The following is a 112,194-nucleotide window of genomic DNA, read 5'->3' as shown; positions in this document are numbered from 1 at the left end:
CCCTCGCCAAGGCACTGTTCCGCGACAGCCAGCGTGACAAACACGCCGAGGCACCACAGGCCGCAGAATAAACCCACCAAAACACAAACAAGCCAAGCGCCGCCCAAAAGGGCGGCGCTTTTGCGTGTCGCATCCTGCAAGCACATATCGCTATCAGAGAGGTCGGCGCGCCGCGAATCCGTCATTTTGGTTTCCAAGATGGAGGATTGTCCTTTGAATATTCGAACCCAATCACGTTCCGGAGGCCGCGCAGCGCGGCGTGCAAAACGCACAGCTCCGAACTTTGAAATGCTGCCCGGCCTGACCCGCGCCATCCCCGAATGCGAGGTGATGGACGGCAGCCAGGTCGAGATGATCGACAATGCCGCCATGGACATTCTGGAAAATGTCGGCGTTCAGTTCCGCGACCCGATCGCGCTGGAAGACTGGAAAAAGGCTGGCGCCAAGGTAGACGGAGAGCTGGTCTATCTTGACCGCAACATGGTGCGCGAGCTGATCTCGACCATTCCGGCACAGTTCACCTATCACGCGCGTAACCCGGCCAATAACGTCAAGCTGGGCGGCAAGCATTCGGTCTTTGTGCCGATGACCGGCGCGCCTTTCCTGCGCGATCTGGACGATGTGCGCCGTAACCCGCTGCTGGAAGATCTGGCGATGTTCCACAAGCTCAGCCATATGATGCCCGCGCTGCACAGTTCGGCCCACCATATCGTCGAGCCTTATGATCACCCAATCAGCCAACGCCACCTGCGCATCACCTACTCGTCGATGAAATACTCGGACAAGATGTTCATGGGCATGACCACCTCGCCCAAGAATGCCGAGGACGTGATGGATATGTGCGCGATCCTGTTTGGGAATGAGTTCATCGATAGCCACCCCGTGACCACCGGCAACTGCAACGGCAACAGCCCTCTGGTCTGGGATGAGACGATGCTGGGTGCGATGCGTGCCTTCTGCCGCCGCAATCAGCCAGTCCTCTGCTCACCCTTCGTTCTGGGTGGCGCGAACACGCCTGCCTCTGTGCCTGCCACTGTGGCCCAATTGACAGCCGAGGCGCTGTCTGCGCTGGCCTATACGCAGGTGGTTCGCAAAGGGGCGCCCGCGATCTGGGGTCACTACCTGTCGACCGTGTCGATGAAATCTGGCGCGCCGATGGCGGGTACGCCCGAGATCAGCTTGATGAACTTCATGATCGGTCAGATGGCTCGCTTCTATGATGTTCCCTGGCGGACCTCGAACACGCTGGGCGGTGCCAAGACGTTTGACGCACAGGCTGGCTACGAATCTGCCACGACTCTCAGCGCGGTTCTGCATGCAGGGGCGAACTATATCTGGCACTCGGCGGGCTGGAACGAAGCCGGTATGCATTGCTCGGTCGCCAAGTTCATCGTGGATTCAGAACAATGCGCCATGGCCTATCGCATGGCAGAAGGTCCCAAGTGGGGCGACTTCGATCAGGCACTGGCCGCCGTTCCGGATGTCGGCCCGGGCGGTCACTATCTGGGCCATCCACACACGCAGGACAACTTCCAGACAGCGTTCTTCATGCCCGAGCTCTTCGACAACAACTCGATCGAGCAATGGCAGGCTGAAGGCAGCGTTGAGATCACGGAACGCGCCCTCAAACACGCCAAGAAACTGCTGGCCGAGTATCAGGAACCAAAGCTGGACGAGGCCAAGAACGAAGAGCTTCTGGACTATATCGCGCGCCGGGAACGGGAAATTCCGGCAGCAGATGAGTTGAACCAGACCTACTGATACCAACTCCCCTACTGGCCCGCCCACCATTCAGGGCGGGCCTTTTTTGCAAAACCGCTAAAGCCGCAACAGGCGAGAGAACTAGCTTGTATCAGGCCGCTCGGCGTCGTCAGGCTCGGTTGAGCCCGCCATACTCATTCATCCCGCGCGCGCCATTCTTTCCAACGCAACACGGCATTCGCCCCGATTTCCCGGAATGGCTGGGGCGGCAGGCGTTTGGGGGTGTCTTCGGCTTCGAAAAAACTTGTGATGTCGGAACTGTGGCCACAGGCCCTCTCCGCCGCTGCGATCCCGGTCAGGGTCCCGCGCGCAGTGCCCAGCCCGTTCTGAACGCAACCGGAATAAACACCCTGCTCGATCTCTCGGGCGACCGAGACGCTATTGAGGCTGAGGCACAGGTGACCGGCCCACTGATGCTCCATCCTCAGCCCCGCCAGTTGCGGGAACCGCTGATCGAACTTGCGCTGCATCACTTTGGCGGCGCGTGCCAGATCGCTCGAGGTTGCTGCCATGCCTGGCCGCAACGCCGCGCAGGTCCGGGTGACAATGCGATTGCCGCCCTGGCCGGTGTCGATCCTGCGCATGGTCGTTCCCATGGGGTCCGAGGGCGTCACGCCCCAGCGCGGCTGCCCTCCCAAAAGGGCCAGCGCATGGGCGTCCAACTCGGGCGTCATGGAGGCAAAGAGGAACAGCTGCATCAACCGGTCACGTTCGATCCCGAAGCTTTCCAGATGACCATTGACCGTCAGGATGACGTTGCCTGTGCTGACGGTGCCTTTCCCAGTCCGCACCACCCAATCGCTACCGCTTTTTTCAAATCCCAGTACGGGCGAGTTTTCGAAAATGGCAACGTCATCCCCGGCCAGCCCAGCAGCCAAACCACGAACATAGCCCGCCGGTTGCAGCATGACCGTTCCGGGCGTGAACAGGCCTGATTGATAGTGCCGTGATCCGGTGAGCTCGCGCATCTGCGCGGGGTCCAGCATCTCGCTGTTTTCGCCCAAGGTTTCCAGATGCCGCGCATAACTGACATTGTGGGCATGGCCCGTATCGCCAAACGCTCCGTTGACCTTGCCCACTTCGTCGAAAAAGTTGCGGTCGATCTGGTATTGCTCAACTGCGGACCGAGCGAATGCGATGGCCTGCCGATTGAGCGCGATCATGGTCTTGTCATCCCCCGCACCGGCATAGTCATCCGATGCCAGGTCGTGCGGCAGATCGATCATGAAGCCCGAGTTCCGCCCCGCGGCCCCTTCGGCCACGCGACCGGCCTCAAGCACGACCACACGTGCCTTGGGGTCCAACTGGGTCAGACGCCGCGCCGCCGACAAACCGGCAAAGCCGGCGCCGACGACCACGACATCAGCCGTCAGGTCTTTGTCCAACTCCACCGCGGGCGGCTGGGCGCCGAGGATGGCGCTCCAGGCCGCAGGGCCGCGATGGGTTGGCAGTTTGCGTGCTGAGTATGCGCTCAATCGACGGCCTCATCCGCATCGTCGGCCAGATCAATCCAGATGGTTTTCAACTGGGTGTACTGATCATGCGCATGGACGGAGTTATCCCGCCCGCCGAAGCCGGACTGCTTGTAGCCGCCAAAGGGCGTGGTGATATCCCCTTCGCCAAAGCTGTTCACCGTGACAGTGCCAGCCCGGATCGCCCGAGCGCCCCGGATCGCGCGTTTCGCGTTGGCCGTGAAAATCGAGGCGCAGAGGCCATACTCGGTATCATTGGCGATCTTGATGGCCTCATCAAAGCCCGAGACTTCAATCACCGACAGCACGGGGCCAAAGATCTCCTCGCGCGCCAGAGTGGCGTCATTGCCCGAGACTTCGACGACGGTGGCCTCGACAAACCCTTTTTCGGCTTTGCCGCCAATCACTACGTTCTCGGCCTGATCCAGATAGCCACATACTTTGTTATAGTGCCCTTCGCTGACCAGCGCGCCCATGCGGGTTTCCGGGTCCAGCGGGTCGCCAATGTTCCACTGTTTGGCATGATGGGCGATGCGCTCCAGCAACTCGGCCTTTACATCCTTGTGCACGATCAACCGCGACGAGGCCGAGCAGTTTTCGCCCATGTTCCAGAACGCACCATTGACGATATGCGCGGCCACGCGATCCAGGTTTTCGGCATCATCCATAACGATGGCCGGGTTCTTGCCGCCCATCTCCAGCACGACTTCTTTGGCGTTGCTTTCAGCGGAGTAGGTCAAGAACCGCTTGCCGGTCACGGTCGAGCCGGTGAACGAGACCATGTCGATATCCATATGCCGCCCGATCGGCTCACCCACAGCGGCACCGCCGCCGGGGACGATGTTCAGAACGCCACGCGGCAGGCCTGCCTCCATTGCCAGTTCGGCCAGACGCAGCGCGGTCAACGTGGTCTCGGCCGCGGGCTTCACGACGACCGAACACCCAGCTGCCAGAGCCGGTCCGATTTTCCAGGCCAGCATGAGCAGCGGGAAGTTCCACGGCAGCACCAGACCCACCACGCCAATCGGCTCACGCACGACCATGGCGATATGGTCATCGCTGGCGGGTGAGACCTGATCGTAGATCTTGTCGATCGCTTCCGCGTGCCATTTCAGACAGTGGATCGTTTCAGGCACGTCCACGGTTTCGCAGTCATAGATGGTTTTGCCGCTGTCGATGCTCTCCATCACGGCCAGTTCGCGGGCGTTGCGGGTCATCAGTTTGCAGAGCCGGATTAAAACATCCTTGCGGTCCGAGGGGTGCAGTTTCGACCACCGCCCATCATCAAAGGCTTCGCGCGCTTTTTCGACCGCGAAATCAACATCCGCAGCGCCGCAAGCGGCTATATCAGCCAGCTTCTCTCCGGTCGCGGGGTTCACCGTCTCGAATGTCTCACCCGAGATCGCCGGGCGGTACGCGCCGTCAATGAATGCTCCGGTCGGCAGAGTCAGGTCTGCGGCAATGGATTTGTATTCGTCCTGTGTCAGCAATTCCATGCCTTAGCCCCCAATCTTGTTTTCAGCTACGATATCAGCGATTGTTTTCTTCAACACGCGCGTCACCTGTTCCAGCGCGCGCTTGTCATCCTTGTTCAGCCCCTTCAGCGGAGCCCGCATTGCGCCCGCCTCAATGCCGTTCATGGTGACGCCATGTTTAATGGTCTGGATGAACTTGCCGCCCTGCTCCAGCACCCGCATCAGAGGCATCATCGCGCTCATGATCCTGCGGCCTTTGGCGAAATCACCTTCGATCACACAGGCGTTGTACAGCGCCACATGCTCTTCCGGCAGGAAGTTCGACCCACCGCACACCCAGAAGGGCGCGCCCCAGGCAAAGAACTCCAGCGCCTGATCGTCCATGCCGCATCCCAGTTGGATATGCGGGTAGTCGCGCGCCAGCAGATGTACCCGGTTGATATCGCCCGAGCTTTCCTTGATGCCACAGAAATTCCGGCTACGGCCCACACGGTCGAGGAATTCCTCGCCCATCATCGTTCCGGTACGGTGCGGATAGTTGTACAGCATCACCGGCAGGTCAGCGGCCTTGTCGATGGCCAGCGCGTTCAGCGCATTCTCACGATCGGTGGGCACCGAATAAGGCGGGCTTGCCAGCAGGATCGAGTCTGCTCCGATCTCACGCGCGCCAGAGGCCAGCGCAATCGAGTCCGGTGTCAGCATCGCTCCGGTCCCGACGACCATAGGCAGACGACCTTTCAACTGCGCATGCGTGAACTTGGCCAGTTCCAGCCGCTCTTCCACGGTCTGGGCATAGTTTTCGCCGGTCGAGCCGCCTGAGATCACCCCGTGAACACCGCTGGCGATCAGGTATTCGATCACGTCGGACAAAGCGTCCCAATTCACGCTGCCATCCTCGTGATAGGGCGTGACCACAGGGGTATAGATCCCCTCAAACTTGAAAATCGGATTCATTCCGTCCTCATGCAGGTTTCGAAAGAGGCGGGATGCCCATCGGGACATCCAGCGCATCAGGCATCACGAACAGCTCAATCTGATCGCGAGATAGGTTCCAGTGGTCCTCGGCCAGCTGCGCAGCAGCCGCCTCATCGCCCGCCTCGATGGCGGCGATGATGGCGTCGTGCTGACGGCTGGCCTCAGACAGGTTTTCGGTCAGACCCGTGTTGCGCGGTCTGTAAAAGGTCATGCCGATCCGCGCATGGTCGATCAAAAGACGGTTGAACGACGGCAAAAGATATACGTTGCCGGACATCTGCCCCGTGACATCGTGAAACCGGTTATTGGCCAGCGCGCGATCCTCGGCCGAGCCCGACTGCAGAGCCGAACAAAAGGACCGTTGGGCATCCTTCAAAGCGTCAATCTGATCTGGCAGAGCGTTGCGCGCGGCCAGCCGCAGGATGGCGCCATACACCATCGGTGCCGCCAGAAAGAAATCCCGCAGCGTGGTATGCGACATCTCAGATACGCGCGTGCTGCGGTTGGCGCGTTGATCCAGATATCCCTCACCGGCCAGTTGCCGGAACACTTCGCGCAGCGGGGTTCGCGACAGGCCGAATGCCTCGGAAAGATGCGCCTCATCGAGATCTGCGCCGGGTTGTAGCCGCAAGGTCAGAATCGAGACCTTGAGGTGTTCTGCAAGCTCAGATTTGCGCGAGCGCGCCTCGTCCTTCATCCGCCCATTCCTTTGTCGCAGCCGCTAAGCGAATCGAGATCGCCCGGCCAAGGGTGTTGTATGCGATTAAAATACAACTTGTATACAATTTATTTTCGTGCAGCATAGGCAACCTGCGAATAATGTCGAAACCACCCAGCAGCCCGGAAGCGCAAAGACCGCCATGCCCGATCCCAGCCACATCACCTTCATTCTGATCGAGGAGTTCTCGCACCTCGCGTTTTCCTGCGCGGTCGAGCCTTTGCGGATCGCGAACCTCGTCAGCGGCCAGGATCTCTACAGCTGGTCTTTTGTGTCTGAGCATGGTGAACACGCTGTCTGCTCCAACGGCTCAGTGACTTTGGTGCATGGGGGCTTCGACAACCTCCCCAAATCCGATCAGATATTTGTACTGTCCGGAATCCACATGCGGAACCACGCCTCCAAACCTCTGCTGGCTTTGTTGCGGCGTGAACGGGCAAGAGGGACTGCGATCGGAGCGCTCTGTTCGGGCGCCTGGCTTTTGGCCGAGGCCGGTTTTCTGAACGAAATGCAGGCCGCCATTCACTGGGAATACCATGACGCTTTCACCGAGGCCTTTCCCGATGTGAACCTAGTGCGCAGCGTGTTCGTCGCCGACGAAAAGCACATCACCGCCTCGGGCGGCACGGCGACAGCCGACCTTATGTTGCACTTGATCGAACGAGACCACGGGGTCGAGCTGGCCATGGATGTGGCCGATCAGATGGTTTACAACGCCGTGCGCAACGCAACGGCCAAACAGCGCGTTTCGCTGCAATCGCGAAACGGCATGCGCAACATCCATCTGGCCAAAGCGATTGAAGTCATGCGCAACAACATCGAAACGCCGGTCTCGCCCTCTGCAATTGCCGATGAACTTGGCATTTCGACACGGCAGCTCGAACGGCTTTTCGGGAAATACCTGAATACCTCGCCCAAAAAGTTTTTTATGGAGATGCGTCTGGAACGCGCGCAAAAACTGCTGTTGCAAACCGAGGCTTCTGTGACCGAGGTCGCCATGGCATGCGGATTTGAGAATCCCGGCCATTTCTCACGCGTGTTTCGCCTGAGTTTTGGCGTCACGCCTCACGCACAGCGCAACAAGATTGACTGAAATCAAGCAAACCCACCACTGGGGGAGAGCATCCTGATCTGCCCGAAACTGGGCACATCCACGCTCATCCCCCGATCCCTTCGAGAACCCCCTCATTAAAATCGGACTAGTCAACACCTCGGTAGGATAGTGTGGTGGTACCGACGAATGTTGGCACAACTATTGCCAATTCGTGTCAGATCTTGGTTTCTTTCCGACACAAACATTAATTTTGCGGAATTTGATCAGAATCCAGGTCAGAGTTGAGTGTTTTGTGCACGCATAAGCACCCATGTACCCGCTCAGGCCCCAGGTGATTCCGATCCGACTTTCGAGCTTGTCTACTTTGCTGGTCGACCCATCCTGCCGAAACCTTTTTCGATAAGCGTGGAGGCAGTGTTAGTCCGCGCCTTGCAAAGCCGAGACATCGAGAACCGGCGACTGCGAGGTCACATGGACGCGCCGCGTAACACCCTGCGACGATGCGGTGATATCGAGCGTCGAAACTTGATCAAAACGCTCAAAATACGCGAACTCAATCGTGTCCAGAGCGGCCATGTCCGAACACTGAATAACATACGCGGCCAGAAACTCTGGCGCGCCCTCCGTGTCTGCATCCGACCCCAGCCCTTCGCCCGTCAACGACACATTGGCCGACGCCGTGGCGCACCCAGCCTGTTCAGGGACGACGAAAAGGGTCAACGGCTTTGACAAGGACGAAATTGCATCCGCGACCGCGGACCGATCCGCGTCATCTGCTGCGCGATGGTCAAACCCTAGAATATCCTGGCTCGGGACCGCTAAAGACACGCTGAACTGTGTTTCCTCAAAGGCAATATCCAATGATCCCGCAGCAGCACTCTGCGCGGGCACCTGATCCCCTGCCCATGCCTGGACGGTTGCTGCACACAAACCGATCGAAGCACTCAACCACTTCATGAACTCACACCACTCGCAATAGAATCACATGGATTAGTCTAACTTTATACGAACATGGCGCAATCGCGACTGCGTGTAGCAGACCCACCAGATATGGGGATGTCGCGCTGCCGCAATAAATCCGACAATAAAACTCAGGTTGACATTGTCGACTATTTCACTCAGCTATACGCATGCAAGTGCAGCCCCTTTTGGACGCACCTGAACGAGATTTCTGACATGAAAGACCTGAACCCAATGACGAAATTCTTTGCTGCCGCCAGCACTCTGACCCTATGCGTGGCCACCGCCGCATCGGCCGGTGACGCCCCTGCAAAAGCGGACGTGCTGGACACTTACGCCGATATTGCAGAAGCCAAATATGATGACAGCCTGATCGCCGCCAAAGCGCTGCAAAACGCCGTCAACGCGCTGATCGCTGACCCTTCGGACGCCACGCTGAATGCCGCCCGCGCGGCCTGGATTGCCGCCCGCGTCCCCTATCAGCAGACCGAGGTCTACCGCTTTGGAAACGCCATCGTCGATGATTGGGAAGGCAAAGTAAATGCGTGGCCGCTGGACGAAGGCCTGATCGACTATGTCGACGCCTCCTACGGCGGCGCCACTGACGAGAACGAATTCGCCGTTCTCAATGTCATCGCAAATCCGAACTTCGAGCTTTCGGGAACCGCGATTGACGCGAACGAGATCACCCCCGAATTGCTGGCAGATACCCTGCACGAAGCCGACGGGATCGAGGCCAACGTCGCCACCGGCTACCACGCCATTGAATTCCTGCTGTGGGGTCAGGACCTGAACGGTCACGGCGCAGGCGCAGGCAACCGCCCGGCCACCGACTATGCCACAGGCGACGACTGCACCAACGGCAACTGCGACCGTCGTGCGCAATACCTGAGCGCCGTAACCGACCTTCTGGTCAGCGATCTGGAATGGATGACCACACAATGGGCCGAAGGTGGCGATGCACGCGCCGCCCTGACCGAGAACGAATCCGCAGGCATCAGTGCCATTCTGACCGGCATGGGTTCGCTGTCCTACGGGGAACAGGCTGGTGAGCGTATGCGCCTGGGCCTGATGCTGAACGACCCTGAGGAAGAGCATGATTGCTTTGCCGACAACACTCACAACAGCCACTACTATGATGGCCTTGGCATTCAGAACGTCTATCTGGGCAGCTACACCCGCATCGACGGCACCCCGATCTCCGGCGCGTCTCTGTCGGATCTGGTGATCGCCGCTGACCCGTCGCTGGATACTGAGATGAAAGTCAAGCTGTCGACCACGATGCAAGCTCTGGGCCGGATCAAATCGACAGCCGAGGCCGGTTTCGCCTATGACCAGATGCTGGAGCGCGGCAATGCCGGTGGCGAGGCCCTGATCATGGGCGGCGTCAACGGTCTGGTCGATCAGACCAAGACCATCGAGCGTATCGTATCGACCCTCGACCTCGACGGGATCGAGTTCGAAGGATCGGACAGCCTGGACAACCCTGACGCGGTTTTCCACTAAACACATAAAAGGGCCGGATGCGTCGGCAAAACGGCGCCTCCGGCAACCCGGCCACCGCAAGGTGACTGGACTTGCAGGAATTACCTTACTAAATGAGTAAGAAACAAAACGAGCCTCGATTCGCCATGATCGTCTGCCACTGCACAAACATCTCCGACCACGAAATCCGGGCCGCTATCGACTGGATGCGGACCTCTGACCCGCAAGCGATCATAACCCCAGGCAAGATCTACCACGCGCTCGGGAAATCTGCCGACTGTGGCGGGTGCATGCCGCTTTTTCTAGACACGATGCGAACCGACGATAATCTGGAAGTCCCCATGCAGCTGCGTGCGTTACGCACCGGCCTATCACAGGAGAAGGCAGATGAAGGGCGATCCCAAGGTCATAGAGTATCTAAACAAATCCCTGCGGCATGAGCTGACAGCCGTCAGCCAGTATTGGCTGCACTACCGGCTTCAGGAAGACTGGGGCCTGGCCCATATGGCCAAGAAAAGCCGCGAAGAAAGCATCGAAGAGATGGGCCACGCGGACAAGCTGATCGAACGGATCATCTTTCTAGAAGGCCACCCGAACCTGCAAAAGCTCGACCCTCTGCGGATCGGGCAGAACCCCAAGGAAACGCTGGAATGCGATCTGGCCGCCGAACACGACGCCCGCACACTGTATGTCGAAGCGCGGGAATATTGCCGCGAGGCGGGCGACTACGTCTCTATGTCGCTGTTTGAGGAACTGATCAGCGATGAAGAAGGTCATATCGACTTCCTCGAGACGCAACTCGATCTGTACGAACGGATTGGCGACGCCAATTATGCGCAACTCAACGCCGCGAAAATGGACGCCGAAGAATAGTATTCTCGCCCTCTTGGTGGTCGCAACTGCGGCCACCCCTTCCCTGTCAGCCGAGCTGCAGGACCTTCACCTCAACTTCACCCCACGTACCGAAGACGAACGCGCCCGCATTGCCGGTGTCACTGCACCGCCGCAGGATTTTAGCGCGCCGCAAAGGTTCGAAGAGTTGCCTGCCGGGGCCGCAACCGTGCGTGTGCGCAACAACGCGGATGCGTTTTCGCAACCGTCCAAGAACCTGAGCTTTGAACAAGAGCTGGACTTCAAGGTCGGCAACGGATTGTTCAAGAAAATCTGGGTCTCGTCGCCCTCTTCGACTCTCGCGTCTGATGGCCTTGGGCCGCTGTACAACGCGCGTTCATGCCAGCGCTGTCACATCAAGGATGGGCGCGGGCATACGCCGAACGGGCCGGATGACAACGCCATCTCGATGTTCCTGCGCGTGTCCATTCCCGGCAGCCCTCAGGACGCGCCGGAAGGGATCGAAGACTATCTCGCTACCCTGCCCGAGCCTAATTATGGCGGCCAGATGCAGGATTTCGCGCTGGCCGGGCATCCTGCAGAATACCGTTTAGAGGTTACCTACGAAGAGATCCCGGTTGCGCTGTCAGAGGGCGAAACCGCCTCGCTCCGCCGTCCCACCTACACGGCTGCCGATCTGGGATACGGCCCGTTGCACCCCGACGCCATGCTTAGCCCGCGCGTTGCGCCGCAGATGATCGGCCTCGGTCTGCTTGAGGCGATCCCGGTCGAAGACCTGCTGGCCAATGCCGACCCCGATGATGCGGACGGCGATGGCATCTCGGGCCGCGCGAACATTGTCTGGTCGACCGAGTTTGACGCCCCGATGATGGGCCGCTTTGGCCACAAAGCCGGTATGCCCACGGTCATGGAGCAATCGGCTGCGGCGTTTGCAGGGGATATCGGTATCTCGACCCCGCTGTTTCCGGCCCCTTACGGAGATTGCACCGATGCGCAGCGCAATTGCGTGAAGGCCCCCCACGGCGACGGCGATGTGCGCGTCTTTGAGGTTGATCAGGTCGGTATGGACCTCGTGGCCTTTTACAGCCGCAATCTGGGCGTCCCGGGTCGCCGGGATGTGGATAACCCGCAAGTGCTGCGCGGGAAAGAGGTGTTCCACACCACAGGCTGCGCCGCCTGTCACACGCCAGCCCATGTCACCCACCGCTTGGAGGACCGGCCCGAGCACAGTTTTCAGCTGATCTGGCCCTATACCGACCTGCTGCTGCATGACATGGGCGAAGGCTTGGCTGACAACCGCCCCGAAGCCCGCGCCTCAGGCCGCGAATGGCGCACGCCACCCCTTTGGGGGATTGGCCTGACCCACCGTGTGTCCGGCCATACCAAATTCCTGCATGACGGGCGCGCCCGCACCCTGCTGGAGGCTGTGCTCTGGCACGGGGGCGAGGCGCAATCCGCCCTTGACACTGTCGTGACCATGCCCAAAGCCGACCGCGACGCCCTTATCCGTTTTCTTGAAAGTCTTTGACTCATGCGCCTGTTTGCTTTTGCCATTGCCCTAGTCGCCCCTCTGGCCGTCTCAGCCCAAGATCGTGCCGCGATCCTGACGGATGTGCCTGCCGCGCATATATTGCCGCGCTTTGCTGAATTGGCAGACGCGACCAAGGCTTTGGCCGCATCGTCCCAATCCGATTGCGCTCCGCAGTCAGAGGCTCTGCGTACTGCCTATGGCACCGCCTTTGACGCGTGGATATCCGCCAGCCATCTACGCTTTGGCCCCACCGAGGCCAACGACCGCGCCTTCGCCATGGCTTTTTGGCCAGATACGAAAGGGTTCACGCCCAAGGCCCTGTTAAAGCATATCGCTGCCGAAGACCCTGCGGTAAATGACACGGCCGCATATGCCGAAACCTCGGTCGCTGGGCGCGGTTTTTTTGCGCTTGAACAGATGCTGTACGATCCCAAATTTGCCGATCAGGGCAGTGCCGAATACCGATGTGCGCTGATCCGGGCCATCACGGCGGATATCGACGCCAATGCCGATGCGATGGCGGAAGAATGGCTAAGCTATGCGGTGAAGCTGGAACAGCCGGGGGGCGACAGCCCGTACCGCACGCAGGATGAGGCGATGCAGGAGCTGTTCAAAGCGCTCTCGACCGGGCTGCAATTCACCGCCGAGACTCGATTGGGCCGCCCTCTTGGTACATTCGACCGCCCCCGCCCCAACAGGGCCGAAGCCCGCCGCTCGGAACGCGCCTTGCGTCATGTCGAGCTGTCCTTGATTGCGCTGCAGGACCTTGCAGCGCGGCTGTCCGCCGACCATCCCGAGATCGCGCAGAATCTGGACGTGGCCTTCAACCGCGCAATCAAAAGCGCCCGGTCCATCGACGACCCAGCCTTCGCCGGTGTGGCCGATCCCGCAGGGCGTTTCAGGGTCGAAGCGCTACAACAGGCGGTGAATGACATCCGCACCATCGCCACGACCGAGCTTGGCCCAACCCTCGGCATCAGCGCCGGGTTCAACTCTCTCGACGGGGATTGAACCATGACCAACCGCCGCCACTTCCTGGCCGGTCTTGCGGCTGCAAGCCTTGCGCCCGCAACGGGGTGGGCCTCGGTCGGAGCACCCGCCTTTCTGGCCGCCGGGCTGTTCCCGGATGGCGCGTTCCGTCTGGCCGGTTTGGATGAGGGCGGAGACATCCTGTTCTCGCTGCCCCTGCCCGCAAGGGGCCACGCTGCCGCCGCACACCCCCACAAGGCGCAGGCCGTGGCCTTTGCCCGCCGTCCCGGCAGGTTTGCTCTGGTCATCGACTGCGCGACCGGGCGAGAGCTTACCCGGCTACAGGCCCCCGAAGGGCGGCATTTCTACGGTCACGGCACGTTCACAGCAGACGGCACCCGGTTCTTTGCCACCGAAAACGACTACGAGGCTGGCGAAGGCCGTATCAGCCTATGGGACGCCACCAGCTTTGAACGTCTGGGAGAGTTTTCCTCGGGCGGCATCGGTCCGCATGACATGCGCCTGATGCCGGATGGTCAAAGCCTTGTGATCGCCAATGGAGGAATCGAAACCCACCCTGAGACCGGGCGGACGAAACTGAACCTACCCGTCATGCAGCCAAACCTGACCTATCTGGACCTGTCCGGTCGACTGCTTGAACGGGTCGAGCTGCCAAACGCCCTGCACAAGAACTCCATCCGCCACCTCAGCGTGCGCAACGACGGGCTGGTGGGGTTCGCGATGCAGTGGCAGGGCAGCCAGACCAAGCACCCGCCATTGTTGGGCCTGCACCGTCGGGGCGCGCCGCCGCAACTTCTGTCCGCACCAGAAGACCTCCAAAACACCTTGCAAGGATACGCTGGCAGCATCGCCTTCTCGGCCAGTGGCGCCGAGGTCGCCATAACCTGCCCACGGGGAAACGCACTGCATCTTTTCGACGTAGCAGGTCGCAGCTTCACGAATGCCTTCGCGCTAGAGGATGTCTGCGGTCTGGGCGCAGGTCCGGACGGGTTGGTCTTTACCACCGGCACAGGCACGTTTGGCGCTGTAGACGGGCTCCGCACGCGGGTTCTGGCCCGCCCCGATTGCCAATGGGACAACCACCTGATCCCGATCCGCTCGCACGCGTAACGTTCGGCAATCCCTGTCACATAGTTTACACTTGGACGAATCAAAATGCTGCCGTATTGGCGGGCGCGAAACAGGCACCTCTGAGTTAAGGACTGACTTGATTGAAACACACGCCCGACGCACCGCATACCATCTACGGGGTTGAGAAATGGGGCAAAGGCCTCATCGAGGTGACGGAGCAGGGCGAGATCGGTCTGCGCAATCCGATGTCTCCGGATACAGCGGCAATCAGCCTGCCCGGTATACTCAGCGATCTGGATGACCGTGGGATCAAGGCACCGATGTTGCTGCGCGTCAGTTCGTATCTGGAACATGAGATCGCGCATCTGAACGAAAGCTTTGCCGACGCCATCGCGCGGGTGGGCTACAAAGGCCCCTATCGTGGCGTGTTTCCGATCAAGGTGAACCAGCAGGCGCAGGTGGTGGACCGCATCGTCGAGTTCGGTAAGAAATACAACTATGGCCTCGAGGCCGGATCAAAGCCCGAACTGGTCGTGGCTCTTGCGCATCGTCTGGCGCCTGAGGCGCTGATCGTCTGCAATGGCGTCAAGGATGCCGAGTTCATCCAATTGGCGATCCTGTCCCGCAAGATCGGGTTCAATACCGTCATCGTTCTGGAAAGCCCGAAAGAGGCGGACACGGTGATCGAGGTCTACAAGGAACTCGGCATCGAACCTCTGATCGGCGTGCGCGTGAAACTGACCAACCAGATCAGCGGCAAGTGGGAAGAAAGCTCGGGCGACCGCTCGGCCTTTGGCATGAACACCGATCAGCTTGTCGCCACTGTGGACAAACTGCGCGAGGCGGGTCTGTTGCACTGCCTCAAGCTGCAGCACTCGCATCTGGGCAGCCAGGTGCAGGACGTGAACGACGTCCGCCGCGCCGTGGGTGAGGCCTGTCGCTACTACACTGAACTCACGCGCGAAGGCGTTCCGCTGACCCACCTGGACCTCGGCGGCGGCATGGGTGTGGACTATACGGGCGAGAAGAAGGCCGCTGAGAACTCGATCAACTACACAGTCGAGGAATATTGCAGCAACGTGGTTGAAACCGTGGCCTATGCCATGGACGAGGCCGAGATTGCGCACCCGACATTGGTCACCGAAAGTGGCCGCGCTGTAGTGGCGACCTCATCCATGTTGGTGTTCAACGTGCTGGAAACCACGCTCTACGATGCGCCCACCGCACCGGATGTGGAGCCTGATGACAACCATCTGGTCTCGGACCTTGCCGCGATCAATGGCTATCTCAGCAAAGACCGTCTGCAGGAATGCTGGAACGACGCGACTTTCTACCGCAATGAGCTGCGCGCCCTGTTCCGCCGTGGTTACGTAGACCTGCGCCAGATGGCCCGGGCTGAGCGTATCTATCTGTCGCTGATGGCCCGCCTCAAGGCGTTGGCGGCCAGCGACGATCTGGAAACGGATGTGGACGACCAGCTTGAGAAAGTGGCCGATATCTACCACTGCAACTTCTCGCTGTTCCAATCCCTGCCCGATGTCTGGGCCATTGACCAACTGCACCCGATCGTGCCTCTGCAGGGATTGAATACAACGCCTGACCGACGCGCCGTGCTGTCTGACATAACCTGCGACAGCGACGGCAAGATCGATCAGTTCATTTTGGCCGACGGTGTCTCACCCAGCCTGCCGGTACATTCTTTGCCGGATGAAGGCGAGTACTTCATGGGCGTCTTCTTCGTCGGCGCCTATCAGGAAACACTCGGCGACTTGCACAACCTATTCGGAGACACAAATGTCGTCACCATCGACCTGCGGGCAGATGGCGGGTTCGACTTGCTGCACGAACAAGAGGGCGACACGATCAGCCAGGTCCTGTCTTACGTCGAATTCGACCCACAAGACTGCGTCGCCGCCTTCCGCAAAATGGTGGACGAGGCGATCTCGACCGGTACTCTGCAAGCCAAGGACCGCAAAACCCTGATGAGCGCCTATCGCGACTCCATAAACGGCTACACCTACTACGAATAAGAAGGAGACACACCATGGGCAAAACACTGGTTGTCGGCGCAGGCGGCGTATCCCACGCAGCCGTGCATAAGATGGCGATGAACTCGGACATTTTTACCGAGATCACACTGGCCAGCCGCACGAAGTCAAAATGCGATGCCATCGCAGCAGCCGTTAAAGACCGCGTTGGAGTCGAGGTCAAGACCGCCGAACTGGACGCCTACAAGGTCGAAGACACGGTCAAGCTGATAAAGGAAACCGGGGCCGAGATTCTGGTAAACCTCGCCCTGCCCTATCAGGATCTGGTTTTGATGGACGCGTGCCTTGAGGCCGGCATCCACTACCTCGACACCGCGAACTATGAACCCGAAGACGAGGCCAAGTTCGAATACCACTGGCAATGGGCCTATCAAGAGCGCTTCAAAGCGGCCGGCCTGACCGCCATCCTCGGCTCGGGCTTCGATCCGGGTGTAACCAGCGTGTTTGCCAAATGGCTCAAAAAACATAAGCTGGACACAATCCGCCAGATCGACGTACTGGACGCTAATGGCGGCAGCAACGATCAGGAATTCGCAACCAACTTCAACCCAGAGATTAACCTGCGCGAAGTGCTGGCCGAGGTCCGCCACTGGGAAAGTGGGGAGTGGAAACACTCCCCTGCCATGACCCACAAGGTCGAGTTCGACTTCCCCGCCATTGGCCCCAAGAACATGTACCTGATGTATCACGAGGAACTGGAGTCGCTCAGCACCCACTTCCCCGAGATCGAGCGCGCCCGCTTCTGGATGACCTTCGGTGACGCGTACATCATGCACGCCAAGGTGCTGGAAAACGTGGGCATGACCCGCATCGATCCGGTGATGCATGACGGTAAGGAAATCATCCCGATCCAGTTCCTGAAAACCCTGCTGCCTGACCCCGGCGATCTGGGCGCGGAAACCAAGGGCAAAGCCTGCATCGGCGACATCGCCACGGGTCAGGCCAAGGACGGCTCGGGCGAAAAGACCTACTACATCTACAACATCTGCGACCACGAGGAATGCTACGCCGAGGTCGGTTCTCAGGCCGTCAGCTACACCACCGGCGTCCCAGCAATGATCGGTGCGGCTCAGGTTCTGAAAGGCAACTGGCGCGAGCCGGGCGTGTGGAACATGGAACAGCTCGACCCGGACGACTTCATGGACATGCTGAACACCCAAGGCCTCCCATGGCAGGTGCACGAACTCGACGGCCCCATCGAGTTCTAGATCCGGAACTTCATCTGGCCAAAAATATCCCGGGGGGTCCGGGGGGCTGGCCCCCCGGCCTCTCCACAATCGGAGACGCCTGACATGTCCGACATGATGACAACCCAAGCCGGTGACGCCGGTGCCTTCCGCAACTTCGACCTCAGCCGCGTCCCCACACCCTGCTTCGTGGTCGACGAAAAAGCGGTTGAGCGGAACCTGACCGTCCTCTCCGAAATCGGCACCCGCTCTGGCGCACATGTCCTTAGCGCGCTCAAGGCGTTTTCTATGTTCTCGCTGGCCCCGCTGGTGCGCGAACACCTCGGCGGCACCTGCGCCTCCGGCATTTTTGAGGCCCGGCTGGGCCGCGAGGAATACGGTGGCGAAGTCGCAACCTTCTGCGCCGGGTACAAGGATGCGGATATCGATGAGATCCTGTCGCTGTCCGACCACATCATCTTCAACTCGCCCGCTCAAAAAGACCGTTTCCTCGCCAAAGCCCAAGCGGCCAATGTGCAGATCGGCCTGCGCATCAATCCGGAACACTCCGAAGGAGAGATTCCCAAGTACGATCCCTGCGCCCCCTGTTCGCGCCTCGGGACACCCGTAAGCCAACTGTCCGAAGACACTCTGATCGGAGTAGACGGCCTGCACATGCACACGCTCTGCGAACAGGGATTCGAACCCCTGCAACGCACATGGGCTGCTGTTGAGCCGAAACTCAAACTTTTCCTCGGTCAGCTCAAATGGCTGAACTTCGGAGGCGGCCACCACATCACGCGCGATGACTATGACCGTGACGGGCTGGTGGAATTCATCAAGTCCATCCGCGCGAAATACAATGTCGACCTCTACCTCGAACCCGGGGAGGCCGTCGCGCTGGACGCGGGTATTCTGGTCGGAGAAATCCTCGACCTGCCCACCAATGGTATGACCCTTGCGATCACCGATATCTCGGCCACCTGCCACATGCCCGACGTGATCGAGGCCCCCTATCGCCCCGCCCTGATGGACGAGGCCGAGGCGGGCCACACCTATCGCCTCGGCGGACCCTCCTGCCTGGCAGGCGACGTGATTGGCGACTACACGTGGGATCAGCCGCTGGAGGTCGGGCAACGCTTTGCCTTCCTCGATCAGGCACATTACTCGATGGTCAAGACAAATACCTTCAACGGTGTTCCCCTGCCGACCATCGCCCTGTGGAACAGCGAAACGGACGAGCTGAAGATCATCAAACAGTTCGGTTATCACGACTTTAAGGACCGCCTCTCATGAGCATTTTCCTCGACAGTGAACTGACCGCCGCTGAGCGATCTGAAGACGCGCGCTTTCGCGTGATCCCGGTTCCGCTGGAATGCACGGTTTCTTACGGCTCTGGCACCGCCAAAGGCCCCGAAGCCATAATCGAGGCCAGCAATGAGCTGGAGCGCATCACCGGCCATGCAGAACCCTGCGTCGAGGGAATCTATACCGAAGCCCCGCTGGATTGTGACGGCCCCTTGCCCGAGGTGATGGAACGCCTCGCCCAACGGACCGAAGCCGCCATTCGTGCGGGCAAGGTGCCCGTGACCCTAGGTGGAGAGCATTCCCTCAGCTACGGCGCGGTGATGGGCGTGGCGCGGGCGCTGAACCAGCCTGTTGGGATCGTGCAGATCGACGCCCATGCCGATTTGCGCAACGCGTATCAGGGCGAGAAACACTCCCACGCCTCGGTCATGCACCTGCTGACCGAAGAGGGCGTCCGTCTGGCGCAATTCGGCGTGCGTGCATTCTCAACCGAAGAGGCCCAAAGCCGTCTGAAAAACCATGTCTTCCACTTCGACGCCGAGGAACTGGTCACCGACAACATCCACGCCGTCGACCTGCCCGAAGACTTCCCGGAGCTGGTCTATGTCAGCTTTGACGTGGACGGTCTGGACCCGTCCCAAATGCCCGCTACTGGAACACCCGTACCAGGCGGTTTAGGATACTATCAGGCGCTGCGGCTGGTCGAACACGCCCTCAAAGGCCGGAAATGCGTGGGCTTCGACGTTGTCGAACTGGCCCCCAACGGCAATGCCGCCTGGGATTTCACTGCAGCTCAGATCGTCTATCGCCTGATGGCGGCCTGTTAACTCTCTGAGGTTTCGTTCAGCTCCATGTGCCCTTCGCCCTTGTTCAACACGCGGCGCAGCATGGGCTCGAAAAACTCCAGCGGTTTGGTCGGGTAGTTCGGGTCGAACGCCTTCTGATCGTATTCATGGCAGAAATAGCGGCAATCCTCCCAATAGGGGCTGTCCCGATACTTGTCGCGCGCGTTGCGGTCTCCGCCAAGATGGTGGTTGTAGTAATAGCCCTGAAACACGCAGTGATGCTTGAGAATCCAATGGGTTTTCTCGCTGACATAGGGCTTCATCATCGCCGCTGACAGCTCACCATGGTTGTAGGGGGACAGGATATCGCCGGTGTCATGGATCAGCGCGGCGACCACAAGTTCCTCATCCGCGCCATCCTCATAGGCTCGCGTAGCGGCCTGCAGAGAGTGTTGGTAGCGATTCACCGGATACGGCGTCCATTCCTCATCCAAGGAACGGATCGCATCCAGAATCCGGTCTGGCAGCGCGGCATTATAGGCCTCTTCATAGTCCATAACGGCGTCCCAGTCGGCCTTTGTGGCCTCTTCAAAACTGGTCCAGGTCGGCTTGTGGCTTTTGTCCAGCATAGCATTTCCTTTTTCCTAATCGGGAACAGGATATCTCGACTTCCGTGCTGAAAAAAATGAATTGATTTTATCATAGTGATCAAAAAATACTGCCGCTATGCAGATCAAAGCTTTTGAAACGTTTCTATGCGTGGCCGAGACCGGAGGGTTTCACGCAGCAGCGCGCAAGCTGAATGTGACCCAAACAGCTGTCAGCGCGCGCATACGGCAGATCGAGGACGCCACCGGAAAACCCCTTTTCACTCGCGGGGCCGGCGGCACGTCACTAACGGACTTCGGCCGCCAATTTCGCCCTTACGCCGAGCAGATGCTCTCACTCTGGTCTTATGCTTCGACTGATTTGCCTACGCAAAACCAGAATCGCCCGGCATTGAGGCTGGGGGCGCAGCTCAGCGTTTGGGATCCCTTGCTGGTCGATCTTGCCATACGTTTCGAACAGCACTTTGGCCAATTGCTGCTGACGCTGAACTACGATCATGATCTGGATATGGTGGACGCGGTCGCAACACATGTGCTGGACGCCGCGCTGACCCACGAAAAGCCCTCAGACAGGCGGGTGATGTTTGAAACCCTGCCACCAGAGCGATTGGTTCTGGTCGAAACCGCGGAGGCTTTGGTCGACAACTCGGTATTCGTCAATCTCGAACTTGGAACCGCCTACCAGGACCATGTGCGGACAACGGCCCGCCGGGCAGCAGGGCAGACTGTCTTTTTGGGTAATTGCATGATGGCCCTGCGCTATGTCCTCAAACGAGGGGGGCGCGGGTTTTTTCCCGCCTATTCGGCCGCAGAGCATATTCGCTCTGGCGCGCTGGTGCAGGTTGAGTCGAGTCCAGACCTAATGTTGCCGCTCTATCTCGTAACCCGCCCCGACAGCTCTGCGTTCGAGGATATCCTAGACTGCCTGCAGGGTTTGCGAGACCCTGCCTAGACAGCGACCTCGGCCCTGGAACGGCGCCAGATTGGGCGTCCCGCAACCGCCAAGAACAGGCACGAGATCAGGATACCAATGACCGCCGGTGCATAGAGAACGATCCAAAGACCCGGCTCATCTATCACGACCGGAGAAACAAACCCCCGAACGCCTTCCAGCAGAACCAGAATGGTAAACGCCCCCAGAATCTGCGGCCATAACCCGAACCGCGAGAAACTGCCCAGCATCAGGGTGGCATATCCAACCAACCCGACCGCCACGCAAATCGCGATCCATGAGAATCGCTGGTGCAACTCATCCGTCAGTTCACCCGGGCTGAACCCTTCGGCGCTGGCGATCGCCTCGCGGTCCCGGATCAATTCCATCGTGGGGATCGCTTCAAGACTGCGGGTATTCACGCCGCCGGTACTGGTCAGCGCCGAGATATCGTAAGAGGCGTCCTGAAACAGGGTCGATGACAGGGTGCGCCCGTCCTTGTCCAGACGCAGCGCCACCCCATCCAGCATAACAAGGTTGATGCCCGCCGCATTGTTCACCAGATATGCCGTCGAGCTCGAATAGCTGACGGAATTCGCAGGATCTCGCCGGTCTGAGACAAAGACCTCGTGCAGGGTCCCGTCCAGATCAATCCGACCGATATAGACCGTAACACCGTCGGCGGGGTGCAGAAACTCACCTTCGTTCAGCAATTGGGCGGTCACGTCACCTGCAACTTCGGCCTGCCGGATCTCGAGCTGCTCGACCGAGGCAGGGCGCAGGAAAACGCTGATCGCCGCCATCATCATCCCTGTAACGAGACCGAACAGGACCACAGCCCGCGCGAGGCGCCATGGGCTGGAGCCGGTCGCCAGCATGACCGTCATCTCACTTTCCCGGCTGAGGCGGTTCGTGGCGTAAACGGCCGCAGCGAACACAGCCATCGGCATCACTGTCCGGATCAGGGTCGGAAGCGTCAGAGCGGTGAATTCGAGGAAAACAACCGCCGACTGGCCGCCGCTGATCACCCTGTCAAACAGGCTGACAGATCGCGTGATCCAGAAAACACCGACCAGGACCAGAGTGAAAAAGCCGAACAGCACCAGCAACTGCCGCAGGAAGTAACCATCGAAACGCGACATGTACCCTCATTCCCGGTGTCTGCGATTTGCGGGGACTTTAGGCTATCCCGCAAGCAGAGGAAAGACGGTCACCGCCCTGCTTTGAGATCGGGTGGTGTTTCAGATGACCAGAAGATCAACCTGATGTTTGATCTGCGCGAACGCTTCACGCGACACGGGATGAAAGCCCCCAGCATGACGATAAACGCTCTGGTAGTTGTCAAATAGCAGGTCACACAGCTCTTGCTGGGTGCTGTGCTTTCCGTCCGGGGTGAATTCCAAAAATATCGGCGGCCGGAAATCGGCGATCAACTGCTTCATCCCCTTCAGGGCGGATAGCTCATGGCCTTCAACATCCATCCAAACCAGCCCAATTTGATCAGCCTCAAGGGTGCCTGACCGCACCAGATCGTCGATCCGAACGATCTCGACTGAAAAGCTCTCTCGGGTCTTGCCGCTTGTGCGTTTGGCCCCTAGACGCGAGCCGCCCCGGTTGAACAGATTTCGGGTAAATTCAGCCGTTCCATTCGTGTCCGAAGCTGCGACACCCAAGATCGTCACTTTGTCTGTCAGCCCGTTCAACGCAAGATTGTGACGCAGCAGGTTCATGTTGTCCGGGGCCGGCTCGATCGACACGACGGCGTCACACTTCAGGTCTAGGAAGAAATAGACGGTTTGGGTGCCGATATTGGCCCCTACCTCCAAAACAGACATTCCGGGTTTAAAGGCATTGTTTTGTTCAAGAAACGCCCGCAGATTCGTGACCGAGCCGCGGGCGAATTCACCGTTCTGGCAAAGGGAACGTCCGATTGCATCCGTTGGAAAGAAGGCAAAAGCATGATCGGGGAAGTCCCTAAACAACAAAATATCCTGATCAAGCAGCTGATTCATGACGGCGCGCCGGGTTTTACCGTTGCCCAGAACGCATGAGGCAATCTTTTCGGCAATCAGGCTTCGCAATCCCATTCGACGCCTTTGAACACAAATCAAATGTCGCTTTTGGCGCATCTCCTCGAATTCGCCGTTCAGCAACACAGGCATCGATTTTATGCGAAACATGGTGCATTTGCGCCCTATCGGGCTAGGCAGGTTTTCGGCAGGCTTAAATTCGCCAAGTGTCAGAGCCCTCATCGCCTGCTTGCGGCTGTTTCATTTCCAACAATGTCGTTTGAAACAGGCTCCGGAACTCGGCTTCTTTCACGGTGGGTTCGCTTGTTTCTTCATCCGCGGCGCGAAGCTCTTCGGGCCGAGGCCGCGTCTGCCGTGCTGCTTGCCAACGGTGGTCGCGAAAGATCGACAAAAAGCTCTGTATCAAATTCCTTCCCTCCCAACGAACTTTGCAAACCTTGTCACTGCGGGGCCGATCCGAACCTCAGTGGTTGGCCGAGGCTCAAGGATCACAGTCCGTGAGTGGCACCCCGCAGCGACGAGGTGCATTTAGGGATTTCATTTTGAGACGTAAGGGGAAGAAAACGCCGGTTTTCGTCACTTTTGTGCATGCAAAACAAAAAATCGAGCAACAGCTTACGTTTACGTCAACTACGCCAACGCGGAAGAAATTTCGGGACGCTACGTCAAATCCTGACCCACTGCACCATATAGTCGCCGCTATAACGGCGCCTGAGGAACTTCGAATGGAAATTCGCGCGGCAAGTCTGGGATTGGACGTAGCCGCGAAAGCAAACGTTCAAGTTTTAGGAAGTCTTTTAATGGCAGGGGCAGCAGGGTTCGAACCCGCGACCTACGGTTTTGGAGACCGTCGCTCTACCAACTGAGCTATACCCCTAGGCTGAGCCTCAGATATGCCAGCCGCGCGGCGGACTCAAGAGGCTTTTTCAGTTTCTCGACCACTTCTCGACAAGACAAACAAGTTGCACGCGGCGTTGAGTTCTATAAGACACGTTTTGGTCAGTATGGGGGACCCATCCGTGAGTATCCGCAAAAAGATCGCCGACAGCGAAGCCGTGTTAAACTGGGCGGCGCGCCGTATTGCGAGCTATATTCGGATGGTCAACCGCAACACCAAATGGCAGCGCATCGGCTATGAAGAACTGGACCAGCTTGCCGAACAAGGTGAACCGGTCATCGTTGTTCTGTGGCATCAGCGGCTGGCACAGTCACCCTATTTCTTCCCGCTGGACAAGGCACAGATCTGCTCGATCACGTCCTCGGCGCGGGCAGGCAGCATGGTGGGTCGCGTGCAAAAGCTGTTCGGCATGGACACGATCGCCATGGCCAGCAAACACAAAAGCAACGTCGCCGTGTCGCGTGAAGTTCTGGGCAAAATGAAGCAGGGGATATCCATTGGTATTGCCGCCGACGGACCCCGCGGACCGGAACGGGTGCTGTCGACTGTGCCTCTGGTCTGGGCGCGCACATCCGGCAAACGGGTGTTCGGAATTACCTTTTCGACCCGTCATGGCAGAGAGGCCGGTACATGGGACCGCTTGTTGATGCCCCGCCCCTGGCGCAACGAAGGTGTACTTTTATGCCGCGAATGGACCGAGACTGTCCCACGCAAAGCCAGTGAAGAGCAGATCGAAACCCTGCGCCAAAACCTTGAGCAGCACATGAACGACATCACGGCCGAGGCCGACCGGATGGTCGGGCGCGAACCGTGGTCGCCTAAACCTTAACCGCCGCGCAGCCTCTGCATTAGATAGATTTCGCTACCTTCCGGGATTGGTTCCGTCAGGCCCGTTGCAATCACGCGCCCGTCGATCGCGATTGAGACGCCCGCATCAATAGGGGCCTGCAATTGCGGATGCGCGCGCACCAGGGCACGCAGCAACTCTCCGGTTGTTTTGGCCTCGACCTCGACGACGGCCAAGCCCCCGGTCAAAGACCGGAGGCCGGACCAGAGGTGAACCTCAACCATTGCCTTTGAGCGCGGCCAGAATGCGCGGAGGCGACATCGGCAGTTGCTTCATCCGCACACCCGCCGCGTTGGAAACCGCGTTGGCGATGGCGGCAAGAGGCGGCACGATGCCGGTCTCGCCCACACCGCGCACCCCAAACGGGTGGCCGGGGTTGGGTACTTCGACAATCACCGTGTCGATCATTGGCAGGTCACTGGCAACGGGAATCCGGTAGTCGAGGAAGATCGAGTTCTGCAACCGCCCGTCCTCGCCGTAGATATATTCCTCGTTCAGCGCCCAGCCGATGCCTTGCGCAGCACCGCCCTGGAACTGGCCTTCCACGTAGGTCGGGTGGATCGCCTTGCCGGCGTCCTGAATGACCGTGTAGCGAGTCACGCTGGTCTTGCCGGTTTCCGGGTCGACCTCGGCATCGACGATATGGGTGCCAAAGGATACGCCTGCGCCTTCCGGAGTTGCCTCGAAATGGCCCGAGATCGGGCCACCGGTGCGCCCCATATCTGCCGTGATGTCGGACAGCGCCAGCGGGTCGAAGTCGCCTGCGTTGGGGCCTGAGGGCACCGCGCAGCCGTCCTCCCACTTCACCGCCTCAACCGGGATACCCCACTTGGCTGCTGCGCGTTCGCACAGTTTCTCAACCGCGTGTTTGGCGGCTTTGATGGTCGCCAGACCCGACGCATAGGTCACGCGCGAGCCGTGGCTGACGTCGTTGTAGCCCAGCGTTGCGGTATCCGCGATGGTAACGCGGATGTTCTCGTATGGGATGCCCAGAACCTCGGCCGCCATCAGCGCCATCGACGCGCGAGAGCCGCCGATGTCCGGCGTTCCCACCATCAGCTGGGCCGAGCCGTCCTCCGACAGGGCCAGGGATACTGAAGTCTCACCGCCGTGGTTAAACCAGAAGCCACAGGAAATCCCGCGACCCTGCCCTGGCTTCAGCGGTGCCGAATAGTGCGGGTGTGCCTTGGCAGCCTCCAGCGTTTCGACCAGACCAATGCGTTCGTAGGTCGGGCCATAGCTGGCCTTGGTCCCTGCATGAGCGGCGTTCTTCAGGCGCACATCAACGGGGTCGAGGCCCAGCTTGTTACACAGCTCATCAATCACGGACTCAACCGCAAAGGCACCCATGGGTGCGCCCGGCGCGCGGTAAGCGGCCTGTTTCGGACGGTTCGACATCACGTCATAGCCGATCTGCTTGACGTTTGTCAGGTTGTACGGCGCGAAGGCGCACATGGCGGTCATGTCGCCCGGCGCGCCGGGGAACGCCCCGCCCTGCAGGCGGAATACGCCTTGTGCTGCCGAGATGGTCCCGTCCTTCTTCATGCCGATCTTGACGTCCATCGACGCCGACGCCGTTGGGCCGGTCGCCCGGAAAACTTCAGATCGGGTCATTACGACCTTGACCGGACGGTTGGCTTTCCGGCTCAGCGCAAGCGCAACGGGTTCGATGAAAACAGTAGTCTTGCCGCCGAATCCGCCGCCAATCTCGGACGCGGTGACGCGCAGTTGCGAGGTCTCAATGCCAAGCAGCGCGGCGCATGTCTTCTGCGCGATCCAGTGGCCTTGCGTGGTGCACCACAGCTCGCCCTTGCCGTCATTGCCCAGCATGCCCAGACAGGCGTGCGGTTCGATATAGCCCTGATGGGTCGCTTCGGTGACAAAGCTGTCTTCGATGACCAGATCCGCTTCGGCAAACCCCGCCTCGACATCTCCGTGACCGCTTTCGTGGTAACGTACGACGTTCGGGTGCAGACCTTTGGGCACCGAATAGTCCGCAGCGCCTTCCCGAATAACCGGCGCATCCGACGCCATCGCTTTGTCCACGTCGGTCACATGGGGCAGAACTTCGTATTCGACCTCGATCAGTTTGAGCGCATCCCGCGCTGCCAGCGCCGATGTGGCTGCAACCGCAGCGACAGCGTGACCATCATAGAGCGCCTTTTCGCCCGCCATGACGTTTTCCAAAACGTTCCAGAACTCGCCCTCGAGACCGGGTTTGAACGGGACGTCGGCGAAATCCGCACGGGTGACGACAGCTTTGACGTCCTTATGCGCCTCGGCTTTCGAGGTGTCGATCTTCACGATCCGCGCGTGGGCATGGGGAGAGCGCAGAACCGCTCCGTGCAACATGCCGGGCGCATAGGCATCAGCCCCGAATTTGGCGCGGCCCGTGACCTTGTCTAACCCGTCAGGGCGATCCGGGCGCGTGCCAACGAAAGTGAAAACAGATTTGCGATCGTCGAGTGCCATTACGAAGCCTCCCGCAGCTCTTCCGCCGTTTCCATCACGGCGCGTATGATCTTGTCATAGCCGGTGCAGCGGCAGAGATTGCCTGCCAGCCAATACCGGGTTTCCTCTTCGGTCGGGTTTGGGTTCTTCTCAAGCAGCGACTTGGCCGCCACCAGAATGCCCGGGGTGCAAATCCCGCACTGAAGCGCCGCATGTTCGATGAACTTCTTCTGCAGCGGGTGCAGAACGTCGCCATCCGCGATGCCTTCGACGGTTTCGATGGTCTTACCCTCGGCCTCAACACCCAGCATCAGGCAGGAACAGACCAGACGGCCATCGACGGTGACGGAACACGCGCCGCAATCGCCGGTGCCGCAGCCCTCTTTCGCACCGGTCAGGTTCAGCTTGTCGCGCAGACAGTCCAGCAGCGTTTCGCGCGGGTCACACAGGTATTCGACCGTGTCCCCGTTCACGGTGGTGGATACGTGGAGCTTGCTCATGCGTCTTCTCCCTTCGCGCGTGCATAGGCGATTTTCGCGGCGCGCTTGGCCAGAACACCAGCGACCTCGGTGCGGAACTCGATCGTGCCGCGTTTGTCGTCAATCGGGTTGCAGGCCGCCGAGGCCGCAGCCGCCAACGCGTCCAGCGCGGCGTCATCCAGCGTGCTGCCGATGATGGCTTTGGCGCAGTCTTCAACCAGCAAAACGGTCGGGGCGACCGCGCCCAATGACACGCGCGCCTCGGTGATCATGTCGCCGTCCAGACGCAGGCTGACGCCCACGCCGACCACGGCGATGTCCATTTCGGTGCGCGGGATAAAGCGCAGATAGGCGTCACCGCCTTTTTCGCCCCGCGCGGGGAGGTTGACGGCTGAAACCACTTCACCCTTCGCCAGCGCGGTCTTGCCCGGTCCGGTGGGGATGTCCTCAACAGCAACCTCGCGCGCGCCATCAAGGCCGGTCACAGTAACCGTCACGCCCGCAGCAACCATCGCGGGCACCGAATCCGCCGCCGGCGAGCCGTTGCACAGGTTGCCCGTCAACGTCGCGCGGCCCTGCACCTGAGTCGATCCGATCAGATCCATCGCCTCGACCACACCGGGCCAGTCGCGGCCCAGCTGGGGGTGCTCGCTCATTTCAGCGCCGGTGACAGCGACGCCAAGTGTCCAGCTGCCATCGGTGTTTTGCGTGATCTGATCCACACCGTTGATTTTCTTGATGTCGATCAACGTATCGGGCGTCACCAATTCCGAACGCAGCTGCACCAACACATCGGTGCCGCCTGCCAGAAACCGTGTCGTACCCGTCGCTTTTGCAGCCAGAGCCGACGCCTCGGCAAAACTGGCGGGGCTGTGATAATCCATGAAAATACCTCGCACCTGTCAATCAGGATTCACTGGGTTCTGGGGGAAGGTAATGCAGTGCCTCAGCGGCGTCCATGGCCGCAGCGACCAATTTTTCTACAACTTCATGTCGTTTTTCGACCTCGGGTCAGAGATCGATCTCAATCACGCCATCCGGTTGCGCGGCGCGGCTTTGACACAAAATGATAGCGCTCTCGCGTTGTTTGTTGGACAGGACAAAATCGCGATGTTCGATTTCACCCGAAACAACACCGCATTTGCAGACGCCGCAGATGCCATCGGCGCATTTAACATCCACGTGAATACCTGCCTCATTCAACACCTGCGCAGCGTCCTTGTCTTCCGGCACGGTCAGTTCCTGGCCTGATTTCGCCAGCTTCAAGGTGAATGGGAAGTTTTCGTACTCCGGTTGCTCGGGGACCGAGAAATACTCCAGATGCCGCGCTTCGTCCGGGAAACCCTGCCGTTCGGCCGCTTGCACGACGCCATCCATGAAGCGATCGGGTCCGCAGGTATAGACGTGCCAGCCGTCCTGATAGCCTGTTAGTACCGCATCCAGATCAGCCCGCGTGCCTTCATCCGAGAAATGGTAATGCACGTGATCTGCCCACGGCATCGCGGCCAGATCTTCCAAATACCCGGCTCCGGCGCGAGTGCTGGCGGAGTAGTGCAGCTCGAAAGGTTTGCCCAGCGTATACAGACGATGAGCAAAGGCGATCATCGGGGTGATGCCTATACCTCCTCCCATAAGGTAGGTTTTGGTCGCAGTCTCATCCAGCTCGAAATGATTGATCGGCTTCGAGATGAAAACCTTGCGGCCTTCGTAGAAGATGCGATGCAGCAGAGCCGAACCACCGCGCCCCTCATCCTCACGCAAGACACCGATCTGATAGGTCGCCCGGTCCGAGGGGTCGCCGGACATCGAATACTGGCGTAAAAACTCGGGCGCGACCAACACGTCCAGATGCGCACCTGCGGTCCATTCGGGTAAAGGGGAACCATCCAGTGTCGAGAATTCGTACTTGGTCACATAAGCCGTCATCCTGTCGACCTTGGTCAATTCGACCCGCATGACCGGCGCATCGCCTGCGATCTCATAGCGATGGACGACCGACATATCGCCCGCCGCCTTGCGCGCCTTGTATTCCTCGGCGCTGACCATCGCCTCATAGGCGGCAATCCCCGCCTCGCGGTCCATGGCAAAGGGATAGGGCCACGGATGTGGGGCCAGATAGGCGGGATAAACGGCCAACGTCTGATCTTCGTATTTCAGATCAAGATCGGGCTGCAGATCGCGCCGGTTCAGCGGATGCACCGAGGGGCGATAGGCTCCATCCGACTGCAGCTCGATATCCCACCACCATTTTTTAACGTCATTCAGACCACCATTGCCCACCGCGTCATCCAGTTTCGCCAATGCCGGGGCGGCCTGAGGGATATTCATCGCGGCCCAACGGAAGGGGCGTTCTTTGAATATCCCCTCAAGGTTCCACGGGCAGGTCTTCATGCAGCGCCCGCACATCGACCCTCCGGGCGTTGTCACGCGATAGGTGGCGCATTTCTGGCTGTCGGATTTCCAGATTTCATAGCCGTTGAACATCAGCTTTGGCCCGGCGGTGATCGCCCCTGAAGGGCATTCGCGGGCACATTTGTTGCAGCTTTCGCAGAAACTCTGCAGGCCGAAGTCGATCGGCTTATCATGGGTTATCGGCATATCAGTCGTCACCGCCCCGGATTTCAGACGTGGGCCGAGATAGGGGTTCAGGATGACCTCACCGATCCGGCTGACCTCGCCCAGCCCCGACAACAGCAAAAGCGGTGGCTGCAGCACCTCACCATCCATCACCGTATGGGCCTTGGCTTTGTAGCCGAGGTTGCGGATCTGCTGCGCGATTACGCCACCCAACAGTGAAAACCGCAGATAGGCGCGCATGGATTGTGCAACGCTGATCCAGTCATCACCGCTTGCGCCCTCCATCGTCTCATAGCCCTGGTCGATGATCATGCTAATGGCCTGATCATGCGGCGGCGTGATTTCTTCCCCTGTCGCGTCGTGCGAATACCACGCCCAGTCCGGGCAACGGCTCAGGCCAACCGCATCGACCCCAAGGAAGTAGCTGGTGGCCTTGATATTGGCGGCATTGCGTTCGGCATCGGTTGGGGGCGAAACCTTTGCGCTTTCGCCATCCTGCAACAGAACAAACGCGCCCAGCGCCCGGCGTTGCGCGAAACTGGGGGCTGATTTGCGAACGTAATATCCGCCCTTGGCCGCGTCCTGCAGGTGTTTGCCCATATCGCCAAACTGCGCCCGCGCGAACATGTCGGCGCGCTTGGGAACGCGCGCGACGTTGGCTTCGTCAATATAAGTAGTGGGCGTCTCGACCCGCTTGAGCCGCTCAAACGGGTGCGCCCCTTCCACATAGCGGCGTTTGGCATAGGCATCGCGGTTCAGAGCGTTCTTGGCGAACCCGGTTCCCAGCCACCACGCAGGGCCTTGGGTCCGGAACCACGGTTGTTGTGCTATCGGTTGCAGCGGCTGATCGTGGGCAATCTCCATCTCGGTCGTGACAGCGGCCAGACCAAAACGGCGGCCCAACCATGGGGCAACAAGCGTGCCGTCTTCGACCGAGGCCAAACCCGCCGCGACCGCCAGCCTGCCCAGATCCACCTCGGTCGACATCGCCGTATGCGCCCGCGCATCGAACCCCAACAACCTGATGTAGTTGGCGATCACAACGGCATTCTCGGTCGCCAGCAGGCAGGCCCGGTGGTCCTGCGCATCCATGATCCACTCAGACCCCGGCTCGTCCGGGTTCGGATCGCGGTTGTGTTCATAGAGGAACACCAGAGCATGACGATGCGAGACCATCGGACGCGGCGCGGCCTCCATGCTTTCCTTGAGATCGGCCATGATAACGTCGATCCCCGAGGCCAGCGTTTTGGTCTGGCGGGTTTTCAAAGCATGCGCCAGACGGTCGATATCGGGGTTGCGGCGCGGCTGGTCCAACAGCGCCTCGGGCGGCAGCGGCCCGCAGCCCATCATCGAGGCATCGTTGAAATAGCCAAACGCCTTGAGGTGATCTGCACGCGCCTGCGGGTCCTGCGGGATGTCCGAGGCGACAGGGTTCACCAGCCCATCCCGGATCGTGTCCAGCATAGCCTGAAACTCGCCCATTGCGTTCACGATACTCTCGGGCCAGTCAGGCCGGTGAAAACTAAGCTCGGGCATCGGGGCCAGCTGGGACAGGTCGGGCATCGCCTGCTGACGCGCCAGACGCTCCAGCGGGTACGACCCCATGTGAACGGGTCGGTTCTTGTCCGAGAAAAAGCGAAGTCCCATATGCGTGCCCCTTGTTTGCGACTGACCTAGCGCCCTCTCGACAGCAAAACCATTCATACTTAATCATAGATTGTATGAGCAAAATCGATTTCACTGATCTGGACGGCAAGGTCCTGCGCATCTTTCTGACGATACTCGAGGAAAGCTCGGTCTCGAAAGCGGCGGATCGGCTGGGGGTCACACAATCCGCCATCAGCCACACATTGGCCAAGCTACGGCAGGTGCTGGGCGATCCGCTATTCGTACGATCCGGCCAGGGACTAACACCGACCGAACGCGCGCTGGCCTTGCAAGAGCCGGTCCGCAACGTGCTGGATGGTATGCGCGCGCTGACGGATGAACGCCCCTTTGATCCCCTGTCAGAGCAGATGGAAATCCGCATCGCCACCAACGACATGCCGCGAGAGCTGCTCTTTCCCGACCTTCTACGCGCGACCCGTGCCGAGGGTATTATGCTGCAGTTGGAATTCATCTCATCCGGCGTACCGGGGCCGGACCTGCTGCGCAGCGACCGGTGCCAGCTGATGCTGACGCCGCTGCCGCCGGACGGGCCAGACATCTTTCAGAAACGGCTGATCTCAAGCCCTTTGATGGTGTTTTACGACAGCAGCCAACGCACCGCGCCCGAGACGTGGGAGGCCTACTGCCAGAGCGAACATGTCGAGGTTCGCTTTCCTGACGGCCGGAATGCGCGCGCCGTAATGCGCGGCGTAGATCAAAGCCAGATCCGCTCGCCAACCGTCGTTCTGCCGCATTTCAATGCCATCCCGTCTTTCATCGCGGGCAGCCCGCTGATTTCCACCGACACGGCGCTGATGAAAAACGGACCACTGGCCGCGCTGGATTGCGCGGCCTTGCCGTTCGACTGCGAGCCGGTCTCGATCTACATGGTCTGGCACCAGCGCTCGGCCAATGACCCGGCCCATCGCTGGCTGCGCAATCGGATCGAAACCATCGCCAACGTTATTCAGGCCAAGACCTGAAGCAGTGCCTAGCCCGTCGCCAGAGACCTTTGATCCTCGCGCCCCATGGCTACAAGAATGGGCGAGCCCTCTTGCCGCGCCGCGAATGAGGTCTTGTCGATCATGCCGCTCCACCCTGCCATGGTCAGAGACTGCGCCACCGCACCACCAAGCGTCGCCCCCGGCCCCGTCACGATGAACAGGTCCGGTGCGAACTCTCGCGCGGCGGTTTGAATGGCGTGGGTGAAATCGTAGGGCTCTGTCACCTGATGGCCCAGCGTATAGTTCCACAGCGCCTCGGTATCGGTGGCGCCCGGCCACCAGATCTTGCCACGCCCGTCGATCATCGGGTGTCGGGGTTGGCCGAACAGATCGGGTTTCAGCCGCGCCCGGCCTTCGGCGGCAATCGGGGCCTGCAGAGAGGTATGAAACGCCGCATGGTTCGGCAGCCGCATGGGAAAGCGGTCCTGAACGATGGGATGAGCAGCCTCAAACGCGGCCAGACCAGCCTCATTCCCGGCCAGCACCAACATACCGCCCAGATCAATCGACAGCGCCAGCTCCTGTCCCTCGACCGCATTGATGTCAGAGACGCCCTGCAACAAAGCCTGTTTCTGGTTCGTGCTGTCGACCCAGCTGTCATCGGTGAAGGGATAGACCGACTGCCCCCCGATCAGATGTTCCTGCATCAGAGTGCCCATGGTGTTCACAACGCGGAACCCGTTCTCAGCGCTCAGCGCACCAGCGGCGGCCAGCGCGATATACCAACCCATCGAGTTGCCCGTCACGGCCACCACCTCGATATCATCCGCCAGCGACTGCGCATCCGCCAGCGCGGCCGCATAAATCAGAGGCGAGGCTACATCGCCGCGCGAATAGGTACTGACCGCAAAGCGCGCGGCCCCGTCCAGAGCGGTTACCCCCTCCTGTCCGTCCTCGGCTCGCAGGGTGTCAAAGCGCTGGAACATCGGCATCTTGTCCGCGTGGTGACGGTGCAGATAGCCCAGCTCGGGCTTGTTATAGGTGCCCCGACCGGGGCAGATCACGACAGCTGTTCGGGTCATTTCTGCGCTCCGGTCAGATTCAGGGCCGCGGCGAGGATACCGTCCTTCGACGGCAGCGGCGCGGCATAGGCCGGGCCGGTCGCGATGAAACAATCCTCAGCCACAACGCGGGCGACCCGCGTCTGGGCGCTTTCTTCGCGGAAGAGGGTCATCAGCCCCTCGGACTGGCTACCGGTGCGGCGACATTCATCCACGATCAGAACACGCTTGCAGTCTTTGGTCGCCTCTAGCAGAGCCTCGGCCGGTAGTGGGGCCAACCAGCGCAGATCGATGATACGAGCGTTCACACCGGCCGCCTGCAGCTCAGGCAGCGCCTGACGCGACAGGTAGTGGCCGTTGCCGTAGGTCACGATGGCCAGATCGGTGCCGTCGCCATGGATGCCAACCTCGCCCAGCGCAATCCGCCGGTCGGGCGAGGGGTAGGTCGTCATCCAACCCCCGTCCTGCGCCGCACTCAGATCCCGCATGGGATAGAGCGCAATCGGCTCGAGGAACACGACGACCCGCTGCTCTTCTCGCGCCAGCCGCACGCATTCGCGCAACATCTGTGCCGCGTCTTGCCCTGTCGAGGGGCAGGCAATGATCACACCCGGAATGTCGCGCAAAACGGCCAGAGAGTTGTCGTTGTGGAAATGCCCTCCAAAGCCTTTCTGATACCCCAGCCCGGCAATCCGCAGCACCATCGGGTTGGTGAATTGCCCGTTCGAGAAGAAGGGCAAGGTGGCAGCCTCGCCGCGGATCTGGTCTTCGGCGTTGTGCAGATAGGCGAGGAACTGGATTTCGGGGATCGGCACAAACCCGTTGTGGCCCATGCCAATGGCGAGGCCGAGGATCGACTGCTCGTCTAGCAAAGTGTCGATCACACGGTCCTGTCCGAACCGCTGCTGCAGCTTCTGCGTCACGCCGTAGACACCGCCTTTGCGGCCCACATCCTCGCCCATACAGACGATCTCGCCATGTTCCAGCATCAGATCGGTCAGCGCCCAGTTGATCAGGCGGCTCATGGGTTGTGGGTCAGCCATCGCGCGCATGTCGCCCCCGAAGGCCTTTGCGCGCGCATCCACGCTGGGGCCGTTCGTTGGCTTGCAGGTGCGTTTGGGCGGGATCAGGCTTGCCATGACATCCTGCGCGGTCGACAAATGCGGGCGCGTGGCAGCCTCGGCAGCCACACGGTCCGTTCGGGCGCAACTGTCCTGGTAGATTTTCAGCGCCTCATCCGGAGCCAACGCCCCCGTCTGATCCAACAGCCGAACGGAGTGGAGGAGCGGATCATTTGCCTCATCCGCCTCAACCTCGGACTTGCTGAGATATGTGGTCGGCACATCCGCCCCAGCATGACCATAGAGGCGCACGGTCCGCAGGTGCAGGAAGGCGGGCTTACGACGCGTGCGGACATAGTGCGCGGCTTCTTGAGCCACGGCGTAAGTCTCATAGATGTCCAGCCCGTTGGCCTGAAAATACTTGATGCCTGGGCGATGCGCCATCGACGCCTCGATCCAACCTTTGGGTGTTTTCACCGAGATCCCGATACCGTTGTCCTCGCATACGAACAGCAAGGGCAGCGGCGTGGATTGCACGCTGGTCCAACCCGCCGTGTTGATCGCCCCCTGCGCGGTCGAATGGTTGGCCGAGGCGTCTCCGAAGGAACACATGGCGATGCCATCTTCGGGCAGCACCCGATGCTCGGGGTCATGCCGCCGGGCGGCCCCCAATGCATAAGCCGCACCAACAGCTTTGGGCAGGTGGCTGGCAATGGTCGAGGTCTGAGGCGGGATCATCAGAGCCTTGGAGCCAAGCACCTTATGACGCCCGCCCGAGGTCGGGTCCTCTTTCGAACAGGCAAAGCTCAGCAGCATATCCCAGGCGATCTGTTGGCCCGGAACCTGCTCGGCCCGGGCAATCTGGAACGCCGCATCGCGGTAGTGCAAAAAGGCGATATCCGTCGGGCGCAAGGCGTGGGCGACTGCGGCCATACCCTCATGACCCGATGAGCCAATGGTATAGAACCCCTGCCCTGCCTTCTGCATCGCCCGGCTGGTGCGATCCAGCGCCCGGCTGAGGACTTGCGAACGATACAGTGACACCGCATCTTCATGGCTCAGCCCGACGACCGGAGGCACACCTTCGGGAAAATCCCGGTTTGCCACGCGGGACAGGAAATTCTCATGGACGATCTGCGCGCGATCCATAGTTCGGCCTTCTGAAATAGTGCGGGGCTGTCCGCGAGTCTTGTTTTCGAACGGCGCGGGCGCGCACGTCACAGGCCAGTATATCCGGCTGGTGTCGGGAAAAAGCCAGTGATAATCAAACTCAAAGGTATGAGGAAATGTAATATGATCGCGCCCCGCCGCTTTCTTCCGTCGATTTCATCCCTGCTCGCGCTCGAGGCTGTGGATAGGTTGGGCAGCGCCTCGGCTGCGGCCGAGGAGCTATCGCTGACCCAAAGCGCCATCAGCCGCCAACTGAAAACGATGGAGGAACAGCTGGGCATCGAACTGATCCAGCGCACTCAAATGCGGCTGAACCTGACCCCGGCCGCGCAAGAGTATGTCCAAACGGCCCGCACGGCCCTGCATCAACTGGCGCAGGCGTCGCTGAAACTAAAGGCCAACCCAACCGGAGGTTCCCTCAACCTGTCCATTCTGCCGGCATTCGGGATGCATTGGCTGGCCCCGCGCCTTCAGGACTTCGCCCGAAATCACCCTGAGGTGACAGTCAACCTGAACACAAGGCTGCGACCCTTCGATTTCGAGACCGAGGCCTTCGACGCGGGTTTTCACTTTGGTCGCCAGAATTGGAGCGGCGTGAACTACCTAAAGATCATGACGGAATACGTCGTGCCCGTCTGCGCGCCTGACCTTCTGCCCGACCAGAGTGATCAAATCGACTGGCTGGAACAGGCGCCCCTATTGCACATGGAAACGCGCCCCGACGGGTGGGAGCGCTGGTTTGCCGCTCAGGACCATCCTGTCAGCGGATCGCGTGGGATGCTGTTCGATCAGTTTTCAACGATGATACAGGCCACGATCCATGGCTTAGGCGTTGGCTTGTTCCCCAGCTATTTGGTCGAAGAGCACCTCAAAACCGGCCGCCTCGCCTTGGCTTGGGACGGGCCAGAGGTCAGCTTGGGCGCGTACTATCTGGTATGGCCCAAGAACAGGATCGAATCCGAACCGTTGAAGTCATTTCGAGCATGGCTCGAACGGCAGCTGGACCCGGAAATCACATAGATATCCGAACAAGCCGCCAAGTAAAAAACTGCGCGGCCTTTGGCCTTGCGTCTTGCGGACGGCAGGGGGTCCGGGCAGGCGCGGGCGCAGCCCGCGCCTGCCCGGACCAACGGGAGGAGATGTTCCGACAGGAACTTCGACGACGGGCGGGAGAGCCTCAGACGTCTATCGAACGCGCGATGAGTTCCTTCATGACCTCATTGGTGCCGCCATAGATCATCTGCACGCGCGCATCGGCGTAAAGGCGGGCGATCGGGTATTCCATCATGAAGCCATAGCCGCCAAAAAGTTGCAGACACTCGTGCATGATCTCGTTCTGGACCTCAGACCCCCAGTATTTGACCATGGACGCGGTGGCGGCATCCAACTCGCCCGCATCCAACTTGCCAATGCAATCATTCACGAAACTACGCAGCACTTCCGCCTTGGTTTTGCACTCGGCCAGTTTGAACCGCGTGTTTTGGAAATCCATGACGCGCTGACCAAAGGCCTTGCGCTCCTGCACGTATTTCACTGTCTCAGAGATGGCGAAATCAATCGCGCCCAGTGCCATGATGCCGATGGTCAAACGCTCCCACGGAAGCTGTTTCATCAACTGGTAGAACCCCTGCCCCTCATCCGGGCCGAGCAGATTGGTCATCGGCACTTTGACATCTTCAAAAAACAACTCGGCGGTGTCATTGCCCTTCATACCCAGCTTCTTGAGGTTGCGCCCGCGCCGGAAACCCTCGGCCCCGTCCGTCTCAACCACAATCAGAGATACCCCCTTGGCACCCAAGGTCTTGTCCGTCTTGGCGGCAACGATGATCAGATCCGCGCTCTGACCGTTGGTAATGAAGATCTTAGACCCGTTCAGGCGGTAGGAATTGCCGTCCTTTTCAGCCGAGGTCCGCACCGCCTGCACATCCGAGCCTGTGCCCGGCTCGGTCATGGCCAAAGCCCCTACCATCTCGCCCGAGGCCAGCTTGGGCAACCAACGCTGTTTTTGGTCTTCGCTGCCATAGGCCGTGATGTAGTGCGTCACGATTGACTGGATCCCATATCCCCATCCGGCGTCCCCACGCGCCGTCTGTTCGTACAGAGTGACCGAGTCAAAACCCATGTCCCCGCCGACGCCGCCATATTCTTCCGGGATCGCACCCGCCATCAGACCGGTTTCCCCGGCTTTGTGCCAGAATGCACGGTCTACGATGCCATTCGCGGCCCAGGTTTCCGCGTTGGGGACCAGTTCATCATCCAGAAACCGCCCTGCCATTTCGGCAAACATCCGGTGTTCGTCAGTGACCCAGGCTGCGGTCGAGGTAAAAAGCGACATGTGGTATTCTCCGATCAGGTGTTACCTGAAAGGCTATCGCGGCACCGTAGATAGGCCAATCCACGTAACGCCGCGTTCCGTCAATGCAACGCAGCGTTCTTTCGGCTCAGCGCAGCATCCAGCAGCATTTGCGCTGCGGCCTTTGCGTCTTCAGCCGGATTGCCGTTTTTCAACAAAACGGCCGAGACGATCGCGCCCTCTTGCAGCAAGACGATCTGACGGGCCAGAAGCTCTGGCGCATGTGCGCCGGATCGGCGCGCCAATGAGGTCAAGTGTTCCAAAATAACCCGTTTATGTTCTGCTGCCTGCACGTGGATCGGATGGCTGGCATCCTGATACTCGGCCGCGGCTTTCAGAAACATGCATCCGCGGAAATCGTCCTCTTCGAACCATTCTTTAAAAGCATCAAAAGTGGCAATCAATTGCCCGGCTGGCGTGTCCGCCAGCTGCTCAACCCGTCGCAGGATCCGATTGCGGAAACTCTCATCCCTTAGGCGTAGAACGGCCAGGATCAGATCTTCCTTGGTGCGGAAGTGTTTGTACATCGAGGTCTTGGACACTCCGGTTTCCACCACCAGTTTATCCATGCCGGTCGCGTGAAACCCGTCTCGGTAGAAGACCTCCATCGCTTTGCGCACCAGTTCATCGCGTTTGTTAGGACGCATCAGAAAGCACCTGAGTGTACCGGGCTGTACATTTCTATCCCACTTCCATTGCGGTTTCTTCACGTCACTGAATGTCGTGAACCCAAAGCATCACAACGACTTCACTTTTTTGCAACGTGAGCTCTTGCAAATCATAGCCAGTGAGAACACTTTTTAAAGAGTAACCGATCTGTACACCCAAGGATCTGACGATGAAACGCCGCTCCAGCTTTGTAGCCCCGCGATATGTGCCGATCATTTTGGTGCTCGCTTTGCTGACTGCGGCGGTGACAACATGAAAGGGCAGTAGTATGATACGCTCAGCTTTGCAGATCGCCTCGGCGTTGATCATCGGATCTGCCTTTTTGTTCCTTGTTGTGCTGTTTGGCTTCTTTGCCTCACCCAATGCGGTGCGGTCGGCCCCCGAGAGCCCCAATGCCCAAACCTTGCTTGAAAGCCTATTTCGGCGCGAGGGCCGCTAAAAACCACGCAACACCTCTTGACCTTCCCGTCACTGGAACCCCCATGTGGTCGGTAAGATATCTGTCGGGATGAGTCGCATGACCCAGAGCACTCAATTGAAAATCACGGGCATGAACTGTGCCTCTTGCGTTGGGCGCGCCGAGGCTGCCTTGCAGTCTGTCCCCGGCGTACAGGACGCCTCGGTCAATTTTGCGACCCAGACGGCTCAGGTTACGTTTGACGGACCGGTTTCGGCCCTCAGTGATGCATTGCAGGCCGCCGGCTATCCTGCGGCAATGCATCAGACCGCTTTACAGATCACCGGGATGAATTGCGCCTCTTGCGTGGCCAAGATCGAGCGCACTCTGAAAGACAGCCCCGGCGTTCTTGAGGCGAGTGTGAACCTTGCCAACCAAAGCGCATCGGTCACCTACATCGAGGGCGCGACCACGCCGCAGGCGCTGGCACAGATCACAACTCAGCTTGGGTTTCCCGCGCAGCTTAAGACATCTCCGGGGTCGGAAACCCGATCCTATGATACGCCGGATGAGGCGCGCAACTTGAAGCGTGCGACAGTGCTGGCCGCTATTTTGGCCCTGCCCGTATTTGTTCTCGAGATGGGCGGGCACATGGTTCCAGCCTTCCACCATTGGGTTCACGCAACCCTCGGACAGCAGAACAGTTATCTGATCCAGTTTGCCCTGACCACCGCACTGTTAATTGGCCCGGGACGTGTGTTCTACGCCAAGGGCATTCCGTCGCTGTTGCGCGGGATGCCGGACATGAATGCTCTGGTCGCTTTGGGGACGGGGGCGGCCTATCTGTTCTCCATCATCTCGACTTTCGCGCCCGGCCTGCTGCCGCAGGGTACAGCGAATGTGTATTTTGAGGCCGCAGCCGTGATCATTGTTCTGATCCTTCTGGGCCGCATGATGGAGGCGCGCGCCAAAGGCAAAACCGGCGCGGCAATCCGAGCGCTGATCGGGCTTCAGCCCAAAACCGCGCGCGTCGAACGAAACGGAGCAGCAGAAGATCGCCCTATTGCCGAAATAGCGGTGGGTGACCTGCTGCAAATCCGTCCCGGAGAACGCGTTCCGGTGGATGGAGATATCCTCGACGGAACCTCTTACGTCGATGAAAGCATGATTACGGGAGAGCCGGTGCCGGTTGGCAAATCCGCTGGCGACCCGGTGGTGGGCGGCACCGTGAACGGAACCGGCGCGCTGCGTGTGCAGGCGACTCGCGTTGGGGCGGACACGGTTCTGGCCCAAGTCATCTCGATGGTGGAACAGGCGCAGGGGGCCAAACTGCCCATCCAAAGCCTTGTCGACCGGCTGACCTATCGCTTTGTTCCTGCAGTGATGTTGGTGGCGGCTTTGACCATCACTGCTTGGCTGATCGTCGGGCCTTCTCCCTCATTGCCGCTGGCACTGGTGGCCGGGGTATCGGTCCTGATCATCGCCTGCCCCTGCGCCATGGGTCTAGCCACGCCGACCTCGATCATGGTGGGAACAGGCCGCGCGGCGGAGTTGGGTGTTTTGTTCCGCAAGGGAGATGCGCTGCAACACTTACAGCAGACCAAGGTCATCGCCTTCGACAAAACCGGTACGCTGACCCTCGGGCGCCCCGAACTAGATCACGTGACAACCACCAACGGCTTTGAGCGGGATCAAGTCCTACGACTGGCCGCCGCGATCGAGGCGCGCTCGGAACACCCTATTGCTACTGCGATCACCCGCGCCGGGCCTTCTGATCTGCCCGAGGTTTCTCAGGTTCAGTCCCTCACCGGTCTTGGCCTTCAGGGCCGCGCAGAGGGGCACGACCTGCTGATTGGCTCATACAAATTGATGCATCAGAAGGGTGTGGATATCTCGGACCTGAAACCAGACGCCGATGCAAGGGCCGCGCAGGGCGCGACCCCACTATTCTTGGCCATTGATGGGGTGGCGGCAGCGAGTCTGGCTGTATCGGACCCTATGAAACCGGGCACGGCCGAGGCGCTGGCAAAACTGCACAATATGGGCCTGACGCTTGCCATGGTAACCGGAGATAACGCGCAGACGGCGCAAGCGATGGCCGACAGGCTGGGCCTTGATCACGTGGCCGCCGACCTACTGCCCGGCGACAAACAGAAAACGCTAGAGGGCTTGCGCAGCGAATTCGGCGCGCTCGCCTTTGTGGGCGATGGGATAAACGACGCACCGGCGCTGGCGGCAGCTGATGTCGGCGTCGCCATCGGCACCGGAACGGATGTCGCGATCGAGGCCGCCGATGTAGTTCTGATGTCCGGCGATCTGCGTGGCGTCGTGAACGCAATCGACATCAGCCATCGGACGATGCGCAACATTCGCCAGAACCTCGGATGGGCGTTTGGCTACAACACATTGCTGATTCCGGTGGCTGCCGGAGTGCTGTACCCCTTTGGCGGGCCATTGCTGTCCCCGGTGCTTGCGGCGGGCGCGATGGCCCTGTCCAGCGTCTTTGTCGTTACCAATGCGCTGCGTCTGCGATGGGTCCGCCCCAACGTCGCGGAAAGCGCGCAAAAAACCACGAAGGAGGCCCACGCATGAATATCGGCGATGTCTCAACCCGGACCGGACTGCCCGCGAAAACGATCCGCTACTATGAGGATATCGCGCTGATTAAACCTCTGCGCGATGACAACGGCTATCGCCGGTTTCGCGAACAGGACATCCACAAGCTGACTTTTCTGGGCCGCGCGCGCGCCTTGGGGTTCACCATCGAAGACTGCCGCACGTTGCTGGCGCTCTATGAAGATGAAAGCCGGGCGAGCGCGGATGTAAAGCAAGTTGCACGGGATCATCTGGCGCAGATTGACGCAAAAATCGCCGACCTCAAGGCGATGCGCGACACGCTGAGCCATTTGATCGAAGCCTGCGCCGGAGACGACCGACCTGACTGCCCGATCCTGAAGGATCTGGGCGGGAACAGCTAACACGGGGTTGCCCTTTCGCGCAGGCTTTGCTTTGTCAGTGCCAAATACTCCGGCAATCAAGCAATGCCGGTCAGCGGAGAGGATCATCCCATGGCAAAAGTCGCGTTTCTTGGTTTGGGTGTTATGGGTTATCCCATGGCTGGGCACCTTCAGGCTGCAGGGCATCAGGTCACCGTTTACAATCGGACCGCCTCCAAGGCCGAGGCCTGGGTGGCCGAACATGGCGGCGCAAAGGCGACGACCCCCAAAGGTGCTGCGGAGGGGGCCGAATTCGTCATGTCCTGCGTTGGCAATGATGACGACCTGCGGATGGTCTGCACCGGCGCGGATGGCGCTTTTGCCGGGATGTCGGATGGCGCGATCTTTGTGGATCACACCACCGTTTCCGCCAAGGTGACGCGTGAGCTTTATGAGGCGGCCAAAGGGCAAGGGATCTCATTTGTCGACGCGCCGATCTCGGGCGGGCAAGCCGGGGCCGAGAATGGCGTTCTGTCGATCATGTGCGGCGGCGATCAGGCGGTGTTTGATGCGGCCGAGCCGATCATGCAGGTCTATTCAAAGATCTGCCGGCGGATTGGCGAAAGCGGTGCCGGTCAGATGACCAAGATGTGCAACCAGATCGCGATTGCCGGTCTGGTTCAGGGCCTCAGCGAAGCGCTGCATTTTGCTGAAAAGGCCGGTCTGGACGGGCGCTCAGTGGTTGAGGTGATCAGCCAGGGTGCGGCGGGCAGCTGGCAGATGGCGAACCGGTTCGAGACCATGCTGGACGACCATTTCGACCACGGCTTTGCGGTAGACTGGATGCGCAAGGATCTGGGCATCTGTCTCGACACAGCCAATGAGACGGGCGCGTCCTTGCCTGTCACCGCGCTGGTCGATCAATTCTACAAGGATGTGCAAAAACTTGGTGGTGGGCGGTGGGATACTTCTTCGCTGATCAAGCGATTGCGGGCGTTGGATTAAGGGGGCAGTCTGCCCCCTCTTGGCCCTGTGGGCCAATTCACCCCCGAGGATATTTTTAGCCAGATGAAGAGATCCGCGTTGCGCAGCGGATAGGGATGGGAATGAAAGACATGAATGATTTCTGGGCAGATGCCCTGCGCAAGTATTGGGGGCTGGAGGCCCGTCTGACACGGTTGGACGGAGAGTATGACCTGAACTTTCTGGTCGAAGCGAAGAACGGTCAGGATTATGTTCTGAAAGTCATGCGCGCGGGGTGCGAGCCAGAGTTTGTCGACCTTCAGGTCAAAGCGCTCGAACATATCGCGGTTGAGGCGCCGGGGCTGCCCTTTCCCAAAGTATTTCCCTCGCTGGATGGTGCGGTCCTGCCCGAAATCGAAGATCAGGACGGTCAACCGCGCCTGGCGTGGTTGTTGGAGCGCCTTCCGGGTCAGTGTTACGCAAAGGTCGAGCCGAAATCCGAAGATTTGATCCTGAAACTCGGACGCGTTCTTGGCGCGACCGATCGCGCTCTGGCTGGGTTTGCGCATGACAGCCTGCAGCGGGACGATTTCAAATGGGACCTGATGCAAGGTGGTTGGATTGCGGATAAACTGGACGCGGTCAGCGACCCGTCCCGCCGCGCGCTGCTGGACGAAATTGTGCAGGGTTTCACTGCGATCTCAGATGCGCTGAACAGCCTGCCCACGCAAGCCATTCACAACGACGCCAATGACTACAACATTCTCGTCGAAGGAGAGCTGAGCGAACGTCGTACCGTATCCGGCCTGATCGACCTGGGCGATATGTGCGCCGCGCCGCGTGTGTGCGAGGTGGCCATTGCCGGGGCCTATATCGTTATGGATCACCCGAAACCCGAACGCGCGCTGACCGCTCTGGTCCGAGGCTATCACGCCGCCAATCGGCTGAGCACTGAGGAGGTCGATCTGATTTGGCCCCTGTTGCGGATGCGGCTGGCGGTGTCCGTGGTGAACTCGACCCTGATGGCGTCGGAAAACCCTGACGACCCTTATGTGACCATCAGTCAGGCCCCGGCATGGCGGTTCCTTGAGAACGAGGCCGTCAATGGCGGCCTGATGTCCGCCCGCTTGCGCAGCGCTTGCGGCTTGCCGGTGGTCGATGGGGCCGAGCGCATTCACGCCTACCTCTCCGACCATCGCGGCCACTTTGCCGAGATGTTTGGCCAGGACCTGAGCGACGTGCCGATGGGGTCTCTTTCCGTTGAGAACTCCGCCTGGCCGCAGAACCCGTTCTATATGCCGCTCGAAGAAGCCGCGCGGGTGGGTGAGGAATTCGGCGAAGGCCTGTGGCTGGGCTATTACAACGAACCCCGCCTGATCTACGCGGAGCCAGGCTTCCGCAAGGGGCCCTGGAAAGCCTCGGACAGGCGCACGGTGCATCTGGCCGTGGACGTCTTTGCGCCCGCTGGCTCGGTTTTGCACGCCCCGATGAGCGGCCGGGTCGAAGTGGTCGAGAACCGCGACAGCCATCTCGACTATGGCGGCGTGGTGATCCTGCATCATGAAACACCCGAGGGGGATCCATTCTATACGCTTTACGGCCATCTGGACCCAGAGGTTTGTGACCGTCTGAAACCGGGCGATCCGGTGGCGCAGGGCGCGTCGTTCGTGCGGCTTGGGGATGCCTCGCAAAACGGTGGATGGGCCCCGCATGTGCATTTCCAACTCGCCCTGACAACCGACGGCATGGAGGCCGACTGGCCCGGTGTCGCCGACCCGGATGAGCTGGAGCTATGGAACGCGATCTGTCCGAACCCGGCAGCCTTGCTGAATCTGGCCGATGACAAGGTGTGCTATCAGCCGACCGACAAACAGGCCGTTCTTCAGGGGCGTCACGATCATTTCGGCGGCAATCTGAGCCTGACCTACAATGATCCGGTCATGTTGGTGCGCGGTTGGAAACACCACCTGTTCGACGAATGGGGCCGCCCCTATCTGGACGCCTATAACAACGTCCCGCATGTGGGCCACGCCCACCCGCGCATTCAGGCCGTCGCGGCGGATCAGCTGAAGAGGATGAACTCGAACACCCGCTATCTGCACCCGGCGCAGACCGCGTTCGCCGACAAGGTGTTGTCGAAACTGCCGGATCATTTTGAGGTCTGCTACTTCGTCAATTCAGGCACCGAAGCCAACGAATTGGCCTTGCGTCTGGCCCGCGCCCATACCGGCGCCAAAGGGATAGTGACGCCCGATCACGGCTATCACGGAAATACCAACGCGGCCGTGGCGATCTCGGCCTATAAGTTCAACAAACCCGGGGGGATCGGTCAGGCTGATTGGGTTGAGCTGGTTGAGGTCGCGGATGACTACCGTGGCTCGTTCAAACGTGACGACGCTGACCGCGCGCAAAAATACGCAGATCTCGTGGACCCGGCGATTGCTGCTTTGCAAGAGAAAGGTCAGGGCGTGGCCGGTTTCATCGCTGAGACCTTCCCCTCGGTCGGTGGGCAGATTATTCCGCCGAAAGGCTATTTGCCTGCAGTTTATGAGAAAATCCGCGCCGCAGGCGGCGTCTGTATCGCGGATGAAGTTCAAACCGGGCTTGGGCGGCTGGGCGAATACTATTTCGGTTTCGAACACCAAGGCGCGTTGCCCGATATCGTTGTCATGGGCAAACCGATCGGTAACGGCCACCCGCTGGGCGTGCTGGTGACGACCAAGGAAATCGCCCAGAGTTTTGACAACGGGATCGAATTCTTCTCGACCTTCGGCGGCTCCACCCTGTCCTGCCGCATCGGGAAAGAGGTTCTGGACATCGTCGATGACGAAGGTCTGCAGGACAATGCCCGCGTCATGGGCGGCCGTCTGATGGAAGGTCTGCGCCAGATCGAAACCGAGTTCGGCTGCGTCGGCGACGTTCGCGGGATGGGCCTGTTTCTGGGGGTCGAACTGATCAACCCAGATGGCTCGGAAGGGACCGAAATCTGCAGCTTTGTGAAGAACCGGATGCGCGATCATCGTATCCTGATCGGCAGTGAAGGCCCGAAAGACAACATCCTGAAAATCCGCCCGCCCCTTACCATCGAGGCCGAGGATGTGGACATGATCCTACAGGCGTTGCGCGACGTCCTGAAAGGCGTCGGCGACTATTCCCCTGCCCCGGTTTGCGACCACGATCACCATCACGCGGGATGTGGCTGCTGCTAAGTAGAAACCCCGGCGCAATCGCCGGGGCTATTTGCCTGTCAATGCAAGACGGCCGAGGGGGTCTGGTGACCGGTTGTCGGCATTGGAATGGCGGCTGTCATGCGGCGCAGGGCCATCCCCAGCTCTTCTGACAAAGAGGCAAGGGCGGGCGCAAAATCCGGACGCACGATCAGTGAGGCCATCATCATCGCGTCTTCCCGCGCGCCTTCCGATGCTGCCGCAATCATCTGGGCGAAACAGTTCTCATCCGCGCCCAAACAGGCACATCCCAATCCATGCCGGATCAATGGACGGCGGCCATAGCTGGCGCACAGCGAGCATAGACGATCCAAGGTCAGCATCGCGGCGCGCCCTTGATCGGCGCCCAGCGCGATGTCGAAATCACTGGCCGCGTCTGCGCGGCCTCTGGCACCTTCGCTCCAGAGGCGCAGATACATCACCGCGCCTGCTTCGATTGGGGCAAGGTCTGTCAGGCGGCCAACCGTTGCGCCGCCGCGAGACGACGGGCTGCTCATTTTGTCAGGATCAGTTTGCCGGCACGGGTGATGCGCAGCGTATAAAGCTGATCACCCAGTTCGATATGGGCGAGATTGCCGCCTTTGGTCAGCTCTTCGGCCTTGTGCGAAGGCAGCACGGATACGGCAAAGGACTGGGTGGCGATAGGGGTCTGCGCGTTCATTTGACAACTCCGGAGTATCTCAGGCAAGGGCCTGAACTGTTCGCTTTCTCAATGACCTGGCTGACCCGAGTCTGGGGTGGCTGTCGGCTTCTGCTCTTATTCTGATTATTTTAGTAAGGATTGTCAAGCCGCGCATTTGCGCTTGCAGAAAGTTGCCGTGTTGCGCCTTCTTGACGGGCAGGTTAGGCCTGAACGCATAGGCAAAAACACCGAGGTTACTATGGGCGCGGCAATTGTATTTGATCTGGACGGAACTCTGGTCGACAGCCTGGGCGACATCGTTGCGGCCGCGAACCAGACGCTGAGCGATCTCGACCTGCCCCCTTTGCCGCGCGAGGTGATCGGGCGATTCGTCGGCAATGGTCTCCCCAAGCTGGTCGAGCGTATGATCCGGCACTGCGAATTGCCCTTGGACCGTCACGAAGAGCTGACGAAAGTGACGCTCGCGCATTACACGGCAGGGGCCAGCAGAACGACGGTGCCCTATCCCGGCATTCCTCAGGCGTTGGCCAGCTTGCAATCGCAGGGGCACATACTGGGCGTCTGCACCAACAAGCCCGAGACCCCTGCCCGGCATATTCTAGACGTACTGTACCTATCGCAATATTTCGATGCGGTTCTGGGTGGCGATAGCCTGACCACCAGGAAACCCGACCCTCAGCATCTGTTTGCGAGCTTCGACGCGTTGCCAGCTCATGGGTCGCGTGTTTTCGTGGGTGACAGCGAGGTGGACGCAGAAACAGCCGAGCGCGCCAAGATTCCCTTTCTCCTGTTCACACAAGGCTATCGAAAGTCGCCCGTGACAGATATTCCGCACGACATCGCCTATGACAAGGCGGACGAGATTCCGCCCCTTGTCGCGCAGATGCTGCAGATGTCTGCTCAGGTGAAATAGGCCTCAGCGCATACCCTGAAAATTATTGAGGGGCCGGCCGAGGGGGTATGGACCAGCCCCTCATCGGGGAAACTCTGTATGGCCCGTCGGGGCCAGCTGTTGTCTCTTGTTTAGCGGGCCGCGACAGATGGCGAAATTGGGGGATTCCCGTAGGACTGGATTTTTTTGCCTCAACGCCGCAGTGAAACCCGCGCTTGATCTCAGGTTTGAGGGGCGATCAGGGCCCTGACCATACGCACCATGCGTCCGAGTTATTCGGGCTCCGCGTAGTTTCGAGCTTTGGACATTTTGCCGATCCCCGGATTGAAGGAATTGGTCGGGTCGCAGCATTTGTAATGGGCTGCCAGATCGGGCTTGGCCTTGTACAAATGCCCCACATTGTGTTCGGCGGGGTATTCCGCGCCGCGCCTGTCGAACAACTCCAACATCGCGGCTTTCAAAGCCTTTGGGTCAGCGCCTTTTTTGACCACGTAGTCCTGATGCATCACGTGGCACATGAAATGACCGTAGTAGAGCTTTTGGACCAGTTGGTCCTCAATCTCTGGCGGAAGCGTCTCAAGCCAGTCCTGATCGTTGCGCCGCAAAGCCACATCGAGCGCAATGATGTCTTCCACCTCATTGCAATGCAGTGCCATGTACCTGACCGCAGCTCCGGCGGCGGCAAAGCGGTGCAACCCTGCGATCTTGGCCTCTCGTGGAGTGCATTCGAAGGCATCGCCGTCACGATCTTTGAGGAATATGGGCAGCCATTCAGCAGCCTCGGCAATCCCTTCGTTCTTCATCTTCAGGATCAGATGGTGTTCGAAGCGGTCGCGAAACTCGACCATCCGTTTTGGCAAGACACGCGGCCAGACCGAGACCGCCATCTGCATAAATCTATCAGTGAAGTTGCGCAGGAAGGGAATTCGGCGCAGGCGGGCATCGACTGCGCCTTTGAGCGCAAAGAACATCGGCAGCCGGTCAGTGCCCAGTTTGTCGATCATCACGACCGTATCCTTACCGTAACGCGCCGTGATGTCGAACACCTCGCGCTGCATGTATTCGGCGGACACTGGCAGCGACTTGAATTCCGACAGGATATGACGGCGCAGGGCGGCCAGATCATCGGGGCTGTTTGTTCCGATGTAAAAGACCTTTTCGGCCTCGTTCTTGGGGAACGTATCAAGCCGTACGGCAAAGACGGCCAGCTTGCCAGCCGAGCCAGCGGATTCGAACAGCTTGGCCTTGTCCGCATTGAACCGCGCAGGCGTTTCGGCGTCGACATCACGCACGATCTGCGCGTAGTCACTGGCCGAGGCGCGTTTGTTCGTGGCCCCGGGGTTCCGGTCGAACGTGCCTGCGTCGAGATTTGCCAGGATCTCTTCAGGCGTGTCGCCCAGATCAATTCCCAGATGGTTGACCAGCTCCAGCTCGCCCTGCTCGGATATCCGCGCGTGGACGGACAGTTCGGTGTAAACGGGGCCACGTTCCACCAGCGACCCGCCCGAGTTGTTGCAGACGCCACCCACAATCGACGCGCCGATACACGAGGATCCGATCACCGAATGCGGCTCTCGCCTCAATGGGGCCAACAGTTTTTCCAGCGCAAACAGGGTGGCGCCGGGAAAGCTGACGATCTGCTCGCCGTCGTTCAGTGGCACCAGAGTGTCCATGCGGCGCGTGTTGATCAGTACCACGTCCCGGTCATAGCTGCCCGAGGGGGTCGACCCTTCGGTCAGGCCGGTATTGGCCGCCTGCATGATGACTATCTTGTCGGCTGCAACGCAGGCCTGCAAAACCTTCCACTGCTCCAGAAGGCTTCCAGGCTGGATGACGCACAACGCCTCGCCCTCACCCGAGCGGAAACCACGCCGGAACCGTTCCGTCGCGCGTTCGCCAGTTAGAACATGCCGCGTTCCAACGACAGAGCGGAAATGTTCAATCAACGCGTCATTGGTCATGGCATCCCTCGTGTCTTTATGCGGCGCGGAAACGGATATTCTCGCGGCTCAGTTGGTCGATTCTGGTCACACCCATCAGCTTCATGTCACGTTCGATCTCGGCCCGCATGAGGCCCAGCGCTCGTTCGACACCCGGCTGACCAGCGGCGGCCAGAGGATACAGGTATTGACGTCCGACACCGACTGCTTTCGCGCCGATCGAAAGCGCCTTTAGCACATGAGTACCGCGCTGAATGCCGCTGTCCATGATCACGTCCAGCTTGTCGCCGACCGCATCTACGATCTCGGCCAGTTGATCAAACGGCGTGCGTGAGCCATCCAGCTGCCGCCCGCCATGGTTCGACAGAATAATCCCGGTGCAGCCAATCTCAGCCGCACGCTTGGCATCTTCGACTGTCATGATCCCCTTGAGGCAGAACTGACCGTCCCAATCCCGCACCATCTGCGCGACGTCATACCAATTCATCGACGGGTCCAGCATCTCGGTGAAATAGCCGCCGATCGAGCTGGCACTGCCACCCATATCCACATGCTCTTCCAATTGCGGCAGGCGGAACTTTTCGTGGGTGACATAGTTGATCCCCCACATCGGCTTGATCGCAAACTGGATCATGCCGTCCAGTGTCAGGCGGAACGGGATCGAAAAACCGGTGCGCAGGTCACGCTCGCGGTTACCGCCGGTGATGCTGTCGACGGTCAGCATCATGACCTCGACCCCGGCCTCTTTCGCGCGCTGCATCATGGCCGCGTTCAGGCCGCGATCCTTGTGGAAATAGAACTGATAGACCTGCGGGTTCTTGTGCTTCTTGCGCAGTTCTTCAAGCGACACGGTGCCCAGGGAAGACACACCGAACATGGTGCCGTATTTCTCGGCCGCGGCGGCTACGGCGCGTTCGCCTTGGTGGTGGAACAACCGCTGCAGAGCGGTGGGCGAGCAGTAAAACGGCATGTCCAGCTTTTGCCCCATCACGGTGACGGACATGTCCACGTCCTTCACCCCGCGCAGTACAGACGGCAACAGATCGCAGCGGTCAAAAGCGGCGGTGTTCTGGCGATATGTCACCTCATCATCCGCACCGCCATCGATATAGTTGAAGATCGGCCCCGGCAGGCGGCGCTTGGCCAACTGCCGGAAGTCGTGAAAGTTGTGGCAATGCTTGAGACGCATATCGTGATCTCCTTAATACGCCACAGAGGGCAGCCAGGTGGCGAGTGTCGGCCATAGGAAGACAAGCGCCAATCCGGTAAGTTGTAGCAGCACAAAGGGGATGATGCCTTTGTAGATATGCATCAGCTTGATCTCGGGCGGGCAGACGCCTTTCAGGTAGAAAAGAGCGAAGCCAACCGGCGGGGTCAGGAAGCTGGTTTGAAGCGTCACCGCCACCAAGATCACAAACCAGACCAGTGCGGGTTCATCCAGCACTCCGAAGCCCGGAATGTCGATTCCCAGGCCGTTCACGATCGGTCGCATCAGGGGCAATACGATCAGGGTGATCTCGATCCAGTCCAGAACAAAGCCCAGCAGGAATACGATGAACAGGATGAACAGGACCGTGCCATTGGCACCGAAGCCGGTGGATTGGACCACGTGCTCGATCAGTTCATCGCCGCCAAGTTCCCGCAGAACATAGGAGAATACCGTCGCGCCAAGGAAGATCGCGAAGATATAGGCGGTGGTGTTGAAGGTCGAAACTAGCACGTTCCACAGTTTCGCAAAGGTCAGCTTGCGATATCCCAGCGCCAACAGCGTCGCGCCCAATGCGCCTATGCCAGAGGCCTCGGTCGGGGTGGTCAGACCTCCGAAGATCGAGCCCAGAACCGCGAGGATCAGAAGCAGCGTTGGAATGACCGCGATCAGAACGTCTTTGACAGCATCCCAGTCAGGCGCTTTTGCCCCTTCGGGCACGGGGGCCGCGTCGCGCTTCACTTGTGCGAGAATGAAGATGTAGGTCAGGTATAGCCCCCCAATGATCACACCGGGGAAGACGGCGGCCATGAACAGGTCTCCGACGGACAGAGCCATCTGGTCGGCCATGATCACCAGCATGATCGAGGGCGGGATCAGGATACCCAGCGTGCCCGAAGCAGAGACCACGCCCGCCGCCAACGTCGGCTGATATTTCTGCTGCATCATCGACGGCAAAGACAGCACGCCCAGCAGCACCACGGACGCACCAATAATGCCGGTCGAGGCCGCCAGTATGATCCCGATCAGGGTCACGGTGATGGCAAGACCACCCCGCACGGTGCCGAACAGGCGCTGCATCGAGGTCATCAGACGCTCGGCCACACCGGATTCGTCCAGCATCAGCCCCATGAAGATGAACATCGGCAGCGCGACCAGAACCGCGTTGGACATGGTCGCGTAGACCCGGTTTACCACGGCGCCCAGGGTCAGGTAGTCGAGCCCGGTAAAGGTGCTCTCCAACCCGGTCCACAGCATCAGGTCATTGTCGAATAGGTAAGCTAGACCGCAATACGCAACACCGACACCAGCCAGTACCCAGGCCACCGGATAGCCGGTGAAGAGCAGCGCGATGAATGTCAGGAACATCGCAATGACCAGTTTTTCTTCGGTCGTTTCGACCAGGAAGGTCAGGCCCACACAGACGGCGGCAAACACAGCCAGAACCAGCAGGATACGACGCAGAGGAGCCCCCTCGCGTTCCGAAGCCGGTCCGTACATCAGTGCGTGACCGTCATGGATCAGTCGCGCCAGCGCAGCCAGCGCCAACAGAACAAAGCTGATCGGAATGACCGCCTTGAAGGCCCAACGCGCAGGCAGACCGGTGGGGCTGTCCGAGCGTTCGTTGACGCGGAAGCTTTCGTAGAAATAGTCATAGCCCTGATCGATCATCAGATAGATGAACGGGGTCAGCAGGGTCAGAATGCCGATCACCTCGATGATCCGCTGCGCCCGGCGGGACAGTTGCATATGCAGAACGTCGACGCGCACGTGGCTGTCTGTGATCAAGGCATATGAAATGCCGATCATCGTAACGATGCCGTAGAAGTGCCACTGGATCTCATCCAGTTTGGGGTAGTTCTGGCTGAGCAGATAGCGCAGCGCGACCTGCGAAAAAATCGCCGCCATCAGCAGCACATTCGCCCACATGACGACATGACCGACAGCTTTGACGCTGGTATCAATGGCAACGGCGATTTTTTGACGGTCGGTATCGGGATGCTCCAGGATGCCTTCATAGGCCTCAACCGGATCTTTAGTGGTATTTGGATTGCTCATGGTCATTCCTCGCCCGGCAGCCCTTTGCAAGGGCGGTGAAAGTTTGGAAAAATCCGAAGATCAGAAATCGACTGGGGCAGCTGTGTGCGCTGCCCCAGAGACGTCAGTGAGGAAGTTACTGACGTGGGAGGAAGGCGTTGGTCTTCCAGAGGTTGTAGCCGTCACGGAACTCGGTCATGTCGGCCAGAACCTTGGCAAAGAAGGCGTCATTTGCGGCCTCTTCGGCGGCGACCTCTTCCCAAGTGCTGCGGAAGGTATCCAGCATCTCGGGCGACCACTGCTTGAGGGTGACGCCGTTGTTTTCAACGTTGTCGATCAGAGCCGCGTGCTGGATCGCTTCACCTTCGGCAAAGCTGTCGGCCATCGAAGCCTTACAGGCGTTTTCGATGATCGCCTTGTGCTGCTCGCTGGTTTCCGCCCAGACGTCTTTGTTGATCATCAATTCGAACACGGTCGCTTGCTGGTGCCAGCCGGGGAAGTAGTTAAACTTGACCAGCTTGTGGAAGCCCAGACGCGCGTCGATGGCGGGCATCGAGAATTCGGTCGCGTCGATCGCACCTTTTTCCAGCGCCGGGAAGATCTCACCACCGGGCAGCAAAGAGGTCGCAACACCCAGTTTCTGCATCACCTTGCCGCCCAGACCGAAGAAACGCATCTTCAGACCGCTCAGGTCTTCAGGTGAGTTGATTTCAGTCGCGAACCAGCCCGAGGTCTCGGGGGCGATGACTGCGCAAGGGATCACGTGGACGTTGTAGCCCGCCTGATCATACATCTCTTGGTACAGCGTCATGCCGTTGCCGTAGTAGAGCCACGCCATGTATTCGCCCGCCTCCGGGCCGAAAGGAACGGCCGAGAACAGCGGAGCAGCCGGGATTTTACCCGCCCAGTAACCAGCGGTGGTGTAGCCCGAGTTGATCTTGCCAGTCGAAACCGCGTCTAGAATTTCGAACGGTGGAACCAGTTTGCCTGGCTCATATACCTTCATCTTCAGCGTACCACCCGACATCAGGTCCAACTGCTCGGCAACGCGCGGGATTGGCGAACCAAGACCAGGCAGTTCGGTCGAGAACGCAATCGGGGTTTTCAACAGCAGCTTATCTTTAGCAACCGCAGGTGCGGCCATCAGGCTGGCGGCTACGGCAAGGCTCGTCAGGGTCTTTTTCATAATGTCTCCTCCTGGGTGGGTCGGGCATCTGCCTCAAACACAAACGCAGACCCTTGCGGGTTTGCATTAGTGGTTCACTAACTTTACCATTGCTACTCAGTCAATAATTTTATTTACCAATGGATCTGCAGAAATGTCCCTTACTGGGCGCACTCAGTTTCGATTAATTACTGCATATTTTCGTAAATTCTTATTTTAATGAAAGTGTTAAGATGTATTTCCATGCTGGAACTGAATGCTTGAAAAACACGCCAATATGGTTACATTTATTTACCAATATATCTCACCTCGGCATCTTACTTAGGTAAAACCCATGAACACCAAGGCGATTTTTGAACCGGTCGGACACGAATCGCTGGCCGATGCCGTGGTGGCACAGATCGAAGACCTCATCGCGTCGGGCATTCTGAAACAGGGCCGCAAGCTGCCGTCCGAGAGGGATCTGGCCGAGATGCTTCGGGTCTCACGGCCGAAGCTGCGCGAAGCACTGGCCGTGCTGGAAGAGCGCGGGCTGGTCACCACTCAGCATGGTGAGGGGACCTTTGTCGCCGCCCTGACCGGGCAAGCGATGTTGCCGGCCCTTCTGGCGCTATACGAACGGCACGAGCCTGCCTTTTTCGACCACCTGGAATACCGCCGAGAACAAGAAGGCTTTGCCGCCCGCCTTGCCGCCCGCAGGTCCACCAAGGCCGACAAGGAGAGGATCGCCGAAATCCTCGACGAGAATGTGCGGGCGTGGGAGGCGAACGATGCGCAAGCCTCACGCGAGGCGGATTTCGCCCTGCATGCTGCTATCGTCGACGCCAGCCAGAACGCCACTTTGATCCATATGATGGCCTCGATCTACGAACTGACCAAGCGAGGCGTTTTCTACAATCGCAGTTTTCTGAAATCGATTGACGGTTCGGGCAAACAGCTGCTGGATCAGCACCTTGCCTTGGGTCAAGCGGTGATTGACGGAGACGAAAAGCGCGCCGAACAGGCCGCGCTGGACCATATCGACTTTGTCGAGCGCTCGTTCAGGACGGGGATAGAACAGCAGCGCCGCGAGGTTATGGCCGAGAAACGGCGACTTCTGTCGCGCTAGACATTTAGTACCAAAGCCGCCCGCAACGGACGGCTTTGATCAGTGCATTCAGCAAAACGGGAGAGGTGTTCAGGCCTGTACGGCCTTCATAAACCGATCTCGGATCACGACAGGGTCCATCGTGATCGGCGGCATCTTGGCATTGCCGCTTTCGCATTTGCTAACGATGATGGTCATCTGCCGGGCGTCCAGTGCCTCTTGCAACACGCGACCGGTATCTTCGGCGGCACATTCAATCACACGCTCACATCCTGCCGCAGCCGCCATTTTCGCCAATGACGTCTTCAACCCCGCATAGGTCGGCTGATCCCCGGTGGACCCGTATGAGCCATTGTCGACGATCAGGAGGATGTAGTTGTCAGCCACGTTGTTCGCGATGGTCGGCAGCGTTCCAAGATTGGTCAGAACGGAGCCGTCCCCATCGATCACGATCACCGGCTTGGGCTGGGACAGGGCCAACCCCAGACCTATGGATGAAGCCAACCCCATCGTGCCCAGCATGTAGAAATTCGTTGGCTGGTCATCAATCGCGTGCAGCTCTTGGCTGGGAATGCCGATGTTGCAAACCACCAGTTGATCCCGCAGGATCGGAGCGATTTCTTTCAGGATTTCAGAACGGATCATTGGTCGCCATAGCCTCCCCAGAAGTTGGCGTCGGTCAGAATGGCAACCGGCTTGTTGCACATGAACGTGTATTTCAGGATCGCATCCAACTCGGCCACATCCGCCTGATGGTGAAAATGGTAAGTCGGGATATTGAGCTGCGCCAACAACGCCTTGGTGTGAACAGCCATCTCGACCTGGCAGGCAATCGGCTCGCGCAGCTCACCCCGGTACGAGATCAGCATCGGCAGTGGCATCCGATAATACTGGATCAGGGTCGCCAATGTGTTGATCGTCACCCCGATTGCTGTGTTCTGCATGATAATGGCCGGGCGCTTACCGCCCATCCATGCGCCTGCGCACAGGCCCATCCCCTCGTCCTCTTTGTTCGAAGGGATGTGATAGATGCCTTCGCGCTGGTCGATCTCATCAATGACACCGGCCAATTGCTTGCAGGGGACGGTGGTCACGAACGAAATGTCGTTCGCCACCAGGTCGTCAGTGATCTTCTTGTCTATATTCATCTTCCGGCTGTCAGTCCTATTGTTGTCGCCCAAGGGCGTGATTGACGGTTATCACCTGCGGTACACATGCACCGCGCAAGGGGCATGACGCACAACGCGCGACGCTGTGGAGCCCAGGAAATAGTCGCTGAGGTCGGGCTTGTGAGACCCGATGACGATGCAATCGACACCGTTCTCCGCCGCATAATCTATGATCGTGCGCGCCGTGTGGCCCTTCACGAGTTCGGAACTCACCCCATCCAGCCCTTCGACTTTGCGCGACAGTTCCAGTCGGGCGCGGCGATATCCTTCTGCCACCAGATCCTTGTCCAGAAACGCACTGACCGAGCCCTGCGGCATTTCGTAAACATGCAAAGCAATGATCTCTCCGCCGCCCTGAGACAAGGCACGCGCCACTTCCAGAGTGTGTTGCGAGATATCGTGATCCAGCGCCATTGGAACGAGAACTTTCTTGTACATGTCAAACTCCTTTCGACCCGGTCGGCCCTATCAAGCCAAGGATAGTACCCAGTGCGGTATCAAGGCCAGAGAACAGTTTGGCAGGTGGTGGTTGGACCGATCATCCTTCGGCACGCAGATCAAATTCCTCATCCGGGAAATACTTGGCGAGGCGCACATCGGCCGCCCGTGCATGTCCCTCCATCCCTTCCACGCGCGAAATCCGGGCAGTGGCCAGGGCGATGGGTTTTGAGCCTTCCCGAGTCGCCCGCTGCCATGTCACGATCTTCATGTATTTGTGGACGCTCAGCCCGCCCGTGTAGCTGGCCGCCCCCGAGGTCGGCAGAACGTGGTTGGTACCCGTTGCCTTGTCCCCATAGGATACAGTGGTCTCTTCCCCCAGAAACAAAGAGCCATAGCAGGTCAGGCGATCCAGCCACCATTCCAGATCCTCGGCCTGAACGGTCAGGTGTTCCGGCGCGTATTCGTCAGAACAAGCGGCCATCTCTTCGCGATCCGAACAAACGATGACCTCGGCATAGTCGCGCCATGCAGCAGCCGCGTTTTCTCGGTTCAGGTCAGGAAGATCTGCAATCAACTCGGGCACCAGTGTCATGACATTCTGCGCAAGCGCTCGGTCATCTGTCACCAGCCAGACAGGAGAGTTATACCCGTGTTCCGCCTGACTCACGAGATCGGTGGCCACAACAAGCGGGTCCGCACTGCTGTCGGCGAGGACCAGACTGTCGGTTGGTCCGGCGATCATGTCGATGCCAACCTCACCGTAGAGGATGCGCTTGGCCTCGGCCACGAACTGGTTCCCGGGCCCTACAAGGATGTTCGCGCGCGGCAGGCCGAACAGGCCGTATCGCATCGCGGCGACACCCTGCACCCCTCCCATTGCCAGAATACTGTCGGCCCCACAGATATGGGCCGCATAGACTACCGCTGGCGCAACGCCCTCATCCGGTTTCGGAGGGGAGCACGCGATGATGTGGCGGCATCCGGCCACTTTGGCGGTTGTCACGGTCATGATCGCACTGGCGATATGGCTGTACCGGCCGCCGGGCACATAGCAGCCCGCCGCATCCACGGGGATCGCCTTTTGGCCAGCGATCACTCCGGGCACGATCTCGGTCTGGACGTCGGCCATCGTGGCCTTCTGTGCCTCGGCAAAATGGCGGACGTTGTTATGGGCGAAACGGATATCCGCCTTAAGCTTTTCAGGCACAAGCGTAATGGCGGCGTCAATCTCGTCCTGCGTCATCAGAACGTTGCCGTCGAACCTGTCGAACTTGGCTGCATATTCCAGTGCCTTCGCGTCGCCGCCGGCTTCAATCTCGGCCAGGATGGTCTTGACCGTATCGTGAACCTCGGGCGCATCAGATTGCGCCGTCAGCATCGCCTTTTTGAGATAGTCGCGCGCCATAGTCAGCCCCTGCTCCCGGTTCTTGCCCGGCCACTCTGTCAGAGGCGAAATCGCCTTTGCAAGCGTTTGTGGAGCCTCAGACGAAACTCTTTTCGATCTTCTAACCCCATTTAAGAAAAGACAAATTTTGGGATTGGGAAAGCTGAAACTCGGCCTCGCAAGACGACCTCGGCGCCGTTGTTGCCTACGGATTCAGCGGGACCTACGACCCTCTTCAAGGCGTGAGGTAAGCGGTCGAACTAGGCGATTCGCAGATTCACTTGAGCAAAAGAAAACGCCCCTGACGAAGGTCAGAGGCGGTTCCAAAAGTATTTTCAGAGGGCGGTTAGCCGCGCTCTTCGATGATTTCAACCAGATGCGGGATCTTGTTGACCATGCCGCGAACCGAAGGCGTATCCTCCAGCTCACGGGTGCGGTGCATCTTGTTCAGGCCCAGACCGATCAGGGTTGCGCGCTGTTCGGCGGGGCGACGGATCGGAGAACCGATCTGCTTGACGACGATGGTTTTTGCCATTGCTCGCTACTCCTTACGCTTCGGCTTCAGCCGGTGCTTCGTCCCGCTTGGGCAGGATGTCGGCAACTTTTTTACCACGACGTGCGGCAACCGAACGCGGGCTCTGCTCTTTCTGCAGGCCGTTAATGGTGGCGCGGATCATGTTGTACGGGTTCTGCGAGCCCAGCGACTTGGAAACAACGTCCTTGACGCCCAGCATTTCGAACACGGCACGCATCGGACCACCGGCGATGATACCAGTACCTTCAGGTGCGGTGCGCATAACCACTTTACCAGCGCCGTGACGGCCCTCGATGTCGTGGTGCAGGGTACGACCTTCGCGCAGTTGCACGCGGATCATCTGACGCTTGGCTTGCTCAGTCGCCTTACGGATGGCTTCAGGTACTTCTTTCGCTTTACCTTTACCAAAGCCGACGCGGCCTTTCTGATCGCCGACAACCACCAGAGCGGCGAAGCCAAAGCGCTTACCACCTTTTACGGTTTTCGACACGCGGTTGATTGCGACCAGACGATCTGCAAATTCCGGTGCTTCTTCACGGTCGCGGCCACGGCCCCGACGGTTTTCACGTTCTGCCATTTGGCATCCCTTTTCTCATGTGGCGCTTTCGGCGCCGTTTTCTTCAATCCAAGTGAGCCCCGACTGTCGCCGAGGCCCCCGGATCATCGGGGCGGATCGAAAGCCGCCCGCAAGTCTTAGATCTTCAGACCACCTTCACGCGCGGCGTCGGCAACTGCTTTCACCTTGCCGTGGAACAGGAAGCCACCACGATCGAAATAGGCCTCTTCGACGCCTGCCTTCTTGGCACGCTCGGCGATGGCCGCGCCCACTTTGGTGGCCGCTTCGACGTTGTTCTTGCCAACAACACCCAGATCTTTTTCCAGGGTCGAGGCCGATGCCAGGGTCACGCCACGAACGTCGTCGATCAGCTGAACGCTGATGTTCTTGTTCGAACGGTGAACCGACAGGCGTACACGGCCGGCGTTGACTTTGCGAAGTTTGTTCCGAACGCGCAGGCGGCGCTTCAGAAACAGGGTTCTTTTGCTGTTTGCCATTGTTTGCGTCCTTACTTCTTCTTGCCTTCCTTGCGGAAGATGAACTCGCCCTTGTAACGGATGCCCTTGCCTTTGTACGGCTCGGGACGGCGCCATTCGCGGATTTTGGCCGCGACTTCGCCCACCTGCTGCTGGTCGATACCTTCCACAACGATCTCGGTCTGCTTCGGCGCGGTGATGGTGACACCTTCCGGAGCAGTGAAATCAACATCGTGGCTGTAGCCCAGGTTCAGCTTCAGGGTGTTGCCCTGCATCTGAGCCCGGTAACCAACACCCTGGATCTCCAGCTCTTTTTTGAAGCCTTCGGTCACACCGGTTACCAGGTTGGCAACCATGGTGCGGCTCATGCCCCACTGCTGGCGGGCACGCTTGGACATGCCACGGGGGTCGATCTTGACCACGTTGTCTTCAACCGACAGCGTCACGTCGTCGGTGGCGGTGAAGCTGCGGGTGCCTTTCGGACCTTTGACTTCGATGGTCTGACCCGACACAGAGGCGGTAACGCCGCTGGGCAGCTCGACCGGTTTTTTACCAATACGAGACATTGCAGACCTCCTTAGAAGACGGTGCAGAGCACTTCGCCGCCAACATTGTTGGAGCGAGCGTTTGCGTCCGACATCACACCTTTCGGAGTGCTGACAATCGACACGCCCAGACCCTGACGGACCTGCGGGATGTCATTGACGCCCATGTAGACGCGACGACCGGGTTTCGAAACCCGCTTCAGCTCGCGAATAACAGGGGTGCCTTCGTAGTACTTCAGGCTGATTTCGATGGCCGGATGACCGTTTGCACCGGTCGTCTTTTCATAGCCACGGATGTAGCCTTCGTCCGCCAGCACGTCCAGAACCCAACCGCGCAGCTTGGAAGCCGGGGTGGAAACGGTGGACTTGCCGCGCATTTGCGCGTTGCGGATACGGGTGAGCATATCGCCGATAGGATCATTCATATCTATGTCTCCCTTACCAGCTCGATTTCACCATGCCGGGGATCTGACCAGCAGAACCCAGCTCGCGCAGCGCGATACGGCTGACCTTCAGCTTACGGTAGTAAGCGTGGGGACGACCGGTCAGCTGACAACGGTTGTGCAGACGGGTAGCCGAGCTGTTGCGCGGCAGTTTCGCCAGTTTCAGACGCGCTTTGAAACGCTCTTCCATCGGGCGGCTCTCGTCATTCGCGATTTCTTTCAGCTCGGCACGCTTTGCGGCATATTTGGCCACCAGGCGTTCGCGCTTCTTTTCGCGTTCGATCATTGCTTTTTTAGCCATGTCTCAATCCTCCCGGCGCTTACGCGTTGAACGGCATGTTGAATGCTTTCAACAGGCTCTTCGCTTCAGCGTCGGTTTTCGCTGTGGTGGCAATTACGATATCCAGGCCCCAGACCTCGTCGACCTTGTCGAAGTCGATTTCCGGGAACACGATGTGCTCTTTCATGCCCATGGCAAAGTTGCCCTGACCATCGAAAGACGGCTTAACACCGCGGAAGTCACGAACGCGCGGCAGCGCGATGGTGATCAGGCGATCCAGGAATTCGTACATCCGGTCACCGCGCAGGGTCACTTTCGCGCCCAGCGGCATGTCTTCACGGACGCGGAAACCCGCGATCGACTTCTTCGCCTTGGTTGCAACGGCCTTTTGACCAGCAATAGCAGTCAGATCTTCGACAGCAGCTTTCGCTTTCTTCGAGTCTTTGACCGCCTCAGCACCACAACCGATGTTCAGAACGATTTTGTCCAGCTTGGGCAGCTGCATGTCGTTCTTGTAGCCGAACTCTTCTTTCAGAGCGGCACGGATGGTTTCAACGTACTGAGCTTTCAGACGCGGGGTGTAGGTTGCGGAATCAAGCATCGATCACGTCCCCTGTGGTCTTCGCGAAGCGAACCTTCTTGTCACCTTCCATGCGGAAGCCAACGCGGGTTGCTTTGCCGTTCTTGTCCAGCAGCGCCAGGTTCGACAGCTCGATCGGGTTTGCCTGAGGCAGGCGACCACCTTGCGAGGTTTGAGACTGACGTGTGTGACGGATGGCAATGTTGATGCCTTCGACAACAGCTTTACCGGCTTTGGGGTCAACCGAGGAAATGGTTCCCTCTTTGCCCTTGTCCTTGCCGGCCAGCACGACGACCTTGTCGCCTTTGCGGAGTTTAGCAGCCATGATTACAGCACCTCCGGAGCCAGCGAGATGATTTTCATGAAGTTCTTGCCGCGCAATTCACGAACAACGGGGCCAAAGATACGGGTACCGACTGGCTCGTTGTTATTGTTCAGGATGACGGCGGCGTTGCGATCGAAACGGATCGCTGTGCCGTCTTCGCGACGGACTTCCTTGGCGGTGCGTACGACGACGGCCTTACGGACGTCACCTTTCTTTACGCGGCCGCGCGGGATGGCTTCCTTCACCGAGACGACAATGATGTCGCCAACGGAGGCGTATTTACGCTTGGAACCACCCAGGACCTTGATGCACTGAACTCGGCGTGCGCCGGAGTTGTCAGCGACATCCAGATTGGTCTGCATCTGGATCATGTGGTTTCTCCCGACCTGTGGGGGCTGGTCTCGTTAGATCCCCCAGGGTTTCGACAAATGAAATCCCAGGGGCTTACGCCTCCAGAACTTCCCAACGTTTCGTCTTCGATTTCGGCGCGCATTCGATGATGCGTACGGTGTCACCGACCTTGAAGGCGTTCTTTTCGTCGTGAGCCCGGTATTTCTTGGACTTACGAACGGTTTTGTGCAGCAGCGGGTGCTTGAAACGGCGCTCAACCGAAACGGTTACGGTTTGCTCGTTGGCGTCGCTGGTGACCACGCCGGACAGGATACGCTTGGGCATAGGATTACTCCTCCGATGCCGCAGCAGCGGCCTTTTCGTTCAGAATGGTTTTGACGCGGGCAGCGTTGCGGCGAGCCGCTTTGATGCCAGCAGTGTTTTCCAGCTGACCGGTTGCCTGTTGAAAGCGCAGGTTAAAGCTTTCTTTCTTCAGGTTGGCCAGTTCCTCGCGGAGCTGGTCCGGGGTCTTGTCACGCAGTTCTTGGGCGTTCATCGCCTTTTTCCTTTGCTCAAAACACCAGAAGGCCCCCTGACAGGGTCACCTTGGACCTGGTGGATGAATGATAGACATGCGAATCCCCCGACTCGGCCGGGGGACTTGCAGGATGCCGCCGTATAAGGGTTTAAGCGGTGGGTGGCAAGAGGAAGTTTTAGGGTGCGAATTGGACAGAAAAACCGTGTCTCACCGACGCCGGGTTGAAGCTGCGGCCTATGAATTGTCGTCTTTGATTTGCAATTGGTGAAAACCGCCGTCCAATACAGGTAAAGAGTCACCAGCAGCCACGCCTCTTCTCAGCACCATTTGCAGCTCAGGGGCATACAACATCCGCTCAGTAAACGCGTGGGAACCCTCGACACTCTCTTTGAGCAAGACATCCCAAACTCGATACTTGCAGGCCCCAACCCTTTCAATCCGGTATCTTTGAAACTCGACCTCAATTGAACCCGACTGGGCATTGTCGGTGTTGGGATAGTCGACGAAGTCTGAGGTCCACTTCTTTTGACTGTCCAAGATATCTAGCGAGTCCAATTTTCGCTCATAACTTCGGAACCATTTTGTGTCGGGCAACCCTTGGGGCGGCAAGATTGGATGGGCAAAATAAACTTCTCGCCGAGTTTCATTTGCCCCCGGTTCGACAGTACTCGCAAGAATACCCCCTGCATGAGAGACGTATTCGATGTCATCCAGATTTTTGCCAGGCTCGCGAACAAGGACAATGCCGGTATCAACGTGTTCTTTACTGGGACATTCCGCGCTAACCGAAGACGCCAGTAGCGCTACTAGAAAAGAACTGCCTAAAAAAAATTTAATCAACATTGAGGGTTTTCGCTCTCATTCCCACTTATAGTTGAAACTGACACTGATCCGATCATCCTCGGCCATATTCATCGGAACTTCGTGGCGCAGCCAACTTTCCCAAAGTAGCACATCCCCCACTTGAGGCTGAACATAAATGAAAGGTTGCAAGTCCCTTCGCCCAAATTTTAGGCGCGTCGGCGCGGCCATCATGCGGCCTGAACGCGGATCCTCCAGCTTCAACGCGCTCGCCCCTTCGGGCATGGCAACGTAGGTCGTGCCCGAGATCACGCTGTGCGGGTGCAAATGGCTGGAGTGCATGCCGCCCTCCGGCAGGATATTGATCCATAGGTCTTCAAGCTTAAGCTCCCCCTCGCCCAGATCGAACTCCAGATCCTTGGCAAAAGCCGCAACGTGCTGATCCAGCGCCTTCACCAGATCGGCGAAGATCGGGAAGCGCCAAGGCAAATCGGTGAGCGAGGCGTAGCTGGTATAGCCGGGATAGCCATTCTCTTCACACCATTCCTGCCCGGCCTCATCATCCTCGGCAATAACAAGGCAGGAGTTTTCCAGCTCGCCCGCGTCGATCTTGGGATCGAACTCGGACAAAGCTGCGCGATAGAGACGGGTAACGAAGAGTGATTCAATCTGTGCCATGCCCCGGCTATATCCCAGCGGAAGCACAAGGGCGAGAGCAGCCGCCTCAGAAAAGCGGCTGCTCGGGTGCGACTTATCGTTAAGCGCCTTAGTAGAAGTAGCGCAGCCAGAGATAGACGTTGGCGATCATCAGGGTCAGGATCATGATCGGGAAAGCCATGAGCGCGAATTTGACGAAGCCAATCGGCTGCTTAGCCTTTTCGGCAAAGGCCGCAACCGTCAGGTTGGCGCTTGCCCCCAGCAAAGTCCCGTTGCCGCCCAGACAGGCGCCCAGAGCCAGCGACCACCACAGAGGCTCGATCGCATCAGGCCCGCCAAACGTGTCAGCCGTGGACTCGATCAGAGGGATCATCGTGGCCACGAAGGGGATGTTGTCCAGAATGGCCGACAAGATACCCGAGGCCCAGAAGATGAAGAACGCAGTCCACATCATGTCGCCCTCGGTCAACTCCAGCACTTTCTCACCGAAGAATTCGAGCAGGCCGACATGCTCGACACCTGCAACGATGACGAACAAACCGCCGAAGAAGAAAATGGTGATCCACTCAACCTCACCAAAAATGTGGTGAACGGATTCGGACTGCTCTTCTCCGTGCTGGTGCCCATAGGCCAACAGCATCAGCAGCGCAGCACCGGCCAGCGCCGAGGTGCCCGGCTGGATGCCGTAGCCGTGGCCAAGCGTGAAGCCAAGCAGGGTCAGCGCCAGAACCGACAGGGATTTGATCATCAGGCCGACATCGGTGATCGCTTCATTTTCATTGAAACGCATGATCTTTTCGCAGGCCGATTTGGGGATGGCGGCCAGCGTGCGGCGGTTCATCAGGTAGATTATACCGGTCAACACCACCAGACAGATGGCCGAGATCGGCGCAAGATTGACCACAAAGTCATTGAAGCTGAGGCCTGCGGCCGAACCGATGATGATGTTCGGCGGGTCACCAATCAGAGTGGCCGTACCGCCCACATTCGAGGCCAGTATCTCGGCAAAGAAGAACGGGTAAACACGCGTCTCGAGCGCGTCTGTGATCAGCAAAGTGATCGGCGCGATCAACAGAACGGTCGTTACGTTGTCGAGCAGAGCCGAGAACACCGCCGTGATCAGCGTCAGCATGATCAGGATGCCTGTCGGATTGGCCTTGACCACCTTTGCGGCCTTGATGGCGACGAATTGGAACAACCCGCATTTGCTGGTGATCCCGACGATCACCATCATGCCAATCAGCAGCGCCAAGGTGTTGGCATCAACGCCCGCGACGGCCTGTTCCTGGTTGATGATGCCGAACAGCACCATCAGCGATGCCCCCAGCATGGCCAGAATGGCGCGGTTCACTTTTTCGGTCACCAGGACGGCATATACTGCGATCAAGATACCGGTGGCGACCCACAAAGGGTCAATCCCCAACAGCTGAGGAACGGAGAACGCGTGTTCTCCATGCGAAACGGAATGGTCGGTCAATGGTCTGATCCGGTCTTTAGGGGTTAGCTCAGCGCGTGATCAATCAACGAGTTCGGGCTGACAGAGCCGACGAAGCGATTGGTCTCGGGTTCCACGAGGAAAACGTGGCGTTTGAATTTGTGGATCAGGAAAATACCTTCCATCACCGGCGTGTCGGGTGCGAGAACTGGGATGTTGGCCGGGTTCGACATGTGATCTCCGACCCGCTCTTCGTGCAAGCGCTTGATCTGTTCGCTGATGTCTTCCTTGGTCAAATCCATAAAGCTGAGATGGCTGATCGCAACGCGCGAGGTCTCATCGCTGACACCAATACGGGCCGCGCGCGGCAGGATCATCTTGATCAACGTGGGTGCAGTGAAAACGCCTTGGAAGCTACCGTCATCCCCCACCACCGGCAAGAACCGGGCGCGGCTGTCGCGGATGATCTCAAACGCCTTGGCGACTGTATCATCGGGATGAATTGTCTTCTGTTTTTCAGGGGGGACCATGACGTCCCGGCAAGTAAGGCCCATACGTGTCCTCGGTCTTTCAGCGGGGTTTCAGAGCCAAGGCACAGTTCGTGCTCAAGCCGTATCGGAGTAAGATCGACCCAAGCTCTGATTGAGAAGGTTTTGCGAGCGCTTCTTTTCACCAGATGAGAGAATATGCCACCCCTGAGCCCCATCTTTTTTGCAATGCCGGTATTGAATCTCGGAATTGGGCGCCTAGCGGGTTTGCGAGAGGCCACAAACGAAAAAGCCCCCACCGATTTCTCGGCGGGGGCAATTCTGTTCGGGTTTCCCCGGACTGTTTACCAGTCTTCGCGAACCACGACGCGAGTCTTGATCGGCAGCTTCATCGCGGCCAGGCGCAGGGCCTCACGGGCGATGTCGTCATTGACGCCGTCGATCTCGAACATCACGCGGCCAGGCTTGACTTTGCATGCCCAGCGGTCGACCGAACCTTTACCTTTACCCATACGAACTTCGATCGGCTTTGCAGTGACCGGAGTGTCGGGGAAGATGCGGATCCAGACGCGACCCTGACGCTTCATGTGACGCGTCATGGCACGACGTGCAGCTTCGATCTGGCGTGCAGTTACACGCTCAGGCTCAAGAGCTTTCAGGCCGTAGGTGCCAAAGTTCAGATCAGAGCCGCCCTTGGCGAGACCCTTGATCCGGCCTTTGTGCATCTTGCGGAATTTAGTACGCTTTGGTTGAAGCATATCTTTCCCTCCTTAGCGACGACCGCCACCAGCACCACGAGGTGCAGGGCCGTCCTGGAGTTCCTGTGCTTTACGGTCACGTGCCTGCGGATCGTGCTCCATGATCTCACCTTTGAAGATCCAGACCTTGATCCCGATGATCCCGTAGGGGGTCATCGCTTCGGCATGTGCGTAATCGATGTCGGCACGCAGAGTGTGCAGAGGCACGCGGCCTTCACGGTACCACTCGGTCCGTGCGATTTCGGCCCCGCCCAGACGACCAGCGACGTTCACCCGGATACCCAGGGCGCCCATGCGCATGGCGTTCTGAACCGAGCGCTTCATTGCGCGACGGAACGAAACACGACGTTCCAGCTGCTGAGCGATGGACTCGGCAACCAGCTGCGCGTCAAGCTCGGGCTTGCGCACTTCGACGATGTTCAGGTGCAGTTCGCTGTCGGTCATACGAGCAAGCTTTTTGCGCAGAACTTCGATGTCTGCACCTTTCTTGCCGATGATGACACCGGGGCGTGCAGTGTGGATCGTAACGCGGCACTTCTTGTGCGGACGTTCGATGATCACACGGGCAACACCGGCCTGCTTGCACTCTTTGTTGATGAACTCACGGATCTTGAGGTCTTCCAGCAGAAGATCACCGTAGTCCTTGGTGTCGGCGTACCAGCGGCTGTCCCAGGTGCGGTTGACCTGCAGGCGCATGCCGATCGGATTTACTTTATGACCCATTAGGCTTGCTCCTCAACTTGACGCACCTTGATGGTGATCTCCGAGAACGGCTTCATGATCTTGCCGAAACGGCCACGGGCACGCGGACGACCGCGCTTCATGACCAGGTTCTTACCAACCCATGCTTCGGCGACGATCAGCTCGTCAACGTCCAGGTTGTGGTTGTTTTCGGCATTCGCGATTGCGGACTGCAGGCACTTCTTGACGTCCTGCGCGACACGCTTGTTCGAGAAAGTCAGGTCGGTCAGAGCCTTCTCAACTTTCTTGCCGCGGATCATTTGCGCAACCAGGTTCAGTTTCTGCGGGCTGGTGCGAAGCATGCGGGTTTTCGCCATTGCTTCGTTTTCAGCCACGCGGCGGGGGTTCTTTTCCTTGCCCATGACTTACTTCCGCTTCGCTTTTTTGTCTGCGGCGTGGCCATAATAGGTGCGGGTCGGCGAGTATTCACCGAACTTCTGACCGATCATGTCTTCCGAGACGTTGACGGGAATGTGCTTCTGGCCGTTGTACACACCAAAGGTCAGACCCACGAACTGGGGCAGAATGGTGGAACGACGCGACCAGATTTTGATGACTTCGTTGCGGCCCGACTCGCGCGCTGCTTCGGCTTTTTTCAGCACGTAAGCATCGACGAAAGGACCCTTCCAAACAGAGCGAGACATGGATTAACGTCCCTTCTTCTTGGCGTGCCGCGAGCGGATGATCAGCTTCTGGGACGCTTTGTTCTTGTTGCGGGTACGCTTACCCTTGGTGTCCTTACCCCACGGCGTAACCGGCGTACGGCCACCCGAGGTACGACCTTCACCACCACCGTGCGGGTGATCGATCGGGTTCATTGCAACACCACGAACCGACGGACGCACGCCCTTGTGGCGCATACGACCGGCTTTACCGAGGTTCTGGTTCGAGTTGTCGGGGTTGGACACGGCACCGATGGTGGCCATGCATTCCTGACGGACCATGCGCAGCTCGCCCGAGCTCAGACGGATCTGAGCGTAGCCGCCATCGCGACCAACGAACTGAGCGTAAGTACCGGCCGCACGTGCGATCTGACCGCCTTTGCCAGGCTTCATCTCGATGTTGTGGACGATAGTACCGATGGGCATGCCCGAGAACGGCATTGCGTTGCCCGGCTTGATGTCGGCTTTGGCGGATGCCACAACCTTGTCACCAACAGCCAGACGCTGCGGAGCCAGGATATACGCCTGCTCGCCGTCTTCGTATTTTACCAGTGCGATGAATGCGGTCCGGTTCGGGTCATATTCGATCCGCTCGACGGTTGCCGCGACATCAAATTTGTTCCGTTTGAAGTCAACGATCCGGTAGAGACGCTTTGCGCCACCGCCGCGGCGGCGTGAAGTGATCCGTCCGGTGTTGTTCCGGCCGCCCGATTTGGTCAAACCCTCTGTGAGAGACTTGACCGGACGTCCTTTCCAAAGCTCCGAACGGTCGATCAGCACCAGCCCGCGCTGGCCCGGCGTCGTCGGCTTGTACGACTTGAGTGCCATGCTTTCTGTCTTCCGTTTAGCAAGTGCAGGGGATTTCCCCGCTATGTGATAGGCCCCCGTAGGTGCCAAGGGTATAGGGCCCCGAAGGTCCCCGGTTACAAATATCAGAGGCCCCGGAACGAATCCGAGGCCGCAAGATTGGGAGCGTGTAACAGGGTTGGGGGTGGGTGTCTATAGGGGGCGGCGGATTCTTTCAAGCTAGCCAAGTGCATGCTGCAAATCTCGATAACACTCGTTTTTTTACCGGCGGCGCCACAGATTGGACCGTTTTAGACAGCCGTTGCCATATCACTTTCGGAACGATGGGTTGGGAGTTCCTGTGTAGCAATTCAGAATCCATGGATACGAGCTTGTGACATAGTACCCGTATTGACCATCAACGGTCATACCATTGCATTCATCCAGATCTCCATTGCCTGTGAACTCATAGTCTTCAATGTAAGTGCCATCCGGCATACCACCCGGGCCGTTCGGCGGTTTTGGCCTCTCTGTCGACTTCAACTCATAGCCCGAGATGGCCGCTCGAATTTTCCCATCGCTATCCTCGAAGATTGTTCCGAATATCGGGAAACCGTCTGACGCAAAACCGATTACTGGAGAAGGCGCATCGAACTGTCGGTCATTGAACAGTGCGTTCGGGTTCGAATGGTAGTGATACCTGCCATCTGGCTGTGTATGCGCATTATGTAAATCAACCCCAAAGTACTTATCGTAAGATGGCGGATCGATCAGCCAGGGGTCGCGGATGGTACAACCAGCAAGCACGTTGCCGTTTTTGTCAGCTCGGGGAGCATCTGGTCGATAGCAACCTGCCGAAAGCAAATCCACAGGTACGCCATTCAACAATATGGCGTTGTATGCCTGTTGGCCGAGGGGACTCGGGTTTGTAGCCTTTTCTGGCTTTCGCGTAATTTGGAATTCACTCAACAAAGGACGAAAGTCATTGGCAAAACGTGCTGTCGCACCATTGAAGTCATGGTTGGGTGTCCCATTCGTAGCAATTGTACAAGTCTCGTTGTCGGCGTCTATCTTGACTTGTGCCTCGTAGGAGGTGCCCTTTTGGATATCTTCGACGTCCGCTTTGTAGCTACCAATGTAGTCAGCGCAATCGCCTGATCTGCTGGTCAGAATGGCATTCTTAATGTCGGTTGGAGCTGATTCCTGCGAAAAACAGGGAAACGGCAAGGCCAGGGCAAAAACGCAAAAGACAGACAATCTCAATTTCGATACCTCCACGAACTGGTGGTGACACTTCTCAGGTTCTTATGACATTGTATTTGAAACTTATTGTTGTTGTATCATCTTTCTGGGTTCAGCGCTCTGTGTGCGTAGAGCAGAGGTCCTTGCGTCGCAGATAACTATCAAGACGCAATAACAAGTCGATTTGATCGTTTCTGTTGCATACGCAGATTCCGGTATCGCAGCGGTGTCTATCGATCACACAACAAAGGCTTCACCAAGTACTCACCCCAAAGACCGTCTGCGGCACAGCGGCTCGGACTCCACCGCGATCCTCTGCTTGAGTTTGATATGCCCCAGCACCTCGCGAAAGGCGCGGTGTTTGGGTTTGCCTTCCAGATAATCCGCCAGTTTGAGCAGGTTGATCGGGTGCTTCGCAATCAACGCCTCAATCCGCTGCACGGCCTCGTCCAACTCATAGTGATCCACGTACTGACAGGCCACCTGCGTGGGCGTCAGCAGGCAGTAATCCTGCGGGCGTTTCTCAGTATAGCGCGCGATATCGAAAGGCGACGCGCCGAGGGCGTGAAACTTGGGGATGTGCACGCGCATATCAGCCTCGGCGTGCTCCAATACCGAGCCGGAGGTCTGGCGGAACCCCAGCGGACCAAGCTTGCCGACCACATGCTTGCGCATCGCCGGAGAGATCATGTCCGCATCCGCCCGGTCATATTTCAGATCATCGAACACCGACAGCAGCCCCAGCGTTTCATCGGCAATCTGGAAATAGGGCTCGGCGCTGAACGCCCGCATTTGCTCCAGCACCCGCGCACGCACAGTTTCAGGGTCCGAAACGAAATCGGCCCCGGCGGGTTGAACCGCCGAGGCCGTGAATAGTCGCAGTAAGCGTCGGATCAAAGACCGGTGCTCACGTCGATTGTGTTGCCCTCTTCCAGGGTCACATATGCTTTTTTGACGTCTTTCCGACGGCCCAGCTGGCCGCGGAACCGCTTGACCTTGCCTTTGGTCACGGTGGTGTTCACCGCTTTGACCTTCACACCAAACAGCGCCTCAACGGCCTCTTTGATCTGCGGCTTGTTGCTGTCGATCGCCACTTCAAAGACAACCGCGCCGTTCTCGGACGCCATGGTCGACTTTTCGGTGATGATCGGCTTACGGATCACGTCGTAATGTTCTGCCTTCGCGCTCATTTCAGACGAGCCTCCAGTGCTTCGACAGCCGCTTTGGTGAGCACCAGGGTGTCACGCTTGAGGATGTCATAGACGTTTGCGCCCATCGTCGGCAGGATATCCAGACCTTCGATGTTCTTGGACGCTTTCAGGAACCCTTCGTTCACGGTCGCGCCGTCGATGACCAGAGCACGTTTCCAGCCCAGGTTTGCAACCTGTTTGGCCAGAGCAGCAGTCTTGCCTTCGGCTTCGGCGTTCTCGATCACAACCAGTTCACCTGCCTTGGCTTTGGCCGACAGAGCGTGGCGCAGGCCAAGCTTGCGGAACTTCTTGGGCAGATCGTGGCCGTGCGAACGCACGACGGGGCCTTTGTAGATACCACCACCACGGAAGATCGGCGCGTTGCGGTCACCATGGCGTGCGCCACCGGTGCCCTTCTGGCGATAGATCTTCTTGGTCGAGTAGCTGGTTTCCGAGCGGGTCTTGACCTTGTGGGTGCCGGCCTGCGCGTTGTTGCGCTGCCAACGGACCACACGGTGCAGGATGTCCGCACGCGGCTCGAGACCGAACAGATCGGCGTTCAGCTCGATGTCGCCGGCTTTGCCGCCGTCCAGTTTGATTACATCAAGTTTCATGCTTCACCACCTTCCGCGGGAGCTTCTTCCGCAGGTGCTTCGGTTGCAGCCGATTTCACAGCAGCCGGGAAGGGCAGGCCTTCCGGTGCTTTCTTCTTCACGGCGTCCTTGACGGTGACCCAGCCCGATTTCGGTCCGGGAACGGCGCCTTTGATGAAGACCAGGTTCCGGTCGGCGTCGGTTTTGACGACTTCCAGGTTCTGGGTGGTTACACGGGCAGCACCCATGTGACCGGCCATCTTCTTGCCTTTGAACACCTTGCCTGGGTCCTGACACTGACCGGTCGAACCGTGCGAACGGTGGCTGATCGAAACACCGTGCGAGGCGCGCAGACCGCCAAAGTTCCAGCGCTTCATCGCACCGGCAAAGCCTTTACCGATCGAGGTACCCGAAACGTCAACTTTCTGACCTTCCAGGAAGTGTTCTGCCGAAATCTCAGCGCCCACATCAATCAGACCATCTTCGGAGACGCGGAACTCGGCCAGCTTACGCTTGGGCTCAACCTTTGCGGCGGCATAGTGACCGCGCATGGCTTTCGAGGTGCGTTTTGCCTTGGCAGCACCGGCGCCCAGCTGAACGGCGGTGTAGCCGTCTTTGTCAGCGGTACGCTGTGCAACGACCTGCAGGTTGTCCAGGTGAAGAACGGTCACAGGGATCTGCTTGCCGTCTTCCATGAACAGCCGGGTCATGCCGACTTTTTTTGCGATAATACCAGAGCGCATAATCTATACCCTCCGATCTTACGACTGCAGTTTGATCTCGACGTCCACACCAGCAGCGAGGTCGAGCTTCATCAGCGCGTCAACGGTCTGGGGGGTCGGATCAACGATGTCGAGCAGACGCTTGTGCGTACGGATCTCGAACTGGTCGCGGGATTTCTTGTCAACGTGAGGGCCACGGAGAACCGTGAACTTCTCAATCTTGTTCGGCAACGGGATCGGGCCGCGCACGTTCGCGCCGGTCCGCTTGGCAGTGTTGACGATCTCTTGCGTGCTGGCATCCAGAACGCGATAGTCAAATGCCTTCAGCCGAATACGGATATTTTGGCTTTGCATATTAACAGCCTTTTTTAGGCGTTGAGGTTGAGAGGAGGACAGACGCGCATCGCCAACCCTCTTCGAACCCAAAAGGCGGGAATCACCCCGCCTTGACGTTCTTATCGAGAACTCGCGCGTATTAGTGGGGTTGGTGGGGTTTGGCAAGGGGTTTGTTGGCTTTGTCCCACCTCAAAGAGCGACACGACCCAGTACCAAGAACTGATCTTCAGGACCAACTTCGCAACAAGAACGCGCTAAAGAACTATGGGCGAGGTATACAGCCTACATGCGACAATTGAGCAGTCAGAGAAAACCGACTTGGTCTGGAAGGTTTTCACCCCACGCTACAGTGAATACGCTGATTGACGACACAGGTTCTGGACGTGCTTTAGCGCTTCAGATTCTGTTAGGCTGCTCGGCAAGCCGGACGTCGAACCGCTTACGCTCGCGGCTAAACTCACTGATATCACAGTCGATTTCTTGGTCGTCGTCACTAAGGATAGCGGCACGCATGTCCTCCAGATCCTTGCTGTGAAGGATTTGCGTTCCATAGTTCAAGAATTCAAAACCTAACATGATTTCCTCCTGATTGCCTCAGCGGATCGGCCTGCGCACGCCCCGCTTTTTGTTTCAGATCACATGTGGGTTTCCTGTCTTTGGGTGAGGTGGAGTTTGGATTAAGAAACCTCAATCCGTTTTGCCCTTAGCGACGGCGAACTTTCCAAGCGTCATCTCGGTTCGAACACGTTTAGGCCCACCTCGGAACCGTATAGCTCAAACGAAAAAGGGCGTCCTGAGGGACGCCCTTTCCGTCTGATCATTCGCTTGCGCGACTTATTCAGTGATTTTCGACACAACGCCGGCGCCGACGGTGCGGCCGCCTTCGCGGATCGCGAAACGCAGGCCCTGCTCCATCGCGATCGGCGCGATCAGCTCAACGCCGAACGACACGTTGTCGCCAGGCATGACCATCTCGGTGCCTTCCGCCAGGGTCACGGTGCCGGTCACGTCAGTGGTCCGGAAGTAGAACTGAGGACGGTAGTTCGCGAAGAACGGAGTGTGACGACCGCCTTCTTCCTTGGTCAGGATGTAGGCTTCGGCTTCGAACTTGGTGTGCGGTGTAACCGAACCCGGCTTACACAGAACCTGGCCACGCTCAACGCCGTCACGGTCAACACCACGCAGCAGTGCGCCGATGTTGTCGCCTGCTTCACCGCGGTCCAGCAGCTTGCGGAACATTTCAACGCCGGTGCAGGTGGTTTTCGAAGTGTCGCGGATGCCGACGATTTCGATTTCGTCACCAACGTTGATCACGCCACGCTCAACACGGCCGGTCACAACGGTACCACGGCCCGAGATCGAGAACACGTCTTCGATCGGCATCAGGAACGGCTGGTCAACAGCACGCTCAGGGGTGTCGATGTACTCATCAACAGCCGCCATCAGTTCCTTGATCTTCTCTTCGCCGATTTCAGGCTTGTTGCCTTCCATCGCGGCCAGAGCCGAACCTGCAACGATCGGAATATCGTCGCCGGGGTATTCGTAGCTGGACAGCAGTTCGCGAACTTCCATCTCAACCAGTTCCAGCAGCTCTTCGTCGTCAACCTGGTCAACTTTGTTCAGGAACACGACCATCTTCGGGATGCCAACCTGGCGGCCCAGCAGGATGTGCTCGCGGGTCTGCGGCATCGGGCCGTCAGCGGCGTTCACAACCAGGATCGCGCCGTCCATCTGAGCGGCACCGGTGATCATGTTCTTGACGTAGTCGGCGTGGCCGGGGCAGTCAACGTGCGCGTAGTGGCGGTTCTCGGTCTCGTATTCCACGTGGGCCGTCGAGATGGTGATGCCGCGCGCTTTTTCTTCCGGCGCACCGTCAATCTGGTCATACGCTTTGAAGTCACCAAAATATTTGGTGATCGCTGCGGTCAGCGTCGTCTTGCCGTGGTCAACGTGCCCAATCGTGCCGATGTTGACGTGCGGTTTTGTACGCTCAAACTTTTCCTTTGCCATTCCTCAGGCGCCCTTTTGCGATTTGGGGGACCCTTGGTCCCGTGGTTACATCTGCGCGCGCGAGATATTTGGTTCAAAGGGGAAAATCAAGCACATCCTGAGGGAAATGCGCCGATCACGCCGGATTTTGCGTGAGCTCGCTCGTTTCCAGCGGCTGGATCAGGTCCGGACGCCGGTCAAACCAACCATTGTCCTTGTGTTCCTCGGCCAACCACTCTTCGACTCGGTCGGCAACTTTCAGGGCAAGACCGCTCATCTGCTCTTCTTTGGTGCGGGTATTGCCCGAACCTGTCAGAGCGCTCTCTCCGGTCGTGTCTTCCAAAACTTGGAATTGCTTGCCCTTGGCGAGGAATTCTTTCTTCTTAACATCGTAGACATTGACCAGAACAATCGCCGTGCTTTTGGGATTGTAGATGACGGGAATGCCCGGAGGCGCCAGCATGTAGCCTTCGAGGCTGATACCGATATCGTATTCCTGTGCGCCTTCATAACGGCCGAGACGGATATCGACCGCGTTCTGAATGGCGTTTTCCCACTCTTTTGGAGTCGCATCGCGAGAAACCGGTCCTTGGCGGGCTTTCTCAGCGAAGGCGTAGTTTACGCGTAGCTTGAATTCCCCCAACGACTCAGGTTCCTCATATACTTGCGTCTGCGCGCAGGCGCTCATCAGGGCAAGTCCAGTAATCAGGGTCAAAATGCGCAGCATGATCTCGTCTCGATAGGCCTGTTTTTCTTTGATCTAGCGCACCGATACGGCATGTGCCAAGCCGTATCGGCGGATTTCACCCGAAACCCTCGTCGGGTCACGAGAATTTATAGTCGCGCGGGAAGCCATAAGGAGGCTTTTTCCCAACGCTGGCGCGTTTGGCCAGCCATTGGGACATATCCGCCTCGTGCCGGGTTTTGTCGCCGCCCATGGACCACTTGAGCCCTTCTTCCCAGTTAAAGGTGGTGATGTCGGACAGGCCGCCATCCAACTCCAACGTGCCCTGTCGGCCGCGCGCCATATTGTATTTCTGCAAACGCACGCCTTTGCCTCGGGTCATCTCTGGCAGCTCTTCAGTCGGGAAGACGAGGAACTTGCCATTCTGCGAGACTACTGCGACGTGATCGCCATCGACCGGTTTACAAATCATCGCTGTCTCGTCCCCTTTGACGTTCAGCACCTGTTTCCCGTTGCGGGTCTGCGCCAGCACGTCATCTTCAGGCACCATGAACCCGTTACCCGCGTCCGAGGCCACCAGCAGCTTGCGCCCCGGCTTGTGGATCAGGATGTCGATGATCTGTGCCTCGTTCGGCAGATCGACCATCAGGCGGAGCGGTTCCCCCATGCCGCGCCCGCCGGGCAGGTTGGCGGCGCTGACGGTGTAGAATCGCCCGTTCGATGCGAACACCAGCAACCGATCCGTGGTTTCCGCATGGAAGATGAACCGGGGGCCGTCGCCATCTTTGAACTTCAATTCGCGCTTGAGGTCGATGTGGCCGGTCATGGCTCGAATCCAGCCCATCTGAGAACAGACCACTGTGATCGGTTCCTTGTCGATCATCGCCTCAAGCGGCACTTCCTCCACCTGTCCAGCCTCGGCAAATTGCGTGCGACGCGCGCCGCCCTCGTAGTCTTTGCCGAAGGTCTTCTTGGTCTCTTTCAACTGCTCGGCGATCTTGGCCCATTGCAGAGCGGGATCGGCCAGTAGGTCTTCGAGATTGGCGCGCTCCAGCATCAACTCGTCGCGTTCGCGGACCAGTTCCATCTCTTCCAGTCGACGCAGGCTGCGTAGGCGCATATTGAGGATGGCGTCGACCTGAACTTCAGACAACTCACCCTCACCCGGTTTGGGTGTAATGTAGTCGGCCTCGTCAGTGGCGCGGACGTGGTCGATACCCCAATCCTCGCGCATCAGCGCGGCTTTGGGGTCGTCGTCGTAGCGGATGATGTCGATCACACGGTCGAGGTTGAGGAAGGCGACGATAAAGCCCTCCAACACCTCCAACCGGTGGTCGATCTTCGCCATGCGGTGACGCGAGCGGCGGATCAGGACCTCTTGCCGGTGATCGAGGAAGGCGCGCAGCACTTCCTTCATCGAGCAGACCTTGGGCGTCACCCCGTCGATCAGCACGTTCATGTTCAGGCTGAACCGCACCTCAAGGTCCGAGTTGCGATAGAGCATCCCCATCAGCACCTCGGGGTCCACGTTCTTGGAACGCGGCTCAAGGATCAGACGGATGTCATCGGCGGATTCGTCGCGCACATCGGCGAGGATCGGGATTTTTTTGGTCTGGATCAGCTCGGCGATCTTTTCGATCAGCTTAGATTTCTGAACCTGATACGGGATCTCGGTAACGACGATCTGCCATTGGCCGCGGCCCAGATCCTCGACTTCGAACTTACAGCGCAGCCGGAAGGACCCGCGCCCCGTGCGATAGGCTTGCGCGATGTTCTCGGGCGGCTCAACGATCACGCCACCGGTCGGGAAATCCGGGCCGGGCACATAGTTCAACAGAGTGTCGTCGCGCGCATCCGGCGTTTTGATCAGATGCAAACACGCGTCACAGAGTTCCGAGATATTGTGCGGTGGGATATTCGTCGCCATGCCCACGGCAATACCGCTGGCACCATTCGCCAATAGGTTCGGAAACTGCGCGGGTAGCACGACCGGTTCGGTCAGCGTCCCATCATAATTGTCACGGAAATCAACGGCGTCTTCGTTCAGACCTTCCAGCAGCGCCTCGGCCACGATAGTCATCCGCGCTTCGGTGTATCGCGAAGCCGCGGGGTTATCGCCGTCGATATTGCCGAAATTCCCCTGCCCGTCGACCAGCGGGTAGCGGACGTTGAAGTCCTGCGCCAAACGCGCCATCGCGTCGTAAATCGCGGCGTCACCGTGAGGGTGATAGTTACCCATCACATCGCCCGAGATCTTTGCGGACTTCCGGAAACCTCCGGTTGCACTGAGTCGCAGTTCCCTCATCGCATAGAGGATTCGCCTGTGAACCGGTTTCAAACCATCACGCGCATCTGGCAGTGCCCGGTGCATGATGGTGGACAGCGCATAGGTCAGATAGCGCTCACCAATTGCGCGGCGTAGGGGTTCGGCTACCTCGCCCCCATTGTCAGGGGCCTCCATGTTGGGGTCGTCGATCGTATCGTTCATATATGATGTGATACGACGCAAGCGCCGCTTGGTAAAGCAACCAAGACTTATTTTACTGGGGACAAGTCGCGCTTTTTGCAACAGGGGGAGACAACCCACGGATTTCCCCCATTTTTCGACTCCCGCCTCGAAATATGCTATGGTCTCATGAATTAAACTGCTGCCAATTCTTGTATTTACGATTTCTTCGGGGGGAAGCGTCATGACGCGCCTGATACTTGTTACTTTTGTCGCCCTTGGCTGGGCCTTCTACGTCATGAGCGGAGGCCCCGATTTCGAGCCGCGCGGCCTGCGCAGTGACAATCCGCAGCGTATGGCGGCCACGTTCGAACCTGCACCCAAGGCGACGCCTCCGGCTGCCGCACCGGTTGAGGAGTTGGTGACCCGCGCCGCAGTTCAACCCATCCCTGTTATTGAGTTTATTGCAGAACCAGAACCTGTTCTGGGTGAGGAAGAAACCAAGGCGCTTCTGTCTCAGGTTGCAGCCGGACTGCAGGCGAATCCGTCCCTGTTCGAAGATCAGGATGTGACGCTGACGCTGGCCTCGCTGGAAGGCGGCGTAGCGGCGATGCAGCAAGTCACAACCGATGCCGAACCTGCTGTGTCACCTGTCACAGAGCCCGAAAAGGACATCCGAGAAATCTCTGGCACTCGCGTCAACATGCGTGACGGGCCGGGCACGATCTATCCCATCATCGGTAAGGCCACGATCGGACAACGGGTCGAGGTCCTGAGCGATTCCGGCACGGGTTGGTTGCGCACACGCGTGTTTCCCGGGCAACAGGTCGGATGGATTTCGGCATCACTGGTCCGCAAAACCACAAACTGACGTCCGGGCGTCATTGCCCTGTTTCCTCTCGCAGCCTAGGTGTTGGGGACGTTGAGGTTCGGGGCCATCATGCAGAAATCAATTCTTATTACCGGCTGCTCGTCCGGCATCGGCCTGGATGCAGCACACGGTATGCGTGCACGCGGTTGGCGCGTCTTTGCCTCGTGCCGCCAGCAGCGTGATTGCGACAGGCTGCGCGCGCAGGGATTTGAAAGCCCACGAATCGACTATCAGGACACAGACAGCATCACAGCCGGACTGGCCGAGGTTCTTGAGGCCACCGGAGGCACTTTGGACGCCCTGTTCAACAACGGGGCGCACGGACTGCCCGGCGCGGTCGAAGATGTTCCGACCAACGGTTTGCGGTTCATCTTCGAATCGAATGTCTTCGGCTGGCACGAGCTGACGCGGCAGGTCATTCCCGTCATGCGTGAACAGGGTCATGGGCGCATTGTCCAGAACTCCTCGGTTCTGGGGTTGGTCGCGTTCCCCTGGCGCGGCGCCTATGTCGCCACCAAATACGCGATCGAAGGTCTGACCGACACGATGCGCCTGGAACTACGCGGCAGCGGCGTCAAAGTCATCCTGATCGAACCCGGTCCAATCACGTCGAAAATCCGCGAAAAGGCGATCCCGGTGTTCGAGCGGTTCGTGGATTGGGAGAACTCGGTCTTGCGTGACAGGTACGAGGCGTCGCTGCTGAAACGGCTCTATGAAGGCTCTGGCCCGGACACGTTCGAACTGCCTGCCTCAGCGGTGACCAACAAGCTGGCACATGCGGTCGAAGCGAAACGGCCCAAGGCGCGCTATTACGTGACGACTCCGACCTATATTGCGGGCTATTTGCGGCGAATTCTGCCAACAAAAGCCATCGACCGAATCCTGTCAGACATCTGAGGCAAAATTTCCCGTTCGCTTTTGGCCCTGCAGGCGCTAGATCAGGCGCACCCAAAGAAAAAGCGGACGGTGACTGACGATGGACCCTTTGATGGTCGTTTTGCTCCTGGCGATGGCGGCGGTTGTCGTCGTGCTGACCCTTGGCATCGCAAATTTCGGAAAAAGCGGCATGGATGCCGCCAAGAAGAGCAACAAGATGATGCGCCTGCGCATCCTCTTTCAATTCATTGCCGTATTGCTGATTGTGCTTTACGTCTTCCTGCGCGGACAAGGAGTTTGAAGATGGTCGTTCTGAACAAGATCTACACGCGCACAGGCGATGACGGGAAAACCGCTTTGGGCAATGGCGAACGGGTTGCAAAATACTCGGGTCGCGTGGCCGCATATGGCACGGTTGATGAGCTGAACGCCTTTGTCGGCGTCGCCCGGACCGAAGCCGAGGGCGAAACTGACGCCGCGCTGGCCCGCATTCAAAACGACCTGTTCGATCTGGGGGCTGATTTTTGCCGCCCCGACATGGAAAAAGACGCAGAGGCCGACTACCCGCCGTTGCGCATCGCGCCTGCCCAAATCGACCGGCTAGAGGCTGAAATCGACGCGATGAATGCCGATCTTGAACCGCTGCGCAGCTTCATCCTGCCCGGCGGCTCGGCTTTGGCGGCGCATCTGCATGTCTGCCGCACCGTCTCACGCCGGGCTGAGCGTCTGGCGGTTGAGCTGACCAATATGGAACCTGTCAACGAAGTCGCGGTCAAATACCTGAACCGTCTGAGCGATTGGTTCTTCGTCGCCGCCCGCTGCGCCAACAACAGCGGCAAGGATGATGTCTTGTGGGTTCCGGGCGCGAACCGCTGAAAGCGGCGGGACGTCCAGTGGACGTCCCGGCGACCGGAAGGGCGGAGCCCTGGTTTAGAAGGCAGGCGCAACGTGTCGTCTACTCGGCGCCCGGGTCACCAAAATAATCAATCTACTAAGTTCAGCTGGGCGGGTTGGCGACAACGACCAAGTCCTTCCGACCCCACCATCGTCGGCCAACCGTCAAAAAATCTCTGCCCCCTATTCGTGAAAAAACACAAAACGCGACGTCTCAAGCCCATGACGTGACGATTTTGCTCTGTTGTCGATGAGATTGAGTCGCTATCTAGTCCCGCGAGAGCATTGGTGGAGTCGCGACGCGGCTTGCCGTTTTTGTAAGGAGCGAACGCAAAAATGAAGGTACTTGTGCCTGTCAAGCGCGTGATTGACTACAACGTTAAGGTCCGTGTTAAGGCGGATGGTAGCGGTGTTGATCTCGCCAATGTAAAAATGTCGATGAACCCGTTCGACGAGATTGCAGTTGAAGAGGCGATCCGCCTGAAAGAAGCGGGCAAGGCTGACGAAGTCGTTGCTGTTTCGATCGGTGTGAAGCAGGCGCAGGAAACACTGCGGACTGCTCTGGCCATGGGTGCCGACCGCGCGATCCTGGTTGTTGCTGCGGATAACGTCCACACGGATATCGAGCCTTTGGCCGTCGCAAAAATCTTGGCCAAAGTGGTCGAGGAAGAGCAGCCAGGCATCGTTCTGGCGGGCAAGCAGGCGATCGACAACGACATGAACGCCACCGGCCAGATGCTGTCGGCCCTGCTGGGCTGGAGCCAAGGCACCTTCGCGTCCGAGCTGGACATCGAAGGCGACACCGCCAAAATCACCCGTGAGGTTGACGGCGGCCTGCAGACCATCAACGTCAAGATGCCGACCATCGTGACCGTTGACCTCCGCCTGAACGAGCCGCGCTATGCCTCGCTGCCGAACATCATGAAGGCGAAGAAAAAGCCGCTGGATGAGAAAACAGCCGCCGACTACGGCGTCGACGTCACTCCGCGTCTGGAAATCGTCAAAACCGATGAGCCGCCGGCCCGTGCCGCTGGTATCGTCGTCGGCTCGGTTGATGAGCTGGTCTCGAAACTCAAAGAAGCGGGGGCTGTGTAATGGCTGTACTTCTGCTTGCCGAAGTCAACAACGGCGAACTGTCGCTGGACGCCACTGCCAAGGCCGTGTCCGCTGCGAAATCGCTGGGTGATGTGACCGTTCTGGCCGCGGGCGGTTCTGCCGCTGCTGCCGGTGAGGCTGCTGCCAAGATCGACGGCGTGTCCAAGGTTCTGGTTGCTGAAGACGAGTCGCTGGGCCACCGCCTGGCGGAATCGACCGCAGCGTTGATCGTGGGTCTCGCCGATGGCTATGAGCACATCGTTGCCCCTGCCACCACCGACGCCAAGAACGTCATGCCGCGCGTTGCTGCGTTGCTGGACGTGATGGTGATCTCGGATGCGTCTGGCGTGGTTGACGGCTCGACTTTTGAGCGTCCGATCTATGCAGGCAACGCGATCCAGACCGTCAAATCGAACGACGCCAAGAAAGTCGTCACCTTCCGCACCGCTTCCTTTGATGCGGCAGGCGAAGGCGGTTCGGCTGCGGTTGAGACCATCTCGGTTGGCGAAAACCCCGGCCTGTCGTCCTGGGTTGAGGACAAGGTTGCCGAGAGCGATCGTCCCGAGTTGACCTCGGCTGGTGTTGTTGTTTCGGGCGGCCGTGGTGTCGGATCGGAAGAAGACTTCAAATTGATCGAAACCCTGGCCGACAAGCTGGGTGCCGCTGTTGGCGCGTCGCGTGCCGCCGTGGACTCGGGCTATGCCCCGAACGATTGGCAAGTGGGTCAGACCGGCAAGGTTGTTGCACCGGACCTGTATGTCGCTGTCGGCATCTCGGGCGCGATCCAGCACTTGGCTGGTATGAAGGACTCGAAGGTCATCGTTGCGATCAACAAAGACGAAGAAGCACCGATCTTCCAGGTTGCCGACTTCGGTCTGGTTGCGGACCTGTTCCAGGCCGTACCCGAACTGACCGAGAAACTCGGCTGATCGAACAAAGCGATTACTTGGAAAACCATTGCAAGGCCCGCCCCACCGGCGGGCCTTTTTCAATGCAAATCCCGGATCGAACGGGAAAGAGTTTCTGCGATCCGACGATGGGTCGCCGGGCCGATCATATGTTCGGCCATAGGCTGCTGAAGGGTCCCGAACAGCATATCCTCCAACTCATCCGATTCGCCGGAGATCCGGACTGACATCGAAACGACATCCGCACTGTACAGCCTCAGTGCTTCCATCATCTCGGTATCAACAAAGACGGGTTCACAGCCCAGCGGCCCGGCAACCTCATGGGCGATTTCGCCATCAAACTGCAGGTTCAGCAAAACGACCGGAGGCCGGATCGCTTGTAGAAAAACGCCGAGGGTTTCCACCCACTTTTTGCGAAGTTCGTGGGTGACGATTTCGAAGCGTGCGTCCGAATAGGAATGCAGCAACCCAAGCAGGTGACGCACGAAATGTACATCCGTGAAATCCACCTCGGGGTAGAGCGTCAGCAGGTCCGATGTTGGAGATAGAAACCGGTCATTGCGGCGCGGATGAACCCGGTAGAAGCGATTCGATTGCCCCAGTGCCCCCGGCAATTGCAGCACACATAGATCGGACTTATTCGCCAGTTCAACCAAGGTGGAATCACCGCACAGCGCATCAACCCCACAAAGAAGACTGCCGAAGTTGACGCACTTGCGGTCCAGCAGACCTTCGAGAATCGCAGCATAGGGGTGTTCGACGAAGCGACCAAAGGTCTCGTCCCCTCCGATGCAGGCCAGATAGGAGCCGTTCAACGCGCGCGATGGCCCCCGGAATCGCAGTTTTGACGCCCCATACTGACAAATGCTGTCTTCGGGCACAGCTGCGCCCGTTTGATGATAGCTCATATCACTCACCCAATTTTTCACCCGGTTGCCATCTTGCCGTCGCAAGTCTTGCGAAATTGCTAATGCGCGGATTTGAGGCAAATTTGACCGGTCCGCAGACCTCGGATGCCTCTTGCCGCCCGCCCCAAACTGCCGGTAATGTCGCGGCGAGCTGAGAGCAGAGGCACCAGAGCATGGAAATCAAATCGGTCGGAGTGATTGGCGCAGGCCAGATGGGCAACGGGATCGCGCATGTTCTGGCGTTGGCGGGCTATGACGTTCTGGTCAACGACGTCAACAAGGACGCTTTGGACAATGCCATAAAGACGATCGAAGGCAATCTGGCGCGTCAAGCATCCCGCGGGAAGATCTCGGACGAGGCTGTGCAAGCCGCTTTGGGGCGGATCACCACCACGCTGGAATTGCCACGTCTGGGCCAGACCGATCTGGTGATCGAGGCCGCGACCGAGCGTGAGACGATCAAGCAGGCAATCTTTGAGGATCTGCAACCGCATTTGCTACCGCATACGATCCTGACCTCGAATACATCCTCGATCTCGATCACACGTCTGGCCAGCCGGACCGACCGGCCAGAGCGGTTCATGGGGTTCCACTTCATGAACCCAGTGCCCGTCATGCAACTGGTCGAGCTGATCCGAGGGATTGCCACCGACGAAGAGACCTATAACGCCTGTAAGGCCGTTGTCGACAAACTGGGCAAAACCGCCGCCAGCGCCGAGGATTTCCCGGCATTTATCGTGAACCGTATCCTGATGCCGATGATCAACGAGGCGGTCTATACGCTCTATGAAGGTGTGGGGAGTGTTCAATCCATCGACCAATCGATGAAGCTGGGTGCCAATCACCCGATGGGGCCTCTGGAACTGGCCGATTTCATTGGGCTCGACACCTGTCTGGCCATCATGAACGTGCTGCATGATGGGCTTGCGGATACCAAGTATCGCCCCTGTCCGCTGCTGACGAAATATGTCGAGGCTGGATGGCTGGGGCGTAAGACCCAGCGTGGATTCTACGACTATCGCGGCGACGTGCCGGTTCCGACGCGCTAAAAGGGGGCCAGCCCCCTCGCCCGGATTTCATCCGGTCTCACCCCCGGGATATTTTAGCCAGATAAAGGAGCGGATCAGCGCTTTGCTATGCCGCCCAAAGACATCGTGTGGTTTCGCAGCCACGCCATGAAACCGCGCGGGTCGCGTTCGAGCAGCTGCATGTCTTCGCCCGAGATCGGCTCTCCGATCACCGGGGATTGGGGCTTGTTACAAGAGCGGACGATCTCATGCAGCAACAGCCCCTGCCGTAGGATCGGCGAGAGTTTGTTGGCGATCTGATAGGCGCGCGAGTTGCGGCCGGGGAAGTAAATCGGCACCACGGTCGCGCCTGAACGGCGGATCATCTTGGCGGTGAAGACGTTCCATTCGCGTTCAATTGCCGGCCCGAACCAATCATCCGAGGACATAACCACACCCGAGGGGAACAGGGCGACCACGCCACCCTCTTTCAGGTGGTCCATCGCCTTGGTCCGCATTTCCAGCATTTTGGTTTGCGCTTCGGGATCATGCGGGAAGGGAACGGGGATCATGAACGAGGTCGCGGCCTCATCCAGGCCAGTCAGAACTGAGCGAGTCAGGATACGGTAGTCGCTACGGACACGTCCAATAAGCTCGGCGAAAATCATGCCGTCCACCATGCCATGAGGATGGTTGGCAACAACGACAACGGGACCGGTTTTGGGAATACGTGCGATCTGTTCCTCAGGCGTGGTGAGGGTGATCCCCATCGTCTTGAGCGCCCCACCCCAGAACCGCTGGCCACGATACTGCTCGTTTTTCTTTTCAAATTTATTGACCATCCGCAGAATGGTCAGCTTGCCGGTACACCATTCAATGGCGCGGATTGCCGTCGCGGTCCAGGCATCGTCGAACGAATTGGCATAGGTCAGCGTTCTACGGTCGTAGATCTCGCCCTGATCTTCGGTCCCGTCGACAACGGGGCCTGTCTTGGTGTCGTGCGTTGTTTCCGCCAATTCCTGGTCTTCCCGTTCTTCCTGTCCCGGCGGGGTGGCTTTAGAACCCCTCGCCGAACTTGTCGTTCACAAGCGTTTCCAAGGCTTCTGCCAATGCCTCAGCATCCGGCCCGGAGGTCTCGACGTCAATAGTGGTTCCACGCGAGGCTGCCAACATCAAAAGGCCCATGATACTGTCGCCTGATGCAGAAAGTCCGTCCTTGGAGACTTCCGCACTTGCATCGAAACCTTCTACTACCTCAACCAGCTTGGCCGAGGCGCGGGCGTGCAGGCCCTTTTCATTTATGATTTTCAAGCTTCGATTGGTCATTTCAATACGTCCGGTTCTAATCCAATGTCACATTTTGCGCATTGATGTACTTGCGTCCAGCCTCCATCGCGTGACGCACGGCATCGCCCACGGGCAGGTGGCGACTTTTGGCCAATTTGATCAGCATGGGAAGGTTCGCGCCATACAAAATGCGCCGATCCTGCGGCGCACAGGCCCGGAGGCTGAGGTTAGACGGGCTGCCACCGAACAGGTCCGTGACGATCACCACGCCGCCACCCATATCAACGTCGTTTGCGGCGCGGCAGATTTCGGCCTGCTTTTCATCGCGGTCATGATCGGCTTCGATCGCAATCGCGACGAGGCCGGGCTGCGGCCCCACAACATGCTGCATGGCGGCCAGATACTCTTTGGCCAACCCTCCATGCGCTACGATCACTATCCCGATCAATCCGGCCTCACATTCAATGCGCGTCGTTCCATCTCGCGGTGCCTAATTGCCACCTGCTGCCCCCTGTCTGCAAGGGCTTTCGCAATCGCCTCGGCCAAAGCGACAGATCTGTGCTGGCCACCGGTACACCCGAAAGCAACCGACAGGTGCGCTTTGCCCTCGGCGCGAAAGGCAGGCAGCAAAAGGTCCAGCATTCCGACCACCTGGTCAAAGAACGGAGCGTAGTTCTTATCGGACTGGACATAGCGCGCCACGTCAGCGTTTCGACCGTCGGCGGCACGCAATTCGGGCCGCCAGTAAGGATTGGCCAGAAAACGGCAATCAAACACCATATCGAGGCCGCGCGGCAGGCCGCGTTTGTAGGAAAAAGACTCGATCGAGACCGCAAGATGGCGGCCACCTTGTGGGGCGAACCAATGTTCGACCTCTTCACGCAGTTGGTGAACATTCAGGGCGCTGGTGTCGATCAGGGTATCGGCGATTTCGCGGATCGGGGCCAGCAGTTCTTTTTCCTGGCGCACCCCGGCTTCAGGGCCCGCATCCTTCGCGACAGGGTGACGCCTGCGGGTTTCCGAGAAGCGGCGCAGAAGAACCTCATCACTGCAATCCAGATAGAGAACGGTCAGGTCAACCTGTTCCATACGGCCCAGCTTGGCGGCCAGTTCGATGAACCCGATGGTCGAGAAATCCCGGTTGCGCGCATCAATCCCCAAAGCCATGGGCCGATCATCCCCAGCCCCTTCCAGCAGGCGCGTCAGCAGGCCCATGGGCAGATTGTCTATTGCCTCAAACCCCAGATCCTCAAGCACGTGAATGGCTGTCGAACGCCCTGCCCCGGACGGCCCGGTCACCAGGACGATCCGCCGTTGCGCTGTCATGTGCTGGTCCATTCCAGGTCTACACGCCCCATTTTAAGCAGTTGCATCAGTGCTTCGGCCAAATTGGGCACGCCGGCGCCAAACAACAAGGGTACATAGTGCCCCAGCAACTGCAAAGTAACGGGCTCCGGCAGGCGGGCGGGCTGCGTCTGGTCCATATCGAGCACATAATCCAAAGCCACCGGGCCGCAAGGGGCGGCGCGCAACAGTCCGATGCCACGCGCCTCGATCAAGCCCGCAATCCGCTGTGGTGCGTCGGCAATCACCGCGCCCTCGTCCCGGCTCAGATCGACCCGGTCGTCGGCAACCAGATCGGCCCCAAGAGCAATCATGCGAAGGGCGAGTGAGGATTTACCCGACCCCGAGGCCCCAACGATCAGCAGCCCCCGCCCTTGAACCGCGACACTAGTCGCGTGAACACAGGCGCTTTCTTTGTTCGCAATGTCTGAAAGCGTCTGACTGCTCATGTCCTAGACAGGAAGCCCCACGACGAAACGCGCGCCCAGCGGCTCCGAGGTGACATCGGCTTCGGTCGGTCTAATGTTCTCGGCCCAGATCACGCCGCCATGCGCCTCGACAATCTGTTTCGAGATCGCCAACCCGAGGCCGGAGTTGTTGCCAAAATGCTCTTCGGGGCGCTCAGAGTAGAAGCGTTTGAAGACCTTGGTCAGGGCCTGTTCCGGTATGCCGGGGCCTGTGTCTTCGACAACGACAAGCACGCGGTGGTCGCGTTGACGTACCCAAACGCGGATCGCATCGCCCTGCTCGCAGAAGGAGATCGCATTGGTGATCAGATTGACGAAAACCTGGGCCAAACGCGCCTCAAGCCCATTGATCACGATCGGGTCGGCGGGTAGATCGGTGGCGTATTCAATGCCCTTGGACTTGGCGTCTTCGCCCAGAAACTGGCCCAGATTGTCCAGTAGTTTCAGCAGATCAAAGGGCTGCTCTTCCTCTTTCACAAGCTCCGCGTCCAGCCGCGAGGCGTTGGAGATATCGCTGACCAGTCGGTCCAGACGCCGCACATCATGCTCGATGACGCCCATAAGCTTTTCACGCTGATCGTCACGCTTGACCATCCGCAGCGTTCCAACAGCGGATTGGAGGCTGGCCAGCGGGTTCTTGATCTCATGCGCCACGTCGGCCGCGAACTGTTCATTTGCGTCAATCCGATTGTAGAGCGCCGTGACCATGCCTCGCAGCGCCAGGCTGAGGCGACCGATCTCATCAGGGCGGGCGCTAAGGTCTGGGATGCGGATGCGGCCAGGGTTAACGCCTGTACCCCGGTCTTTGCCCATCTCGGCCGCGGCGGCCAGATCGGCCAGCGGATTGGCAATAGTCGACGCCAGAACAAGGCTGAGACCGACCGAAACCAGAAGGGCGACGACAAACATCTGCAGGATCCGCTCCTGCTCGCGCCGGGCCAGCGCGTCGATCTCACCTGCCGGTCCGGTTATGGCAACAGCTCCGACCGTCGCGTCGTTGAACACGATGGGAGCGGCGGCAACGATCACTGTCTCATCCATCTCGTCCTGCACGGCTTGCACCTGTGTTCTGCCGCCAAGCGTATCGGGGATGATGGATTGCACCCGTTGGGCCAGTGTTGGGGCCTCGTCAGTCGTTGACCAGTTGAACACCCGGGACACCCCGGTCCAGACCGCATTCAAAGCGTCACTGATGACAGTGCTTCCGGTTTGGATGTCCGCCTCTGACTGCAGGATGGTCGACAGATCCACGGCAACTGAGGCACCCCGCGTCCAGCCGATCAACGTCCCGCTGGCGTCGTAAATAAAGACCTCGCCACCCTCTGGTAGGCTTAACCCAGCCAGCGTGTCGCCCACATCCAGCACCCGCGGATTTTGCGCACCTGCGGCTGCGTTCTGACGGATCTGAGCCTCGAACACGTTGCTAACCAACTGCGCGTCGCCCATCAGGTTGCGCGCGGTTTGCTGAACCTGTTCCTTTCGGGAATCGTCCAGATACAAAAGACCGGTCACGAGAATGACCAAGGCAATCAGGTTGAAGGTAACGATTTTGCGCGCCAAAGGCGAGCCACGCAGAGAAAACAAGTTCCTCCGCGACCGCTTCTCTCGCAGTTCAGCAGACTCGGGGTCTTGCGGGATAACCCAGTCATCCCCGATGACGACATCACCGTCGTGCAGCTCGTCAGATTGGTCAGTGTCACGCACGGGACCACAATACCTTCAAACGGGGCGCGTGCCTATTCTTCGTTGTAGCGGTAGCCAATACCATAGAGCGTCTCGATGGCCGAGAACTCAGGATCAGCGGCGCGCATCTTCTTGCGAAGACGTTTGATGTGGCTGTCGATGGTGCGGTCGTCGACATAGACCTGATCATCATAGGCCACATCCATCAGCTGGTCACGGCTTTTGACGAAGCCCGGGCGTTGTGCCAGGGCCTGCAGAAGCAGAAACTCGGTCACGGTCAATGAAACATCATTACCCTTCCAGGTCACCGCGTGACGCAGCGGGTCCATCCGCAGCTCACCACGTTCCATGACCTTCGCATCACCGGTGCTGACCGCAGCACTATCGCCCTCGGTGGCTTCCTGACGACGCAGCAAGGCGCGAATACGTTCGACCAGAAGGCGCTGCGAAAACGGCTTCTTCACATAGTCGTCCGCGCCCATGCGCAGACCCAGAACTTCGTCGATCTCGTCATCCTTGGAGGTCAGAAAGATAACCGGCATCTGGGTTTTCTGGCGCAGCCGCTGCAACAGATCCATCCCGTCCATCCGCGGCATCTTGATATCCAGAACAGCCATATCGGGCAGCTTTTTGTTGAAAGCATCCAGCGCAGCCTGACCGTCATTATACGTTTCAACCTCGAAACCCTCGGCTTCGAGCGTCATGGATACCGACGTCAGAATGTTTCTATCGTCATCCACTAGTGCAATCTTTGACATTGGGGTCACCCCTATTCCTGCTCATATACGCAATAATACGCTTTTTTGTAGGATATTGTTGGCGGTTTTAAGGCGCCGAATCAATCCGTAACCACGAATCAAGCCTTTCTTGCGGCAGTTCTGCGGCAAAAATGCCTTGCCGACCGCAAAATGCTGCCCGGTTTTCCGACAGGAAATTTGTGATGGCGCTAAACCTAGACTTGGTTGCGCTAACTGCGTCAAAGCCTCCTGTTCATGCCCCAAACGACCATGATAAGAGGACGCCTGTCCGCCGGAGTCGTCCGGCATGATTGCCCCAAGAGCGCACCGGGCCGAACTGCCTCCGCGCCGCCACAGGAGAAGACACACATGACATCTGGACGGGTTAACCCGCAATTCCGCCTCGAAGATCAGGGCATCGAGGGTCTGGGCAATGTCTATTACAACTTCATGGAACCGGCGCTGATCGAAGAAGCGCTGAAGCGCGGCGAAGGCACCCTTGGCAATGGCGGGGCCTTTCTGGTCACCACCGGCAAGTTTACTGGCCGTTCACCTAAGGACAAACACGTCGTGAGAACCGACAGCGTCGCCGACAGCATCTGGTGGGAAAACAACGCCGCCATGAGCCCCGAAGGCTTTGACGCACTGTACGAAGACATGCTGGCCCATATGAAAGGCCGCGACTATTTTGTGCAGGACCTCGTTGGCGGGGCCGATCCGACTTATTCGATCAATGTGCGTATGGTCACCGAGCTGGCGTGGCACAACCTGTTCATCCGCCATCTGCTGCGCCGCCCGGATCGCGAAGATCTGGATGATTTCACGGCTGACTTCACCATCATCAACTGCCCCAGCTTCCAAGCGGATCCCGCCAAGCACAATTGCCGTAGCGAGACGGTGATTGCTCTGAACTTCGACCGCAAGCTGATCCTGATCGGCGGCACCGAATACGCGGGCGAGAACAAAAAGTCCGTCTTCACCCTGCTGAACTACATGCTGCCGGAAAAAGGCGTGATGCCGATGCACTGCTCGGCCAACCACGCGGTTGGGAACCCGGTCGACACCGCCGTCTTCTTTGGCCTGTCCGGCACCGGCAAGACCACCTTGTCCGCCGACCCAGCACGCATTCTGATTGGTGACGATGAACATGGCTGGTCGGATCGTGGTACGTTCAACTTCGAAGGTGGCTGCTATGCGAAGACTATCAACCTGAACGCCGAGGCTGAGCCCGAGATCTACGCGACAACCTCGAAATTCGGCACGGTGATCGAGAACATGGTCTTCGATCCCGAAACCAAGGAACTTGATTTCGATGATGACTCACTGACTGCAAACATGCGCTGCGCCTACCCGCTCGAGTATATCTCGAACGCATCCAGCAGCGCTCTGGGTGGTCATCCCAAGAACATCATCATGCTGACCTGTGATGCGTTCGGCGTTCTGCCTCCGATCGCGCGACTGACACCGGCGCAGGCGATGTATCACTTCCTGTCGGGCTTCACCTCTAAAGTGGCTGGCACCGAACGTGGCGTGACCGAGCCGCAACCGACCTTCTCGACCTGCTTTGGCGCGCCTTTCATGCCGCGCCGCCCTGAGGCCTATGGCAACCTGCTGCGTGACAAGATCGCCCAGCACGGCGCAACCTGTTGGCTGGTCAACACCGGCTGGACCGGTGGCGCCTACGGGATTGGCAGCCGGATGCCGATCAAGGCGACCCGCGCTCTGCTGACCGCCGCGCTGGACGGTTCGCTGGCCGATGCTGAGTACCGCAAGGACGCCAACTTTGGTTTTGACGTGCCCGTCTCGGTTCCCGGAGTGCCTGAGGTTCTGCTGGATCCGCGCCGCACTTGGGATGATCAGGTTGCATTCGACAAGCAGGCAGAGAAGCTGGTGCAGATGTTTGCGGAGAACTTTGAACAGTACATTCCGTTCATCGACGAAGACATCAAGGCTGTTGCCATCGGCTGACCTGAATCAAGGGCGCTTCGGCGCCCTTTTCTATGCCTGAGCGTTCACCTTCCGGTTACCGCGCGGAAACAGCATATACAAATGCGTTGTTCCGAAGTTTCCGATACGCTACAGTCGATACATTAAATTGGCCCGGAGCTTTTGCACCGGGCCGAATCTTAAAATAACCTTTGGGCAGCTCATGCGCGGACACTCACACCAGCGAATTGGGCAACCTAATCACGACGCTAGTCTAAGTAGATGGGGTAAAGTGTCAATATGAAACCAGCCAGACACCATAGTGTTTGGACATATTTCCAGGTTTCGGCTTTGGCCGCGTTGGCACGAAAAAGACAGGTAAGATATGACCGAAATCTCGAAACTCACCGAACTTCGCAAGCTCATGCAAAGCATGGAGCGCACACTAGGCCTTGAACAGCTTTCTCCGGTCGAGCGCGACATTTATTACGCAGCCGAAGAGCTATCGAAAGCCGACCAAGAAGTCCGGACATTCGGCTTAATCGAACACACTCTGGTCCAGAGCGTTTCGCGGCCCACCTTTTTCCGCGCGCTGAAGTCGCTGGTCGAAAAGGGTTATCTGTCGCAAAGCGGCACAGCCAATCGCGGACGGTATATCGTACATGCACCACGGTGACGCCGCGCCCCGGCAGATCAACGGCTGATCGACGTGCGCAAGTGGGCCTCGGAAACATTTTTTGCCTCTTTGGCCTATGTGATCGCATCCTTCCTCACTTTTGAGGTCCTGATGCCTTTGCAGAACTTGTTCTTTCCCGAATATCCAAGTCGGGCGAGTCTGCTGTTTCTGCCACATGGCGTGCGCGTTTTATCCGCGTGGCTATTGGGCTGGAAGGCGATCTTTGCCCTTCTTCCCGGTGTTTTCATCGTTTTCGCAGCACTCGGCGGCAGCGATGTATTCTTACCCAGTCGTCTTATGGCGATGACAATCGCAGTAACAACGGTTCCCGCGGTCTTCTATCTCTGCAAGTGGCTCGGCTGGGATTTGTTCCCGCGCGCCGACCGAAAACCCTGCTGGATCTGCATCATGGGCGTCGGCGTTGTGACCTCATTCCTGGTCTCGGGGCTGACGAACCTGGCCTTCGGCAGTGCGACCGCTGAGTACATAGCCTTTCTGATCGGAGACGTCTCGGGCCTCTTCTTCCTGATGCTCGGCCTCTATTTCGCGTTTCGCTTTGCGGACAAGCGGGCGTGATCCGCTAACCGAAGAGACCACGGCGGACAAGGTTCAGCCCAGCGACCAACAGTACCAACAGGGTGATTTTCCGAAATAGGGCCTGATCAATGCGGTCCTGCAATCGCATCCCCAGCCACAACCCCGCAAGGGCTGGCACGACCAAAACAGCCGAGAACGGCGCTGTCTCTCGGTTCAGTATCCCTGACCCGATATGTGCCACTGTCAAAGCAACAGCGCCCAAACCATAGATTACACCCTGCACTCTCAACTGCTCTTGCTTTGGGGTATTCAGGGCCGTCAAATACGCCACGGTCGGAGGGCCCCACACGCCCGATATCCCACCGACAAAGCCTGCAATCACGCCGAAGATCGCTTCTATACGCGCTGATGCTTCCTTGAGGGAAAAGGTGACCCCGAGGATCTGCAGCAATGCAAAACCTGTCACCGGAATGCCGATCAACATCAGGAAGGTCGAGGCCGGAACCAGCGTCACCAATTGCGCTCCGAGCAGCAGAAAGATCAAACCAACGCTCAGAAAGACCCGGAACCGCAGGATCGAGGCAATAGCCGCCCGCCCCCCTTCCTGCAGCGCCTGAACACCATTGGTCACAACGGTCGAGAAGATCAGACCGGCAACCGCGAGCTCAGGCGACAGGAACATGCTCAGCCCCGAAACGAGAACCATCGGCATCGCAAACCCGACCATGCCTTTAACCCATCCGGCTAGACACGCAATCGCAGCAGCCAGGGCAAGATCGGTCGGAGAGAGTGTGGAAAACAGTGTCATGCCGTCTAGATATCACCCTGTGCGCTCTCTGCACTGCAAAAATTCCAAGGTAATATTTGAACTTTTTCGCTACGTAATAAGTATTTTTGTTGCGCTGCACGTGCAGCATGATATGACCAGACGACGCAAAAGAGGACGTGATTCATGGCCCATGACGGACAGGATATGACCCAGATGACGACAGCTGCGATTTTGCCGGACCTTCTGGCCCTGACAAAAGCCGCCGTACCCGCGGTCGAAGCTGTATTTGAGCGTGCACGCGATTCGGTGCGGTCCATGGTCGAGGCGGACGGTCGCGTCTCGGGCGCTTTGATCGAGGCGAACCAGACAGCTGCCCACGGGCTAGCATGGCTGGCGACCTATCATCAGTCCCTCGCGCAGATGCAACGCTGGGCCGAAGCGCTTGAGGCGGACGGCAAGTTTGGCGAGATTGAGCAACTGCTGCACCAGATCGCCTTTGGTGAGTATCTGCATCAGGTCGCTGGTGGTATCCCCATGAACCAGGGCGAGGTTGTCCGCCTGCAGGATTTGGGGCTGGGCTGGGACGCTCTGTCCGGGTTCCAGACTTCTGAGATCCAGACTCTGATGGCGCAGGCAAATACGCAAGCTGCGCGTTCGCGCCTTGTATCCCTCATGGAAGACCAGGCCGGAGCCACCATGTTCGGCGCGTCGGGTCTGGACGAAGAGCTTGAGATGATCCGTGACCAATTCCGCCGTTATGCCGTCGAAAAGGTCGAACCGCACGCCCATGACTGGCACCTCAAGGACGAACTGATCCCGATCGAAGTCATCGAAGAACTGGCCGAGATGGGCGTTTTCGGCCTGACCATCCCCGAAGAATTCGGTGGATTTGGCCTGTCCAAAGCCTCGATGTGCGTGGTGTCCGAGGAGTTATCGCGTGGCTATATCGGCGTCGGTTCTCTGGGCACACGCTCCGAGATCGCGGCTGAGTTGATCATCGCAGGCGGTACGGATGAGCAAAAAGCGAACTGGCTGCCGAAGCTGGCCAGCGCTGAAATCTTGCCGACGGCTGTGTTCACCGAACCCAACACCGGCTCGGATCTGGGCAGCCTGCGCACACGCGCGGTCAAGAACGCCGATGGCGACTATGAGATCACTGGCAACAAAACGTGGATCACTCACGCGGCCCGCACCCATGTGATGACCCTGCTGGCCCGCACCAATCCTGACAGCACTGATCACCGTGGCCTGTCGATGTTCCTGGCCGAAAAGACACCGGGCACGGACGAAGCCCCCTTCCCCACCCCCGGCATGACCGGCGGTGAGATCGAGGTGCTGGGCTATCGCGGCATGAAAGAATACGAGCTGGGCTTTGACGGCTTCCACGTGAAGGGTGAGAACCTTCTTGGCGGCGAAGAAGGCAAAGGCTTCAAGCAGTTGATGGAAACTTTTGAGTCCGCCCGCATCCAGACCGCCGCCCGCGCCATCGGCGTTGCGCAAAGTGCGCTGGATATCGCAATGCAATATGCGCAGGACCGCAAGCAGTTTGGCAAATCGCTGATCAACTTCCCGCGCGTGTCCGGCAAGCTGGCGATGATGGCGGTTGAGATCATGATCGCGCGGCAGCTGACCTATTTCTCGGCCTGGGAAAAAGACCACGGCCAACGCTGCGATCTAGAGGCCGGTATGGCCAAGCTGCTGGGCGCGCGTGTGGCCTGGGCCGCGGCCGATAACGGGCTGCAGATTCACGGCGGCAACGGCTTCGCGCTGGAATACAAAATCAGCCGCGTCCTGTGCGACGCGCGTATCCTGAACATTTTCGAAGGGGCTGCCGAAATTCAGGCACAGGTCATCGCACGGCGTCTGCTGGGCTGACCGAAATTCGGCAACTTCATTTCCCCAACTGAACCCGGCGCCCGCGCCGGTTTTTTTTCTTGAATTGCTTATATTGTGCACGGCGCTAACCGTGTGTCCCACAAAGCCAACAGAACCAACTCTGAACACTCTTCACTGCAGCTTCCCCCTTCCCGATCCCGCGCAGATCACTTACACGACCTCTCGAAACCCGGACGGAGAGACGAACGTGATACGCCTGACCGCGCTGCTTGCTGCCTTGGTGATGCTGACCCTTGGGGCTTGCGCTCCGTCTTCGACTGTTACACGGGCGGATGTCGATGGGCTGGCGCTTGAGATCCGCAACCTTGGCCCCAATGTCGACCCGGCCGAGGCCCGCCGCGCCGCGGAAATCTCGTTCAGCTATTCACAACAATTGAAGCGCGACTGGAACGTGACGGATTCGCCGATCGTTCACAACGCCAAGGTCATCAACGGCTTTCGCGACTACGGCCTATGCAATGACTGGGCGCAGGCAATGACCCGGCGCTTGCAGCAAGAGAACTTTCAAACGCTGGATGTGCATTGGGCCACCTCTCCTCCGACCACGTTCCGCATCATCCACCATTCGGCAGCGATCAGCGCGCGGGGAGACAGCCTGAAGGACGGCGTGATCCTTGATCCCTGGCGGCAGAGCGGCGACCTGTTCTGGGGCGAGATCTCGGAAGACGACCGTTACAACTGGCGGCCCCGGCTGGAGGTGCGCGAAGAGTTGATCTCGGCCAGCGCGGGCAGCTGAGATTCCGGTTCAGCACAAACCGAAGTCGCGCTAGATTGTGCCCATGCTACGCCTGACCCTCGTTCTGCCCTTGATGGCCCTGTTTCAATGCGACCGCGACGAAACCGTGGCCGCCTATGGCGCGTCTGACCGGTCCTGGGTGCTGCAAGAGATTGACGGGCTGCCCTTTGAAGCCAGCGCCCTGCTGCAATTCCCCGAGGAGGGCAAAATCGCGGGCAACGCCCCCTGCAACAGCTACAATGGCACGCTGAACGCGCCCTATCCATGGTTCGAGATCAAGGACCTTGCCGCCACCCGCGCCGCCTGTGCCGCGCTTGAGGCCGAGGGCATGTATTTCGCAGCCCTGTTGGCGATGACCCAATCCGAGGTTTCGGGCGATGTTCTTATTCTGCGCAATGAGGACGGGCACGAGATGGTGTTCAAAGCCTCCGAGTAAGCCTCTCGACAAACCGCGCCCGCGCCTCAGGTAGCGGGTGATGGCCCAGCGCGGGTGCAACGCGGTGTTCCATGAAATACCCCGTCGTATAAAGCCCCTGGACGATTTCGGCATCCGGGGCCGTCCCTTCGCCCCGCAGACAGGGCGGTAGGGGCAACAGGCGGTCGGCCCACTCTCCGGCGCCCTCAACGCTGACAGCCCGACCCGTTTTGGGCGAGACATAGACCAACCCCTCGGTCGCGCCTGTCACAGCGCAAGAGGACAGGTCAAGGCCAAAGCCCAGCTCCTCAAGCAGCGCAAGTTCCCACCGCAGATAGGCCAGCGGCCAGATCTCATCCTGCCCGAGCAGATCCATCAACTGCTCGGTCTGGCTGTAGATTGCGGGATGCGGCTCGCGCTCGGGCAGACAAAAGGACAACAGCGACACTACGGCGTTCAGCCCCGCCAGCGCCAGCCGACCAGAGAACGCCACCGCCGCGCGCGAGCGTAGGGGTTCGACCTGGAAGGTGCCAATATGTTCCTCAAGTCGCGCCCGCCACAGCACGTCCAGCTGTGCGCCGGGCTGGAGAATCGGCGCAATCTTACGGCTGGTTCCCCCGCGCACCACACCCGCATGACGGCCATGAGCCTCTGTGAAGACCTCGATAATCGCGGCCGTTTCACCGTGGCGGCGCGTGGTCAGTAAGATGCCGTGATCGCGCCAGTCCAAGGCAAACTCCGGTCGGGGTTGGAAATCGGTCGCCTCACAAGAGCGTAACTGCGCGGCGGGCGCAAGCGGGATGGGGGACTCGACAAACCAGATAGGAGGGCCAAGAGTGGAGCAATGGGACAGAGGACGCCACGGCCAGCCAAATTCTGGGTGACGCTGATCGCATGGATCATCGCACCCCTTTCCGCCTTCGCGCAGGCAGACTGGTCGCAGGTCAAGCCGGTTCTCGACAAACGATGTGTGGTTTGCCACGGCTGCTACGACGCGCCCTGTCAGGTCAAGCTGACCTCACCCGAGGGTCTGCTGCGTGGCGGCAGCAAGCTAGCGGTTTACCATTCGCAGCGTCTGGAAGATGCCCAGCCAACCCGTTTGGGGCAGGATGCCACAACGGTTGAGGGGTGGCGGGATTTGGGATTCCATCCAGTTCTTCCACAGGCGCAAGGCGAGACCAGCCTGTTGGAGCGCTATCTGGCCCTGGGGGTCGAGAACCCTCTGCCCCCCAACGCGCCCCTGCCGGACGCGTTGGGGCTGGCGCTTGACCGCCCCTTGGTCTGCCCAACCGATCAGGAGTTCGACGCCTTCAGCGAAAGCCACCCCATGGCCGGAATGCCCTACGGGACCGCTCCGCTGACGGCCCCGGAGCATGCGCTGTTGACAGACTGGGTGCAGAGCGGCGCAGCCTTGCCTGAGGCGGTCACGCCATTGCCGGATGATATCCAAGCGCAGGTTACCGCGTGGGAAGCATTTCTGAACGCCCCCGACCCGCGCGCGCATTTGATGAACCGGTATCTGTTCGAACATCTCTTTCTGGCCCGCCTGCATTTCAAAGGCGATGTCCCACGGCGGTTCTTTCAAATCGTACGGTCCAGAACGCCCCACCGAGAAGAGATCGACATCATCGCCACCCGCCGCCCGTTTGACGACCCCGGCGCGGACCCTTTCTACTACCGTCTAAAACCAGTCGATGAAACCATCGTCCACAAAGAACATCTGGTCTATACGTTGAGCCCTGATCGCATGGCGCGGTTTCAGGCGCTGTTCCTACAGCCCAACTGGGCGCTGACCGATCTGCCCTCCTATGGCGATGCCGAAGGCGGAGACCCGTTCTCGACCTTCGCGGCGATCCCCGCGCGCAGCCGCTATCAATTCCTGTTGGACGACGCGCTGTTCTTTGTCCGCAGCTTCATCCGCGGCCCCGTCTGTCACGGAGAGACTGCCGTTGACGTCATCGAGGACCGGTTCTGGGTCAGTTTCCTTGACCCCGACGCCGACCTCTCGATCACCGACCCAAGCTTTCTGGCCGAAGGCGCTGCGCTTCTTGAGTTGCCCGTCGCGCAGGTAGGCCAAAGCTTGGGCGACCTGCACATGTTCTCGCATCAGAACCAGGCCCAGTACCTTGAGTTCCGCGATACCCGCTATCGCAACAGCCCCGCGCATCAAACCGGTTGGGGCTATGACGCGATCTGGGATGGCGAGGGAACCAACCCGAACGCCCTGATCACCGTGTTTCGACACTTCGACAATGCCTCGGCCCTGACAGGATTTCACGGCGATATTCCGGAAACCGCCTGGGTCATCGATTATCCGGTGTTTGAACGGATCTACTATAATCTGGTCGCTGGATATGATGTGTTCGGACGTGTCGAGCATCAACTGGCGACCCGTATCTACATGGACGAATTGCGCATGGAGAGTGAGGACAACTTCCTGACCTTCATGCCGCGCAATCTGCGGCCGGGTATGCACGAAAGCTGGTATCGGGGCGTTCTCGCCAGGTTGCACACGTTCTGGCACACCCGCCGCATCGACGACACGATGCCCACGGGGATCTTGTTTGAAACGAACGCCCCGAAGCAGGAGTTTCTTCTGCATCTAGTCGACCGCGGCAATGGGCTATGGCCGCGCTCAGACCCGATCAACCGATGCGATGGCGCGGATTGCGCGCAGGATGCGCTGACTGCCCTGGCCAGCCAGACCGGGCCTTGGGTAAAGTTCCTGCCCGACCTTTCCTTTCTGGTGGTCGAGACAAGCGACGAGAATGCCAAGGTTTTCACCCTGATTCACGACAAGGCCCATACCAACATAGCCTTCCTGTTTGACGAATCCGCTCGGCGAGAACCCGACAAAGACGTTCTGACCATTCTGCCTGAAATGATCGGAAGCTACCCAAACTTCTTCTTCAAACTGCCTGAAGCGCAATTGCCCGACTTTGTTCAGGCTGTGAAAGCGGTCGCCACGCAAGAGGACTGGATGCAGCTGGTTGCCGATTTCGGCGTGCGTCGGACCAGCGAAGATTTCTGGGCCATCAGCGATCAGATCCACACCCGTTTTTTGAAGGATAACCCAATCCAGGCGGGCATTCTGGACCTCAACCGGTACAAAGACCCAAAGCCCGGCGAAGATCCGACCTGAGCATTGCGGTTTGATGAAGAGGGGATGAAAAACACCCGCCAGCGCCGCCAGCTGTGACACCCACACGATAAGTTCAGCCCGGCAGACTTGCCCAAACGCGACAGCGGCCCTACCCTTTTACCATGCGATCTTTTGCACATATCCGGCCAGCCTACAGCCGGGCCGAGCGCATCAGTGACGGAGTTGTACATGTTCTGGGCCTGTTTCTAGCCCTCATCGCGGTTCCCATTCTGATTGTCATGACGATGTACTATCGCGCCGACCCGGACGCGGTCATGGGCGCGTCGATCTACGGAATGACGCTGATCCTGATGCTCAGCTTTTCTGCGCTCTACAACATGGTCGTTAGCGATCGATGGTCCGAAGTTCTTCGCAGGCTGGATCACTCGGGCATCTATGTGAAGATCGCAGGCACCTACACGCCTTTCCTGCTGCTGTCCGGAGCGCAAGCCCCGGGGCTGATGATCGGCCTTTGGTCCTCGGCCACGCTGGGGTCGGTGCTGAAAATGGTGGACCCGCATCGCTTTCGCTGGATCGGGCTGGTCTTGTATCTGGGAATGGGCTGGGCTGCCGTCTGGAGCGGGCATGCCTTGCTGGATGAGCTGCCACCCTCGGTATTCGCCCTGATGATTGCCGGAGGGGTAGTCTACACCGCAGGCGTCATCTTCTACCTGTCCGACTGGATGCCCTATCACAACACGATATGGCATGTTTTCGTTCTGGCAGGCAGTGTTCTGTTCTTCGCCGCCGTATCGCTGCGGGTGTCGCTGGAGCCGGTGTTGCTGGGCTAATGCCCACTCAGAACGTTAGGCCCGCGTGCATCAGGATACCAATCACCATCAACAGGTTGAGGATCATCGAGATCCCATTGCCCACGTAAATCGGCAGCTTCCCGACCACCAACCCGTAGGCAAACCACAAGAATGACAGCGCAGCATAAAGCGACCAGGACAAAAGCGACTGGCCGGTGGCGTGTTGTGAATGGGTGAAAAACAGTTTGATCAGCTGCGGCAGCGTGGCAAAGGGGCCGACGACACCAATGAAGACCATGAAGCCTTCGAATCGCTGCATCCAATGACCCAGGTTCGATTTCTCAAGTTTCTCAGCGAGTGTTTCAGCCACGCCAACACCTGACCTTTTTGCGGTTTTCTCAACGATCGGACTTGCCGACCTGCCCTTCAAACTAGACGGTTTAAGCCGCCTGTCCAAGTCCCTGTAAGTGGGGCTATTCCAGCCCCTCTTCATCCAGTAAATGCCGCCCCTGCCGGTCTTCGACCTCGATCACCCAGAGATCAGGGTCAAAGCTGCGCTGGCGTTGGATGGCCTCGTCCACATCACCCTCGGCACCGCTAGAGAGTTCTACCCATTTGCGCGCGCCGCTCATCAGGTCAAAGCTGCGTTGGAAGGCCACCGCCTGCCCATCAAGCGTGTTGAGCTTGACCAGCACCGCACCCGCCGTGTTGTCGCCATGCGCCACCACAAAGGCCGGGATTTCCTGAAACCGCAGCCGTGCCAGATAGGCATGGACCCAGAAGTCTGCGGTCAGGCGGGTCATGCGTTGCCGTCTTTGAAATCCAGACCCATCTCCGAGTACCTCTCCGATTCCTCCAGCCAGTTGGGCCGGACTTTGACCTGCAGGAACAGGTGAATCTTGCGGTCGAGGAACTCTTCCAGTTCGGCCCGCGCGGCTTGACTAACAGCCTTGATCGTTTCGCCTTTTTTGCCCAGCACGATGCCTTTGTGGCCGTCGCGCATGACGTAGATGATCTGATCAATCCGGGCCGAGCCGTCTTTGCGCTCTTCCCAGTTCTCCGTCTCGACGGTCAGCTGATATGGCAGTTCCTGATGCAGGCGCAGGGTCAGCTTTTCGCGTGTCATCTCAGCGGCGATCATGCGCAGGGGCAGATCGGCGATTTGGTCTTCGGGATAGAGCCAAGGACCTTCGGGCAGCTCACCCGCCAGCCATTTGCGCAAATCGTCGACGCCGTGGCCTTTCTCGGCCGAGATCATGAAGGTCTCAGCAAAAGCGTAGCGAGCGTTCAAGTCGCTGGTCAGCGCCAACAGCTTCTCGGAGGGCACCTTGTCGATCTTGTTGATAGCCAGCGCGATGGTGCGGCCCTGTCCGATCTCCTCGAGCCCTTCGAGGATGCGCTCGACCCCTTCGGTGATGCCGCGATGGGCCTCGATCATCAGGACGACGACATCCGCATCTGCCGCCCCTCCCCACGCAGCGGCAACCATGGCACGGTCCAGACGGCGGCGGGGTTTGAAAAGGCCGGGCGTGTCGACAAAGACCAGTTGCGCATCGCCCTCCATCGCCACGCCACGGATGCGGGCGCGGGTGGTCTGCACCTTATGCGTCACGATCGAGACCTTGGCCCCGACCATGCGGTTCAAAAGGGTGGATTTGCCTGCGTTTGGCTCTCCAATCAGGGCGATAAATCCGGCGCGTGTGGTCATGTGGTTGCGATCCTGTTTGCAAGTGCGCACCCCTATAGCAGAATGCCCGCGCAGGCCAGAGGGATTTGTCGCATTGCGGTCCGCGGAACGCAGTGAAACTGTAGCCAAACGCCACGCCGATGACAGCCAGGCGAGGATTTCATCAAAGAGGCAAATCATGAAACGTCGCGAGTTCCTTTTGGGCACCAGCGCCGCCGCAGGGGCAATCGGAATGGGAGGGTTCGGTCTGGCCTCGGCCGCGCCTGAACTGATCATTCAATCGGCCAGTTTCGCACTGCGCGATCAGGTGACGACCGGGATGGTCAGCCTATCCTCTGATGCGCCACCGCCGGTACTGCGGGGTCGTCAGGGTGAGGCGATGCGCCTGCCAGTACGCAACTCGACACTAGACTACACCGCGATGCATTGGCACGGGCTGCGCATTCCCAACGCGATGGACGGCGTGCCTTATCTGACCCAGATGCCGCTGGGGCCAAATGAACTGTTCGACTATGAGTTCACGCCCCCCGACGCCGGGACCTATTGGTACCACCCCCATTGCATGACGATGGAGCAGATGGCCCATGGTCTGACCGGCGTGATGGTTATTGCAGAGGGCGAAGACCCAGGGTTTGACAGCGAACAGGTCATTAACCTGCGCGATTTCCGACTGGATGACGAGGACCAGTTCCTGCCCGCCTTCACCCAGCGCGGCGCGGCGCGAGCCGGGACATTCGGCAATCTGCAAACCGCGAACTGGCTGGATACACCTGTCTACGACCACATTTCGGGCGGGTTGGTACGGCTGCGGGTGGTGAACACAGACACGACCCGGATCTATCGGCTGCATCTTTCGGGCGCCATGGCCCGCATCATCGCATGGGACGGACATCCGGTGGATGTCGCGGTGCCCCTGCCAAACGCCGATGACCCTCTGCTGGTCGGACCGGGCCAACGGGTGGATTTCGCGGTGGCGATGCCCTCGGGCGAGGGGCAGATGATAAATCTGGTCGCGAAACTGCCAGGCCAACCACATCGCCCGATGGCACGTCTTCGGGCCGTAGGCGCGGATGTTGCGCGGGATTTGCAGGAGTTGAAACCACTACCTCCGAACCCGGTTGCACGGCCTGATCTCGCCACGGCCGAGCTACATGAGTTTGTCTTTGGCTGGACGCCCGAAGGTGGAGAACCGAATAACGGGTTCTGTGGCTCTTTGGGATATAATTTCTGGTCAATCAACCGGACCCCTTGGGCGGGTGATGCCGCAGAGGGCGTTGGCCCTCTGGCCGTTTTGGAGATGGGCAAGAGCTATGTTCTGCGGCTACGAAACGAATCGCCAAACCTGCATCCGATCCACCTGCATGGGCTTGTGTTTATGCCGTTGCAGTCGAACTTACGCAAGCTGCCGCCCTTGCTGACCGATACCATGCTGCTGCTGAAAGATGAAATCGTTGAAATCGCTTTGGTCGCAGACAATCCCGGCGACTGGGCCTTTCATTGTCATGTGATCGAGCATCAGAAAACCGGTCTGACCGGGTATATCAAAGTGATTTAGGCATCGGGTTGGCCGCGCCAATCCGACCGGTAGGGGGCCAGCCCCCTCGTCCAGATTTCATCCGGCCTCACCCCCGGGATATTTTTGGCCAGATGAAGAGCGGATCGGGTTTTGGAAGATGAACGGGGGCTACGTCGGCAGCGAGTCCAAAAGGGCTTTTGCCGCCGCCTGTTCGGCCTGGCGCTTTGATCCGGCGGTGGCCTGTGCCTCGGTCCCGTCCTGTAGGCGGGCGGCGATGGTAAAGACCGGCGCGTGGTCGGGGCCGCTGCGTTTGACCTCGATATAACTGGGCGGCTTCTGGCCGCGCGCCTGTGCCCATTCCTGCAGCGAGGTTTTGGCGTCGCGGGCGTCGGATTCGACCGTGTGGATGCGATCCCCCCAGAGGGCGAGGATGACATCGCGGGCGGCCTCGAAACCGGCGTCGCGGTAGATGGCGGCGATTACTGCCTCCATCGCGTCGCCTAGAAGCGCCTGTTTGCGGCGGCCGCCGGACAGCATCTCGGACCGCCCGAGTTTGAGCACGGCACCCAGATCAATCTGACGGGCGACATCAGCGCAGGCCTCTTTACGCACCAGCGCATTAAAACGAGGGGCCAGTTGTCCTTCGGAGGCTTTCTTGTCCGCCTCCAGCAAGGCTGTTGCCATTACGAGACCCAGAACGCGGTCGCCCAAGAATTCGAGCCTTTGGTTGTCGGGCCGGGTGGCGGACGAAACCGAACCGTGGGTTAGTGCCCTAACCAGCAGCTCGGGGTTCGAGAATTCGTACCCCAAGCGTTGCTGAAATGCCTTTATGTCGGCCGATACCTTCAATTGACCGCCTTGAAGAAGCGGTCGCTGCGCCATGTCCAGAAGAACAGCATAGACCGGCCAGCTGAAGAGAACATGATCCGGTCGGCGCGACCAATCAGGTTTTCGTAGGGAACATAGCCTACCCCGCCAGCAGATTGCGGTAGACGGCTGTCGGCAGAGTTATCGCGGTTGTCGCCCATGAAGAAATAGTGGCCTTCGGGCACCGTGTAGATGCCGGTATTGTCAGACCCCTGATTGCCGATACTCAGCACGTCGTAGGATACGCCATTGGGCAGGGTTTCGACAAAGCGCTCTTTCTCACAGACGCCACCGATACCGACCGGACCGTTGGAGCAGCGCGGACGCAAGCGTTGCGGGCCTTGAGGAGCAGCCACTTCGGTGAACACGCCATCAGCTTCTTGCGGGACGGGTGTGCCATTCAGGATGATCTGCCCTTGGCGAACCTGAACGCGGTCGCCCGGCAGACCGATGAGGCGTTTGATATAGTCACGGCCCGTCACAGGGTGACGGAAAACGATGACGTCGCCGCGTTCGGGCTCTCCGCCCCAGATACGGGTATCGTCGTCGCCCGGAAGCCAGCCGCAGATATCCTCGGCGTCGATATTCAGACCGACACTGGGGATGATCAGGCTGGGGCAGGAGGCGTAGGAGTAACCGTAGGCCATCTTGTTGACGAACAGGAAATCGCCGATCAGCAGGGTCTGTTTCATCGAGCCGGAGGGAATCCAGAAGGGCTGGAAGAACAGGGTGCGGAAAACGCCTGCAATCAACAGGGCGTAGACGATGGTTTTGATCGTCTCCCAGATGGGATTTCCGGTTTTGACGTCCTCGGCCATACTGCTCTCTGCTCCTTGGTGTGTTGGGTGCTACATGCGGGCCATGCGGTGGCAAGTCAAGGCTGCGTACCGGGTTCTTGGAGCGGGCGCGCCTCGATCACCACAAAGGCCTGCGCCCAGGGGTGGTCATCGGTCAGGGTGACGTGGATGATCGCCTCATGACCCTCTGGCGTCATCTGGCGCAGCCGGTCGGCGGCCCAGCCAGTTACATGCATCACAGGCTGGCCCGTGTGCAGGTTGCTGACCGCCATGTCCTTCCAGGCGATACCCATGCGCAGACCGGTGCCCAACGCCTTGGAACAAGCCTCTTTCGCGGCCCAGCGTTTGGCATAGGTACCTGCAGTGTCGTGGCGACGTTCGGCCTTGCGCTGCTCGATCTCGGTGAAAACGCGATTGCGAAAACGGTCGCCGAAACGGTCGAGCGCGCGCTGAATGCGTTCGATATTCGCGAGATCTGTGCCGACACCGAGGATCACGACAAGCGCACCGTCAAAATCTTATAGCTGGCGACGCCGAAGAACCCCGCAAAGGCAAAATCGAACCAGCGGCGAGCGCGCCGGTAGGCGCTGACCATACGCGCGGAGGAGAACAGGAAGGCGTAACCGATGAAGATCAGCAACGATCCTGAATAGAGCAGGCCGAAATACCCCAACAAGACCAAAAGGCTGGCGTCATTTGGGGCCATGATCGTATAGATCGATCCCCAGCTGAGGATGGCCTTGGGGTTCGTCAGGTGAATGGCTGCACCTTTCGCAAAGATCGTACGCAGCGACCCGGTGACAGGCGTGCCCAACGGCACCTCACCGGCGGTCATCGCGCGGCGCAGGGCCTTGAGGGCCAGCCAGCCCAAATAGGCGACACCAAAGTAACGGATCACCTCGAAGACCCAGACATTTGCCAGCATGATCGCCGACAAGCCCAGCGCGGCGGTAATCCCCCAAGCAGCAGAGCCCGCGCATATGCCAAGTGCAAAGACCAGCCCTGCGCGGCGACCTTCAGACATAGCGGTACCGGCAATGCCCATGGTGGCCGGACCGGGTGAGCCACCGGCCATCAACCAGGCAAACCAGATCGCTATGAAAGTCGGCGTGATCACGCCCGCGACTCATCCATCAGGCGGCGCATTTCCTGTATGGCGGGGGTAAGGCCCAGAAAGATCGACTCGCCGATCAGGAAGTGGCCGATGTTCAATTCACGCACTTCGGGGAAGGCCGCGACGGGTTTCACCGTCTCATAGGTCAACCCGTGGCCAGCATGGACTTCGAGGCCCAGCGAATGGGCGAAGGTCGACATCTGGCGCAGGCTTTCCAGCTCACGCTCGGCGTCTTCCATGCGGCCTTCGGCGAAGGCGTCACAATAGGCGCCTGTGTGTAGCTCGATCACCTCGGCGCCGATACGGTGGGCGGCCTCGATCTGGCGTTGGTCAGCGGCGATGAAGATCGACACGCGACAGCCGACATCGCGCAGCGGAGCAATGAAATGGGCCAGCTTGTTTTCCTCCCGCGCGACTTCCAGCCCGCCTTCGGTGGTGCGTTCTTCGCGCTTTTCCGGCACGATACAGACTGCATGAGGTTTGTGCCGCAGGGCGATCTTCTGCATCTCTTCGGTGGCCGCCATTTCAAAGTTCAGAGGGACCGAGAGGACGTCCATTAGCCCATCGATATCCGCATCCGAGATGTGACGGCGGTCTTCGCGCAGATGCGCCGTAATGCCATCGGCCCCGGCCTCTTCGGCCAGTTTGGCGGCACGCAGCGGGTCGGGATAAGCCCCACCGCGTGCGTTACGCACGGTGGCGACGTGGTCGATATTCACACCAAGACGCAGATAAGTGTCAGACATCGCGCGATTCCTTTTTTACGGTTTGAGCTGAAGCTAGTGCCTTTTCCACCGAAGTGTCAGCCTCGGTTTCAGCCAGACGTTTGATTTCGTCGAATTTGGCTTTGATCCGCGCGCGACGGCGCTGTTGATAGGTGCGGATCAGCGGCAGGCTGAGATAAAAGCAGATCACCCCCGCCAGCAGACCGGGAAGAATGCCGCCGATCATGTAGGGGTAGAACACCTCGCGGTAGAACAGGCCCAAGCCGTGCCAATCCGCGACGCGGTCGGTAAACATGGCGAGGAAGTTGTTCTTCAAATCACCCATCGCATCCGCGAATTTCCCCATTAGGCCGCGGGTTTCGCTTTTCTCGAATTCAGTTCCCAGAAGGAAATGCCCTGTCTGCAAGCAGATTACGCCAATCGGAACATAGGTCAGTGGATTGCCGAAGAACGTGCCGCTGAGGGCGGCCACGATATTGCCGTTGAGCAGGCGCGCGCCGATGGCGGCGACCAGAAAATGCAGGCCATAGAAGGGGGTAAATGCTGCAAATACCCCTGCCCCGATACCGCGTGCAATACGCTCAGGCGAGTCCGGCAAGCGGCGAACGCGATGTTTGACATAGTGAAAGGCGCGGGTCCATCCGCCACGTGGATAGACAAACTCAGATGCGGCCTGAATGGGAGAGCGTCGATCTCGGCGCTTGAAAACCACTCCTGATCACCTCATCTCAACCAGCCGGCAGGGCGGCATTTTCACGCTCTCGGTACCGTTCGACAGCGGCCACATCACTTTCTGCCTCGAGCATCAGCATCAGCGAATGCAATTGTTCAAGGTCTCGCAGTTCGACATTGATCAGCAGTCGGTAAAAATCCGGTTTGCGGTCTACGAACTCAAGGTTCGAGATATTGGCCTTTTTCTCGCCGATCAATGTGCAAATACGCCCCAGTACGCCCGCATCGTTGCCGATGGTGAGGTCAAGTGTCGCGCCATAGACCGCCGGGTGGGTGCCGGAATGCCAGTGAAGATCGACCCACCGCTCGGGCTCATTCTCGTATGCGCCCAGGCGGTTGCAGTCGATCGCGTGAACCTCAACGCCCTTGCCCCGATGCGTGATGCCGACAATCCGCTCGCCCGGAAGGGGCTGACAGCAGGGGGCGCGGTCGAATTTCTGACCTGGCTCAAGACCGATCACGGCGCGCCGCAGGGGGATCGCATCGCCGTCATCCTGTGTCAGTTCCGGATAAACGGCGCTGACCACATCATGGGCTGTCAGTTCGGCACTGCCCAAACGTGCCAGCAGCTCATGCCGGTCTCTCAGACGTAAGTGCTTGGCGGCTGTATCCAGCGCCTTATCGGTGGATTTGCGACCCACATGTTCAAACCCGGAACGCGCAAGCTCTTTGCCCAGTTTAATGAACCGTTCGCGGTCAACCTCGCGCAGGGCGCGGCGGATCGCGGTGCGGGCCTTGCCGGTGACAGCAATCTCAAGCCAAGTCACCTGAGGGGTTTGTCCATCAGCGGTGATGATATCGACCGATTGCCCGTTCTTCAGCCGGGTCCAGAGCGGCACGCGGATCGCATCGACCTTTGCCCCGACACAGGCGTGGCCAATACGGGTGTGGATGGCGTAGGCAAAATCAATCGGCGTCGCCCCGCGTGGTAGCTTCACGACATCGCCTTTCGGCGTGAAGCAGAACACCTGGTCCGAGTACATCTCAAGCTTGACGGCTTCGAGGAAGTCTTCGTGATCTTCCTCATTGTCGAATTGCTCGGTCAGGTTCGAAATCCACTTGGCGGGGTCGACCGCAAATGGGTTTTCGGTCCGGACACCGTCGCGATAAGACCAATGCGCGGCCACGCCGGTTTCAGCCACATCGTGCATCTGGCGGGTACGGATCTGAACTTCGACCCGTTTGCCGTCACGCCCCGAGACAGTGGTGTGGATCGAGCGGTAGCCGTTCGATTTCGGTTGAGAAATATAGTCCTTGAACCTGCCGGGTACCGCGCGCCAGCGCTGGTGGATCGCGCCGAGGGTGCGATAGCAGTCTTCCTCGGTTTCGGTGATGATGCGGAACCCGTAGATATCGGACAGGCGCGAGAAGCCCTGATCCTTTTCCTGCATCTTTCGCCAGATCGAATAGGGTTTCTTGGCGCGGCCAAAAACTTCTGCCTCGATGCCCGCTTTCTCCAGCTCATGGCGCATGTCGCCGGTGATCCGGTGAATCACGTCTCCGGTTTCGCGCTGCAGGGTGATGAAGCGGCGGATGATCGACTGACGTCCTTCGGGGTTCAGCACACGGAAGGCGAGGTCTTCGAGTTCCTCGCGCATCCACTGCATCCCCATCCGACCCGCAAGCGGCGCGTAGATATCCATCGTCTCGCGTGCTTTGACGATCTGCTTTTCAGGGCGCATTGCCTTGATCGTGCGCATGTTGTGCAAGCGGTCGGCCAGCTTGACCAGGATCACCCGCAGGTCTTTGGACATGGCCATGAACAGCTTACGGAAATTCTCGGCCTGTTTGGTTTCGCGGCTGGAGAGTTGCAGATTGGTCAGTTTGGTGACGCCATCGACCAGTTTGGCGACCTCTTCCCCGAACAGCTCAGCTACTTTGCCATAGCTGGCTTTGGTGTCTTCGATCGTGTCGTGCAAAAGCGCCGTGATAATGGTCGCATCATCCAGACGCTGTTCGGTCAGGATGGCGGCGACGGCAACGGGATGGGTAAAATAGGGCTCACCGGAATGGCGGAACTGCCCTTCGTGCATCTGCTGGCCGAATTCATAGGCCTTTGCGATGCGTTCAGCGTTTGTTTTTGGGTTATAATTGCGGACCAGCGCAATCAGGTCGTCAGCAGAAATCATCCGGTCCGCACCTTCGTTTTGAGGGCTTACCCCTGCCCTTGAGCCTCCATCAGAGCGCGCAGGAGTTTTTCTTCCGACATATCATCTTCGGCAGGTTTGTCCGATTCGGCACCCATCAGCAGAGCCATCTGATCTTCTTCCGGCTCATCAACCTCGATCTGGGTCTGGTTGGCCTCGATCAGACGCTCGCGCAGTTCATCCGCGCTCTGGGTTTCGTCGGCGATTTCACGCAGCGAGACAACGGGGTTCTTGTCGTTGTCACGGTCCACAGTGATCGGTCCACCGGCGGAAATCTCACGCGCACGATGGGCGGCAAGCATCACCAGTTCAAACCGGTTGGGAACCTTGTCTACGCAGTCTTCAACCGTCACGCGGGCCATGGAACGCTACTCCGTTGCTGAGTCCATATCAGGAAGCGTTGTATCTAAGACCGATTGGACGCGTTGACAAGCAGGAAATAGCGCAAATCCACCAATCTACAAAGGTGTGACCGCTGCTATATCTTCAGCTGGCAGTGCCTCGAGCATTTGTTGGACGGTCTGGCCTAGAACCGGATGGCGCCAATCCGGGGCTACGTCGGCCATGGGGACAAGCACAAAGGCCCGGTCCTGCAGGCGGGGATGGGGCAAAATCAGCTGATCTGGGGCCTCTTGACGCTGCACATCCGCTGACAGGGTCAGCCAGTGATCGAAGGTGG

Annotated in this window: 119 protein-coding genes, 1 tRNA gene and 1 pseudogene (1 of these 121 running past the window's edge); 38 read left to right on the top strand and 83 right to left on the bottom strand. The window is 58.9% G+C overall.

The window, feature by feature from the left end:
* On the bottom strand, positions 1–185 hold a 185-nt coding region (locus tag ACR0I8_RS20305), incomplete at its 3' end, for a hypothetical protein (RefSeq protein WP_480703555.1).
* Between the two features lie 28 nt (positions 186–213).
* On the opposite strand from ACR0I8_RS20305, the gene ACR0I8_RS20300 reads away from it, so the two are divergent.
* Positions 214–1,761 (top strand): trimethylamine methyltransferase family protein, encoded by a 1,548-nt coding sequence (locus ACR0I8_RS20300; protein ID WP_480703553.1) that lies wholly within the window; start codon positions 214–216, stop codon positions 1,759–1,761.
* Between the two features lie 134 nt (positions 1,762–1,895).
* On the opposite strand, the gene ACR0I8_RS20295 is transcribed toward ACR0I8_RS20300, so the two are convergent.
* From ACR0I8_RS20295 to ACR0I8_RS20280, 4 genes are read right to left on the bottom strand one after another with little or no spacing between them, the layout of a single operon-like run.
* Positions 1,896–3,236, bottom strand: a complete 1,341-nt coding sequence (locus ACR0I8_RS20295) for an NAD(P)/FAD-dependent oxidoreductase (protein ID WP_170693052.1) — start codon at positions 3,234–3,236, stop codon at positions 1,896–1,898.
* The gene (locus ACR0I8_RS20290; RefSeq protein ID WP_170693054.1) at positions 3,233–4,729 is read right to left on the bottom strand and encodes an aldehyde dehydrogenase; all 1,497 of its coding nucleotides are present in this window, start codon (positions 4,727–4,729) and stop codon (positions 3,233–3,235) included. The genes ACR0I8_RS20295 and ACR0I8_RS20290 overlap by 4 nt, the downstream gene beginning before the upstream one ends.
* Positions 4,730–4,732: 3 nt before the next feature.
* Positions 4,733–5,662 (bottom strand): dihydrodipicolinate synthase family protein, encoded by a 930-nt coding sequence (locus ACR0I8_RS20285; protein ID WP_170767994.1) that lies wholly within the window; start codon positions 5,660–5,662, stop codon positions 4,733–4,735.
* A 7-nt stretch (positions 5,663–5,669) separates the two neighbouring features.
* Positions 5,670–6,380 (bottom strand): GntR family transcriptional regulator, encoded by a 711-nt coding sequence (locus ACR0I8_RS20280; RefSeq protein WP_170693059.1) that lies wholly within the window; start codon positions 6,378–6,380, stop codon positions 5,670–5,672.
* Positions 6,381–6,543: 163 nt separating this feature from the next.
* Between ACR0I8_RS20280 and ACR0I8_RS20275 the strand changes: the two genes are divergently transcribed.
* Positions 6,544–7,494, top strand: a complete 951-nt coding sequence (locus ACR0I8_RS20275) for a GlxA family transcriptional regulator (protein WP_170693061.1) — start codon at positions 6,544–6,546, stop codon at positions 7,492–7,494.
* 378 nt (positions 7,495–7,872) lie between these two features.
* On the opposite strand, the gene ACR0I8_RS20270 is transcribed toward ACR0I8_RS20275, so the two are convergent.
* Entirely contained in the window at positions 7,873–8,412 is a 540-nt protein-coding gene (locus ACR0I8_RS20270) for a ZrgA family zinc uptake protein (protein ID WP_170693063.1), read from the bottom strand.
* Positions 8,413–8,649: 237 nt separating this feature from the next.
* Between ACR0I8_RS20270 and ACR0I8_RS20265 the strand changes: the two genes are divergently transcribed.
* The 10 genes from ACR0I8_RS20265 (at position 8,650) to speB (ending at position 19,693) form a co-directional block, all read left to right on the top strand.
* A complete protein-coding gene (locus ACR0I8_RS20265) occupies positions 8,650–9,921 on the top strand; it encodes an imelysin family protein (protein ID WP_170693139.1) in 1,272 nt (423 codons plus the stop codon).
* Between the two features lie 125 nt (positions 9,922–10,046).
* Positions 10,047–10,340 (top strand): (2Fe-2S)-binding protein, encoded by a 294-nt coding sequence (locus ACR0I8_RS20260; RefSeq protein WP_170693141.1) that lies wholly within the window; start codon positions 10,047–10,049, stop codon positions 10,338–10,340.
* Positions 10,288–10,773 (top strand): bacterioferritin, encoded by a 486-nt coding sequence (gene bfr, locus ACR0I8_RS20255; RefSeq protein ID WP_170556457.1) that lies wholly within the window; start codon positions 10,288–10,290, stop codon positions 10,771–10,773. The genes ACR0I8_RS20260 and bfr overlap by 53 nt, the downstream gene beginning before the upstream one ends.
* On the top strand, positions 10,733–12,280 hold the full coding sequence (locus ACR0I8_RS20250; protein WP_170693066.1) for a di-heme oxidoredictase family protein: 1,548 nt from the start codon (positions 10,733–10,735) through the stop codon (positions 12,278–12,280). Before bfr ends, ACR0I8_RS20250 begins: the two co-directional genes overlap by 41 nt.
* Before the next feature lie 3 nt (positions 12,281–12,283).
* Positions 12,284–13,294 carry an imelysin family protein gene (locus tag ACR0I8_RS20245; RefSeq protein WP_170693068.1) on the top strand — a complete coding sequence of 337 codons (1,011 nt, stop codon included), beginning with the start codon at positions 12,284–12,286 and terminating at the stop codon, positions 13,292–13,294.
* 3 nt (positions 13,295–13,297) lie between these two features.
* Complete coding sequence (locus tag ACR0I8_RS20240; RefSeq protein ID WP_170693070.1) at positions 13,298–14,383, top strand: DUF1513 domain-containing protein; 1,086 nt, start codon at positions 13,298–13,300, stop codon at positions 14,381–14,383.
* A gap of 101 nt (positions 14,384–14,484) precedes the next feature.
* Positions 14,485–16,374: a biosynthetic arginine decarboxylase gene (gene speA, locus ACR0I8_RS20235; RefSeq protein ID WP_170693073.1), complete on the top strand. Its 1,890-nt coding sequence runs from the start codon at positions 14,485–14,487 to the stop codon at positions 16,372–16,374.
* Between the two features lie 14 nt (positions 16,375–16,388).
* Positions 16,389–17,600 carry a saccharopine dehydrogenase family protein gene (locus ACR0I8_RS20230; RefSeq protein ID WP_170693075.1) on the top strand — a complete coding sequence of 404 codons (1,212 nt, stop codon included), beginning with the start codon at positions 16,389–16,391 and terminating at the stop codon, positions 17,598–17,600.
* 84 nt (positions 17,601–17,684) lie between these two features.
* Positions 17,685–18,854 (top strand): carboxynorspermidine decarboxylase, encoded by a 1,170-nt coding sequence (gene nspC, locus ACR0I8_RS20225; protein WP_170693078.1) that lies wholly within the window; start codon positions 17,685–17,687, stop codon positions 18,852–18,854.
* Entirely contained in the window at positions 18,851–19,693 is an 843-nt protein-coding gene (gene speB / locus ACR0I8_RS20220) for an agmatinase (RefSeq protein WP_170693080.1), read from the top strand. Before nspC ends, speB begins: the two co-directional genes overlap by 4 nt.
* Here speB and ACR0I8_RS20215 read toward each other — a convergent pair.
* Complete coding sequence (locus tag ACR0I8_RS20215) at positions 19,690–20,280, bottom strand: HD domain-containing protein (RefSeq protein ID WP_170556449.1); 591 nt, start codon at positions 20,278–20,280, stop codon at positions 19,690–19,692. The two genes, speB and ACR0I8_RS20215, sit on opposite strands and share 4 nt — an antisense overlap.
* A gap of 97 nt (positions 20,281–20,377) precedes the next feature.
* On the opposite strand from ACR0I8_RS20215, the gene ACR0I8_RS20210 reads away from it, so the two are divergent.
* The gene (locus ACR0I8_RS20210) at positions 20,378–21,211 is read left to right on the top strand and encodes a LysR family transcriptional regulator (protein ID WP_170693083.1); all 834 of its coding nucleotides are present in this window, start codon (positions 20,378–20,380) and stop codon (positions 21,209–21,211) included.
* Here ACR0I8_RS20210 and lptF read toward each other — a convergent pair.
* From lptF to ACR0I8_RS20195, 3 genes are all read right to left on the bottom strand, one after another.
* Complete coding sequence (gene lptF / locus ACR0I8_RS20205; RefSeq protein WP_170693085.1) at positions 21,208–22,332, bottom strand: LPS export ABC transporter permease LptF; 1,125 nt, start codon at positions 22,330–22,332, stop codon at positions 21,208–21,210. The genes ACR0I8_RS20210 and lptF overlap by 4 nt on opposite strands.
* A gap of 99 nt (positions 22,333–22,431) precedes the next feature.
* A complete protein-coding gene (locus ACR0I8_RS20200; protein ID WP_170693087.1) occupies positions 22,432–23,277 on the bottom strand; it encodes an FkbM family methyltransferase in 846 nt (281 codons plus the stop codon).
* Positions 23,278–24,021: 744 nt separating this feature from the next.
* Positions 24,022–24,097 (bottom strand) — tRNA-Trp (locus ACR0I8_RS20195).
* Positions 24,098–24,239: 142 nt separating this feature from the next.
* Here ACR0I8_RS20195 and ACR0I8_RS20190 point away from each other — a divergent pair.
* On the top strand, positions 24,240–24,947 hold the full coding sequence (locus ACR0I8_RS20190; protein ID WP_170693089.1) for a DUF374 domain-containing protein: 708 nt from the start codon (positions 24,240–24,242) through the stop codon (positions 24,945–24,947).
* Here ACR0I8_RS20190 and ACR0I8_RS20185 read toward each other — a convergent pair.
* From ACR0I8_RS20185 to ACR0I8_RS20165, 5 genes are all read right to left on the bottom strand, one after another.
* Positions 24,944–25,189, bottom strand: coding sequence for a MoaD/ThiS family protein (locus tag ACR0I8_RS20185; RefSeq protein WP_170380552.1), 246 nt, complete (start codon positions 25,187–25,189; stop codon positions 24,944–24,946). The genes ACR0I8_RS20190 and ACR0I8_RS20185 overlap by 4 nt on opposite strands.
* Complete coding sequence (locus ACR0I8_RS20180; RefSeq protein ID WP_170693091.1) at positions 25,182–27,437, bottom strand: xanthine dehydrogenase family protein molybdopterin-binding subunit; 2,256 nt, start codon at positions 27,435–27,437, stop codon at positions 25,182–25,184. The genes ACR0I8_RS20185 and ACR0I8_RS20180 overlap by 8 nt, the downstream gene beginning before the upstream one ends.
* The gene (locus ACR0I8_RS20175; RefSeq protein ID WP_170380550.1) at positions 27,437–27,916 is read right to left on the bottom strand and encodes a (2Fe-2S)-binding protein; all 480 of its coding nucleotides are present in this window, start codon (positions 27,914–27,916) and stop codon (positions 27,437–27,439) included. Before ACR0I8_RS20175 ends, ACR0I8_RS20180 begins: the two co-directional genes overlap by 1 nt.
* The gene (locus tag ACR0I8_RS20170; protein ID WP_170693094.1) at positions 27,913–28,779 is read right to left on the bottom strand and encodes an FAD binding domain-containing protein; all 867 of its coding nucleotides are present in this window, start codon (positions 28,777–28,779) and stop codon (positions 27,913–27,915) included. The genes ACR0I8_RS20175 and ACR0I8_RS20170 overlap by 4 nt, the downstream gene beginning before the upstream one ends.
* Positions 28,780–28,906: 127 nt before the next feature.
* Positions 28,907–32,119, bottom strand: a complete 3,213-nt coding sequence (locus ACR0I8_RS20165) for a reductive dehalogenase (RefSeq protein WP_170693096.1) — start codon at positions 32,117–32,119, stop codon at positions 28,907–28,909.
* 74 nt (positions 32,120–32,193) lie between these two features.
* Between ACR0I8_RS20165 and ACR0I8_RS20160 the strand changes: the two genes are divergently transcribed.
* Positions 32,194–33,102: a LysR family transcriptional regulator gene (locus tag ACR0I8_RS20160; RefSeq protein ID WP_170693099.1), complete on the top strand. Its 909-nt coding sequence runs from the start codon at positions 32,194–32,196 to the stop codon at positions 33,100–33,102.
* 8 nt (positions 33,103–33,110) lie between these two features.
* Here ACR0I8_RS20160 and ACR0I8_RS20155 read toward each other — a convergent pair whose 3' ends face one another.
* Together ACR0I8_RS20155 and ACR0I8_RS20150 are read right to left on the bottom strand one after the other, a co-directional pair.
* Positions 33,111–34,145, bottom strand: a complete 1,035-nt coding sequence (locus ACR0I8_RS20155; RefSeq protein WP_170693102.1) for an ACP S-malonyltransferase — start codon at positions 34,143–34,145, stop codon at positions 33,111–33,113.
* Positions 34,142–36,334, bottom strand: a complete 2,193-nt coding sequence (locus ACR0I8_RS20150) for an alpha-ketoacid dehydrogenase subunit alpha/beta (RefSeq protein WP_170693104.1) — start codon at positions 36,332–36,334, stop codon at positions 34,142–34,144. Before ACR0I8_RS20150 ends, ACR0I8_RS20155 begins: the two co-directional genes overlap by 4 nt.
* Before the next feature lie 144 nt (positions 36,335–36,478).
* Here ACR0I8_RS20150 and ACR0I8_RS20145 point away from each other — a divergent pair, with 144 nt between their 5' ends.
* On the top strand, positions 36,479–37,375 hold the full coding sequence (locus ACR0I8_RS20145) for a LysR substrate-binding domain-containing protein (RefSeq protein WP_170693106.1): 897 nt from the start codon (positions 36,479–36,481) through the stop codon (positions 37,373–37,375).
* Between the two features lie 157 nt (positions 37,376–37,532).
* On the opposite strand, the gene ACR0I8_RS20140 is transcribed toward ACR0I8_RS20145, so the two are convergent.
* The 3 genes from ACR0I8_RS20140 to ACR0I8_RS20130 all read right to left on the bottom strand — a co-directional run bounded on the left by ACR0I8_RS20140 (position 37,533) and on the right by ACR0I8_RS20130 (position 39,686).
* Positions 37,533–38,690: an acyl-CoA dehydrogenase family protein gene (locus tag ACR0I8_RS20140; RefSeq protein WP_170693109.1), complete on the bottom strand. Its 1,158-nt coding sequence runs from the start codon at positions 38,688–38,690 to the stop codon at positions 37,533–37,535.
* Positions 38,691–38,770: 80 nt separating this feature from the next.
* Positions 38,771–39,355, bottom strand: a complete 585-nt coding sequence (locus ACR0I8_RS20135; protein WP_170693111.1) for a TetR family transcriptional regulator — start codon at positions 39,353–39,355, stop codon at positions 38,771–38,773.
* A gap of 64 nt (positions 39,356–39,419) precedes the next feature.
* A complete protein-coding gene (locus ACR0I8_RS20130; RefSeq protein ID WP_170693113.1) occupies positions 39,420–39,686 on the bottom strand; it encodes a hypothetical protein in 267 nt (88 codons plus the stop codon).
* A gap of 208 nt (positions 39,687–39,894) precedes the next feature.
* Between ACR0I8_RS20130 and ACR0I8_RS20125 the strand changes: the two genes are divergently transcribed.
* The 4 genes and pseudogenes from ACR0I8_RS20125 (at position 39,895) to ACR0I8_RS20110 (ending at position 46,882) form a co-directional block, all read left to right on the top strand.
* Positions 39,895–42,366: a heavy metal translocating P-type ATPase gene (locus ACR0I8_RS20125; protein WP_170693115.1), complete on the top strand. Its 2,472-nt coding sequence runs from the start codon at positions 39,895–39,897 to the stop codon at positions 42,364–42,366.
* Complete coding sequence (gene cueR / locus ACR0I8_RS20120) at positions 42,363–42,752, top strand: Cu(I)-responsive transcriptional regulator (RefSeq protein ID WP_170484511.1); 390 nt, start codon at positions 42,363–42,365, stop codon at positions 42,750–42,752. The genes ACR0I8_RS20125 and cueR overlap by 4 nt, the downstream gene beginning before the upstream one ends.
* 21 nt (positions 42,753–42,773) lie before the next feature.
* A pseudogene (locus tag ACR0I8_RS20115) lies at positions 42,774–43,715 on the top strand (NAD(P)-dependent oxidoreductase); the annotation flags it as partial.
* A 101-nt stretch (positions 43,716–43,816) separates the two neighbouring features.
* Entirely contained in the window at positions 43,817–46,882 is a 3,066-nt protein-coding gene (locus tag ACR0I8_RS20110) for an aminotransferase class III-fold pyridoxal phosphate-dependent enzyme (protein ID WP_170693119.1), read from the top strand.
* A gap of 38 nt (positions 46,883–46,920) precedes the next feature.
* On the opposite strand, the gene ACR0I8_RS20105 is transcribed toward ACR0I8_RS20110, so the two are convergent.
* Both ACR0I8_RS20105 and hemP read right to left on the bottom strand, forming a co-directional pair.
* Entirely contained in the window at positions 46,921–47,397 is a 477-nt protein-coding gene (locus ACR0I8_RS20105; protein ID WP_170693122.1) for a hypothetical protein, read from the bottom strand.
* Positions 47,394–47,561: a hemin uptake protein HemP gene (gene hemP / locus ACR0I8_RS20100; protein WP_170468565.1), complete on the bottom strand. Its 168-nt coding sequence runs from the start codon at positions 47,559–47,561 to the stop codon at positions 47,394–47,396. The genes ACR0I8_RS20105 and hemP overlap by 4 nt, the downstream gene beginning before the upstream one ends.
* Before the next feature lie 157 nt (positions 47,562–47,718).
* On the opposite strand from hemP, the gene gph reads away from it, so the two are divergent.
* Positions 47,719–48,456, top strand: coding sequence for a phosphoglycolate phosphatase (gene gph / locus ACR0I8_RS20095; protein ID WP_480703546.1), 738 nt, complete (start codon positions 47,719–47,721; stop codon positions 48,454–48,456).
* A gap of 251 nt (positions 48,457–48,707) precedes the next feature.
* Here gph and dld read toward each other — a convergent pair whose 3' ends face one another.
* The 4 genes from dld to ACR0I8_RS20075 form a co-directional block, all read right to left on the bottom strand.
* On the bottom strand, positions 48,708–50,396 hold the full coding sequence (dld, locus tag ACR0I8_RS20090) for a D-lactate dehydrogenase (protein WP_170693124.1): 1,689 nt from the start codon (positions 50,394–50,396) through the stop codon (positions 48,708–48,710).
* A 16-nt stretch (positions 50,397–50,412) separates the two neighbouring features.
* On the bottom strand, positions 50,413–51,564 hold the full coding sequence (locus ACR0I8_RS20085) for an alpha-hydroxy acid oxidase (protein WP_170693125.1): 1,152 nt from the start codon (positions 51,562–51,564) through the stop codon (positions 50,413–50,415).
* 12 nt (positions 51,565–51,576) lie between these two features.
* Positions 51,577–53,640 carry a TRAP transporter large permease subunit gene (locus ACR0I8_RS20080; protein WP_170693127.1) on the bottom strand — a complete coding sequence of 688 codons (2,064 nt, stop codon included), beginning with the start codon at positions 53,638–53,640 and terminating at the stop codon, positions 51,577–51,579.
* 115 nt (positions 53,641–53,755) lie between these two features.
* Positions 53,756–54,805, bottom strand: a complete 1,050-nt coding sequence (locus ACR0I8_RS20075) for a TRAP transporter substrate-binding protein (RefSeq protein WP_170380531.1) — start codon at positions 54,803–54,805, stop codon at positions 53,756–53,758.
* 313 nt (positions 54,806–55,118) lie between these two features.
* On the opposite strand from ACR0I8_RS20075, the gene ACR0I8_RS20070 reads away from it, so the two are divergent.
* Positions 55,119–55,892: a FadR/GntR family transcriptional regulator gene (locus tag ACR0I8_RS20070; RefSeq protein WP_170468578.1), complete on the top strand. Its 774-nt coding sequence runs from the start codon at positions 55,119–55,121 to the stop codon at positions 55,890–55,892.
* 69 nt (positions 55,893–55,961) lie between these two features.
* On the opposite strand, the gene comE is transcribed toward ACR0I8_RS20070, so the two are convergent.
* From comE to parC, 34 genes are all read right to left on the bottom strand, one after another.
* Complete coding sequence (comE, locus tag ACR0I8_RS20065; protein WP_170494501.1) at positions 55,962–56,516, bottom strand: sulfopyruvate decarboxylase subunit beta; 555 nt, start codon at positions 56,514–56,516, stop codon at positions 55,962–55,964.
* On the bottom strand, positions 56,513–57,019 hold the full coding sequence (locus ACR0I8_RS20060; RefSeq protein WP_170468582.1) for a sulfopyruvate decarboxylase subunit alpha: 507 nt from the start codon (positions 57,017–57,019) through the stop codon (positions 56,513–56,515). Before ACR0I8_RS20060 ends, comE begins: the two co-directional genes overlap by 4 nt.
* 51 nt (positions 57,020–57,070) lie before the next feature.
* Entirely contained in the window at positions 57,071–57,478 is a 408-nt protein-coding gene (locus ACR0I8_RS20055) for a universal stress protein (protein WP_170662747.1), read from the bottom strand.
* Between the two features lie 100 nt (positions 57,479–57,578).
* On the bottom strand, positions 57,579–58,886 hold the full coding sequence (gene hisD / locus ACR0I8_RS20050; RefSeq protein WP_170693129.1) for a histidinol dehydrogenase: 1,308 nt from the start codon (positions 58,884–58,886) through the stop codon (positions 57,579–57,581).
* A gap of 325 nt (positions 58,887–59,211) precedes the next feature.
* Positions 59,212–59,400, bottom strand: coding sequence for a 50S ribosomal protein L30 (rpmD, locus tag ACR0I8_RS20045; RefSeq protein ID WP_074736195.1), 189 nt, complete (start codon positions 59,398–59,400; stop codon positions 59,212–59,214).
* A gap of 13 nt (positions 59,401–59,413) precedes the next feature.
* Positions 59,414–59,977: a 30S ribosomal protein S5 gene (gene rpsE, locus ACR0I8_RS20040; protein ID WP_170356677.1), complete on the bottom strand. Its 564-nt coding sequence runs from the start codon at positions 59,975–59,977 to the stop codon at positions 59,414–59,416.
* Positions 59,978–60,093: 116 nt separating this feature from the next.
* The gene (gene rplR / locus ACR0I8_RS20035) at positions 60,094–60,453 is read right to left on the bottom strand and encodes a 50S ribosomal protein L18 (protein WP_039523386.1); all 360 of its coding nucleotides are present in this window, start codon (positions 60,451–60,453) and stop codon (positions 60,094–60,096) included.
* A gap of 11 nt (positions 60,454–60,464) precedes the next feature.
* Positions 60,465–60,998, bottom strand: a complete 534-nt coding sequence (gene rplF / locus ACR0I8_RS20030) for a 50S ribosomal protein L6 (RefSeq protein ID WP_170373361.1) — start codon at positions 60,996–60,998, stop codon at positions 60,465–60,467.
* An 11-nt stretch (positions 60,999–61,009) separates the two neighbouring features.
* The gene (gene rpsH, locus ACR0I8_RS20025) at positions 61,010–61,402 is read right to left on the bottom strand and encodes a 30S ribosomal protein S8 (protein WP_170373360.1); all 393 of its coding nucleotides are present in this window, start codon (positions 61,400–61,402) and stop codon (positions 61,010–61,012) included.
* 13 nt (positions 61,403–61,415) lie between these two features.
* Complete coding sequence (gene rpsN, locus ACR0I8_RS20020; RefSeq protein ID WP_068340744.1) at positions 61,416–61,721, bottom strand: 30S ribosomal protein S14; 306 nt, start codon at positions 61,719–61,721, stop codon at positions 61,416–61,418.
* Positions 61,722–61,740: 19 nt separating this feature from the next.
* Positions 61,741–62,301 (bottom strand): 50S ribosomal protein L5, encoded by a 561-nt coding sequence (gene rplE, locus ACR0I8_RS20015; protein WP_170356680.1) that lies wholly within the window; start codon positions 62,299–62,301, stop codon positions 61,741–61,743.
* Positions 62,294–62,605 (bottom strand): 50S ribosomal protein L24, encoded by a 312-nt coding sequence (rplX, locus tag ACR0I8_RS20010; RefSeq protein ID WP_068340764.1) that lies wholly within the window; start codon positions 62,603–62,605, stop codon positions 62,294–62,296. The genes rplE and rplX overlap by 8 nt, the downstream gene beginning before the upstream one ends.
* 2 nt (positions 62,606–62,607) lie before the next feature.
* Complete coding sequence (gene rplN / locus ACR0I8_RS20005) at positions 62,608–62,976, bottom strand: 50S ribosomal protein L14 (RefSeq protein WP_008757934.1); 369 nt, start codon at positions 62,974–62,976, stop codon at positions 62,608–62,610.
* Between the two features lie 73 nt (positions 62,977–63,049).
* On the bottom strand, positions 63,050–63,280 hold the full coding sequence (gene rpsQ, locus ACR0I8_RS20000) for a 30S ribosomal protein S17 (protein ID WP_152459158.1): 231 nt from the start codon (positions 63,278–63,280) through the stop codon (positions 63,050–63,052).
* A 4-nt stretch (positions 63,281–63,284) separates the two neighbouring features.
* A complete protein-coding gene (gene rpmC / locus ACR0I8_RS19995; protein ID WP_010437082.1) occupies positions 63,285–63,491 on the bottom strand; it encodes a 50S ribosomal protein L29 in 207 nt (68 codons plus the stop codon).
* Positions 63,492–63,707: 216 nt separating this feature from the next.
* A complete protein-coding gene (locus ACR0I8_RS19990; RefSeq protein WP_170693131.1) occupies positions 63,708–64,316 on the bottom strand; it encodes a Rossmann-fold NAD(P)-binding domain-containing protein in 609 nt (202 codons plus the stop codon).
* A 15-nt stretch (positions 64,317–64,331) separates the two neighbouring features.
* Positions 64,332–64,952 (bottom strand): 2OG-Fe(II) oxygenase family protein, encoded by a 621-nt coding sequence (locus ACR0I8_RS19985; RefSeq protein ID WP_170380524.1) that lies wholly within the window; start codon positions 64,950–64,952, stop codon positions 64,332–64,334.
* A gap of 88 nt (positions 64,953–65,040) precedes the next feature.
* Positions 65,041–66,408 (bottom strand): ArsB/NhaD family transporter, encoded by a 1,368-nt coding sequence (locus ACR0I8_RS19980; RefSeq protein ID WP_170380523.1) that lies wholly within the window; start codon positions 66,406–66,408, stop codon positions 65,041–65,043.
* 23 nt (positions 66,409–66,431) lie between these two features.
* Complete coding sequence (locus tag ACR0I8_RS19975) at positions 66,432–66,896, bottom strand: CBS domain-containing protein (protein WP_170380522.1); 465 nt, start codon at positions 66,894–66,896, stop codon at positions 66,432–66,434.
* Between the two features lie 302 nt (positions 66,897–67,198).
* Positions 67,199–67,612 (bottom strand): 50S ribosomal protein L16, encoded by a 414-nt coding sequence (rplP, locus tag ACR0I8_RS19970; protein WP_058283513.1) that lies wholly within the window; start codon positions 67,610–67,612, stop codon positions 67,199–67,201.
* Positions 67,613–67,624: 12 nt separating this feature from the next.
* A complete protein-coding gene (gene rpsC / locus ACR0I8_RS19965) occupies positions 67,625–68,335 on the bottom strand; it encodes a 30S ribosomal protein S3 (RefSeq protein WP_008758042.1) in 711 nt (236 codons plus the stop codon).
* Positions 68,335–68,715, bottom strand: coding sequence for a 50S ribosomal protein L22 (gene rplV, locus ACR0I8_RS19960; protein ID WP_039538267.1), 381 nt, complete (start codon positions 68,713–68,715; stop codon positions 68,335–68,337). The genes rpsC and rplV overlap by 1 nt, the downstream gene beginning before the upstream one ends.
* A gap of 3 nt (positions 68,716–68,718) precedes the next feature.
* Positions 68,719–68,997 carry a 30S ribosomal protein S19 gene (rpsS, locus tag ACR0I8_RS19955; RefSeq protein WP_005980699.1) on the bottom strand — a complete coding sequence of 93 codons (279 nt, stop codon included), beginning with the start codon at positions 68,995–68,997 and terminating at the stop codon, positions 68,719–68,721.
* A 3-nt stretch (positions 68,998–69,000) separates the two neighbouring features.
* Positions 69,001–69,843, bottom strand: a complete 843-nt coding sequence (gene rplB, locus ACR0I8_RS19950; RefSeq protein WP_120633917.1) for a 50S ribosomal protein L2 — start codon at positions 69,841–69,843, stop codon at positions 69,001–69,003.
* Positions 69,844–70,131: 288 nt separating this feature from the next.
* Positions 70,132–71,064 (bottom strand): YHYH protein, encoded by a 933-nt coding sequence (locus tag ACR0I8_RS19945; protein WP_170693133.1) that lies wholly within the window; start codon positions 71,062–71,064, stop codon positions 70,132–70,134.
* A gap of 243 nt (positions 71,065–71,307) precedes the next feature.
* Positions 71,308–71,940, bottom strand: coding sequence for a hypothetical protein (locus ACR0I8_RS19940; RefSeq protein ID WP_170693135.1), 633 nt, complete (start codon positions 71,938–71,940; stop codon positions 71,308–71,310).
* A complete protein-coding gene (locus tag ACR0I8_RS19935; RefSeq protein WP_008757532.1) occupies positions 71,937–72,233 on the bottom strand; it encodes a 50S ribosomal protein L23 in 297 nt (98 codons plus the stop codon). The genes ACR0I8_RS19940 and ACR0I8_RS19935 overlap by 4 nt, the downstream gene beginning before the upstream one ends.
* Positions 72,230–72,847 carry a 50S ribosomal protein L4 gene (rplD, locus tag ACR0I8_RS19930; RefSeq protein WP_170463489.1) on the bottom strand — a complete coding sequence of 206 codons (618 nt, stop codon included), beginning with the start codon at positions 72,845–72,847 and terminating at the stop codon, positions 72,230–72,232. Before rplD ends, ACR0I8_RS19935 begins: the two co-directional genes overlap by 4 nt.
* The gene (gene rplC, locus ACR0I8_RS19925) at positions 72,844–73,569 is read right to left on the bottom strand and encodes a 50S ribosomal protein L3 (protein ID WP_008758167.1); all 726 of its coding nucleotides are present in this window, start codon (positions 73,567–73,569) and stop codon (positions 72,844–72,846) included. Before rplC ends, rplD begins: the two co-directional genes overlap by 4 nt.
* Positions 73,570–73,587: 18 nt before the next feature.
* Positions 73,588–73,902, bottom strand: a complete 315-nt coding sequence (gene rpsJ, locus ACR0I8_RS19920) for a 30S ribosomal protein S10 (RefSeq protein ID WP_008756422.1) — start codon at positions 73,900–73,902, stop codon at positions 73,588–73,590.
* 378 nt (positions 73,903–74,280) lie between these two features.
* On the bottom strand, positions 74,281–74,460 hold the full coding sequence (locus ACR0I8_RS19915) for a hypothetical protein (protein WP_170693137.1): 180 nt from the start codon (positions 74,458–74,460) through the stop codon (positions 74,281–74,283).
* A 258-nt stretch (positions 74,461–74,718) separates the two neighbouring features.
* A complete protein-coding gene (tuf, locus tag ACR0I8_RS19910; protein ID WP_170642526.1) occupies positions 74,719–75,894 on the bottom strand; it encodes an elongation factor Tu in 1,176 nt (391 codons plus the stop codon).
* A gap of 115 nt (positions 75,895–76,009) precedes the next feature.
* Complete coding sequence (locus tag ACR0I8_RS19905; RefSeq protein WP_170692758.1) at positions 76,010–76,600, bottom strand: hypothetical protein; 591 nt, start codon at positions 76,598–76,600, stop codon at positions 76,010–76,012.
* Between the two features lie 97 nt (positions 76,601–76,697).
* Positions 76,698–79,046 (bottom strand): DNA topoisomerase IV subunit A, encoded by a 2,349-nt coding sequence (gene parC / locus ACR0I8_RS19900; RefSeq protein WP_170692760.1) that lies wholly within the window; start codon positions 79,044–79,046, stop codon positions 76,698–76,700.
* Positions 79,047–79,248: 202 nt separating this feature from the next.
* Between parC and ACR0I8_RS19895 the strand changes: the two genes are divergently transcribed.
* From ACR0I8_RS19895 to ACR0I8_RS19870, 6 genes are all read left to right on the top strand, one after another.
* Positions 79,249–79,875 carry an SH3 domain-containing protein gene (locus ACR0I8_RS19895; protein ID WP_480527869.1) on the top strand — a complete coding sequence of 209 codons (627 nt, stop codon included), beginning with the start codon at positions 79,249–79,251 and terminating at the stop codon, positions 79,873–79,875.
* 69 nt (positions 79,876–79,944) lie between these two features.
* Positions 79,945–80,772 (top strand): SDR family NAD(P)-dependent oxidoreductase, encoded by an 828-nt coding sequence (locus ACR0I8_RS19890; RefSeq protein WP_170643739.1) that lies wholly within the window; start codon positions 79,945–79,947, stop codon positions 80,770–80,772.
* A 79-nt stretch (positions 80,773–80,851) separates the two neighbouring features.
* Positions 80,852–81,052, top strand: a complete 201-nt coding sequence (locus ACR0I8_RS19885; protein ID WP_170380419.1) for a twin transmembrane helix small protein — start codon at positions 80,852–80,854, stop codon at positions 81,050–81,052.
* 2 nt (positions 81,053–81,054) lie between these two features.
* Positions 81,055–81,627: a cob(I)yrinic acid a,c-diamide adenosyltransferase gene (locus tag ACR0I8_RS19880; protein WP_170380420.1), complete on the top strand. Its 573-nt coding sequence runs from the start codon at positions 81,055–81,057 to the stop codon at positions 81,625–81,627.
* Positions 81,628–81,981: 354 nt separating this feature from the next.
* Entirely contained in the window at positions 81,982–82,740 is a 759-nt protein-coding gene (locus ACR0I8_RS19875; RefSeq protein ID WP_170692762.1) for an electron transfer flavoprotein subunit beta/FixA family protein, read from the top strand.
* Positions 82,740–83,669, top strand: a complete 930-nt coding sequence (locus ACR0I8_RS19870; protein ID WP_170380422.1) for an electron transfer flavoprotein subunit alpha/FixB family protein — start codon at positions 82,740–82,742, stop codon at positions 83,667–83,669. The genes ACR0I8_RS19875 and ACR0I8_RS19870 overlap by 1 nt, the downstream gene beginning before the upstream one ends.
* A gap of 59 nt (positions 83,670–83,728) precedes the next feature.
* Here ACR0I8_RS19870 and ACR0I8_RS19865 read toward each other — a convergent pair whose 3' ends face one another.
* Positions 83,729–84,556 carry a DUF6473 family protein gene (locus ACR0I8_RS19865; RefSeq protein WP_480703542.1) on the bottom strand — a complete coding sequence of 276 codons (828 nt, stop codon included), beginning with the start codon at positions 84,554–84,556 and terminating at the stop codon, positions 83,729–83,731.
* A 173-nt stretch (positions 84,557–84,729) separates the two neighbouring features.
* Here ACR0I8_RS19865 and ACR0I8_RS19860 point away from each other — a divergent pair, with 173 nt between their 5' ends.
* The gene (locus ACR0I8_RS19860) at positions 84,730–85,605 is read left to right on the top strand and encodes a 3-hydroxybutyryl-CoA dehydrogenase (protein ID WP_170380423.1); all 876 of its coding nucleotides are present in this window, start codon (positions 84,730–84,732) and stop codon (positions 85,603–85,605) included.
* A 74-nt stretch (positions 85,606–85,679) separates the two neighbouring features.
* Here the strand turns inward: ACR0I8_RS19860 and ACR0I8_RS19855 are convergent, their stop codons facing one another.
* Genes ACR0I8_RS19855 through ACR0I8_RS19820 form a run of 8 tightly spaced genes read right to left on the bottom strand, consistent with a single transcriptional unit; the run spans position 85,680 to position 91,390 of the window.
* Positions 85,680–86,579, bottom strand: coding sequence for a lysophospholipid acyltransferase family protein (locus ACR0I8_RS19855; RefSeq protein ID WP_170380424.1), 900 nt, complete (start codon positions 86,577–86,579; stop codon positions 85,680–85,682).
* A 40-nt stretch (positions 86,580–86,619) separates the two neighbouring features.
* Entirely contained in the window at positions 86,620–86,889 is a 270-nt protein-coding gene (locus ACR0I8_RS19850; protein WP_170380425.1) for an HPr family phosphocarrier protein, read from the bottom strand.
* 16 nt (positions 86,890–86,905) lie between these two features.
* Positions 86,906–87,298 carry a PTS sugar transporter subunit IIA gene (locus ACR0I8_RS19845; protein WP_170380426.1) on the bottom strand — a complete coding sequence of 131 codons (393 nt, stop codon included), beginning with the start codon at positions 87,296–87,298 and terminating at the stop codon, positions 86,906–86,908.
* On the bottom strand, positions 87,295–88,176 hold the full coding sequence (gene rapZ / locus ACR0I8_RS19840; protein ID WP_480669668.1) for an RNase adapter RapZ: 882 nt from the start codon (positions 88,174–88,176) through the stop codon (positions 87,295–87,297). The genes ACR0I8_RS19845 and rapZ overlap by 4 nt, the downstream gene beginning before the upstream one ends.
* Positions 88,173–88,643 (bottom strand): HPr kinase/phosphatase C-terminal domain-containing protein, encoded by a 471-nt coding sequence (locus ACR0I8_RS19835; RefSeq protein ID WP_170692764.1) that lies wholly within the window; start codon positions 88,641–88,643, stop codon positions 88,173–88,175. Before ACR0I8_RS19835 ends, rapZ begins: the two co-directional genes overlap by 4 nt.
* Positions 88,644–88,646: 3 nt before the next feature.
* Positions 88,647–90,365, bottom strand: coding sequence for a sensor histidine kinase (locus ACR0I8_RS19830; RefSeq protein WP_170692766.1), 1,719 nt, complete (start codon positions 90,363–90,365; stop codon positions 88,647–88,649).
* A gap of 32 nt (positions 90,366–90,397) precedes the next feature.
* Positions 90,398–91,102: a response regulator transcription factor gene (locus ACR0I8_RS19825; protein ID WP_170380430.1), complete on the bottom strand. Its 705-nt coding sequence runs from the start codon at positions 91,100–91,102 to the stop codon at positions 90,398–90,400.
* A gap of 21 nt (positions 91,103–91,123) precedes the next feature.
* The gene (locus ACR0I8_RS19820) at positions 91,124–91,390 is read right to left on the bottom strand and encodes a hypothetical protein (protein ID WP_170692768.1); all 267 of its coding nucleotides are present in this window, start codon (positions 91,388–91,390) and stop codon (positions 91,124–91,126) included.
* A 60-nt stretch (positions 91,391–91,450) separates the two neighbouring features.
* On the opposite strand from ACR0I8_RS19820, the gene ACR0I8_RS19815 reads away from it, so the two are divergent.
* The 3 genes from ACR0I8_RS19815 (at position 91,451) to ACR0I8_RS19805 (ending at position 94,259) form a co-directional block, all read left to right on the top strand.
* Entirely contained in the window at positions 91,451–93,049 is a 1,599-nt protein-coding gene (locus ACR0I8_RS19815) for a phosphoenolpyruvate carboxykinase (protein WP_170692770.1), read from the top strand.
* A gap of 343 nt (positions 93,050–93,392) precedes the next feature.
* Positions 93,393–93,683 carry a hypothetical protein gene (locus ACR0I8_RS19810; protein WP_170380432.1) on the top strand — a complete coding sequence of 97 codons (291 nt, stop codon included), beginning with the start codon at positions 93,393–93,395 and terminating at the stop codon, positions 93,681–93,683.
* 111 nt (positions 93,684–93,794) lie between these two features.
* Positions 93,795–94,259: a hypothetical protein gene (locus tag ACR0I8_RS19805; RefSeq protein ID WP_480527857.1), complete on the top strand. Its 465-nt coding sequence runs from the start codon at positions 93,795–93,797 to the stop codon at positions 94,257–94,259.
* Positions 94,260–94,263: 4 nt separating this feature from the next.
* Here the strand turns inward: ACR0I8_RS19805 and ACR0I8_RS19800 are convergent, their stop codons facing one another.
* Complete coding sequence (locus tag ACR0I8_RS19800) at positions 94,264–95,028, bottom strand: sulfite exporter TauE/SafE family protein (RefSeq protein WP_170692772.1); 765 nt, start codon at positions 95,026–95,028, stop codon at positions 94,264–94,266.
* A 144-nt stretch (positions 95,029–95,172) separates the two neighbouring features.
* Here ACR0I8_RS19800 and ACR0I8_RS19795 point away from each other — a divergent pair, with 144 nt between their 5' ends.
* The 3 genes from ACR0I8_RS19795 (at position 95,173) to ACR0I8_RS19785 (ending at position 98,057) form a co-directional block, all read left to right on the top strand.
* Positions 95,173–96,864, top strand: a complete 1,692-nt coding sequence (locus ACR0I8_RS19795; protein WP_170692774.1) for an acyl-CoA dehydrogenase family protein — start codon at positions 95,173–95,175, stop codon at positions 96,862–96,864.
* Positions 96,865–97,072: 208 nt separating this feature from the next.
* A complete protein-coding gene (locus tag ACR0I8_RS19790) occupies positions 97,073–97,621 on the top strand; it encodes a hypothetical protein (RefSeq protein ID WP_480703538.1) in 549 nt (182 codons plus the stop codon).
* A gap of 43 nt (positions 97,622–97,664) precedes the next feature.
* Positions 97,665–98,057 (top strand): META domain-containing protein, encoded by a 393-nt coding sequence (locus tag ACR0I8_RS19785; protein WP_170692776.1) that lies wholly within the window; start codon positions 97,665–97,667, stop codon positions 98,055–98,057.
* On the opposite strand, the gene recO is transcribed toward ACR0I8_RS19785, so the two are convergent.
* Positions 98,041–98,766, bottom strand: coding sequence for a DNA repair protein RecO (gene recO, locus ACR0I8_RS19780; RefSeq protein ID WP_170692778.1), 726 nt, complete (start codon positions 98,764–98,766; stop codon positions 98,041–98,043). The two genes, ACR0I8_RS19785 and recO, sit on opposite strands and share 17 nt — an antisense overlap.
* A gap of 114 nt (positions 98,767–98,880) precedes the next feature.
* Here recO and ACR0I8_RS19775 point away from each other — a divergent pair, with 114 nt between their 5' ends.
* Both ACR0I8_RS19775 and trhA read left to right on the top strand, forming a co-directional pair.
* Positions 98,881–101,178, top strand: coding sequence for a fatty acid cis/trans isomerase (locus tag ACR0I8_RS19775; protein WP_170380437.1), 2,298 nt, complete (start codon positions 98,881–98,883; stop codon positions 101,176–101,178).
* Positions 101,179–101,300: 122 nt separating this feature from the next.
* Complete coding sequence (gene trhA / locus ACR0I8_RS19770) at positions 101,301–101,969, top strand: PAQR family membrane homeostasis protein TrhA (RefSeq protein ID WP_170692789.1); 669 nt, start codon at positions 101,301–101,303, stop codon at positions 101,967–101,969.
* 7 nt (positions 101,970–101,976) lie between these two features.
* On the opposite strand, the gene ACR0I8_RS19765 is transcribed toward trhA, so the two are convergent.
* From ACR0I8_RS19765 to era, 3 genes are all read right to left on the bottom strand, one after another.
* On the bottom strand, positions 101,977–102,300 hold the full coding sequence (locus tag ACR0I8_RS19765) for a SemiSWEET transporter (protein WP_170692793.1): 324 nt from the start codon (positions 102,298–102,300) through the stop codon (positions 101,977–101,979).
* Between the two features lie 103 nt (positions 102,301–102,403).
* Complete coding sequence (locus tag ACR0I8_RS19760; RefSeq protein ID WP_170474105.1) at positions 102,404–102,733, bottom strand: DUF1491 family protein; 330 nt, start codon at positions 102,731–102,733, stop codon at positions 102,404–102,406.
* A complete protein-coding gene (gene era / locus ACR0I8_RS19755) occupies positions 102,730–103,638 on the bottom strand; it encodes a GTPase Era (protein ID WP_170692796.1) in 909 nt (302 codons plus the stop codon). The genes ACR0I8_RS19760 and era overlap by 4 nt, the downstream gene beginning before the upstream one ends.
* A gap of 157 nt (positions 103,639–103,795) precedes the next feature.
* Between era and ACR0I8_RS19750 the strand changes: the two genes are divergently transcribed.
* Entirely contained in the window at positions 103,796–105,172 is a 1,377-nt protein-coding gene (locus tag ACR0I8_RS19750; protein WP_170692800.1) for a multicopper oxidase family protein, read from the top strand.
* A 129-nt stretch (positions 105,173–105,301) separates the two neighbouring features.
* On the opposite strand, the gene rnc is transcribed toward ACR0I8_RS19750, so the two are convergent.
* The 9 genes from rnc to folK form a co-directional block, all read right to left on the bottom strand.
* Positions 105,302–105,982, bottom strand: a complete 681-nt coding sequence (rnc, locus tag ACR0I8_RS19745; RefSeq protein WP_170380443.1) for a ribonuclease III — start codon at positions 105,980–105,982, stop codon at positions 105,302–105,304.
* Positions 105,979–106,818: a signal peptidase I gene (lepB, locus tag ACR0I8_RS19740; protein WP_170692812.1), complete on the bottom strand. Its 840-nt coding sequence runs from the start codon at positions 106,816–106,818 to the stop codon at positions 105,979–105,981. Before lepB ends, rnc begins: the two co-directional genes overlap by 4 nt.
* A 56-nt stretch (positions 106,819–106,874) precedes the next feature.
* Positions 106,875–107,294, bottom strand: coding sequence for a holo-ACP synthase (gene acpS / locus ACR0I8_RS19735; protein WP_170692815.1), 420 nt, complete (start codon positions 107,292–107,294; stop codon positions 106,875–106,877).
* Positions 107,291–107,914, bottom strand: a complete 624-nt coding sequence (locus ACR0I8_RS19730; protein ID WP_170692819.1) for a LysE family translocator — start codon at positions 107,912–107,914, stop codon at positions 107,291–107,293. Before ACR0I8_RS19730 ends, acpS begins: the two co-directional genes overlap by 4 nt.
* On the bottom strand, positions 107,911–108,657 hold the full coding sequence (locus ACR0I8_RS19725) for a pyridoxine 5'-phosphate synthase (RefSeq protein ID WP_170692822.1): 747 nt from the start codon (positions 108,655–108,657) through the stop codon (positions 107,911–107,913). Before ACR0I8_RS19725 ends, ACR0I8_RS19730 begins: the two co-directional genes overlap by 4 nt.
* Positions 108,650–109,348, bottom strand: coding sequence for a DUF2062 domain-containing protein (locus ACR0I8_RS19720; protein WP_170380448.1), 699 nt, complete (start codon positions 109,346–109,348; stop codon positions 108,650–108,652). Before ACR0I8_RS19720 ends, ACR0I8_RS19725 begins: the two co-directional genes overlap by 8 nt.
* Positions 109,349–109,364: 16 nt before the next feature.
* Positions 109,365–111,497 carry a RelA/SpoT family protein gene (locus ACR0I8_RS19715; RefSeq protein WP_170692825.1) on the bottom strand — a complete coding sequence of 711 codons (2,133 nt, stop codon included), beginning with the start codon at positions 111,495–111,497 and terminating at the stop codon, positions 109,365–109,367.
* A gap of 26 nt (positions 111,498–111,523) precedes the next feature.
* Positions 111,524–111,877 carry a DNA-directed RNA polymerase subunit omega gene (gene rpoZ, locus ACR0I8_RS19710; protein WP_170380450.1) on the bottom strand — a complete coding sequence of 118 codons (354 nt, stop codon included), beginning with the start codon at positions 111,875–111,877 and terminating at the stop codon, positions 111,524–111,526.
* Positions 111,878–111,973: 96 nt separating this feature from the next.
* Positions 111,974–112,194, bottom strand: the 3' end of a protein-coding gene (gene folK, locus ACR0I8_RS19705; RefSeq protein ID WP_170692828.1) for a 2-amino-4-hydroxy-6-hydroxymethyldihydropteridine diphosphokinase. Its footprint extends 349 nt past the window's final position; the window shows 221 of its 570 coding nt (coding positions 350–570); the start codon falls outside the window, past its right edge; it ends in the stop codon at positions 111,974–111,976.

Source organism: Ruegeria sp. BG9 (genome assembly GCF_056538305.1).
The sequence above is the reverse complement of the archived record's forward strand: the minus strand, read 5'-3'. Positions and strand labels throughout refer to the sequence as shown.

Bases quoted from the DNA above. Each gene is read 5' to 3' on its own strand.
- rpsQ (WP_152459158.1), bottom strand. From the start codon at position 63,280: ATGCCCAAGCGTATCCTGTCCGGCGTGGTCACCAGCGACGCCAACGAG.
- rpsS (WP_005980699.1), bottom strand. From the start codon at position 68,997: ATGTCTCGCTCTGTTTGGAAGGGTCCTTTCGTCGATGCTTACGTGCTG.
- ACR0I8_RS19850 (WP_170380425.1), bottom strand. From the start codon at position 86,889: ATGACCAATCGAAGCTTGAAAATCATAAATGAAAAGGGCCTGCACGCC.
- ACR0I8_RS20230 (WP_170693075.1), top strand. From the start codon at position 16,389: ATGGGCAAAACACTGGTTGTCGGCGCAGGCGGCGTATCCCACGCAGCC.
- ACR0I8_RS20290 (WP_170693054.1), bottom strand. From the start codon at position 4,729: ATGGAATTGCTGACACAGGACGAATACAAATCCATTGCCGCAGACCTG.
- ACR0I8_RS19715 (WP_170692825.1), bottom strand. From the start codon at position 111,497: ATGATTTCTGCTGACGACCTGATTGCGCTGGTCCGCAATTATAACCCA.
- ACR0I8_RS19785 (WP_170692776.1), top strand. From the start codon at position 97,665: ATGCTACGCCTGACCCTCGTTCTGCCCTTGATGGCCCTGTTTCAATGC.
- bfr (WP_170556457.1), top strand. From the start codon at position 10,288: ATGAAGGGCGATCCCAAGGTCATAGAGTATCTAAACAAATCCCTGCGG.
- ACR0I8_RS20280 (WP_170693059.1), bottom strand. From the start codon at position 6,380: ATGAAGGACGAGGCGCGCTCGCGCAAATCTGAGCTTGCAGAACACCTC.
- ACR0I8_RS20060 (WP_170468582.1), bottom strand. From the start codon at position 57,019: ATGAATATAGACAAGAAGATCACTGACGACCTGGTGGCGAACGACATT.
- ACR0I8_RS20105 (WP_170693122.1), bottom strand. From the start codon at position 47,397: ATGAGCAGCCCGTCGTCTCGCGGCGGCGCAACGGTTGGCCGCCTGACA.
- rplP (WP_058283513.1), bottom strand. From the start codon at position 67,612: ATGCTTCAACCAAAGCGTACTAAATTCCGCAAGATGCACAAAGGCCGG.
- ACR0I8_RS20160 (WP_170693099.1), top strand. From the start codon at position 32,194: ATGAGCAAAATCGATTTCACTGATCTGGACGGCAAGGTCCTGCGCATC.
- rpsC (WP_008758042.1), bottom strand. From the start codon at position 68,335: ATGGGTCATAAAGTAAATCCGATCGGCATGCGCCTGCAGGTCAACCGC.
- rplF (WP_170373361.1), bottom strand. From the start codon at position 60,998: ATGTCTCGTATTGGTAAAAAACCGGTCGAGCTGCCCAGCGGCGTTACC.
- rpoZ (WP_170380450.1), bottom strand. From the start codon at position 111,877: ATGGCCCGCGTGACGGTTGAAGACTGCGTAGACAAGGTTCCCAACCGG.
- ACR0I8_RS20170 (WP_170693094.1), bottom strand. From the start codon at position 28,779: ATGGATTATCACAGCCCCGCCAGTTTTGCCGAGGCGTCGGCTCTGGCT.
- ACR0I8_RS20070 (WP_170468578.1), top strand. From the start codon at position 55,119: ATGAACACCAAGGCGATTTTTGAACCGGTCGGACACGAATCGCTGGCC.
- rplE (WP_170356680.1), bottom strand. From the start codon at position 62,301: ATGCTTGATTCCGCAACCTACACCCCGCGTCTGAAAGCTCAGTACGTT.
- rplN (WP_008757934.1), bottom strand. From the start codon at position 62,976: ATGATCCAGATGCAGACCAATCTGGATGTCGCTGACAACTCCGGCGCA.
- cueR (WP_170484511.1), top strand. From the start codon at position 42,363: ATGAATATCGGCGATGTCTCAACCCGGACCGGACTGCCCGCGAAAACG.
- ACR0I8_RS19795 (WP_170692774.1), top strand. From the start codon at position 95,173: ATGGCCCATGACGGACAGGATATGACCCAGATGACGACAGCTGCGATT.
- ACR0I8_RS20110 (WP_170693119.1), top strand. From the start codon at position 43,817: ATGAAAGACATGAATGATTTCTGGGCAGATGCCCTGCGCAAGTATTGG.
- ACR0I8_RS20140 (WP_170693109.1), bottom strand. From the start codon at position 38,690: ATGTCGCTTTTTACCTCGACCGCAGCCTGGGTCACTGACGAACACCGG.
- ACR0I8_RS19985 (WP_170380524.1), bottom strand. From the start codon at position 64,952: ATGGCACAGATTGAATCACTCTTCGTTACCCGTCTCTATCGCGCAGCT.
- ACR0I8_RS20150 (WP_170693104.1), bottom strand. From the start codon at position 36,334: ATGGATCGCGCGCAGATCGTCCATGAGAATTTCCTGTCCCGCGTGGCA.
- ACR0I8_RS19915 (WP_170693137.1), bottom strand. From the start codon at position 74,460: ATGTTAGGTTTTGAATTCTTGAACTATGGAACGCAAATCCTTCACAGC.
- parC (WP_170692760.1), bottom strand. From the start codon at position 79,046: ATGAACGATACGATCGACGACCCCAACATGGAGGCCCCTGACAATGGG.
- ACR0I8_RS20275 (WP_170693061.1), top strand. From the start codon at position 6,544: ATGCCCGATCCCAGCCACATCACCTTCATTCTGATCGAGGAGTTCTCG.
- rpmC (WP_010437082.1), bottom strand. From the start codon at position 63,491: ATGAACGCCCAAGAACTGCGTGACAAGACCCCGGACCAGCTCCGCGAG.
- comE (WP_170494501.1), bottom strand. From the start codon at position 56,516: ATGATCCGTTCTGAAATCCTGAAAGAAATCGCTCCGATCCTGCGGGAT.
- era (WP_170692796.1), bottom strand. From the start codon at position 103,638: ATGACCACACGCGCCGGATTTATCGCCCTGATTGGAGAGCCAAACGCA.
- ACR0I8_RS20165 (WP_170693096.1), bottom strand. From the start codon at position 32,119: ATGGGACTTCGCTTTTTCTCGGACAAGAACCGACCCGTTCACATGGGG.
- ACR0I8_RS19870 (WP_170380422.1), top strand. From the start codon at position 82,740: ATGGCTGTACTTCTGCTTGCCGAAGTCAACAACGGCGAACTGTCGCTG.
- ACR0I8_RS20055 (WP_170662747.1), bottom strand. From the start codon at position 57,478: ATGTACAAGAAAGTTCTCGTTCCAATGGCGCTGGATCACGATATCTCG.
- hemP (WP_170468565.1), bottom strand. From the start codon at position 47,561: ATGAACGCGCAGACCCCTATCGCCACCCAGTCCTTTGCCGTATCCGTG.
- lptF (WP_170693085.1), bottom strand. From the start codon at position 22,332: ATGTCGCGTTTCGATGGTTACTTCCTGCGGCAGTTGCTGGTGCTGTTC.
- hisD (WP_170693129.1), bottom strand. From the start codon at position 58,886: ATGGCGCGCGACTATCTCAAAAAGGCGATGCTGACGGCGCAATCTGAT.
- rplX (WP_068340764.1), bottom strand. From the start codon at position 62,605: ATGGCTGCTAAACTCCGCAAAGGCGACAAGGTCGTCGTGCTGGCCGGC.
- ACR0I8_RS19875 (WP_170692762.1), top strand. From the start codon at position 81,982: ATGAAGGTACTTGTGCCTGTCAAGCGCGTGATTGACTACAACGTTAAG.
- ACR0I8_RS20085 (WP_170693125.1), bottom strand. From the start codon at position 51,564: ATGCGTCTCAAGCATTGCCACAACTTTCACGACTTCCGGCAGTTGGCC.
- ACR0I8_RS20210 (WP_170693083.1), top strand. From the start codon at position 20,378: ATGCAGATCAAAGCTTTTGAAACGTTTCTATGCGTGGCCGAGACCGGA.
- ACR0I8_RS20130 (WP_170693113.1), bottom strand. From the start codon at position 39,686: ATGATCAACGCCGAGGCGATCTGCAAAGCTGAGCGTATCATACTACTG.
- tuf (WP_170642526.1), bottom strand. From the start codon at position 75,894: ATGGCAAAGGAAAAGTTTGAGCGTACAAAACCGCACGTCAACATCGGC.
- ACR0I8_RS19975 (WP_170380522.1), bottom strand. From the start codon at position 66,896: ATGGTCCCCCCTGAAAAACAGAAGACAATTCATCCCGATGATACAGTC.
- ACR0I8_RS20145 (WP_170693106.1), top strand. From the start codon at position 36,479: ATGATCGCGCCCCGCCGCTTTCTTCCGTCGATTTCATCCCTGCTCGCG.
- ACR0I8_RS20125 (WP_170693115.1), top strand. From the start codon at position 39,895: ATGACCCAGAGCACTCAATTGAAAATCACGGGCATGAACTGTGCCTCT.
- ACR0I8_RS19775 (WP_170380437.1), top strand. From the start codon at position 98,881: ATGGGACAGAGGACGCCACGGCCAGCCAAATTCTGGGTGACGCTGATC.
- ACR0I8_RS19815 (WP_170692770.1), top strand. From the start codon at position 91,451: ATGACATCTGGACGGGTTAACCCGCAATTCCGCCTCGAAGATCAGGGC.
- dld (WP_170693124.1), bottom strand. From the start codon at position 50,396: ATGACCAATGACGCGTTGATTGAACATTTCCGCTCTGTCGTTGGAACG.
- ACR0I8_RS19800 (WP_170692772.1), bottom strand. From the start codon at position 95,028: ATGACACTGTTTTCCACACTCTCTCCGACCGATCTTGCCCTGGCTGCT.
- ACR0I8_RS19935 (WP_008757532.1), bottom strand. From the start codon at position 72,233: ATGAGCGCGAAGGCAGAACATTACGACGTGATCCGTAAGCCGATCATC.
- ACR0I8_RS20155 (WP_170693102.1), bottom strand. From the start codon at position 34,145: ATGACCCGAACAGCTGTCGTGATCTGCCCCGGTCGGGGCACCTATAAC.
- rplB (WP_120633917.1), bottom strand. From the start codon at position 69,843: ATGGCACTCAAGTCGTACAAGCCGACGACGCCGGGCCAGCGCGGGCTG.
- rplR (WP_039523386.1), bottom strand. From the start codon at position 60,453: ATGGCAAACAGCAAAAGAACCCTGTTTCTGAAGCGCCGCCTGCGCGTT.
- ACR0I8_RS19805 (WP_480527857.1), top strand. From the start codon at position 93,795: ATGCCTTTGCAGAACTTGTTCTTTCCCGAATATCCAAGTCGGGCGAGT.
- ACR0I8_RS19885 (WP_170380419.1), top strand. From the start codon at position 80,852: ATGGACCCTTTGATGGTCGTTTTGCTCCTGGCGATGGCGGCGGTTGTC.
- ACR0I8_RS20175 (WP_170380550.1), bottom strand. From the start codon at position 27,916: ATGAGCAAGCTCCACGTATCCACCACCGTGAACGGGGACACGGTCGAA.
- ACR0I8_RS20180 (WP_170693091.1), bottom strand. From the start codon at position 27,437: ATGGCACTCGACGATCGCAAATCTGTTTTCACTTTCGTTGGCACGCGC.
- ACR0I8_RS19760 (WP_170474105.1), bottom strand. From the start codon at position 102,733: ATGACCCGCCTGACCGCAGACTTCTGGGTCCATGCCTATCTGGCACGG.
- rpsE (WP_170356677.1), bottom strand. From the start codon at position 59,977: ATGGCAGAACGTGAAAACCGTCGGGGCCGTGGCCGCGACCGTGAAGAA.
- rapZ (WP_480669668.1), bottom strand. From the start codon at position 88,176: ATGACAGCGCAACGGCGGATCGTCCTGGTGACCGGGCCGTCCGGGGCA.
- rpsH (WP_170373360.1), bottom strand. From the start codon at position 61,402: ATGAATGATCCTATCGGCGATATGCTCACCCGTATCCGCAACGCGCAA.
- ACR0I8_RS19725 (WP_170692822.1), bottom strand. From the start codon at position 108,657: ATGTCTGACACTTATCTGCGTCTTGGTGTGAATATCGACCACGTCGCC.
- ACR0I8_RS20080 (WP_170693127.1), bottom strand. From the start codon at position 53,640: ATGAGCAATCCAAATACCACTAAAGATCCGGTTGAGGCCTATGAAGGC.
- ACR0I8_RS19820 (WP_170692768.1), bottom strand. From the start codon at position 91,390: ATGCCGGACGACTCCGGCGGACAGGCGTCCTCTTATCATGGTCGTTTG.
- ACR0I8_RS19905 (WP_170692758.1), bottom strand. From the start codon at position 76,600: ATGCTGCGCATTTTGACCCTGATTACTGGACTTGCCCTGATGAGCGCC.
- rplV (WP_039538267.1), bottom strand. From the start codon at position 68,715: ATGGGCAAGGAAAAGAACCCCCGCCGCGTGGCTGAAAACGAAGCAATG.
- ACR0I8_RS19835 (WP_170692764.1), bottom strand. From the start codon at position 88,643: ATGAGCAGTCAGACGCTTTCAGACATTGCGAACAAAGAAAGCGCCTGT.
- ACR0I8_RS20215 (WP_170556449.1), bottom strand. From the start codon at position 20,280: ATGCTGGACAAAAGCCACAAGCCGACCTGGACCAGTTTTGAAGAGGCC.
- ACR0I8_RS19880 (WP_170380420.1), top strand. From the start codon at position 81,055: ATGGTCGTTCTGAACAAGATCTACACGCGCACAGGCGATGACGGGAAA.
- ACR0I8_RS19990 (WP_170693131.1), bottom strand. From the start codon at position 64,316: ATGTTGATTAAATTTTTTTTAGGCAGTTCTTTTCTAGTAGCGCTACTG.
- ACR0I8_RS20285 (WP_170767994.1), bottom strand. From the start codon at position 5,662: ATGAATCCGATTTTCAAGTTTGAGGGGATCTATACCCCTGTGGTCACG.
- ACR0I8_RS20260 (WP_170693141.1), top strand. From the start codon at position 10,047: ATGATCGTCTGCCACTGCACAAACATCTCCGACCACGAAATCCGGGCC.
- ACR0I8_RS20240 (WP_170693070.1), top strand. From the start codon at position 13,298: ATGACCAACCGCCGCCACTTCCTGGCCGGTCTTGCGGCTGCAAGCCTT.
- ACR0I8_RS20250 (WP_170693066.1), top strand. From the start codon at position 10,733: ATGCGCAACTCAACGCCGCGAAAATGGACGCCGAAGAATAGTATTCTC.
- ACR0I8_RS20135 (WP_170693111.1), bottom strand. From the start codon at position 39,355: ATGCGTCCTAACAAACGCGATGAACTGGTGCGCAAAGCGATGGAGGTC.
- speB (WP_170693080.1), top strand. From the start codon at position 18,851: ATGAGCATTTTCCTCGACAGTGAACTGACCGCCGCTGAGCGATCTGAA.
- ACR0I8_RS19860 (WP_170380423.1), top strand. From the start codon at position 84,730: ATGGAAATCAAATCGGTCGGAGTGATTGGCGCAGGCCAGATGGGCAAC.
- lepB (WP_170692812.1), bottom strand. From the start codon at position 106,818: ATGGCCGAGGACGTCAAAACCGGAAATCCCATCTGGGAGACGATCAAA.
- ACR0I8_RS20265 (WP_170693139.1), top strand. From the start codon at position 8,650: ATGACGAAATTCTTTGCTGCCGCCAGCACTCTGACCCTATGCGTGGCC.
- rplC (WP_008758167.1), bottom strand. From the start codon at position 73,569: ATGCGCTCTGGTATTATCGCAAAAAAAGTCGGCATGACCCGGCTGTTC.
- ACR0I8_RS19890 (WP_170643739.1), top strand. From the start codon at position 79,945: ATGCAGAAATCAATTCTTATTACCGGCTGCTCGTCCGGCATCGGCCTG.
- ACR0I8_RS19750 (WP_170692800.1), top strand. From the start codon at position 103,796: ATGAAACGTCGCGAGTTCCTTTTGGGCACCAGCGCCGCCGCAGGGGCA.
- ACR0I8_RS20185 (WP_170380552.1), bottom strand. From the start codon at position 25,189: ATGGTTGAGGTTCACCTCTGGTCCGGCCTCCGGTCTTTGACCGGGGGC.
- ACR0I8_RS19895 (WP_480527869.1), top strand. From the start codon at position 79,249: ATGACGCGCCTGATACTTGTTACTTTTGTCGCCCTTGGCTGGGCCTTC.
- ACR0I8_RS20075 (WP_170380531.1), bottom strand. From the start codon at position 54,805: ATGAAAAAGACCCTGACGAGCCTTGCCGTAGCCGCCAGCCTGATGGCC.
- rpsN (WP_068340744.1), bottom strand. From the start codon at position 61,721: ATGGCTAAAAAAGCAATGATCGAACGCGAAAAGAAGCGCGAACGCCTG.
- rpmD (WP_074736195.1), bottom strand. From the start codon at position 59,400: ATGGCAAAAACCATCGTCGTCAAGCAGATCGGTTCTCCGATCCGTCGC.
- ACR0I8_RS20245 (WP_170693068.1), top strand. From the start codon at position 12,284: ATGCGCCTGTTTGCTTTTGCCATTGCCCTAGTCGCCCCTCTGGCCGTC.
- ACR0I8_RS20270 (WP_170693063.1), bottom strand. From the start codon at position 8,412: ATGAAGTGGTTGAGTGCTTCGATCGGTTTGTGTGCAGCAACCGTCCAG.
- ACR0I8_RS19810 (WP_170380432.1), top strand. From the start codon at position 93,393: ATGACCGAAATCTCGAAACTCACCGAACTTCGCAAGCTCATGCAAAGC.
- ACR0I8_RS20200 (WP_170693087.1), bottom strand. From the start codon at position 23,277: ATGGGATTGCGAAGCCTGATTGCCGAAAAGATTGCCTCATGCGTTCTG.
- ACR0I8_RS19865 (WP_480703542.1), bottom strand. From the start codon at position 84,556: ATGAGCTATCATCAAACGGGCGCAGCTGTGCCCGAAGACAGCATTTGT.
- rplD (WP_170463489.1), bottom strand. From the start codon at position 72,847: ATGAAACTTGATGTAATCAAACTGGACGGCGGCAAAGCCGGCGACATC.
- trhA (WP_170692789.1), top strand. From the start codon at position 101,301: ATGCGATCTTTTGCACATATCCGGCCAGCCTACAGCCGGGCCGAGCGC.
- rpsJ (WP_008756422.1), bottom strand. From the start codon at position 73,902: ATGCAAAGCCAAAATATCCGTATTCGGCTGAAGGCATTTGACTATCGC.
- ACR0I8_RS19825 (WP_170380430.1), bottom strand. From the start codon at position 91,102: ATGTCAAAGATTGCACTAGTGGATGACGATAGAAACATTCTGACGTCG.
- nspC (WP_170693078.1), top strand. From the start codon at position 17,685: ATGTCCGACATGATGACAACCCAAGCCGGTGACGCCGGTGCCTTCCGC.